Source organism: Gallintestinimicrobium sp. (assembly GCF_046968865.1).
GTDB classification, from domain to species: domain Bacteria; phylum Bacillota; class Clostridia; order Lachnospirales; family Lachnospiraceae; genus Gallintestinimicrobium; species Gallintestinimicrobium propionicum.
In genome coordinates, this window is record NZ_JBKVPW010000004.1 from 55,603 (window position 1) to 170,945 (window position 115,343).

Below are 115,343 nucleotides of genomic sequence, written 5' to 3' on the forward strand. Positions count from 1 at the left end.
TTCCAGCGCTGGAAGTTGTGGAACTGGCATTTAATGTACTGTACGGAGATCTGGACAAGGCGGATAAGCTGATACTCATCAACGAGATGCTGTGTCAGTTTGATGGCAGCGGTAAGCCGATCACCCCGAACGAGCAGGCAAAGAAGCTGTTTGTGCTGTTGGGCGAAAGGCTTCCCGCACAAAAGGAGCTGATTCAGGAATATAATCCGGAAATTCGGACGGAGCAGATCACGAAGGCGCTGGAACTTGCACTTTCGTTGCTGTCGTTGATGTTTGGATACGGTACAAAGAAATACAGTTTCGAAGGTGGACAGATCAAGACCGCAACGGAATATTTTGGAGAACGTCAGGATTCCATGCAGGAGCTGAACCGGCAGCGGCAGGCTGCAAAACGGTACATACAGGACATCGTAAAAGCCGTCCTGTGGTTTGCCAATACATTTCAGGGCGGCAGCTGGGATCTTGGAGCAGATGTGAATGTGGAATTTGATGATTCCTATATCACAGACAAGGACGCTGAGATGGAGCAGATGCGATCCGATGCGGTGAGCTTTTCCGATATCCCTATTTTCAGGATACGGTATGTGATGGCTCGCCTGAACTGCGACGAAGAGCAGGCAAGACAGTACATTGCAGAGGGGCAGCAGGATCCGGATCTGGGTGATGAGACAGATGACTGAAAGGTGGTGCCGCAATGCTGAGTGATGAACAGCTGGATGTCCTATCTGGCGCGTTGGTGCCGCTTTACCAGCATCTGGAAAGCTGGGTAATCGCAGACGTGGCACGGCGCATCCGTGATACGCTGAAATACACCAGAACAGCAGAGCTGGAAGTGAAAGCGCTGCAGGCATTGGGATACAGCCCGGCACAGATTCGGGCGCGTGTTATGAAGCTGCTGCGGGCAGATAAAGAATACCAGAAGCAGGTGGAAGAAAACACGCTGCAGTATAAACGGGAAGTGGCGGAGCTGCTGAAACAGATCGATGGGCAAGCAGCGATTGCAGAAAAAGATATTATGGAAGCTGCTGCATCTATGGCATGGGAGAATGATCTCAGTCTGTGGGACGCTGCGGGGGCTGACCTGAAAGAAAATAAAGAGCTGTCGCAGATCACGAAGGCGATGCAGCGGCAGACGCAAGGCGAGCTGCAGAATATTACCAAGACAACCGGGTTTCGTACCGGCGCCGGAATCGAACCGGTGCTGGAGGTGTACCGGCGGGAGCTCGACAAAGCGGTGGTAAAGCTTACCAGTGGGGCGGCAACGCAGCGGCAATGCGTACAGGATGCAGTCAGGGAGCTGGCTCAAAGCGGTTTGCGGACGATTGACTATGACAGCGGGCGCAGTTATCAGATAGACACTGCGGTCAGAATGTGCGTCAATACGGCGGCTGGTCAGCTGGCGGCGCAGATTTCGAATGCGAATATTCTGGAAAATGACGTTACCCTGGTAAGGGTATCGGAGCACTGGGGTGCCCGAGATAAGGGCACCGGAGTTCAGAACCATAAAGAATGGCAGGGAAAGGTCTACAGCATTGATGGAAAGCAGCATCCGGAGGAAGAAAAGCGGATCAGAATGGAAATCACAGATCTGCAGGATGCGACCGGATACAGTGTGCAGGAAAGCAGCGGTGCGGTGGATGGTCTGCATGGTGTGAACTGCCGACACAATCATTACGCGTGGTTTGAGGGGATCAGCGAGCTACCGAAGCCCGATCCAGAGCCGGGACCACGGGAGATTAACGGCAAAACCTACAGTTATTACGATATGACGCAGGGGATGCGCCGGAGGGAGCGTGAGCTTCGGGCACTGAAACGGGAGCGGGAAGCGTTGGATACGCTTGGTGAGAATACCAAAGACATTCGTGCAAAAATCCGTCAGAAGACAAAGGAGTATAACCAGTTTTGCGATGCCTGCGGTCTGCGACCGAAACTGGAACGGACAAGGGTTGAAGGGAAAAGCACTGATCTGACGAAAACGGAGGCCTGGAAAGAATATAAGAATGCAGGAAAATCGATCGAAAAGCCGATCAGGTTAGGTGATCTTTATAATGTTAAAATAAATCGAAGTGCCCGAAATGCAAATATTTCAGCGAAAGATATTTTGGCAGTGAAGCATACGATAGCTGAATTGAGCAGGGAATATCAGTTCAGACTTGATGAAATAGAGATTGGAAATTATACTGATGAAGAACACTTGAATGTGCCGATGCTTGCTCGTGTCACTGATAATAGTGGAGAATTAAGAAGGATTTTGGTCCTTAATAATGCCAATGCCATGTGGTCGGACAGTGCATACAGGAAAGATATTTTTGACGGTTACTTTTTTGCAGGACGTTCTGTAGAAGAGTTTACGGAACACGAGCTTGCGCATTTTATTACTTATGAGGGATGCGACACGATGGAAGAGTGTGAAGCGTTGGATGAGAAGATTGAACCAATGTATACTAATGGGGTTTCGCGTTATGCCTGGAAGTCCAAAGATGGGGCAGAGACGATTGCGGAAGCATTTGTGAAAAAGCGGCAAGGACGCAAAATCAATGATGAAGCGAATCAGCTTCTTGAATTGTATGTGGAGGTGTGGAGAAAATGATAAAAGTTCCAGTATGCTTTGCGTGTGTACATTACGGACATGACAACCATAGTTGTCCGGCATATCCAGACGGAATTCCGGACGACGTTTTGTTTTTGCGAAAAAGGTCTGATAAAGACTGCGGGAACGAAGTAGGATTTAAAGACAGATTTAAAGACAATAAATAATCAATGATGCGTAGGGAACCGATGCGAGAAAGCACCGGTTCTTTTTATTGCATAAATTCCGATCGGGGAAAGCCCGATTCACAAATTATTTTAGGAGGATGACACTATGAAAAACATTTTTGACCTGCTGAAAGAGTATGGCGTGGAACTGCCAGAGGACAAGAAAAAGGACTTTGAAAAAGCCCTGCTGGAAAATTATAAGACCGTGAAGGATTATGACGCCCAGAAGGATAAGCTTGCGACAGCGGAGGCGAAAGTGACTGCGCATGAAACCACGATAAATGATCTGCGGGAGGACTTGAAGAAGTTCGATGGCGTGGATGTGACGGGACTGCAGAACAGGATTACAGCTCTGGAAACTGACCTGCAGAACAAAGACACAGAATATACGCAGAAGATCGCAGACCGTGATTTTGACGATCTCTTGTCTGAGAGCATCCGCACTGCGAAAGGCCGCAATGCCAAAGCAATCCGCGCGCTGCTTGATGTGGACACACTGAAAGCGTCTAAAAACCAGAAAGACGATGTGGCTGCCGCAATCAAAGCGCTCACGGAAGCAGAGGACAGCCGAATGCTCTTCGGGGAAGATGAACCGGCAGAGATCGGAAGTGTGATTGCGACTGTAGGCAGAAAAACAGGAGCGGCCGAAGATGCTGCAATGCGTGCGGCGATGGGGCTGCCGCCTGTAAAAAGTGAGTAGAAAGGAAAAATGAAGAATGGCGAACACAATCGTATTGGCGAAGAACTATGTACCTCTGCTTGATGAGGTATATAAAAGGGAATCTGTAACAGCAGATTTGACAGGGGATCCTGCAATGGCGCGGGCAGGGGCGAACGCGAATGAAATTGTATATCCTCAGATTGCAGTAACTGGTCTGGGCGATTATGACCGCAATAGTGGTTACACACAGGGAACAGTTGATTTTAAGTGGCAGACAGCGAAATACAACTATGACCGCGGTGCGAAACTTTCTGTAGATGCTATGGATAATCAGGAGACCTACAACCTTGCCTTTGGTATGGCAGGCGCAGAATTGATGCGAACAAAGGTTGCGCCCGAAGCCGATGCATTTACCTTCGCAACACTGGCAGGGATTGATGGCATTTCTAAAGGCGACGCGAAAACGCTGGCAGATGCGAAAGCGTTTCTGGAAGAGCTGCTTTTGGCAAAAAACAAGATGGACAACGACGAAGTGCCAGAAGAGGGACGAATCCTGTATGCGACCGCAAATCTGCTGAACGGACTGATGATGCTGGACACGTACAAGTCCAAAGAGATCCTTTCCCATTTTGCTATCAAGAAAGCTGTACCTCAGGGGCGCTTCTATACGGCTATTGACCTGTTAGATGGCAAATCTGCAGGCGAAGAAGCAGGGCATTACAAGAAGGCTGATGCCGGTAAGGAAATCAACTTCATGATTATCCACAAACCTGCGATCATCAAGCATGATAAGCATGTGGTCTCCAATGTGATTCCGGCATCGGCAAACCCTGATGCGGATGCAGATATCGTGAAATACCGCAAGTACGGTCTGGTGGATGTTTATAAAAATAAGGTTGCAGGTATTTACCTGAGCCATAAGGCGTAAGGAGGAGTATATGAGAACAGTAGGTATGGGAGCAGAGAAGAAGCTGGATGCACTTGAGAAGCTGAAAGCAGAGAAAGAAGCTCTTTTAAAGGAAAATGAAGAGCTCCGTAAGGCGGCAAAGACGAAATCAGCGAAGACGAAAGAAGAGGAGTGACGGGAGGGCAGGAATGGCGTATATAGACTGGGAGTGGTACAGCAACCACTTCCCTTTGGAAGAAATGACAGAGGATGAATTTATGCGCCGCCTGCCTGCCGCTGAGATGAAGGTGGATATTCTGACCCATTATCGGGCACGGGATGCTACCGGATACAAGGGAGAGCAGGTCAAGGCGTGCGTCGCAAATCTGATAAACCGTTCTGCAAAACTGGAACAGGACGGTGCAGGTGACAACGTGAAATCCGCTTCGAATGATGGATATTCTGAAACGTATGAGCTGGTGACGCCGGAACAAGCAGAAGAAGCGCTTCGGAAAGAATGCTTCCGCTGGCTTTCTGGAACCGGGCTGATGGGGGCGATGTAATGGCATTCTTTGATGATGTTATGACAGTATATAATTACCGGCTGGAAAACGGCGAGGAAAGATGGAACCGCAGCGTGGTAAGGGGTGTCCAGTGGCGGCATGGAAAGCGGCGGGTAAGTGCTGACAAAGGAGTCTTTACGGATGAACCGGAGGAATCTGTTACAGTTGACTTTACCCGGACATATCAAAGGAATCCTCTTTATGTATCGCCAAAGGAATATGCGTCCCTTGAGGATAAGGGCGGTTCCTGGACATTGAATCCGGCAGATGGAACGGACTTCATTGTGTGTGGCGAAGTGGCTCAGGAGATCGGGGACGGTTACAGCATTTCGCAGCTGAAAAAGGATTTTGATGCGTATGTGATCGTATCAGTATCGGATAATCGGAACCGTAATCGGTTGAAACATATCAGAGTGGTGGCAAAATGAAAAGGTTTGATGCGCAGGCATGTATAAAACGGCTGGGGCTGGAAGATGGCGGGAGCGTGCAGAAAGCGGTTGATCAGAGCATTTTGGATGTTTGCGAACCGTATACGCCGAAGGATTTATCCAGCGGGGCAGACGGCGGAGGGCTGATCCGCAGTGCAATCATGCACACTGTGATCGGAAGTGGGGAAATTGTATGGCGGACATCCTATGCCCATTATGTCTACGAAGGCAAGGTATATGTGTATCCGATCACCCATGAAGCCGGATTCATGACGGAAGACGGCTGGCGCTCCCGAAAGAACGTGTCCAAAATCCCTACAGACAGGAATCTGAATTATCAGGGAGCCCCTAAAAGAGGCGCGCACTGGATTACCAGGGCAATGCAGGATGGCGGCATTAAGAAGGTAGAGGACGCAGCCAGAAAGGCAATTAGGAAATGACAATCATCGAAAGCATCGTACAGTTTTTAAACCAGTACGAAAAAGAAAAGATTGGCGTGGACAAGCTCGGCAGCAGCACGATGTCGTACAGCCTGATGAAGGAGCCGCAGGAGAATGTCCAGCGTTTTATCAGCGGGCTGGAAGTACATACGGATTACTACCAGCTGGCAGCCCGTCGGGATGCAGCCAGTGAAGCAGACCGGATTGCCAATAATGCCTGGGGACAGGGAATTGCAGAGTGGATCAGCCAAAGGGAACAGGCGGGGGAATATCCGGCTTTGGACGGTTATGTATGCACCGGAATCGGGATTTCAACGCCATTTTATTTTGGTGCGTCGGATAATGGCAGCGCTGTATACCAGGTAACAATCAAGATCGAATATCGGAAGGAGAAAAGTAGATGAAAAGACATGAATTACTCCACTATGTGGATACGTCTATGGGATCCGGCAGCCCGACGTATGCGCTGCTGGGCGACGGTATTACTTCTCTGTCGGAAGAAATGAACCCGGAGGAAGAAACACAGCAGTGGATTAACCAGGAAAACGGGGATTCGGAGGTGAAGTCCTACACACCGTCGATCGAGGTGGAAAAGCAGGACTGCATCGACGATGATGCGCAGGCATGGATCGATAAGATGGTGGATGAAATGCCGACCGGATCGTCGGCGGTAACCAGTTATGTCCGGTTCCGCCTGCGGGATAAGGTTTCTGACGGTGTGTATACGGCATATAAACGCCAGTGTGTCGTTGTAGTAAACAGCACAGGCGGCGACGCTGGCGGAAATGTCGTGAATAATATCAAACTCGGTGGAAAGGGTTCGGCAGTGAAAGGAACCTTTGACGTAGCGAAGAAAACATTTACGGAAGGGGCGGCAGAATGAGCGAATTTTACAAAGAGCTGCGGGTCGACAACGGCCTGCGCAAGATCGGCGTAAATGACAAAGGCGATTATCTGGAAATTTCCATCAATGACAGCTCGGTTTTTGATCGGTTTGCAGATCTGATGACCTGGCTGCAGGAAAAAGAAAAGGATCTGAACCAGTTCCAGAAAGATCACGCAGGGGAAAAAGCGGATGATCCGGAAGTCCTGGGGATGTATGCCGCAAAGCGGACGGAAACGTATCAGGAATGCTGCCAGCGTCTGGACAAGGTCTTTGGGGAAGGCTGCTGCAGGAAAGTGTTCGGCGAAATTGTCCCGGATGAATTACTGATTATGGACTTTATCGAACAGATCGGCGATGTTCTGCATGCGCTTGGACAGGAGCGGAACAGACGGATGGCAGAGAAGTATAACCGCCGGAGAAAAGGGGCAAATACCAAAAAGCCCGAAGGTGATGTTTAACATCCTGCTCGATCCGCTTCCGACGCAATGGCATGGGTATCGGATTGATCCGGATTTCCAGATTGGAATCCAGATGATGCAGATCAGCACAGACAATGAGATTTCTGAGAGAGAGAAGGTATGGCTTATGGCTGACCTTCTCTTTTTTGAACTTCCGGGAACCGCACAGGAGATCACAGACGGGGTTCAATGGTTCCTCGGCGGCTGGTATACGGACAACAGCGAAAAATCGGAAAAAGATTCGCCCCCGGTTATGGACTGGGACATGGATCAATGGAGGATTTACAGCGCATTCAGAAAGCAATACGGAATAGACCTTAACACTGTGAAAATACACTTTTGGGTATTTATGGGGTTGTTGACAACACTGGATGAGTGTGCGTTTACGCGTGTTGCAGATATCCGCGGCAAGATCGTAACCGGAAAAATGAGCGCTGATGAGAAAGAATTTTATCGGAAAGCAAAACGGCGTTACGCTATCGGCGCGCAGGAGGAAGAGACCAACGAAGATAGGCTGGCAACAGAGGAATTTTTGAAGCTGGCGGGATTGAGGTGATGGAATGACCTATGATGGAGAGATCCGGTTAAAAGCAGTTGTCGACAAAAGCGGAGTCGTTGATCTGGAAGCGGACCTGGGCGAAGTTGAGAAAAAAGCAGGCGATGCAGAGAAAGCGGTGCAGGATATAAAGCTGGATGACAGCACCGAAAAATCTGCGAAGAGAGCAGCCGGCGGGGTGCAAGACTTAGCCAGGGAAACACGAAAGGCAACAGAAGAAACGCAGCGCTTGAATCAGGCTATGCAGGATACCGAGCGGCATCGGAACACCAAAATTCACATGAACAATGGGCAGGTGTTTGACTGGGGCGGGAATCTGATTGAAGATGCTTCCAGAAATACCGATGAGATGGAAGCAGCGCAGGAGAGACTGTCTGCAACAGCTCAGAAAACCGAACAGGCGATGCGCAGCATGGCGGAAGAAACACAGAAAGTCAATGATGCATCGAAAGGGCTCGGAGATAACGCGGCGGATGGAATAGAGCAGCAGCTCACGCCTACCCAGAATATGATTGCCTTTATCAAAAAGAGCTTTCAGGATATTCCGGAGATGTTCGGAATGTTGAAGGAAAAAGTGAGTTCCGTCCTGCAGCCGTCAGGCGCTGGTTTGGGCGAAGTGGATATGACCAGCTTTCAGAAAACAGAAAAAGACTGGGATAACCTATCTGAGAAGGCAGCGCACTATAAAGGCATTCTCGAAGAGCTTGACCGGAAGGGAAAGGGGTTCGGGGACGCGGATTATGATGAAGCATATGTGCAGTGGCAGCGTGCAGAACAGGCAATAAAGGACTATAAAGCGCAGCTGATAAACACCGGACAGAAGCAGTTGGATTTGAAAAGAGGAATCCAGCAGGTCGGGGAAGAAAGTAAGAAAACATACCGGAAGATGAATCAGGGTACGAAGAAAACGGGTTCTCTGTTTTCCACGATGGCGAGCAGATTGAAAGGAATTATGCTGTCCCTGTTGATCTTCAACTGGATATCCAAAGCGTTCAATGCCATGATAGCAGGAATGAAAACAGGCTTTACAAACCTGATGGGATATTCAAATGAGTATGCCAACACGGTGCAGTCCTTGAAAAATGCGATGTCGACGCTAGGAAATTCATTTGCGGCAGCGTTTGCGCCGATCGTTTCGATGGTGATTCCGTGGCTGACGCAACTGATCAATGCGATTGCAAAAGCGATCAGCTATATCGGTCAGTTCTTTGCAATTCTTGGTGGCAAGAATACGTTTGTGCGGGCAAAACAGATTCAGGATTCGTATAACAGTTCTTTAAATAAAACTGGCTCAGCTGCAAAAAAGGCAGCGGGGGCGTTGGCAAAGTTTGATGATCTGGATGTGCTCCAGAAGCAGGATTCATCCGGAGGCGGAGCATCCGGCACGCAGCCGAAAGATATGTTCGAGGAAGTGCCGGTGGATTCCAAAGTAGTTGACTGGTTAGACGGCATTAAAGAAAAGCTTTCTCCCATTTTGGAATATCTCGAAAAGGTGCGTGACGTGTTCGCAGATGGCTTTTTTAAAGCACTTGGGGATCCTACGGACAGGCTCGAAACAATCCGGAAGGGATTGGAACAGATCAAAACAGCCATGATTGACATCTGGACAGATCCGGATGTGCTGGGGGCGGCTGACAGATGGGTGATGTCTCTCGTGGAGATGCTTGGCAGCTTTGCAGGCATGCTCGTAAGTGTAGGTTTAAGCTTGGCAGCGTTTCTCATCGGCGGATTCGGGCAATATTTAGAGGAAGATAAAGAGAAGATTAAGCAGTGGCTAATTGAAATGTTTGATATTAGCGCAGAAATCAATCAGCTACTGGAGGATCTTTTTATCGGAATCGCAGAGGTGTGTGAGGCTCTTGCCAGTGAGGCTGGGATCAGGATGGCAACGGCGCTGTTTGGAAGTTTTTTTAGCGCACTTGGCGGTATGTTAGAATTGCTGGCGAAAGTTGTGAGAGACTTTTTAGAAGTGCTCATCCAGCCGTTTACAGATAACGCAGCGCTTTTTGAGCAGGCATTTGAAAATCTTTTTGGAAGCATCGCAACATACCTGGAAGGACTTAAACAGGCGCTTGATGACTGCTTTGCATACATAAATAGAATGTATGATGAGTACGTGAAGCCGTTTGTAGACAGTTTTGCAAACGGTATAAGCAGTATTATTACAAATCTAATGAACGCATGGAATCAATATATACAGCCTACGATTGACAGGATCGCCGAAAAAATGTCCTCGCTGATGAATGACCATTTTGTACCGCTGGTGGCTGTTTTGTCAAGCGTGATTGGGCATATTACATCCCTTTTACAATCCGCATGGGAAACGATTATTCAGCCCATATTGGACTGGATCATCAATTATGTTGGAATCCTCCTTGTTGAGGTGTTTAACTTGCTTGTAGATATCTTGCTCCAAGGCGTGCAACTTATCATTGACGGCTTTACTAACTTTATGGCGTTTCTGGACACGTTCGTTCTCCGTCCCTGGGCAGAGGGCTGGGAAAATGCGAAAGAAATCTTTGCGTTTTTCTGGCAAAGCATTAACGAACTAAGCGAATTTTTAAGAAAAGCGCTTGAAAATGTGTTTAAGCTTATCAGGAAGCTGATTGATGGGGATTGGAAAGGCGCCTGGGATACTGCAGTTGATATATTTGATAAAGCGAAGAAGACAATTGAAGACAAATTAAATGCGTTAAGAGACTTCGTTGCAGGTATATTTAACTCAATAAAGGAAAAGTTAAGCGAGCTTTGGGATTCCATCGGCGGATTTAGTGGAATCGGAAACGCAATCAGTGGGATGCTCGGCGGAGGCAGCAAAGGTGGTGGAAGTGCCTCTACAATGGCAATGTCTATGGATGACGCGTCTGCTACTTTAAATAGTATTCCTGCACTTGCGTCTGGCGCTGTGATTCATGGCGGGAATCCTTTCTTGGCTATTCTGGGCGACCAACCTGTAGGGCGAACCAATATCGAAGCGCCACTGTCCACAATCGAACAGGCATTGGAAAATGTGATGAACCGAGGCGGTTATGGCGGACTGAACCCTACGATATCTTTAAACGTGGATGGTCAGGAGTTCGCAAGGTTGACGCTGCAGGATATTTTGAAGGAAGCGTCCCGGCAGGGATACAACGTAGAAGTATTGGGGGTGGTCTGATATGAAATTTACACAGGGCATCATAGTGGACGGGACATATTTTGATCTGCCAATGGTGTCCCTGAAAAGAAGCGCAGATTTTCTCGATAAGTACGCAGAGAGAACAGAAGATGGCGTGCTCCACCGGGAGCTGATCGGAGTGTATTACAACTTCACGCTTACCGTCGGGGCAAGCACGGCTTTCGGGGAAACCACAGACTATGACGCATTCTGGGATAAGATGACGGAGCCAGCTGAATTTCACGATTTTGAGCTGCCGTCAGGAAATGGTGTATACCGTTTTACCGGGTATATTTCATCTGTATCCGATGAATACTCCAAAATTTTGGTGGGAGATTCGCAGTTTAAAGGTTTTACCTGTAAGATGACAGCACAGGCGCCGGCAAGGAGGCCGGGATGACAACAGATTTTTTTGTGGAATATGGACTTTATGACACAACTGCATTGCAGGACGCGAAAGAAAGCTCCGAAACAAATGCGGTTTTTGGAAATATCGGGCTACTCAAATCAAGGAACTGTCCGCCTGATTATGCCACTCTGGAGCACAATTTTTTTGCGCTGGATGGCAGCCTGCACGAGATGCCGGATCATCCAACAGACATCCCGTTTTTTTCCAGCGTACAATCCGGGGCAGATGGGATCTTTGCAAAACAGCCTGTGATCCAGATAGATTTTACAGAAAACCATACTTCGGTCGGATTGACATTCTGTTTTTCTGAAACGTATCCGCTTGAGATGGAAGTGACATGGTATGACCTGAGCGGCACATATAAATCACGGCAGCGCTTTTTCCCGGACAAGCTGGATTATTTTGCTCAAAATCAAGTGGAAGAGTATGGACGGATTGAGATCCGCTTTATTCGCGCCCTGCCGTGGCGCAATGTAAAATTGAACTACATTGAGTACGGCACAACGTATATCTGGGGACCGGAGGTTATAAAAAACGCGAAACTTGTGAATGACACAGATCCGATCAGTAACCAGATCAAGACGGATAAGCTTACCTTTGATTTTGTTGATCCTGATGATACCTTTAACATCGGCAATCCGAATGGATTGCATAAAACCCTGCAGAAAAAACAAAAAATGCTGCCCTATGAGATCGTTGGTGGCGTGGAAATGCCGTTGGGCGTATTTTTTATGGATTCCAACAGCACAACTAAGAATGTCAGCAAAATATCCGCAATCGACTACAAAGGTATGTTGGCAAACGTCGATTTTAAGGACGGGCGAATTTATGCAGGAGAACCGGCGGGAAGCGTGATTGATGAGATCATGAGGGCGGCTGGGATTGTGGACTATACGGTGGACAATGAGGTGGCAAATATGCCACTATATGGAACACTGAAAATCCAATCCTGTCAGAAGGCTCTGAGGGAAGTTCTGTTCGCCTGTGCGGCGATTTCAAACACATCCCGAAAATCTGGCATTGAGATCCGGAAGGCGAACCGAAGAACATCGGTAACGATCCCGCGCAGCCGGAAGTTTTCAACGTCCTTAAAAACAGATCCGTATGTGTCAGATGTGAATGTGAAATACAAGACATGGGTGCTGGATGAAACGGAAAGCGAGATCACGAAAGGAACGTATGGACCAGGCGTGCATACGATTCAGCTTACCAATCCGGCGACTAATATGTCCGCGTCGGCAGGCAGGATCGTCAAGCAGATGCCCTATTATGTTGTGTTGGAAATTGCAGAGGATACCCGCACAGAGGTCACGATCGTGGGTCGAAAGTATGTTGGCGAGGAATTGGCAGTTCTCTCCAGCATTGAGTATATCAAATCCGGAGAGGTGCGGAGCACTAAAACATTTACCGGGACGCTGCTGAATTATGAAAGTGCGCAGAGAGTAGCCGATAACATTCTTGATTATTACCAGCTCCAACAGATCATTCAAACGCGGCATTTGGCGGCGGAAGAAAAAGCGGGGGACTGGGCGGAAGTTGAAAATACGTTGCAGGCTCACGGCAATTTTGTTGCGTGTATCGAATCCATCAGCATTGACCTTGTGGGGGGATTTATCGGGACAGCAAAATATCGTGGGTACTACAAGTTGACGACGGAAGAGTATTACTCCGGAGAGCTGTATGCGGACGAGGAGGTAGGGATTTTCTGATGGAATGGATATATGACCGTACACAGGAGGATGTGGAGCGGGCAAAACTGCTTACGCAAAAATATGCTGCGGGGACAATCACGGAAACGGAGAAAAAAGAATGGGCTGCAGGAATGAAAGGCGCGCTGAATGCCTCAGACCTGAACAGGATTGAAGGGAATATCCGGGAAATCGCTGGAATTTTAGCGATAACTGTAACAACGAAAACGTGGGAAAAGAATCAAATCCCACGAGTAAGTGATTTTAAAAGAATCCGTGATAATGTACAACGCATCCGGGACGCATGGAGTACCTTGAAAGATACCCCAGTTACGCCAGATACGCCGCTGGTTACTTATCAAAAATGGAATGCCATAGAGCGGATTTTACACGATGTCAAATATGTATATGACCGCGTCATGGACAGTTATTATTATTGCGGCGATGAAATCTACGCCGGGGAAGGAATAGGAATTTTATAATGGCAGAGACATGGTTTACGCCAAAAGAGTGGAAAGCCCGCCTTGTGGAATTTGCAGGACGGCGGTTGCTGAGAAATGTTGCAAACGGAGAAACTGTAACATATGACGTATCCCGTAGCGAGGGGCAGGTTTCGCAGGAGGGCGATGCGTTTAATACTAAAAATATGAACGACCTTGAACAAAGGGTAGCAAATGGATTTACAAACGCAAAGACAGCGGTTGATGCGCTAAGTAAAGATTTGCAAAATAAAATGAGTAAATATTATGGCTCTGCAACGTTAAGCGAGACAAATGAAAAATCGGTATTGAAACACTTACTGGTGGATGTTGATTTAATGGGAAAATACGGAAATTGCAATTTTTCTGTACTTGTTAATAGCACCCAGTTTTATTCCGGAACTATGCACTCTGATGGCGGAGTAACCGCATGGGGGCATATCCAACAGGGGAATTCCAACAATGCTCCGGGTAGTTTATACAGTTTCTATTACAACAGAGGTGCTGATCCAGTATTAAAAAAATTGGGTAGGTCCGGAACCATTGCGGGGGTTGGCGGGTATTGGATGGACCCTCCCGCCGGGGAATATAAAGAGTGGACTACCGGATGCGTTAGATGGGATGGGGATAATCTCCTGGTAACCGTAGAGGATGATTATGCACAAGGGCATTTGGCTGTTGGGGCTAAAGTTGGTAGTAAGAGTAGACCCAGGCAATGGGGCGATAAAACAGGCGGACTAATTACATTAAATTATTAATTTTAGGGAAAAGAGGTATTGTTATGAAAAAAATTGTATTCAAATCGGGGAAAGAGTTGGAAATCGACGGAATTTCCCAGAGCGGGAATAGCTTACATATATCTGTTCTTAGCAAGGATGTGGCAAGCATTATCGAAACATTTTCAAACCCGGATAATACAGCAGTAATGCGATATTATGTTGGCATTGATCTGATGTGTGGATATGCTGGGTTCAAAAAAATTGCGAGGCTCGAATATACTCCAAACATTGTATCGTCTATTGATTACACACAGGAGGACAAGACAACAGAAAGCGGATTTGCAGAAACACATGTGGATGTCTGTACAGTACACATGGAGAAAGTTGAAACAGCCGAACTTCCGGAAGGGCTGACTGATAAGGTCGCAAAGCTGGAAAACGATGTATCCAGTATCGCATCTGGCATCGATGCAATCAACGGAATTTTGGAGGGCAAATAATATGTTTACAGAAAAGGCAAAAGAGAATCTGAAAGCAATGCTGTGGCAGGCTAAGATCAGCGCGGTTGATAATACAGATGCGCAGGCGATGCGCGTGCCGTCTTTGTATGCTGACTGGGAAGCGCTGGAAAGCGGGACGCATCTGACCAAAGGACAGCGCGTCAATTATAAAGGCATGCTATATAATGTCCTGTCTGACCACGATAAGCAGACGCAATGGACGCCGGAGGCGGCGCCGTCCCTGTTTGCAAAGGTTCTCATCCCAGACCCTAACGTAACGCCGGACTGGGAGCAACCGTTAAGCACCAACGGGTATAAAAAGGGCGATAGAGTGAGGCATAAGAGCAAAATCTGGGAGTCTCTGGTAGACAACAACGTATGGGAACCGGGAGTGATGGGGACCGAAGGACAGTGGAAAGAAGTGACAGAGTAAACAGGAGCCGAAAGGCTCTTATTTTTTGCCCAAAATGGGAGAAAGTGAGGAACATATGAAACAGATATATTTTGCAATCCAGGGAGCAGTTGCAGCATTTATTGCATGGCTGTCGGCAAAGTTGGGAATCTTGCTCCCAGTGATGTGCGTGCTCATGGGTATGATGATTATCGATTACATCACAGGGATGCTGGCAAGCAAGCGGGAATCGTTGGAGCATCCCGATGATCCGACGTATGGATGGAGTTCCCGACGTGGCGCGGAAGGCATCATAAAAAAGGTGGGTTACCTGTGTGTGATTGCTGTGGCGATGGTGGTTGATTATTTGATTTTAAGAGTATCCGCAGAAACAGGATTCGAGGTGTCTGCGAAAGCGTTTTTCGGGCTTCTGGTGGCTATATGGTACATCCTCAATGAAATATTATCAATTATTGAAAATGCAGGGCGTATGGGTTCGCCTGTGCCAGAGTGGCTGATGAGATATGTTTCTGTTTTGAAAAATAAAATTGATTCTCAGGGCGACGGAACGGAAGAAAGGGTAAGGTGATCCGATTATCTCCCGGCGCAGGGTTAAGCGTGATTTTGGGGGCGGCTTCGGTCGCCCCATAAAAATAATAAGGAGCAGAAGATGAAAAGATCTGTGCCATTGAGTATGGGACTGCTGTGATCGAAGATTATACGGAGGATTGAAAGTATGGGAAGCAAAGATTTTTTGGAGAAATGCAAGAAGATTGTCGTGGACTATTTTAACAGTCGCGCGGACAAAACCGATAAGAAGCAAATTGCAGAGGATGACGTATTTGTGGTTTGGTATTGCAAGTCCCTGCAGAATCACAAGGTGCTACTTAGTACGACTGTTTCAGACGGTATGTATTATGAGATTACCCACAACGGTGACAAACAGGAAACCTATGTGGACGCATATAAGAAATGGGAGAATTTCGTTGTGAAATGATGGAGGTGCATCATGAAAAAATTAAACGTAAAGACAGCTTCCACGCAGGCAGGCAAGATTGTCCCTGTCCAGTTGGGGACGCAGTGCCGCCGGGCGATGATAAAAAATTTTTCAGCAGGGGACATCTGGGTAGGCGTAACACCGGATAGCACGAAAACAGATGGCATGATCCGTATCCCGTCAGAGGGCGCGCAGCTGCTTGTCTCTTTCTGTGCAGGGCAGTATGGAGATTTAATTGATACGGTGTATGTTATGGCGGACGCAGCGGAAGAAAACTGTGTTGAAGTACAGGCGTTGGAGTGGTAGCTATGAGAAAAATCGAACCGGAATTTATTACAGGCATGGGATATATAGGTGCGTCGCCGGGCGTGCTGTATCACATGGGAGGGGCAGGAGAGCAGACGGTTGTTACAGGCAACCCTGCCCTGCTGGAGGGTGTAAAAGGCAGCCGCTTCACCTCCCTCACCCTCTACGGCATCTCATCGCAGGGGAGCACGACTGGGGCGCAGCTGTTTGATGCATCGTTGTTAAAAAATACATCTTCTGTATCAGTGGAATGTAATGGTAGTGATATCATTATTACAGCCTTGGAGGATGGTCCATATCGGCAGACATCAAGCGTACCAATTGGATTTTTTAAAGAAGGAGACCAAATTTGTATAGCAGCAGAGGCTTTTCCAAAAGACAATGTTGTTATAATAAGAGATTCAAGCAATGCAACCATTGCCAATGTAATCATATCTAATGGGTTGAAAGAAGTTGTTACAATCCCTGCCAACGGAACGTATCGCATTATTTTGTGTATTAATAAAGGTGTTTCAGTCAAAGCAGGAACGGTGGGTGTGTTTTCGAAACTTATTGTTAATAAAGGGAATGTGTCTAAAGATTACGAACCTTACACCGGCGGCAAGCCCTCCCCGTCACCGGAGTATCCGCAGGAGATAGAGAACGCGGGGCAGGATGGGGAGATTAGAGTTGAGGTGCTGGGGAAGAATCTGCTAAGGATAGATGACAGCCTCAAAAATTACGAAAGTAATGATTATGCAGGTACGTCAAAACGCATAATATCTGCGGGGATGGTAGCTGTTGGTCTTGATAATGTTAATCGATTTTATCCGGGTAATGTCAGCAACTGCGCGATTGGAAATGGTAACATTACGTATAATACCAGATCTGCTGGTTTTGCAGTGGGAATTGGAGCAAAATTAATACCAGAACAGACGTACATATGCTCTTATGAATCAACTAATAACGGAAGATTATGCTTATTGTATTATTACGCTGATGGAACATTTTATGGAAGCCGAGATTTTATGAAAAGCAAGACTAAGTTTACCATACCCAAAAATGTAGTGTATACCGTGCTTTTGTTTCGAGATGCGGATGTGGCTGGGGATTACAAATTTTGGGACATTCAGCTTTCATCTGGAGATGTAACCACAGCCTACGAATTCTACAAGCCTCTCCAAACCGCCATTCTCAAAACACCCAACGGTCTGCCCGGAATCCCCGTATCCTCCGGCGGCAATTATACGGACGAGAAAGGGCAGCAGTGGGTAGCGGACGAGATTGACCCTGCGAAGGGCGAGAGGGTGCAGCGGATTGAAGAATACAGGTTTACTGGTACGGAAGAGTGGCTTTCGTGGGGCGTAAACAACCAAGTAGAAGGAATCACAGGCTTTTATTGGTATTTTAAAAATACGTTTTCGACCGCGCAAAAGAGAATATTGAATACTCATGCGGTATTCTCAGAAAACGCGTGGGGTGGAAGAGAAGAAGGCACAGAATTGATTATTGAGGAAACTAATGATGATTATCTTGTTTGGTCTGTTAGAAACGAATATTTAGAGGATACTTCAGACAACAATGTTGCCATTAAATCTTTTAAAAAAATGCTCGGAGAAATAAATGCCAAAATGCTGTATTGCCTTGCAGAATCCATCCGCACACCGCTCCCGCCAGAAACAATCGCCGCTTATAAGGCGCTGAAAACCTACAGCCCAACAACGACCGTGATAAACGATGCTGGCGCAGGGATGAGCGTGGGGTACAGAAGAAAGTGAGGAGAAGTATGTGGAAAGGAATTGACGTATCAGATAACCAGGGCGTGATTGACTGGGAGCAGGTGGCAACGGCAAAGGTATCCTTTGCAATCCTGCGCAGCGTGCGACGATCAGGCAAGGCAGACCATCAGTTTGCTACAAATCTGGAGAGCTGCCGGAAGCACAATATACCTGTGTCTGTATATAAGTATACCTACGCAGCTACACAGGACGCAGCGCGGCAGGAAGCACAGCAGGTCGTAGCATTATTACAATCCCGTGGGCTGACCGGTACAATGGTCTGGTGGGATGTGGAGGACAAAGATGTGCTGCGGCCGCTTGGCGCTGTAAAGCTAACATGCTGCATCCGCGCGGCGCAGGAGGTTATCACGGCAGCAGGGTACGGTTTTGGACTGTATGTTGGGCTGTATGTATATAAGGAGCGCTGGTTTGACTTTAATGCGTTTGCTGGGATACGGTTGTGGGTGGCACGCTATTACCGCGGCTATCGTACAATGACATTTGATGACGGCCCGGACCAGAGCTACAAACCATCAGTTAATCAGGATATTACAGCATGGCAGTATACGAGCTGTGGAGAGATTGCAGGCATCAAAGGCGATGTTGATCTAAATATTAGCTACGAAGATCCGGCAGCATGGACACAGCATGTGGCGGAGTCTGGAGTAATCTATACAGTATCGGTGGCGGATGTCTGGACAAAAGAGCTGGCGGAGATCGCACGGCAGCAATTCGCCGCACGCGGCATTGTCGGCGCAGTGCACAAGGTAATAATACTGGAGTAATATGCAGCGGATAATAAATTTAATCCAATGCCATGTCAGAAAATTTGATACAGGATATAAAAAATAGCAACAAAAGCAGAACAAAAAGCCTGTTTCTTCCTATATAAAAGGAATTTTCTATCTGTCCAGAGTATAAATTCTGGCAATATTGGACAGACTGGTTTATCGGCAGGCTGCAGCTTCTTTATAGGGGAAGCAGCTTTCGAAATCTGAAACAATAGAATGCATGTTCTACGATCTTTCTGTTGTCAGGAATGGAAAATACAGGGCACATGGAAAAGGGTAACAGCTTTTGCATGTGCCTTTTTGTGTATAGATTTTTTGTGTATAAGAAATGAAATTGCCCATACGATGTAAAATACTCTGTGGGGATCCTGCTGCGGCAGAGTGAAATTCTAAAAAAAGTATGAAATTCTACTTTCATAAACCTGATATGAAAATAAAAGAAATAACGAGAAAATAAAAGAAAATAAAAGAAAATAAAAGAAAATAGAACATGAACGGCGCTCAGCTGTGTTGCATAATCGACCGAAGAAACATAATATACATATAGTGTTTAGCACTCAGGACAAATGAGTGCTAACAGTAAATACGAAAGTATGAATTTTCATATAAGGAGGCAGTTATCATGAAGTTAGTACCGTTAGGTGACAGAGTTGTATTAAAGCAGCTGGTTGCAGAAGAGACAACCAAATCCGGAATTGTTCTTCCCGGACAGAATAAAGAGAAGCCCCAGCAGGCAGAAGTCATTGCAGTTGGCCCCGGCGGAGTGGTGGACGGCAAAGAAGTGAAAATGGAAGTTAAGGTTGGCGATCAGGTCATTTACTCCAAGTACGCAGGTACTGATGTGAAACTGGATGACGAAGAATATATCGTTGTAAAGCAGTCAGACATTCTGGCAGTAATCGAAGCGTAAGTTTAAACTTGAATTAGGAGGCTGATTTATTATGGCAAAGGAAATTAAATACGGCGCAGAAGCGCGTGCAGCACTGGAAGCCGGCGTTGATAAGCTGGCAAATACCGTCAGAGTAACCCTTGGACCCAAGGGACGTAACGTAGCACTGGATAAATCCTACGGAGCTCCGCTGATCACCAACGATGGTGTGACCATCGCAAAAGAGATCGAGCTGGAGGATGCATTCGAGAACATGGGTGCACAGCTGGTAAAAGAAGTTGCAACAAAGACCAATGACGTTGCAGGTGACGGCACCACAACCGCAACTGTTCTGGCACAGGCAATGATCGGCGCTGGCATGAGCAACCTGGCAGCAGGTGCAAATCCGATCATTTTAAGAAAAGGTATGCAGAAGGCAACCGAGTGTGCCGTAGATTCCATTCAGAAGATGAGCCAGAAGGTCAACGGTAAGAACCACATTGCAAGAGTTGCAGCGATTTCTGCAGCAAGCGATGAAGTTGGTCAGATGGTTGCAGATGCGATGGAAAAGGTTTCCAACGATGGCGTTATTACCATCGAGGAAAGCAAGACCATGAAGACAGAGCTGGATCTGGTAGAAGGTATGCAGTTTGACAGAGGTTATATCTCTGCATACATGGCTACTGATATGGATAAGATGGAAGCAGTTCTGGACAATCCGTATATCCTAATTACCGATAAGAAGATTTCTAACATTCAGGAGATCCTGCCTTTACTGGAGCAGATCGTTCAGTCCGGCGCAAAGCTGCTGATCATCGCTGAGGATGTAGAGGGCGAGGCTCTGACCACCCTGATCGTCAACAAGCTGCGCGGCACTTTCAATGTAGTAGCTGTTAAAGCGCCTGGCTATGGCGACAGAAGAAAGGCTATGCTGGAGGATATTGCAATCCTGACCGGCGGACAGGTGATCAGCTCCGAACTCGGCCTGGAATTAAAAGAGACCACAATGGATATGCTCGGCCGTGCAAAATCTGTTAAGGTTCAGAAAGAGAACACCATCATTGTTGATGGGGAAGGCGACAAGGCTGCAATCGCAGCGAGAGTTGCACAGATCAAGAAGCAGATCGAAGAGACCACTTCTGATTTCGACAGAGAAAAGCTGCAGGAGAGACTTGCCAAGCTGGCTGGCGGCGTAGCAGTGATCCGTGTCGGCGCTGCAACGGAAACCGAGATGAAAGAAGCAAAACTGCGTATGGAAGACGCTCTGGCAGCTACCCGTGCAGCAGTAGAAGAAGGTATCATCGCAGGCGGCGGTTCTGCATATATCCACGCTGCAAAGGATGTAGAAGCTCTGGCAAATACACTGGAAGGCGATGAGAAGACCGGTGCGAAGATTGTACTGAAGGCTCTGGAAGCTCCTCTGTACTATATCGCAGCAAACGCAGGCCTGGAAGGCAGCGTTATCATCAACAAGGTAAAAGAGTCCCCGATCGGCTTCGGTTTCGATGCCCTGAATGAGACTTATGTAAATATGATCGACGCAGGTATTCTGGACCCTGCAAAGGTTACCAGAAGCGCTCTGCAGAACGCAACCAGCGTTGCAAGCACATTGCTGACAACCGAATCCGTTGTTGCAAGCATTAAGGAAGACACTCCTGCAATGCCCGCCGGCGGTGCAGGCGGCATGGGTATGATGTAAGCTGCACAAACTTTTATAAGAAACATGAAAAACTGCTGCCGGCAGGTTTTGCCGACGGCAGTTTTTTTATGTCCGAAGCTGGTTTGCCTAGTTCGCCCGCGTCACATCATTCGCAAAAAGCGCAGCTTCGCTGCTTTTTCGCTGCTGCGCAGCTCCTTTTTGCTCATGAAATGGCGATCTCTTCGTAGAGCTCTATAAGCATCTTTTCATGCAAGCATGAAATCTGCTTATAGAGCTCTACGAGTGAACTGTGTCCTTCATTTTATACAAAGATTTGAGAAATTTGCCTTGTCTCGAATGGGGAAAATGTTATAATTTATCTATCAGACATTGAGAACGAAAACGTGAAAATCAGAAAATGAAAGGAGAAGCAGAATGTCTTATATTGACATCATCAAAGAAAAGGCCAGATCGGACAGAAAGACGATCGTACTTCCGGAGACGAATGACAAGAGAACGCTGATCGCAGCATCCCATATTATCGAAGAGGGGATTGCCAACATTATTATGGTTGGCAATGAAGAAAAGATCATGGATGGTGCAGGATGGCTGGAAGTTGATCTGACCGGTGTGCGCGTGATCGATCCTACGAAATGTGAGAAGCTGGACGAATACGTTCAGTTATTATATGAAACGAGAAAGCATAAGGGAATGACGCCCGAAAAGGCACGTCAGATTCTGCTGACCGATAACATGACCTTTGGTGTTATCATGGTAAAAGCAAATGATGCAGACGGAATGGTGGCGGGTGCATGCCATGCAACCGCAGATACCCTGCGTCCGGCGCTGCAGATTTTAAAGACCGCACCCGGTGTAAAGCTGGTATCCGGTTTCTTTATTCTGGATGTACCCAACTGTGAATACGGCGAGCACGGTACGTTCCTGTTTGCAGATTGTGGCCTGAATCAGGATCCGACCGCTGAAGAGCTTGCAGCGATTGCAGACACCAGTGCAAAGAGCTTTAAGACCCTTGTCGGCGCAAAACCGATTATCGCGATGCTGTCCCATTCCACCAAGGGAAGCGCAAAGCATCCTCTGGTAGATAAGGTTGTAAAAGCGGTAGAAATTGCACACGAACAGTATCCCGGACTGACCTTGGACGGCGAACTGCAGACTGACGCAGCGATTGTGCCCTCTGTTGCAAAATCCAAAGCGCCCGGCAGCGAAGTTGCAGGTAAGGCAAACGTTCTGATCTTCCCGAACCTGGACTGCGGCAATATCGGCTACAAGCTGGTACAGAGACTGGCAAAGGCGGAAGCCTATGGGCCAATGCTGCAGGGTATCGCAAAGCCCGTAAACGACCTGTCCAGAGGCTGTTCCTGGGAAGACATCGTCGGAGTAGTAGCATTAACTGCTGTTCAGGCACAGCTCATGTAGCGCACGCAAGTGAGTCAGCATGCTTGCATGATTGACGAACGGCGAAGTTGCCGAGTGAGCTATGCTCACGACATAATTGATACAATAGAAAAATAAACGCCGTCCGTATAGGGCGGCATTTGTTTTTCTTGCATCATTAACGAACGGGCAGCCTGCGCAGCAGGAAGTAAAGTGTGCCGGTGCGAGCCCGTGAGTCTAACAGCCTGCTGAGAATAAAATTGTGCAAACCGTCTCGGTTTTAGTTGTAAATTGGGATGGTTTTTGTTATTATGGAGAGGTGAGATTCAAATAACACGAACGGGGGTATACAAAAATGAAAATTCTTGTCATAAATTGCGGAAGTTCTTCGCTGAAATTCCAGTTAATCGATTCGGAAACAGAAGAATTGACAGCGAAAGGATTATGTGAGAGAATTGGTATCGCTGGCAGCCGGATCAGCTACACACTGACCGGTCATGAAAAGCGTAAATGGGACGCTCCGATGGCAGATCATAAGGATGCTGTCCGTCTGATGCTGCAGACACTGACGAATCCGGAAGACGGCGCGGTAAAAGAACTGTCCGAGATCGGTGCAGTCGGACACCGTGTTGTACACGGCGGCGAGCATTTTTCAGAAGCAACCCTGATCACACCGCAGGTAAAAGAAGCGATTATGGAATGTACCGTACTGGCGCCTCTTCATAATCCGGCGAACCTGCAGGGAATTGAAGATTGTGAGTTACAGCTGCCGGGTGTTCCTCAGGTAGCGGTATTTGATACTGCCTTTCATCAGACGATGGATGAAGAGGCATATTTATATGCGATTCCTTACCGTTATTACAAGCAGTTTGGAATCAGAAGATACGGTTTCCACGGCACGAGCCACCAGTACGTTTCCAGACGTGCGGCGGATATCCTGGGCAAGCCGTATGAATCGTTAAAACTGATTATCTGCCACCTTGGAAACGGTGCGTCCGTATCTGCGATAAAGGACGGCAGATGTATAGATACCTCCATGGGACTGACTCCGCTGGAAGGTCTGATTATGGGCACCAGAAGCGGTGATGTAGATCCGGGTGTACTGGAAATGATGGCAGGTAAGGATGGTAAGAACATCCACGAAGTAGTGAGAATTTTGAACAAGGAATCCGGTGTGCTTGGACTTTCAGATGGTTTTTCCTCTGATTTCAGAGATCTGGAAGATGCTTATCTGGAAGGAAATAATCCGGCTGCGACAAGGGCGATCAAAGCGTTTGTCCTTCGGGTTGCAAAATATATCGGTGCATATGCGGCAGAATTAAATGGTGCGGATGCGATCTGCTTTACAGCGGGAATCGGCGAAAACAGCCCGGTTATCCGTGAGCTGATCTGCAGCCCGTATCTGGAACATCTTGGCGTAGAGCTGGATAAGGAAGCCAACAATATCCGGGGCAAGGAGAGAATCGTTTCGACGCCATCTGCAAAGACCAAAGTGCTCGTGATTCCGACAAATGAAGAACTGGAGATCGCCAGACATACCCTTGCGATTGTAAAGGGCAAATAAGGCGTCCAGCCAGAAAATAAAGGACGGGATCAGGAAAAATGTCAGGAATTGAAATCGGAAATTTAGAAAGTTTGCATACCTTAGTATTCAGCAGTCTGGAATTTCTGTTTCGATATCTGCCGCTTTTCCTGATCCTTTTTTATGCGGTTCCGAAGCGGTTTCGGATGTTTGTGTTGTTTGCGTTTAGCTTGATTTTGTATGCGCTCGGGGATCCTGCGCATGTGCTGATTTTGCTCGGAATGTCGGTTGTCAACTGGCTGTTTGGGTACGGTCTGGCGACGGAGCCGGATGCAGACGGCAAAAGAATGTCGGGGCTTCATAGAAAAAAGGAGCATCCGGGTGTGAGGGGGCTTCGCAGGAAAAACATAAACTGGAGCGAACTGCAGATTTTCGAGGAAACCGTAGATCAGAGGAAAGAGGAGCCCTATAGAAACACGACCAGCCCCCAAACTGTCAAGAAGCGCAAATTCTGGCTGGCTGTCAGCGTTTTGTGCAACGCGTCGCTTCTGATCTTTTTCAAGCTTTCCAATGTGTTCGAGGAAAATATGCTGCTTCCGGTGGGAATTAGTTTTTATACGTTTAAAAGCATTTCCTATTTGATTGATGTGTACAGAAGCGGGCACGCGGAGCGTTCATTTCTCCGGTTTGGCGCATATTTGTGTTGTTTCCCGCAGATCGTTTCGGGACCGATTATGCGATATGGCGAGATGGAACAGGCGCAGCAGTTCGGTGTCTGGAAGGCGGCAAGGGCAGAAGACGGGCTGAAATATATCATTGCCGGACTGGGCATGAAGGTGCTGCTGGCGGATCGGCTGGGCTTTTTGTGGAACGATATCCAGACGATCGGCTTTGAAAGCATTTCGACGCCGCTTGCATGGCTGGGCGCGGCAGCCTATTCGATGGAGCTCTATTTTGATTTCGCGGGGTATTCCCTGATTGCAGTCGGAATCGGCAGGATGATCGGGCTTCCGGCGATCAAAAACTTTGACCAGCCGTATTCGTCCCGCTCTGTCAGCGAATTTTACCGTCGCTGGCACATGACGCTCGGCTCGTGGTTTCGGGACTATCTCTATATCCCGCTGGGAGGCAACCGGAAGGGAACGCTGCGCACGGTATTCAATCTATTGCTCGTATGGGCGGTGACCGGCTTCTGGCATGGCGGCGGACTGCATTTTATCCTGTGGGGGATGATTTTGGGATTACTGGTCGTGATAGAAAAGCTGTGGATCGGAAAATGGCTGAAAAAGAGCAAAATTTTATCCCATGCATATGTACTGTTCGTGATTCCACTGACCTGGATGGTGTTTGCAATTCCGACCCTGCCGGAAATCGGCGTTTATTTCGCACGGCTGTTCCCGTTCTTTGGCGTGGGCAGCGCGGTCAATCCCGGGGATTTCGCGAAAGAACTGACACTGTTTATTCCGGAGCTTGTCGGCGGCATTTTGCTTTGCATCCCGCAGGTTTACCGGTGGTGTGAAAAACACAGGAAAAATGTGATAGTAGTCGCTGCACTGTTTGTTGTTTTCTGGTACAGCGTATATCGGATGGCGAATGCGGCGAACAACCCGTTCATGTATGCGAACTTTTAAAAAAGATAGGATTGTGTGCGGGTTCATTGGCGCGGCAGCACCTGCAGAATGGAGAAAATATGAGCTTTTGGAAAAAATGTCCACTGTTGGCCGCAGTGATCGTCAGCGGACTGGTGATAGAGGGAGCCGGGGTTGCCAATGGGGTAAAATCCGGCGAAATAGAAAATCCGGCGAGCTGGAAGCAGCCTGCGTTAGCGACTGTTTTTATAGATTTAAAACAGGGCGTTTATCCGTGGAGTGACAGGAGCGTACAGACGGCGGCGATGGATGCTGCAGATGTGCAAAAAGACAGAATAACGGAGAAAACTGCGCTGCAGGAAGAAGGCGGCGAAGGTTCCGGTCAATCTGGAATATCTGCGGAAGCCCAAAAAAACGGACTGGATATATCGGAAACCGGCGGGCAGGCGAATGATGGAAACGGGGGAGAAAAAGCCGGACAGATGGCGAATGCTGACCGGGATGCAGATCATAAAAACGGAACCGGAGACAAAAATGAGGCAGGCGTAAGCGGAAATGCTGTGCCAGGTAAGGCGGCAGAAGAGAAGCAGGAAGCAGAGGAGGAGCCGCTCGAATTTACCCATGTGGACAAGGAGTATTTTGCGGACGCCGTGTTTATCGGGGATTCCCGGACACAGGGACTCTACGAGTACAGCAACCTGGCAGATGTGGCGACCTTTTACAGCAAGACATCTCTGACGGTCTATAATTTATTTGAAAAACCGAAGGATTTTATCCGGGAAGGCGATGAAAAGCTGACGCTGGAGCAGGCGCTTTCCAGACACCAGTTCAAAAAAGTCTATCTGATGATCGGCATCAACGAGATGGGCACGGGAACGCCGGAATCATTTTTTGAAGCCTATGCGAGGGCGGTATATAAGATTCGGGAGCTGCAGCCGGACGCAATTATTTTCGTGCAGGGAATCATGCGCGTGGCGGGGCAGAAAAACGCTTCCGATCCAGTATTTAATAACACAAACATCAATATCCGCAATGTGGAAATCGAAACACTCGCAAACGGAAAGGATATTTTTTATATTGACGTCAACGAAGCGGTCTGCGATGAAAACGGCAATTTATACGCGGATTGGACATTTGATCAGATCCACCTGAAAGCGAAATATTATCAGGTCTGGGAGAATTTCTTGATGGAACACGGAATCGTAAAAAAGTAAGCAGAAAGAATTAGTGAAAATTATCTTGACAAAGGCAAAAGGCGTCTGTATAATCGTATGAGTATGGACGAAGTCCGTTTGGATTTTGCCATGTCGTTAGGAGTATACTATGTTAGTGAATGTGACAGATGTTTTTACATCCGAAGGCAAAGTTCTTACGCAGGAGTTTGCGTGGGAGACTGCAGAGATTACACATGATGGAAGCTCTTATCCGGTAAAGAGCAGCAATAAGCTTTTGCTGAAGCTGACGAATACCGCGCAGGGCGAAGCACTTGTGGAAGCGAAGCTGCAGTTTGTGGCAGGAATTCCCTGTGACAGATGCTTGGAAGAAGTAGAAGTTCCGTTTGATCTTTCCATCGTACAGAAGCTGGTGGCACCTGACCGTGCTGATCAGGATGCTTTGGAAGAGCAGGAAGCTTTTATGGAAGGTTACTCGCTGAATATAGATAGTCTGATCGATAATGAGATTACGACAAGCTGGCCTATGAAGGTGTTGTGCAGACCAGACTGCAAGGGACTGTGTCCTGTCTGCGGGAAGGATTTGAACACGGGAGCATGCGGCTGCGATACTTTTGTTCCCGATCCGAGGATGGCGGCAATCATGGATGTCTTTAACGCGAATAAGGAGGTGTAACGATGTCTATCTGTCCTAAGAATAAGTCTTCCAAGTCCAGAAGAGATAAGAGACGGGCAAATTGGAAAATGAGCGCACCCACTCTGGTGAAGTGCAGCAAATGCGGCGCACTGATGATGCCTCACAGAGTCTGCAAGGCCTGCGGTTCTTACAACAAGCGCGAAATCGTTAAGGTTGAGGCTTAAATAATAGAATACACGTTTTGTGGGCATTCTATTGTTATGAATAACAGACGAGCAAACAAAAGGGCTTCCGGAATCTTCCGGGAGCCTCATTTTTTTGCCTGAAAACGTCAGGAAAATTGACTTTTCTACGGTATTTTAGTATAGTAAAAGATGTTACAGTTCACCCAAGCCATTTGCAAAGAGGCACGAACGAACTATAACAAAAACAAGAAAGGGCAGGTGCTTTAAGATGGCAGAACTGGTCAGAGTTGCTGTGGACGCGATGGGCGGAGACAACGCGCCGACAGAGATTATAAAAGGTGTTGTAGAGGCAGTTCATGCAGATGAACGCGTGAAGGTTTTTTTGGTAGGACAGGAGGACGTTGTGAAAAAGGAACTCGCAGCCTATTCCTATCCGGCAGAGCGGATTGAAGTCGTACACGCTTCCGAAGTGATCGAGACGGGCGAGCCTCCGGTCAATGCGATCCGCGGCAAAAAGGATTCCTCCATTGTAAAAGGCTTAGGTCTGGTGAAAAACGGCGAATGCGACGCGTTTGTATCTGCGGGAAGCACCGGCGCGGTTTTAGTTGGCGGACAGGTGTTAGTCGGCAGGGCAAAGGGCGTGGAGCGTCCGCCTCTGGCTCCGCTTATCCCGACAGAAAATGGCTGTTCTTTGCTGATTGACTGTGGCGCAAACGTGGATGCAAGACCTTCGCAGCTGGTACAGTTTGCAAGAATGGGATCGATCTACATGGAAAATGTCATGGGAGTAAAGAACCCGACAGTTGCCATCGTCAATATCGGTGTGGAAGAAGAAAAAGGCAATGCGCTGGTAAAAGAAACCTATCCGATGCTGAAAGAATGCAAAGATATCAATTTTATCGGAAGTATCGAAGCACGTGATATCCCGGCAGGAAAGGCAGACGTCGTTGTGTGTGAAGCGTTTGTCGGTAATGTAATCCTGAAATTGTACGAGGGTGTCGGCGCAACCCTGATCAAAAAAGTAAAGGGCGGCATGATGACAAACCTGCGTTCAAAGATTGGCGCACTTTTGGTAAAACCTGCACTGAAGCAGACCCTAAAGGCATTTGATCTGGAAGAGTATGGCGGCGCGCCGCTGCTTGGCTTGAAGGGACTTGTTGTAAAGACCCACGGAAGCTCCAAATCAGTAGAAATTAAAAATACGATTCTGCAGTGCATCACGTTCCAGGAGCAGGATGTTGTTGGAAAAATTACAGCCAGCATTGCAGCTGCAAAGGAAGAAGGATAAGGGGTATGGAGTTTGAAAAGCTGAAACAGATCGTGGCAGAGATTTTGAGCGTAGATCCGCGGGAACTGACGGAGGAGACGAATTTTATCGACGATCTGTGTGCGGATTCCCTGGATCTTTACCAGGTCATTCAGGAAATTGAAGAGACGTTTGAAATTGCAATACCAGAAGAAGAGGCAGAAAAGATCAAAACCGTCGGAGAAGCGGTAGAGCTGATCAGAAAGACAAGGAACGAGTGAACAATATGACTGAGGAATATACGATAGGTGAGCTGGAAAAAAAGATTGGATATCAGTTCCGGGATAAGAGTCTGTTAAAACAGGCTCTTACTCACAGCTCTTTTGCCAATGAACAGAGAATCAACAAATTAAAGGACTACGAGCGGCTGGAGTTTTTGGGAGATGCTGTGCTGGAGCTGATTTCCAGCGATTTTCTTTTCCATGAGAATCCGCAGATGCCGGAAGGAAAGCTTACGAAGCTGCGTTCCTCGATGGTCTGTGAGCCAGCGCTTGCGTACTGCGCACGGGATATCGAGCTGGGACGCTACATGTTGCTTGGAAAGGGCGAAGAGGCGACCGGTGGACGCAACCGCGATTCGATTACCTCGGACGTGATGGAGGCGGTGATCGGCGCACTGTATTTGGACGGCGGTTTTGACGCGGCACATGATTTTATCCACCGATTCATTTTATCCGATCTGGAAAATAAAATTCTGTTCTATGACAGCAAGACGGTGCTGCAGGAAATTCTGCAGGCAGAAGGCGATGGGGAGTTTTCTTACGAACTCAAAGGAGAAGAGGGACCGGATCACAACAAATCGTTCTGGGTTGATGCAGTCAGAAACGGGGAAGTGATCGGCAGCGGGCATGGCCGTACCAAAAAGGCGGCGGAGCAGCAGGCGGCTTATGAAGCAATCCTGAAGCTTCGGAAGTGCTAAGGAGCCTATAATATATGTATTTAAAGAGTATAGAAGTACACGGGTTTAAATCCTTTGCCAATAAAATCCTGTTTCAGTTCCACAACGGAATCACCGGTATTGTCGGACCAAACGGCAGCGGAAAGAGTAATGTTGCTGACGCCGTGCGCTGGGTGCTGGGCGAGCAGCGAATCAAGCAGCTGCGCGGCGCAACGATGCAGGACGTTATTTTTTCCGGTACCGAATTGAGAAAACCGCTGGGCTATGCCTATGTGGCGATTACGCTGGATAACAGCGACCATCAGCTGGCAATTGACTATGATGAAGTGACGGTGGCGAGACGCCTGTACCGTTCCGGCGAAAGCGAATATCTGATCAACGGGACACCGTGTCGTTTAAAAGACGTCAACGAGCTGTTTTACGACACCGGTATCGGGAAAGAAGGCTATTCGATCATCGGACAGGGTCAGATCGACAAGATCTTGAGCGGGCGCCCGGAAGAGCGTCGCGAGCTGTTCGACGAAGCTGCAGGAATCGTAAAATACAAACGCCGCAAGGACGCTTCCGTAAAAAAACTGGAATCCGAGCAGCAGAACCTCGTGCGTGTCAACGATATTTTGTCCGAGCTGGAAAAACAGGTCGAACCGTTGGGCAAACAGGCGGAAAAGGCAAGGGTTTATTTAAAACACCGGGAAACATTGAAAGCGCTGGACGTTAACGTATTTTTGCTGGAAAGTGAAAAAACGCGGGCACAGCTTTCCGATACGGAAGAAAAATACCGGATTGCAGACGGAGATTTAAAGGATACGACGACCCGATATGAGGGCATTAAGGAAGAATATGACCGGATTGCAACGCAGATCGAGGCGCTGGAACGACAGATGGAGCAGGCGCGGGCACAGCTGACAGATACGTCCGTCCTGCGCGGAAAGCTGGAGGGTGAAATTGCCGTCCTGCAGGAAAAAATCCGTTCCATCCGGGGCAATGAAGCACATTTGCAGAGCAGAAAAGAGACGCTGCGCAAGGAGATTGACGCACGAAACGCCGACAAAGAAAAGCTGCTGCAGCAGCGAAACGAGATTCAAAAACGGCTCGAAAAGCTGCAGGAAGAGCGCAACAGCGCTGCAGCAGAACTGGAAATCATCCAGAGCCGGGTCGCAGGTTTAAACCAGTCGATCGAAGATGCCAAAAACGCGATTATTGATACGTTGAATGATCGTGCGGCGATCAAGACGAAGATGGGACGCCAGGATACGATGCTGGAACAGGCGCAGATTCGGAGGGCAGAGTTGAATTCCCGCCTGCTGCGCGTCAAGTCCGACGAGGTACAGCAGGAAGAGAGCATCAAAAGTCTGGAAGAAGCCTTTAATACAGTGACGCAGGAAATCGCGTCGAGGAAGGAAGCTCAGACGGCGATGGAGGCGAAGTTAAACGAATTTCGGGAGACGATCGCCAAAATGGATCAGGCGCTGCGGGATGCACAGGTGCAGTATCATCAGGATAAAACGAGACTGGAAGCGGTCAGCAACCTGACGGAGCGCTATGAGGGCTACGGTGGAAGCATCCGCCGCGTCATGGAGCAGAAAGATAAAAATCCCGGCATCATCGGTGTTGTCGCGGACATCATTAAAGTAGAGAAAAAATACGAAACTGCGATTGAGACGGCTCTTGGCGGCAGCATCCAGAATATCGTAACGGATAATGAAGAGACCGCCAAAGGGATGATTTCGTTTTTAAAGCAGACCAAAAGCGGACGCGCGACGTTTTTGCCGTTAAACAGCATCAAAAACGCACAGGAATTTCGGCAGAAAGAAGCCTTAAAGGAGCCTGGGGTTTTAGGACTTGCGCATACTCTGGTACATACGGATGAAAAATACGGCGATGTCGCAAAATCGCTGCTCGGCAGAATCGTAGTCGTCGATCACGTCGATCATGCAACGCAGCTTGCCCGGAAATTCAAGTACTCGCTGCGGATTGTGACGCTGGAGGGCGAATCCTTATCCCCCGGCGGTTCGATCAGCGGCGGCGCGTTTAAAAACAGCAGCAACCTTCTGGGACGCAGGCGCGAGATAGAAGAGCTGGAATGGAAGGTAAAGGCGCATGCCAAAGCGGTAGATGAGCTGCTCGTTTCGATCGAAGACCTCAAAAAAGACCGGAACGAATGCCGGACAGAGCTGGAAAAGAGCCGCGCTGCGCTGCAAAACGCCTTTATCCGCCAGAATACTGCCCGCCTGAATATAGAAGCGGCGCAGGAGAAAAAGGATCAGACGAAAGCAGGCGTCGAAGACCTTAAAAAAGAAGAGATCGAGATCGAAACCCAGGTGCTGCAGATCCGAAAAGAAAAGGAAGAGACAAAGCAGGAGCTGGAACGTTCCGAGGCTCTGGAGGGCGAGAAAAACGAACAGATCGAGGGCTTTACGAAGGATCTGGAAGAGGCGCGCAGGCAGGAAGCTGCGCAGACCGCTGTATTGAATGAAAAAGAACTGGATGTGGAAAAAATCCGGCAGCAGTTCGGATTTTATCAGGCAAACGAAGACCGTATCGCCGGAGAAATCGCACGATATGAGGGCGAGCTGGAAGAGGTCAAAAAGAGCCTGACAGACGGCGTGGCAGACGCCGCCGGGAAAGAAGAAAGCATCAAAAGGCTGCAGGAGACCATCGAATCCTCCAAAACGACGCAGTCGGATACGCAGGATAAGCTGAATGCAGACAGCAAAAAGCGGGAAGAACTTACAGAACGGCAGAAAGGCTTTTTCACGGAGCGCGAAGAGCTGTCCGCACGGATGAGCGCGCTGGACAAAGAGGTTTACCGCTTAAATGCCCAGAAGGAAAAGCTGGAGGAGTCCATGGAGAATCAGGTCAACTACATGTGGAATGAGTATGAACTGACCCTCCGGGATGCAGCGCAGCTTCGGGATGAGACGATGAACGACCTTGCTGAGATGAAAAAGCAGACGCAGACGATCAAGGAAGCGATCCGCAGACTGGGCGATGTCAATGTTAACGCCATCGAAGATTATAAAAATCTGATGGAGCGTTACACGTTTTTGAAGGCACAGCACGACGATCTGGTGGAAGCTGAGAAAACGCTGGAACGCATCATCGTCGAGCTGGATGAGGCGATGCGAAGGCAGTTTAAGGAGAAGTTTGCAGAGATCAGTAAGGAGTTCGATAAGGTATTTAAAGAGCTTTTCGGCGGCGGCAAGGGTACGCTGGAGCTGATGGAGGACGAGGATATCCTGGAAGCAGGCATCCGGATTATCGCACAGCCGCCCGGTAAGAAGCTGCAGAACATGATGCAGCTTTCCGGTGGGGAAAAGGCGCTGACGGCAATTGCGCTATTATTTGCCATCCAGAACTTAAAACCGTCACCGTTCTGTCTGCTGGACGAAATCGAGGCGGCATTGGATGACAGCAACGTCGGAAGATTTGCCCACTACCTGCATAAGCTGACCGCCCATACACAGTTTATCGTCATTACCCACAGACGCGGCACGATGGAAGCGGCGGACCGGCTTTACGGAATCACGATGCAGGAAAAAGGCGTATCGACGCTTGTAAGCGTCAACCTGATAGATAAAGATCTGACCTGATGGTAATCAGGATAAAAAGGAGGTAAGCGGATGGCAGAAGAAAAGAAAAGCTTTTTTGCCAGACTGCGGGAGGGACTGACCAAGACCCGCAACAATATTGTCAAAGGATTTGACTCCGTTTTTTCCGGATATTCCGTTATTGACGACGAATTTTATGAAGAGCTGGAAGAGACGATGATTATGGGCGACCTGGGCGGTCGGGCGACAGAAGAGATTCTGGACCGATTAAAAGAACAGGTCAATGACCAGGGAATCTGTGATCCGCAGGACTGCCGGGAGATCTTAATCGACAGCATCCGGGAGCAGATGCATGTCGGCAAGACAGCTTATGATTTTGAAAAAGAGCAGTCCGTCGTCATGGTGATCGGCGTAAACGGTGTCGGCAAGACGACTTCGATTGGAAAACTCGCTTCCAAGTTAAAGAAGCAGGGACGCAAGGTCTTAATCGCGGCGGCAGATACGTTCCGTGCGGCAGCTGGCGATCAGCTGGAGGAATGGGCGAACCGCGCAGGTGTCGATATGATCGGCGGCGTAGAGGGCTCTGATCCGGCGAGCGTTATTTACGACGCGGTCAATGCGGCAAAAGCACGTCATGTGGACGTCCTTTTATGCGATACGGCGGGACGTCTCCACAATAAGAAAAACCTGATGGAAGAGCTGCGCAAGATGAACCGGATTATCGACCGGGAATTTCCTGGTGTCCATCGGGAAAATCTGGTCGTACTGGACGGCACGACCGGACAGAACGCGCTGGTACAGGCGCGGGAATTTGCGCAGGTTATGGATTTGACCGGTATTATCCTGACCAAAATGGATGGAACCGCCAAGGGCGGTATTGCGGTAGCAATTCAGTCGGAACTGCACGTACCGGTAAAATATATCGGTGTCGGGGAGAAAATCGAGGATCTGCAGAAGTTTGATCCGGATCAGTTTGTGAATGCACTGTTTGATACAGAGAAGGATGAGGTTTACTAAAATGGAAGAAGAAAAGATGCTGACATTGGAAAAATTTGAAGAGGCTTCCGAAGTAGTGCGCAGAGTAACGCTGGAGACAAAACTTGTATACAGTGATTATTTCAGCCAGCAGACCGGGGCAAAGGTATTTTTTAAGCCGGAAAACCTGCAGTTCACCGGTGCATACAAGGTAAGAGGCGCTTATTATAAGATGAGCACTCTGACCGAGGAAGAGCGTGCAAAAGGCGTTATCACCGCCTCTGCGGGCAACCATGCGCAGGGCGTTGCTTATGCTGCGAAGTGTTATGGCGCGAAAGCTACAATTGTAATGCCGACAACCACGCCTCTGATCAAGGTAAACCGTACCAAAGGATACGGCGCAGAAGTTGTACTTTACGGAGATGTATATGATGAAGCATGCGCAAAGGCTTACGAGCTGGCGGAAGAGCATGGATATACTTTCGTACATCCCTTCGATGACCTTACCGTTGCAACAGGTCAGGGAACTATTGCGATGGAAATCGTCAAAGAGCTTCCCCTTGTGGATTATATCCTCGTTCCCATCGGCGGCGGCGGACTGGCAACCGGCGTTTCCACGCTGGCGAAGCTGTTAAATCCGAAGATCAAGGTGATCGGCGTAGAGCCTGCAAATGCAAACTGCATGCAGGAATCCATCAAAAATGGCAAGGTGACGACGCTTCCTTCTGTCAACACGATTGCAGACGGCACCGCAGTAAAGACGCCCGGCACGAAAATTTTTCCGTATATCCAGAAGAATCTTGACGATATCATTACAGTAGAGGATGCAGAGCTTGTCGGTGCATTTCTGGATATGGTTGAAAATCACAAGCTGATCGTGGAAAACTCCGGTCTGCTGACCGTTGCAGCGTTAAAGCACCTCGACCTGAAGGGAAAGAAGGTCGTTTCGATCTTAAGCGGCGGCAACATGGACGTGATCACCATGTCCTCCGTCGTACAGCAGGGTCTGATTTTGAGAGACCGTATCTTTACGGTTTCCGTTCTGCTTCCGGACAAGCCGGGCGAACTGAGCAAGGTAGCTGCCGTCGTTGCAAAAGAGCACGGCAATGTTATCAAGCTGTCCCACAACCAGTTTGTTTCTATTAACAGAAGCGCTGCAGTAGAGCTGCGTATTACGATGGAGAGCTTTGGTACAGAGCATAAGCAGGAAATCATTTCTGCACTGGAAAAAGAAGGATATCGTCCGAAGGTTGTACAGACAAATATGTAATGGCAGCAGTTTAAAGAAAAAACAATAGAATGCACGCTCTGCGAGCATTCTATTGTCATGAATAACGAGCCATCCGAAACGGATTGAACTGTTTCGGATGGCTCGTTTTGACTTATTGCAGCTTAACAAAACGATTACAAATCGGTTCTGTGACGGCATAGTTTAAGGCACGAACCAGAACTTGCATCACCACTGCGAACGGATAAATGCTTTTAATTCCTCAGCTTGTTTGTTTAAAACTTCCTGATCCCGCTGTTGCGGCGCTTTTGTGTCGAGATGTACTTTTCCGAGTGCATGGAACAGGACAAAATCGGAAAGTGCAGTCTGATAACGGTGCAGTGTTTCCTGATAATCCGGCTCTTTGGAGACATCACAGAGTTCGAAAGGATCTTTTTTCAGGTCATAAAAGGCACAGTCCTGCATACTGCCGTAGACCAGAAGCTTGTAGGAATCCGAACGGAGCATGTAGCCGATCTTCGGATTCGTCTGGCTGCCAAACTGCAGCTCGGAAAAAGCAAACTGTCTGTGGTCGTTTCCAAGCAGAGAACGTCCCTGCATGGTAGGAGGGATTGGCTGCCCGCAGAGTTCAAGGACAGTCGGCGCTACGTCGATATTTTCAGAGAGGAAGGAATCCGTCTGTCCGGCGGCCTGCTGTCCGGGATATTTGACAATCAGGGGAATTTTGATGAGCGGATCGTAGAGATGCCTGCCTTTTAACATCATATGATGATAGCTCATGTAGTCTCCGTGATCACTGGTAAAAACGATCATGGTATTGTCATAAAGTCCTTTGGCCTTCAGCTTTTGCAGGATGGTACCAATTCCATTGTCGATTTCGGAAATCATACCGTAATAGGAAGCCATCATTGCCCGGATATCCTTCTCATCTATTTTATCGGGGTGGATCGGAGAGCTGCCGAAATTGGAATCGAAGGGGAGCGGCTGATCGGTATAACCAGGCAGCAGATGCAGGGAGTTCGGATCGTACATCGTACTGTAGGGTGCAGGCGGATCAAAGGGGTGGTGCGGGCTGATGTAGCCGACCATCATACAAAAGGGCTGATCGCAATTCCACTGATCAAGACGGTCGAGAGCACGCTGTGTAATCCATTCGCTGGAATAAAACGGAAGATCGAGATCAGACTGACAGCATTGGCAGTCATCGAATCTGTGATCTTCTGGCGGAAGCTGAAACAGACCGGATTCGTAGTGCAGATCAAAACGGTCGATTTTACCGTGCTTCATCAGAAAATGATGATAATCGTCCTCGAAGCGTCCGCAGCCGTTTTGCTCTGCCAGCTCAAGATCGGAAAATCCGATGTCCAGATAAGTGGGAGTCATGTGCATTTTTCCGACTGCGGTGGTTTGGTATCCGTTTTCACGCAGGAGCTTTGGAAAAGTCGGATAGCCGGAGGGCAATGTACAATGGTTGTCCCATGCAGCATGCTGGTGCACATACAGACTGCAAAATAGCGAATAGCGGGATGGGGTACAGACCGGATAAACCGTATAATGGTTCTGATAGGTTACGCCGTCTGCTGCCAGAGCGTCGATGTTGGGTGTCTGGATATCCGGGTTGCCGTAACAGCCCAGACAGTCCTGACGCAGCTCGTCGAGATGAAGGATCAGGATGTTTGGTTGGTTCATAATTAAAATCCTTTCGTTTGTCATAGGCTCCTCCCACTTCCCTTGGGAGGTGGGAGGAGCCTTATATAAGTGTCCTTTCCGGAGATATGGGATTCCTGACAGTAGGACGCATTTTATGGTTTTGCTGAAAGGGTGTACCTCACGAATACGCATATCGGTTTGGGAATATAGTCCATGATAATGCAAAGAAAGGCTTTTTAAAATGGATTTTCCTGCCCGATGCGAGGTTTTTGTAGTCAGACAGCACGAACTGTGGTAAGATAGAACAAGCAACGGAAAGGATGGTAGCAAGCATGCTGGAATTTAAATATGATACACAGCTCCTGATTGAAGGAGAAAATCTGGATGAGGATGAGATCAGCGAATATTTCACCGAACATTTCAAGGGAGACTGCCTGCTGGCGGTCGGTGACGATGAGCTGATCAAAATTCATTTTCACACCAACGAGCCCTGGAAGGTGTTGGAATACTGCGCGTCCCTCGGCGAGATCTACGACATTGTAGTAGAAGATATGGATCGTCAGTCCAGAGGTCTGAAGGGCTGAGAAGAAAGAGAGAATTGTCCGTTTTTTAACAAAAAACGGACAATTTTTTTGTAAAAAATATTCCTTGCGCCCACTCCTGAATCTGATATATTGGTAATGGAAGGCATTTCACACAACAACCGAAAAAGGAGAGGGACATGAAAAGTTGTATCAGTACTTACAGCTTTGAAAGGCTGTATCAGGACGGGGGATTTACACGCTTTGATGCCATCGACAAGACAAAGGAATATGGCTGCCAGGGGGTAGAGCTGGTGTTGGATGATAAAACACCGGACGGCAGCACACCTATGGAGTATGCGAAGGCATTGTGTGCGCATGCAAAGGAGCAGGGACTGGAGGTTCCAATCTACACGACGGGAGCGAATTTCTTCGTGAAGGAGCCGGAAAAGGAACTGGAACGGCTCTGCAGGCATATCGACATTGCGGCAGAATGCAAGATCCCGCTGCTGCGCCATGACGTCGCATGGGGCTATTACGAGGGCTATACGGGGATCAAAAGCTACAAAAAGGTCATCGAAGCGGTGGCACCGTTTGTGCGTCAGGCAGCAGAATATGCCAGGGAGCGCGGTGTGAAGACCTGCAGCGAAAACCACGGCTATCTGTTACAGGACAGCGCGAGAATGCTCGAGCTGTTTGCGGCGGTTGATCATCCCAATTACGGATTTCTGTGCGATATGGGCAATTTTACAGTTGTGGATGAGGACTGTGCGACGGCAGTATCGGCACTTTCGGACTATATTGTGCACGTTCACGCGAAGGACATGCTGGTGCGCTCCGGCATGAATTTTGACCCGGGCAGAGGCTATAATCTTTCCAGAGGCGGCAATTACTGGCGCGGCACGATTTTCGGACATGGAAATGTGCCGACGTTCCAGATCCTTTCTGCGATCCGCAAATCCGGCTACGACGGCTATGTTTCTCTGGAGTTTGAAGGAATGGAGCCCGTTCTGGAGGGCGTTGAGATCGGAACACAAAATCTGCAGCATATGATCGAAGTAATCGGGGAGGGACAGAGATATGTATGATTTTTCTATCGGCGTAATGCTGGAATCGTTTAAGCTTCCAATTCCGGAGGCAATCAAAAAAGCAAAAGAGCTAGGCGCAGAGGGCATTCAGGTTTATGCAACCTATGGAGAGCTTTCTCCCCACAATTTGGTCGGTGCAAAGCGAAAAGAATTCCTGGACATGGTAAAGTCCAACGGACTTGTGATTTCCGCTTTATGCGGCGATCTCGGAAAAGGCTTCCACGATCCTGCAAAGAATCCGGAGCTGATCGAGGAGTCGAAGCGGATCTTAGACCTTGCAAAGGAGCTGGAAACCAACATTGTGACAACTCATATCGGTGTTGTTCCGTCTGATCCGGCGAATGAACGCTATCAGATCATGCAGGAGGCATGCTTTAAGCTGGCACAGTATGCGGATTCCCTGGATGCACATTTTGCAATTGAAACAGGACCGGAAGAGTCTGCAGTTCTGAAAAAGTTCCTGGATGGTCTGCATTCCACCGGTGTTGCAGTCAATATGGACCCTGCAAATCTTGTCATGGTGACGGGGGACGATCCGGTGCAGGCGGTATACAACCTGAAGGATTACATCGTCCATACCCATGCAAAGGACGGCAGACGAAACTATTACAGAGCTCCCGAAGAGGTTTATGGACTGGTAGAGGCAGAGATGCTGGCAAGCCCGTCCTTTACGGAGCTGCCGCTCGGAACCGGAAATGTGGACTTTCCAGCATACTTAAAAGCGCTGGATGAAATCGGCTATCACGGCTTTTTGACAGTGGAAAGAGAAGTGGGAGATACGCCGGAAAAGGATATTCGGACGGCAGTGGAGTTTTTGCAGAAGTTGATCCGGTAAATAACAGATAACAGAAAGAAATATCCCAAAGGCGAAGACATGGCAGAAGCTGTGACTTCGCTTTTTTGTTTTGCGCCCAGCTGTGCACGTACTTTACTGCTTTTGTCAGGTATATTTTCAAAAAGTATATAAGTTAAAAAAAGGACAACGCGAATCATAAGATTGGACATTGTTTTCCAAAATGCAATCAGATACAATGACCTTACAATAGTTGTGCACAAACAATTGGGGAAAACAAAAGATATATTGTACAGAATGACGGCGTTTCGGAATGCTGATCGGAGGGTATGAAAAAGAGGAGGTTTGTTTATGAGATTGAAAAAGGCACTGGCTCTTACATTGACAGCAGCAATGGCAATCGGAACACTGGCTGGCTGTGGCAGCTCTTCTGGCACAGCAGAGACCACGGTAAAAGAAACAACTCAGGCAGCGGCAACGGAAAGTACTGCATCGGCAGAAACAGAAAGCACCGCTGCAAAATCTCTGGCAGACTATGATAAAGTGGATACGTTTAATGCTTATATGATGGGTGCCGGGATCACGGACGAGGAGTTCAACAATCTGGAACAGGCGAAGCTGTTTGAAGAAAAAACCGGATACAAGGTTAACTATACACAGATTCCGGACACAGATACACAGACAGCGATTCAGAATGCATTTATGCTGAAAGAAGACTTCCAGTATATGCTGGTAAGCAAGGATACGTTCTTCATGCTGTTGGCAGCAGGGGCTCTGGCACCGATCACAGAGTATGTAGAAGGATCGGAATATCTGAAAGACCAGATTTCCGAGGTTGGCTGGGATCTGGTGACAAAGGATGGAGAAATCTATGGTGTCCCGCAGCGGGCAGCAAAGAATTGTGCCGCATTAGGATTGGCTTATCGTGCAGACTGGTTAAAGGATTACAATGAAGCAAATCCGGAGGATCAGATTGACGCTCCCTCCGAAGAAAATGGCTATTCCATGTGCGTATCGGATTTCAGAAAGATGCTGGAATACTTCAACACCAGAGTGGCTAAGGGCGGTCATGCATTGGGAATCGGCAATGGTGTTACCTGCATGACAGAGATCCTTCCTGCATTTGGTGTTTATCAGAAATGGATGGAAACAGACGGAACAGTACAGTTTATGACAGAGCAGCCTGGCTTTGAAGAATATGCAGAATATATGACAGGCCTGTATGACGATGGACTGGTTTATTATCAGGCAACCTCCAATGATACCGGCGTGATCGCAGCCTTCCAGTCAGAGATGGCAGGGGTTGTAGAAGCGGCACACTGGGAAGCGTACACCCTGGAAACTGTAAGCGCACCGGAAGGAGAAGATCTTTCTCAGTACACAGATGATAATATTGGCTATATTTCTGCACTGGTTCCCGATGACAACAAGGGCGATGCAAGTGCAGTCAGAGTATGGAGCGGACAGGGATATAACAGTATCTGCGTATTGCCTTCTTATAATACGGCAGAGCAGAGTGCAGCAGTTGTAGACTGGATGGATAAAAAGCTGGAGCCGGAGCTGTACCGTGAAAGCGTTATTGGTGTAGAGGGTGAGACCTATACGGTAGAGAATGGAGAATACTATCCGATCCTTCCTGAATTTAATGACAGAATGGGCTATGCAGATAAACTGATCAGCGGTAACAGAGAAGAGGATAATTCGAAGTACTGGCTGGCAAGAACCAGAAAGACTGCAGCTCAGGATAAGCTGTTTAGTACGATCAACTATAATGTTGACAATACCGGTATCAAGAATCCTGTTGATATGATGAGCACAAACGATGCATATGACAATTATTTCAGCAAGGCAAATACAGATGTGTCAGATCAGCTGGTTTTAATGCTGTTCAACAGCGCAGAGGCATTTGATCTTCAGAAGGTACATGATATATGGGTGGCAGACAATGGAGATGACATCACAAATTCTATTACAGAATGGTATAACAGCTGGGGCAGCAAAGATATTTATAATGAAGTAAAGGCAAGATAACAAAAAAGAAGGATTGAATGTGCCATCCGGTCGGTTTTTGGACGGTATTTGACCAAAACTGGCCGGATGGCACAGAATTTTTTATACGGAGGCGCGTATGGCAGGAGAAAGAAAGAAAAAGCAGAGCCTCGGGCAACAGTTAAAGAGAGAGGGAAAACTTTATCTGTTCTTTGTCCCGTCAGCTCTTTTACTGATCCTATTCAGCTATATCCCGATGACGGGTCTGATCATGGCATTTAAAGAAAATCCGAATATTTTAGGCGCACCATCTGTCATTCAGGGAATTTTGGATGCAAAATGGGTTGGATTGGATAATTTTAAAAAGATCTTTACCAATGTGGAGATTTTAAAAGCGCTGCGCAATACGCTGATCATCAGCCTGGAAAAGACAGTTTTTATTTTCCCGATCCCGATTGCGATCGCCCTTTTGCTGAATGAATTACAAGGAAAGATCGTAAAAAAGACACTGCGCTTTACGATGTATCTTCCCTATTTCCTTTCCTGGGTAACGGTTGCCGGTATCTGTGCGACACTTTTGAATAAGGATACCGGTATGATTAATAATATCCTGGAGTATTTTGGGCACGAGAGAGTTGCCTTTACCACAAGCAATACAACGATCCGCCCTGTTCTGGTTATCACACAGGGGTGGAAATGGATCGGTTACAGCACAGTAATCTACCTTTCTGCCATCACAGCACTGGATACAGACCTTTTGGAAGCTGCAAAAATCGATGGGGCGACGAAGCTGCAAAGAATCTGGCATGTGACACTGCCGGGAATATTGCCGATCATTGCCATCAATTTTGTGTTGAGGATGGGAAGCGTTCTGGATGCCGGATTTGAGCAAATCTTCATCATGTATTCTCCCTACATTAAAGAGAATGCGGACATTCTGGGAACCTATACGTATCGCCTGATCCGGGAGGCAAGCCTTTTGCCGCAGTATGCGCTGTCTACTGCAGTCGGTCTGTTTAACGGTGTGGTATCTATGGTTCTGGTTCTTTTGACAAACTGGTTTGCAAAAAAATATTTAAAAACAGGACTTTGGTGAGAAAGGAGAGAGCAGGATGAAAGAAGATACTCATAGCGGATCGGTCAGAATTGTGATGCTGCTTTGCTGGATACTCTCTCTGGCAGTTTTAATGATCGAGGCTGTAGATGGACGTCTCAATAGTACAAAGGAGCTGGACGCTGTATTTTTACTTCTGTGGCTGGTGCTGGAGGCAGAAAGCATTCTGAAGCTGAAAAAGAAAATAGCGAAAGAAGGCTTTAGAGAAACCTTTAAATTTAACGGGGCAGAGATGCTCTGGGTGATTTTGGCATTCATCAGCGTAATTGTGATGTTAGCGTCGCAGAGTGGCTGGATGCGCTGGGTGGTTCTGCTCAGAGGCCCCAGCGTGTTGCGCAGATTCAATGATGAAAAAACGTTCGAAGTCATCGGTGAAATGATCGTGGTGGTTTTGATCCTGTTTTTTGTGGTACCGTTTTTCAATATTATTGCAGTTGCACTTTCGGCACCGGGACAGATTATCAACGTAATTCCACAAAATATCGATTTTTTCGCATTGAATTATGTTATTCACGATACTGCATTTTTAAAAAGCTTTCTCAATTCTATTTTTATTACAGTGGCAGGAACCTTGATCGGTACGATTGCAATGGCGATGGCCGCATATCCCTTATCCTGTCCGGAACTTCCATTTCGGCGTGGATGGATGGTCTTTTATATGATCACAATGTATTTTGGCGGAGGTATGGCGCCTGCAATTGTATTGATGAATGCATTAGGATTGATGAATACGATCTGGGCATTAATCCTTCCTGGAACAATTTCTATATACAATATGCTGCTGATCAAAGGAACTTATGAAGGCATTCCGATAGAATTAAATGAAGTGGCAAGAATCGACGGGGCTTCGGAGATGTGTATTTATTTTAAAATTATCCTGCCGCTGTCCAAGGCGATCATTGCCACGACGGCATTTATGCAGATCGTAAATTTCTGGAATAATTACACCTCATCGATTCTGTATATTACCACCAATACAGCCATTTATCCGGTGCAGGCATATATTCAGAACTTCATGAACCGCAATCCGATGGAAATTGCGGCATATACGCCGGAGCTTCTCGCTTATTGGAATAATTTAAAGACAGCCTATCTGCTGGTTGCGATTGTTCCGGTCATCTGTGCATATCCGTTTATGTACCGGTTCCTGCAGAACGGTCTGACGGTTGGAGCAGTAAAAGGCTGAAAGGAGAACTTTGATGAAAGTAGGATTTATAGATTATTATCTGGATGAATGGCATGCAAATCATTATCCGCAGCTGCTTCAGCAAAAAAGCGGCGGCAGATTAGAGGTTGCATATGCATATGGAAAGATTGACAGTCCTATCACAGGAAAAACAAGCAAACAATGGTGCCAGGAATTTGGCGTACAGCATTGTGAAACCGTGGAAGAGGTTGTGGAAAAAAGTGATGTGCTGATCGTATTGTCGCCGGATAATTGCGAGATGCATGAAGAATTGTGCCAAAAACCGCTTATGTCCGGAAAGAGAACCTATGTGGACAAGACCTTTGCTCCGGATCAAAAAACAGCGGAAGCAATTTTTAAAGTTGCAGAAGCTCATAACACACCTTGCTATTCCACATCGGCACTTCGGTTTGCCTCGGAATATGAAGCACTGAAAGGAAAGAAAATCCAGGCAGCTGCATTTTGGGGACCATATGATCTGGAAACCTACAGCATTCATCAGCTGGAACCGATGATCATGCTGATGCAGGGAAACGTAAAACGTGTGCTTGCACAGCAGTCAGGTGATTGGACACAGATCTGTTTGGAATGGTCGGATGGAAGAGCTGCATCCCTGACCTGTACGGGAAAGGACGGTGCCTTCTGGGCAAATATTGATCTGGAGCAGGAAAACCGCACTTTTCAGATCACATCGGATAACTTTGGCGCATTTATAGAGAATCTGGTTGCCTTTTTGGAAGGGGAAGACATTCCTGTGACACATTCGGAGACAGTCAGGATTATGGCAGTCCGGGAAGCCTGTCTGAAAGCCTCCCGACAGCCGGGATTCTGGATTGAGCTATAAAGCCCATTGGGGAAGAAAGCTAAATGGAGAGCCGGTCAGAGCTGCTGGACAGAAGCTCCCGGTATTTAGCTGGAGTTGTATGATAATATTTTTTGAAGGCTTTACAAAAGGAAGAATCATCAGAAAAATGAAGCACCTGGCTGACCCTTGCAATGGTATAATCCTGAGCAAGCATTTTGGCAGCGGTTTCAAAACGGCGCTGTGTATAGTAATCCTTGATGGACAGGCTCATGGACTGAGAAAATGTCTTGGATAAATAGGCATAGCTGTATCCAAGCGCCTGACTGATATCGGAAAGCTTTTTGATATCGGTCAGATTGGTATCGATATAATTACAGATTTCATAGGCAAGCGGATTGGATGCGTGCAGCTCAAGGGTATCTGTATAGTTTCGGGCACGATAATTGGAAAGATCGCGGTAGGTATGGACAATGATCTGCAGGATACAGGATTCCAGCATTTCCATGGAGAACAGCGTAGGCGCGGAAATCTCGTTTAAGGCAAGGGTAAAACAGTCAAACAGCTTGAAGTGGTCTTCTGCAATGGGATTTTCAAGATGTTCGAAAAAATTGTAGAGCGGAAGATATTTTTCAAAATCAGGGTGTTCCTTACAAAAGGAGAAACCGAGGCACATGTAGCGCAGGGGATCATCCTTGGAGGAACGGACAGCATGAAGATCATGATCATTTACCAAAAAGACGGTATTGGGAGTGACTTCATATGGAACATTGTTTCGTTCGTAAATTCCATGGCCGGATACAATATAAGAGATTTCAAAGCAAATCTGCTGATGGGGAGGATATTGATAGTCAGAGGAGCAGGACAGGTCACAGATCTGAAAAATCTGAAACAGACCCAGATCCAGGGTTTTGTCCAGAAACTCCATACTCAGATGATATTTTTTCTTATGTCTGTCAGAGTCTGACTCATCAAAAAAATAGGTTGTCCGTGCCATGGTTAAGGTCCTTCCTTTGTTGAAAAACATCTATTTTGTGAACTAGATTATACACGTCTTACAAATAACCTGTCAATGAATGAAAAAATGTTAGTTAAATTACAACAATTCAAGGAATGGGAGAAGGAGAACAGGAGGATGGACAAGAAAGGACTTATGGACATCAAAGAGCTTCCGGTATATTTTCAGGCAGATGTTGTGGTCTGCGGCGGCGGAACAGCAGGTGTATTTGCAGCAGTTGCAGCGGCAAAGGAAGGTGCGTCTGTATTGCTGGTGGAAGCGCTGGGAGGTCTTGGTGGCAGTGCAGTGAACGGGCTGGTGCTGCCAATGATGCGTGTATACATGAAGGAAGAACCCAGATGTTCCTATCTGCATCAGGATATGATGGAACATCTGGAAGCATATCTGCCGGACAGAATCAATGAAAACAGCTTTGACCCGCTGATCCTGGGAGCGGTTTTGGAACAGATGTGTACAGAAAATGGGGTAGACATTCTGCTGGATGCCGTTTTATGCGATGTGGCGACAGACAACGGAGCGATCCACGATATTGCAGTGATGTGTCAGGGCGGAGTCCGCAGAATCAGCGGCAGAGTATTTATTGATTGTACGGGAGATGGAATTCTATCCGTTCTGGCAGGAGCAGAGTATGAAGCAGGAGCACCCGGAAGTAAGATTAATCAGCCGATGTCGCTGCGGTATCTGCTGGGCGGTGTGGATAAAAAGCAACTGGGACAGTTTTTTGACAGCTTAAAGGATCCGAACACAGCCCAGTCCGGAAAGGATGGAAAGAATCTGTATGCAGATGTGACCAATAAACGGGTCAGCGGTCTGACTCCTTTTTTTGAAAAAGCGATCGAAGCAGGCGAACTCGTTTATGAGGATATGGTTTACTGGCAGCTGTTCGATGTTCCGGGAAGGACAGATGGAGTGGCACTCAACAATCCGGAATTTTTTGAATATACGGATGCCTGTGATCCCAAACAGTTGACGCAGATCCATCTGAAGGGAAAGCAGATCATCTTAAGACAGCTTAACTTTTATAAGAAATATTTTCCGGGATGTGAAAATGCCTATGTTTCCAATATTTCTGCTATGGTCGGTGTACGGGAGAGCCGCCGGATTCTGGGCGAATATGAGCTGACCGGTGAGGACCTGCTGAAACAAAAAAAGTTCGAGGATGCCATCAGCCAGGCAAATTATCCGGTAGATGTGCATGGTATGAAGGAGCTGTATCGGGATGACAGACCCCATGGAGATACAAATAAACCGTGGTATGAAATTCCCTTCCGATGTCTGGTGGTGAAAGGGTTTGACAATCTGTTGACTGCGGGACGGTGTATCAGCTCGGATTTTATTGCGCAATCAGCAGTTCGGATCCAGATCTGCTGTCACAGTACAGGAGAAGCAGCCGGTATTGCAGCTGCCATGTCGATTCAAAACGCTGTTTCTGTCAAAGAAATAAAGGGACAGGAAGTACGGGCAAGAATGCAGAAGCTTGGAGCCGCTTTTGTGTGATGCCTTGATTCATTGAAAATGCAAATAGGAGGAACTGAAAATGAAAAAAGTGATGGTTGGAATTATCGGCTGCGGAACAATTGCCAATAGTGCGCATATTCCGGCTTATTTAAAAAATGAGGACGTAGAGATCAAATATTTCTGCGACATTATTCCGGAGCGCGCAAAGGCGGCAGTAGAAAAATATGGCTGCGGCATTGCAGTGGAGGATTATCATAAGGTATTGGAAGATCCGGAAGTGGAAGCGATCTCTGTTTGTACGCCCAATCGGATGCATGCAATTATTGCGATCGACGCCATGCGTGCGGGAAAGCATGTGCTCTGTGAAAAGCCTGCGGCAAGAACCTATCCGGAAGCGTTGGAAATGCAGAAAGTACAGCATGAAACCGGAATGACCTTAAATATCGGTGTTGTGAACCGGTTTAACGATATGGTAAATCTGATTCGGGAATATATTCAGGACGGACGCCTGGGCGAGGTATATCATGTTTATCTGAGTTTTCGTGCATTCCGCTCGATCCCGGGACTTGGCGGTGCGTTTACAACGAAAGAAATTGCGGGCGGCGGTTCTTTGATTGACTGGGGCGTACATTATCTCGATCTTGTCATGTACTGTTTAAATGATCCCAAGCCCCTTACAGTGTCCGGCGAAACATTTTGCAAGCTCGGAAAAGAGATGGAAGGTTATGTGTACCGGAATATGTGGGCTGGTCCTCCGAAGTATGACGGTGTTTATGATGTAGATGATTCCGTGACTGCATTGGTGCGGACAGAAGGACCGGTCTTTACCGTACACGGCGCCTGGGCGCAGAACATTGACGAGGATGAACAGTTTGTAGACTTCATGGGGGATAAGGGCGGTATTCGTCTGACGTATGGAGGAGAGTTCACCCTTTATACAACAGAGCATGGAGCATTAGTCAAATATGTACCGGAAGTAAAGACCAGAAATATGTTTGAAACGGAAATCAATTCGTTTGTCCGTTGTATCCGTACCGGGGAAAAGCTGCCGTCTCATATTGACACAGCGGTACTTACCTCCAGGATTATGCAGGCGATTTATGATTCCGCTGCAACACACAGGGAAGTAGTGCTGGAGTCATAAAATGGGGAAGGCGGGTGGATACTCATCTGCCTTCCCTTTCTTTATAGAAAATAGGATTCAGAAAAAAAGCGGCGAAAAGAGGGCGTGGTGTGAAAAATAAGCGTGATCGCTTATTTTTCACACAGCTATTTGTGCCGTAGGCGTCACAAAGCGCCTGAGGAATGGAGGATAAAGGATAACATGGATGTATTAGAACAGATCAGGGGAGGTCTGATCGTATCCTGTCAGGCATTGGAGGATGAGCCGCTGCACTCTTCTTTTATTATGGGAAGAATGGCGCTTGCGGCCTATCAGGGCGGTGCAAAAGGGATTCGAGCAAATTCTGTGTCGGATATCCAGGAAATTAAAAAAATGGTACCGCTTCCGATTATTGGAATTATCAAGAAAAATTATCTAGACGCAGAGGTCTATATTACACCGGGAATGGAAGAGGCAGATGCCCTTTGTAAGGCAGGTGTTGATATCATTGCGCTGGATGCGACGAATCAGAGCAGACCGGGAGGCGTTTCCATGGAGGAACTGTATAGCGAAATCCGCAGGAAATATCCAAAGCAACTGCTGATGGCAGACTGTTCCACCTATGAAGAAGCGGTGCATGCAGACCATCTTGGCTTCGATTTTATCGGAACCACATTGGTTGGGTATACTCCGCAGAGTAAGGGGACTCATATAGAAGAAAATGATTTTGAGCTGATTCGGAACATATTGGCGGACATCCGGCATCCGATGATTGCAGAGGGAAATATCGATACACCTCAGAAAGCGAGACGTGTGATCGAACTTGGAGCACACAGTGTAGTGGTCGGATCCATTATTACAAGACCGCAAGTGATTACAAAACGGTTTGTCAGCTGCATGGAACAGACGGACTGAGTGAGGAATGGAGTATGAGACATTTTATCGGAATAGATATCGGAGGGACTTCTATAAAATATGGTCTGGTAAACGAAGATCTGACGGTGGAAAAGGATGGCTCCTGTAAAACTCCGGACGCAGGCCAAAGGATTCTGGAGACGATCTGTGAGTGTGTTGAAAGGCTTTTGACGGAAGCGGCGGATATCGAAGCAGTCTGTGTTTCCAGTGCCGGAATTATTGATTCGGAAAACGGTGTTGTTCAGGAAGCGAATCCGGCGCTGATTCCGGGATATACCGGGACGAGAATCGGGAATCGGATTTTGAAGCAGTTTGGGCTTCCGTGCCATGTGGAAAACGATGTCAATTGTGCCGGAATGGCGGAATATGCAGCTGGAGCGGCAAAAGGCAGCAGCAGTATGCTGATGCTGACGATAGGAACCGGAATTGGCGGTGCTTTTATATGGGATGGAAAGCTTTGGAAGGGATATGGAAACAGTGCCTGTGAGGTGGGACGGATGGAGCTTGGGACGGGTTCCTTTGAAGAGCTGGCAGCAACGTCCGCACTCGTTTTAAACACAGCAAAGCGACTTGGAAAGGTCCCAGAGGAAATCTCCGGGAAATGGATTTTTGAACAGGCACAGGCTGGCAATGAAGTCTGTATTCAGGAAATTGACCGGATGTGTGATGCTTTAGCACTTGGGATTGCAAACTTATGCTACGTATTAAATCCGGAGATCGTAGTACTGGGCGGAGGAATTTCTGCACAGAGAGAATGGCTTTTACCACGTCTTAAAAAAGGGTTGGAGAGGTACCTGATCCCATCGATCCTGGAGCAGACGCGGTTGGAATTTGCAGCGTTTGGAAACTATGCCGGTATGATGGGAGCCTGCAGTGCAGCGATGCAAAAACAAAAATCCGCTTTGGGAGGAGAAACGGATGAGAAAAGTATTGTATGTTCCGTTAGATGATAGAGATTGTAATTATCAATTTCCCTGGCTGCTGTCGCAGATGACGGAAGGGCTGGAGCTTTTACGACCACCCTATGAATGGATGGGATTTCTGAAAAAGCCTGCAGACCGGGAAAAAATCTGGGAATGGCTGTTTGAACAGGCAGGAGAATGCGACTATGCGATTCTTTCGGTCGATACACTTGTTTATGGAAATATTATCGGTTCGAGAATTCATACGTACAGTATGGAAGAATGCAGGGAAACTATGGATCGTTTCCGTCAGCTGAAAAAGCAGAACCCTCAGCTGCATATTCATGCGTTTAATCTGGCGGCGCGGGTCGCTGCCTATAATGACAATCATGAAGACCCGGAATACTGGCAGGAATACGGTTATGATATCTGGCGCTATACCTGGCTGTGGGATAAGAAAAAGCGGGCGGGGATTTCAGAAAAAGAAGCGGAAGCGCTGGAAAGCCTGCAAAAGAAAATTCCGAAAGAAATCATGCAAGACTTTCTGGAACGCCGGAAAACGGATCGGTTTGTTAATCTGACTTCTGTTGAGCTTGTCCGGGAAAATGTTTTCGATATTCTGACGGTTCCCAAAGATGATACAGCGGAGTTTGGATATGCAGCGCTGGATCAGATGGCAATTATGCAAAAGGCGGAAGAGGAACAGCTGATGAACCGGGTGTATTGCTATCCGGGAGCAGATGAGGTCGGCAGCGTGATTTTTGCGAGAGTATTTTGTCGGATCAAGCAGTATCAGCCGGTCTTTTATGTAAGGTATTCTTCGCTGACCGGCAGCAGTGTTATACCGCTGTATGAAGACCGTCCCCTGGGGGAGAGCATTAAGTGGCAGATCCTGTCAGCTGGAGGAGTCTGTTCAGAAACCCCTGCGGATGCAGACTGTATGCTGGCAGTCAACGCGCCGGGAACCTGTCAGATCGAATCAGCAAACCAGAAAAGCGGACGAATTTTTGCCTCTGATAATGCAACGAATCCGGAAGAACTGCTGCGCTATATTCGGTATTATAAGGAATATTACGGAAAGCCTGTCGGGATCAGCGATGTAACGATGGCGAACGGATGTGATAATGCATTTATGAACCGTGCGATGCAGCACCATACATTTGATCGAATCGCTGCACTGGGAGGCTGGAATACAGCAGAAAATACGAACGGCGTTGTCATTGCAGTTCTGGCAATTGCGGCATTTTATCAGGAATGGACAGATTTTCCGGAATTAAAAAAGAAAGCGGATACATTTCTACTGCGGGCTTTGACAGCAGACTGGCTATGCCAGGCGAATGTTCTGCGGCAGTTTTTAGACGAATATGCGCCGGCGCATCAGATTGAACCATATTTTTTACGGGAAAAGGAAGAAGAAAGCCGGAAATATTTCCTAAGGTGCCTGCGCAGTCTGCTGCAGGAAAAGCTGGGAGGGCGTCTAAAAGGGCAGAAGGCAATATTGGAAAATATCCGGTTTAACTGGAATGGCGCATTTTATTATGCAGTGGATGTATCGTTGAAAGAATAGTCTGTCAGGTATTTTTAGTAAAAAATCCGATTGACATAGCTCGTTTCCTATGTTAGGATAGTCCCAACAACAATTTAGTGTGGTAAATTGATGAATCGCTAAAGAAACGGGAGAATGAGTTATGAAAAAATTATCTGTAATGGTTATGGCAGGCGTGATGGCGCTTGGAATGGTTGGCTGCGGTAGCACAGCCGCAGAAGCACCGGCAGAAAGTACAGCACCTGCTGCAGAGAGCACAGCAGCAGAAACAACAGAAAGCACGGTAGAGGCTCAAACAGAGGCGACAGATGCACAGACAGAGGCCGGCAGACAGTTTGTAGTGGGCTTCGATGCAGAGTTCCCGCCTTACGGCTACAAGGATGACAGCGGCGAATATGTCGGCTTTGATCTGGATCTGGCACAGGAGGTCTGTAACAGACTTGGCTGGACACTGGTAAAACAGCCCATCGACTGGGATGCGAAGGATATGGAGCTGGATTCCGGCGCGATCGATTGTATCTGGAATGGCTTTACCATGAACGGCAGAGAAGATCAGTACACCTTCAGTGTACCTTATGTGGATAACAGTCAGGTATTTGTTGTGGCAGAGGACTCCGGCATCACCTCCAAGGAAGACCTTGCTGGTAAGGTAGTCGGCGTACAGAAGGATTCCTCCGCATTGGCGGCACTGCAGGACGATGAGAAGGCTCTGGCAGATACCTTTGCAGACCTGCCGCAGTATGCAGATTACAATACGGGCTTCATGGATCTGGAGGCAGGTGCGATCGATGCGCTGGCACTGGATATCGGCGTCGCAAATTATCAGATCGCTTCCAGAGGCAGCGGCTATGTGGTTCTGGACGAGTACCTTTCCACCGAGCAATATGGTATCGGCTTTAAGAAAGGCAACGACGAATTAAAGGATACGGTTGAAAAGACGCTTCTGGAAATGGCAGACGACGGAACCTTTATGGAAATCGCAGAGAAGTATGCAGACTATGGTCTGGTAGACAGCGTATGCCTGGGAAAGTAAGATAAAAATAGGATGCAGGTCAGAGAAAACTCTGGCCTGCGTTTGTGCGCTGATAAGAATACAGAAAACCGGATCAAAGCCGGTATGGAAAAGGAAGAACGGGAATGGATTTAGGAACGATGGTTCGGGAACTGGGAACAGGAATGCTGATCACGACGGAGATCTTTGTGCTGACGCTGGTATTTTCCCTGCCCCTTGGAATGGTGCTGGCCTTTGGGCGGATGGCAAGGCTGAAAGTGCTGAGCTTTTTGACAAAGCTTTATATTTCGATTATGCGCGGAACGCCGCTGATGCTGCAGCTGATAGTGGTCTATTTTGCGCCCTATTATGTGTTTGGAATGAAAATTTCCAAAAGCTACCGGATGATCGCGGTAATTCTTGCATTTGTGCTAAACTATGCGGCGTATTTTGCAGAAATATACCGTTCTGGAATCGAGTCCATGCCGGTCGGGCAGTATGAGGCAGCAAAAGTATTAGGATACAGCCGCGTTCAGACGTTTTTCAGGATTATTTTGCCGCAGGTCATCAAGCGGGTGCTTCCGGCAGTGACCAACGAAATGATCACACTGGTAAAGGATACATCCCTGGCCTTTGTGCTGACAGTAACGGAGATGTTTACGATCGCAAAGCAGATCGCGGCAGCACAGGCTTCCGTAATGCCTCTGATGGCAGCAGGAGTATTTTATTACATTTTTAATCTGGTCGTTGCAGTTGTTATGGAGCATGTGGAAAAGAAGTTAAATTATTACCGCGGATAATGCAGGATGCCAGAGAGACAGTTAGAGGAGCGAAGTTTTATTTCTGCAGTCAGACAGAAATTCAGGAAAGGTACGAAGTTACAATGAGTCAGATTTATCTGGAAATGAATCATATTAAAAAAACATTTGGGGAGCTGGAGGTCTTAAAGGATATTTCCCTTTCCGTCCATAAGGGAGAAGTCGTATCGGTGATCGGTCCGTCCGGCTCCGGCAAATCGACACTGCTGCGTTGTGCGACCATGCTGGAAAAAATGGACGGCGGCGAGCTTTCTTTTCTCGGAGAAAAGGCTGCGTGGGAAGAAAACGGAAAATGTGTCTATGCAAATAAGAAGCAATTAAAGGAAATCCGGAAAAATTTCGGCCTGGTGTTCCAGAATTTCAACCTGTTTCCGCATTATACAGTTATGAAAAATATCATCGATGCACCAGTCTGCGTAGATGGTGTTTCCAAAGAAGAAGCAAAAGAACGCGCATGGAAGCTGTTAAAACAGCTGGGGCTGTCGGATAAGGCAGATGCCTATCCCTATCAGCTTTCCGGTGGACAGCAGCAGAGAGTATCGATTGCCAGAGCGCTTGCCCTGCAGCCAAAGGTTTTATTTTTTGACGAGCCGACCTCGGCGCTTGACCCGGAGCTGACCGGAGAGGTGCTGCGCGTCATCCGGCAGCTGGCAGACGAGCACATGACCATGGTGATCGTTACACACGAGATGCAGTTTGCCAAAGAGCTTTCGGATCGCGTTATTTTCATGGAAAAAGGTCTGGTCTGCCAGGAGGGTACGCCAGAGGAAGTGTTCGGAAACCCGAATGCCCGTGTGAAGGAGTTCATCGGTCGTGTCATGCAGGTCTGAAAATTTTTGCGTGTGTCAAGATTTTTTACTTGACACACCTTTTTTTTTCGGGTATGATAGCACAGGTGAGGACGCAATATGGAAAAAATCGTAGAACAGGGTATGCTGTATGACTTTTACGGCGAACTGCTGACCGAGCATCAGCGAAAGATCTATGAGGATGTGGTATTAAACGACATGTCCCTGAGTGAGATCGCAGAGGAACAGGGGATCAGCAGACAGGGCGTACACGATCTTGTCCGCAGATGCGACCGGACGCTTCAGAGCTATGAAGAGCGGCTGCACCTGATTGCGAGATTTCAGAAAGTCAAGCACACCGTAGAGAAGATCGAACAGATCAGCACGGAGACGCAGGTCAGAGAACTGGCGGGACAGATTTTAGAAGAACTGTAACGGATCGCGGGAGAGGATTTGAATGGCATTTGAGAGCTTAACCGATAAACTGCAGGATGTGTTTAAGGATCTGCGCAGCAAAGGCAGACTGACAGAAGCGGACGTCAAAGTTGCGCTCAAGGAAGTCAAGATGGCACTGCTGGAAGCGGATGTAAACTTCAAGGTTGTCAAGCAGTTCGTCAAGTCTGTGGAAGAACGGGCGATCGGTCAGGACGTCATGAACGGATTAAATCCCGGTCAGATGGTCATCAAGATCGTAAACGAAGAGATGACTTCCCTGATGGGTTCCGAGACACAGGAATTACAGTTCCAGCCCGGCAAAGCGACAACCGTGATTATGATGTGCGGTCTGCAGGGTGCAGGTAAGACGACAACGACTGCGAAGCTGGCAGGCAAGTTTAAATTAAAAGGCAAAAAGCCACTGCTTGTAGCCTGTGACATTTACCGTCCGGCAGCGATTGAACAGCTGCAGATCAACGGCGAGAAACAGCAGGTGGAAGTCTTTTCCATGGGCACGAGCCACAGCCCGGTTGACATCGCAAAAGCGGCGATGGAGCATGCAGAGAAAAACGGCAATAATGTCGTGATTTTGGATACTGCGGGTCGCCTGCATATCGATGAGGGCATGATGGAGGAGCTGCAGAAGATCAAGCAGGCAGTGACGGTCCATCAGACACTTCTGGTAGTGGATGCCATGACCGGTCAGGATGCGGTCAATGTGGCAAAGGAATTTGATGAAAAAGTAGGAATCGACGGCGTGATCCTGTCCAAGATGGACGGTGACACAAGAGGCGGTGCGGCGCTTTCCATTAAAGCCGTTACCGGCAAGCCGATTTTATATGTTGGTATGGGAGAGAAGCTTTCCGATCTGGAACAGTTTTATCCCGACCGTATGGCGAGCCGAATTCTGGGAATGGGCGATGTGCTCACCCTGATTGAAAAAGCTTCGGCGAACCTCGATATTGACGCTGGCAAGGAAAAAGAGATGGCGGCGCGCATGAAGAAGGGCAAGTTCGATTTTGAGGACTACCTGGAAAGCATGAAGCAGATGCGCAACATGGGCGGGCTGTCCGGTATCCTGAGCATGATGCCCGGCATGGGTTCGAAGATGGGCGATATCGAATCGATGATCGATGAAAAACAGCTGGCAAGAATGGAAGCGATCGTGCTGAGCATGACGCCCCAGGAACGCCGCAATCCCAAGCTTTTAAATCCCAGCCGCAAACACCGTATCGCACGAGGCGCAGGGGTGGACATCAGCGTAGTCAATCGATTTATCAAGCAGTTTGAGCAGAGTCAGAAAATGATGAAGCAGTTCCCGGGAATGCTGGGAGGCAAAGGTGCAAGAAAAGGTAAGTTCAGACTTCCTTTCTGATAAATAGTGCAGATCGCACACAAGAAAACATATTTATATTTCATTTGGAGGTAAGAAAAATGGCAGTAAAGATCAGATTAAGAAGAATGGGATACAAGAAGAACCCGATTTACAGAATCATCGTAGCAGATTCCAGATCTCCCAGAGATGGTCGTTTCATCGAAGAGATCGGCACATACGATCCGAATACAGATCCCAGCACTTTCAAGGTAAACGAAGAGCTGGCTAAGAAGTGGCTCAACAATGGCGCACAGCCCACCGAAATCGTAGGCAAGATCTTCAAGGCAGCAGGAATCGAGAAATAAGACAGCTCTGTAAAGCAGACGGTTACGCAAACGAGCAATAGCTGTGGGGCTGACTGTAGCAGGCTTATGGAGGTGGATTATGAAAGATTTGGTGGAAGTGATCGCAAAGGCACTTGTGGATCATCCGGATGAAGTGAGCGTCTCCGAAAAGGAAAACGGCAGAAGCCTGACGGTTGAACTTCATGTTGCACCCTCCGATATGGGCAAGGTAATCGGTAAACAGGGCCGTATTGCTAAGGCAATTCGCACTGTGGTAAAGGCTGCGGCGATGGAAGATAATAAAAAAGTGGATGTGGATATCATCTGACATCTGAAATGGACAGCGTCTTGCAAAAGCAAGGCGCTGTTTGTGAAATGAGAGGTTATATGGAAGAAAGACTGCAGGTGGGAGTGATTGCTTCCACACACGGCGTGCACGGGGAGGTCAAGGTATTTCCGACGACAGACGATGTGCGCCGTTTTAAGAAGTTAAAAGAAGTGATTCTGGATACGGGAAAGGAAAACCGGATTCTGGAAATCGAGAGCGTGAAATTTTTCAAGCAGTTCGCCATTTTGAAATTCCGCGGAATTGACACCATGGATGAGGCGGAAAAATATCGGAGAAAGAGCCTGTATGTAACGCGGGAAAATGCGGTGCGCCTACAGAAGGACGAGTATTTTATCGCAGATCTGATCGGCGTGAAGGTATTGGATGAACAGGAGCAGGAGCTTGGAACCTTAGAGGATGTCATTGAAACCGGCGCAAATGATGTTTATCAGATTCGGTTAAAGGATGGCAGACAGCTGCTTTTGCCCGCAATCAAGGAATGTGTGCTGGATGTCGATGTGGAAGCAGGACGGATGAAAATCCATATCCTGGACGGATTGCTGGAGGACTGACGAAAAAATGCAGTTTCATATTTTGACATTGTTTCCGGAAATGGTGGAAAACGGACTGCAGACGAGCATTTTAGGACGGGCGATCCAAAAAGGACTGATCGGAATCCATGCGGTCAATATCCGTGATTACACGCAGGATAAGCACAATAAGGTGGACGATTACCCTTACGGCGGCGGTGCTGGCATGCTGATGCAGGCACAGCCGGTTTACGACGCCTGGAAAGCGGTTGCAAAGCCTGCAGAGGGCAAAAAACCAGTGCGGGTGCTGTTTATGAGCCCACAGGGCAAAACCTTTTCCCAGGAGATGGCAAAGGAGCTTGCACAGGAGGAAGAGCTGATTTTTCTGTGTGGGCATTATGAAGGAATCGATGAGCGCGTGATCGAAGAGATCGTGACAGACCCGGTTTCCATCGGTGATTATGTGCTGACCGGAGGAGAGCTTCCGGCGATGGTGATGATCGACGCGATTTCCCGGATGGTTCCCGGTGTTTTAAAAAATGAGGATTCCGGCGTGACAGAAAGCTTTCAGGAGAATCTGCTGGAATATCCCCAGTACACCCGACCGGAGGTCTGGGAGGGCAAAAAGGTTCCGGATATCCTGCTTTCCGGCGACCATGCAAGGATAGACAAATGGCGCCTGGAAAAGTCCAAGGAGCGGACGAAAGCCCGGCGGCCGGATTTATATGAAAAGTACGATTTGTCCGGACGTGCGCTGGAATATTTGTTAAAAGATAAAATGCTTCACATGGACATGATTGAGGATATCCGGAGAGGCAAAGCTGACATCCTGGCAGTCCGGGAGGACGGCGTGCTGACAAAGGACAGGTCAGGCGGTGCGTATCGGATCACTGCCAAAACAAAGGACGCAGGAGAACGGCTGCTGTCTTTGACGGACCCGACCGGCGCAGTCTATGTCTGTCATCAGAAATTTGTGCTGACGAGCATTTTAGAGCGTTTCGGGTTAAAAAATTTCAATGAATGCTATCAGGTGATTTATCCGAAAAAGAAAGCACCTGACCTTCCGGAGCCGGACGAAGCCGTTGAAATCCGGGAGCTGGACGAAACGTATGCGGCAAACGTAGAGGCACATTATCATCTTTATCATGATGAAGTCTACATCAGAGAGCGGATCGCATCGCGTCAGATGATCGGCGCATTTCTGGATGGGGAGCTGGCAGGCTTTGCAGGCGTGCACAACGACGGCGGCATGGGAATGCTGGAAGTGCTGGAGCCCTTCCGGAAAAGAGGGATTGGGAGCCTCCTGGAGGCTGAAATGATCCGGCGGGAGCTTGCGGCAGGTCATGTGCCCTATGCGCATGTATTCGTGGAAAACGAAATTTCCGTTGCACTGCAGAAAAAATCCGGCATGCGCTTTGCACCGGGGAGCGTTTTCTGGGTATCCTAGGCGCCGACGGTAAAACCGGGTGGTATTTTTCCTATTAGGAAGAAAATCCTTGCATATTTGAGAAAGCTATGTTATACTGCAAATGTTGCGAAAAAAGGAGATGGTCCTCTGTTACGGGAATCGTATTAAGAACATCCAGAAATCAGGAGGAAAAGCAATGAACGAAATTATCAGAGAGATCGAAGCTGCTCAGCTGAAAGCTGAAGTACCTGCATTTGAGACAGGCGATACCGTAAGAGTATATGGTAAGATCAAGGAAGGCAACCGTGAGAGAGTTCAGGTATTCGAAGGTGTTGTTTTAAAGAAACAGGGCGGCAGCAACCGTGCAACCTTTACCGTAAGAAAGAGCTCCAACGGCGTCGGCGTTGAAAAGACCTGGCCTTTACATTCTCCCAACGTTGAGAAGGTAGAAGTTGTTCGTAAGGGTAAAGTAAGAAGAGCAAAGCTGAACTACTTAAGAGACAGAGTCGGCAAGCGCGCAAAGGTCAAAGAAGTTGTAAAATAAGAATTGCGAAGAGAGGGGCACCAGTAACGGCAGCCCCTTTTTTGCTTTTTAGGATGTCTGCAGGACGAAACGGCGGCTGCGGAATGGAGATTTGTATGAGAAGAAAACAGCGTGGACTGCAGTTTTACCGGAAGAAAAAAGGGCTCAGCATGCAGGCGGTCAAAGAGGTGTTCAGTTGGATTGTGCTGTCTGTACTGGCAGTTTTTCTGGCGTTTATGGTGATCTGGGCGGTCGGACTGCGCACGAACATGATCGGCGTTTCCATGGAGCCGGGGCTGACGAACGGACAGGGAATTTTGGTTAACCGCTTAAAGTACCGTTTCTTTTCTCCGCAGACAGGGGATGTGGTGGTATTTTTGCCAAACGGTAATCAGAATGCCCACTATTATGTGAAGCGTGTTGTAGCGGTTCCGGGGCAGACCGTCCTGATTCAGGACGGCATTTTATATATAGACGGTAAGGCGCAGGAAAATGAAGAGATGGATCTGATCGCGTCAGCCGGTATTGCAGAGAATGAAATCAAGCTGGGCAAGGACGAATTTTTCGTGCTCGGCGATAATTGTAATAACAGTGAGGACAGTCGTTCCGCCAATGTCGGTCCGGTGCTGCGCAGCACGATCGTCGGCGAGGCGTGGTTCCATTTCGGAAACGGCACGGATGGCTGGGGACTGATTCACTGAAAATCACACAGAATATTATAAAGAAAAGGGTAACTGTTCAGTACCCTCACAGTTACAGAAAAGGAAAGAAAACTATGGTATACCAGTGGTATCCCGGACATATGACGAAAGCGCGCCGCGCGATGCAGGAAGATATCAAGCTGATCGACTTGATTATCGAATTGGTGGACGCCAGATGTCCACAATCGAGCCGCAATCCTGATATCGACGAGATGGGGAAAAACAAGGCACGCCTGATTTTATTGAATAAATCCGATCTGTCCGATCCGGCTGCAAACCGCGCCTGGACGGCATATTTTGAAAGTCTTGGCTTTGCTGTACTGGAAATCAACGCCAGAAGCGGCGCCGGGATGAAAGCGATTCAGGGCAAGGTTCAGGAAGCTTGCCGGGAAAAGATCGAGCGCAACCGCAAACGCGGTATTTTGAACCGTCCGGTGCGTGCGATGGTGGCAGGAATTCCAAACGTAGGAAAATCGACGTTTATCAATAGCTTCGCAGGAAAGGCGTGCGCGAAAACCGGCAACAAGCCCGGCGTAACGAAGGGCAAGCAGTGGATTCGCCTGAACAAGGGTCTGGAGCTTTTGGATACCCCCGGCATCCTGTGGCCGAAATTTGAAGATCAGGCGGTGGGAGAACGCCTCGCACTGATCGGCTCGATGAACGATGAAATCTTAAACCGCGAAGAAATGGCACTTTCCCTGCTTGTGTTTATCGGGGAGAATTACCCGGAGGCGTTGGAAAAGCGGTATCAGCTGACACTGGATACAGCGGGCGCAGATGGCGACGCACAGGCGTCCCTCCATTCGGCCCTCGCCCTTCTGGAAGCAGTCTGCAAGTCCCGCGGTTGTCTGAAAAAGGGCGGAGAGCCGGAATATGAAAAGGGCGCGGCCCTCGTTCTGGATGATTTTCGCAGCGGCAGGCTCGGCCGCATGACGCTGGAATTGCCGAAAAAGGAGGCGTAAGCCATGAGTGGAAAAGCAATCCTGAAAGAAATCGGAAGCACGCTTTTATATATCGTAGTTGTCCTGGGTATCACCTGGCTGGTGATCACATTTGTCGGACAGCGCACGGAGGTCAACGGAAGCTCGATGGAGCCGACATTGAGCAATAACGATAACCTGATCGTAGACAAGATTTCGTATCGTTTCAAGGATCCGCAGCGCTTTGATATTATCGTGTTCCCATTCCAGTACGATGAAAATGTTTACTATATTAAGCGGATTATCGGTCTGCCCGGCGAAACGGTTCAGATCGGCACGGACGGAACGATTTACATTGACGGACAGGTGCTGGAAGAAGGCTACGGCAAGGAAGTGATGCTGTCACCGGGGCGTGCAGGCGAGCCGATTACCCTCGGCGAGGACGAATATTTTGTGCTGGGCGATAATCGAAACAACAGCTCGGACAGCCGGGAGCCGAGCGTCGGAAATATCCACCGGGATCAGATTATCGGAAAAGCGTGGGTCAGAATCTGGCCGTTTCATAAATTTGGAGTGTTAAAACACCAGTAAGGGACATCTGATATGGAAAAAATCGGGGAAATCAAAGCGCGGTTTGCAGAAGCCGGAGAGCGCTTGAAAAAAGCCTCCATGCGGACAGAAGCAGAGTCTGCGGCAGGTCTGTTGGAAAATCTGGAACAAACCTATCGGGAAGATACAAGAAGCGGTGTACAGACGCTGATCCGGCGTTCGGAAAAGCAGCGGGAGACGCTGGAAAAGGAAACAGCGCGGATTTATCAGCTGCAGCAGTATGAACGGGACTATGAAAACGAAGGCCTGATCTGCGGCATTGACGAGGTTGGAAGGGGACCGCTGGCAGGACCGGTTGTTGCAGGCGCGGTTATTTTGCCGAAGAACTGCGAAATTTTGTATCTGAACGATTCCAAGCAGCTTTCTGCAGAAAAAAGGGAACAGTTATATGACGTCATTTTGGAGCACGCAGTGGCGGTGGGAATCGGGATTGTCAGCCCACAGCGAATCGATGAGATCAACATCCTGCAGGCGACCTACGAAGCGATGCGTCAGGCGATTGAAAAGCTGAATCCTCAGCCTGCAGTTCTGCTAAACGATGCGGTAAGGATTCCACAGGTGGCAATTCAACAGGTTCCGATCATCAAGGGAGATGCAAAAAGCGTATCCATTGCTGCAGCGAGCATTGTAGCGAAGGTGACGAGGGACCGGATGATGGAGCAGTATGAGGAAGTTTTTCCGGGCTACGGATTTGCACGCAATAAAGGGTATGGATCAAAAGAGCATATCGAGGCACTGCAGACCATGGGACCGACGGCGATTCACCGCAGAAGCTTCATCGGTCATTTTGTGAAAGAAGGTTAAATGAATAAAAGACAGGCGGGCGCTTTCTGGGAGGAAGCAGTGACAGCTTATCTGATGCGCAGCGGAGTAAACATTCTGGAGCGTAATTACAGGTGCAGCAGGGGAGAAATCGATATCATCGGGTTTCACCGGGGCTGCCTTGTTTTTTTTGAAGTAAAATATCGGAACGACGATCGATTTGGGACAGCGTTGGAGGCGGTTGGGAGCGCAAAGCAGGAAAAAATCTGCCGTTGCGCAGACTGGTATCTGTGGAAGCATCCTGCAGAGGGGGATGTACAGATCCGCTTTGACGTGGTGGCGGTCTGCGGAAAAGAGATCCAGTGGATTCAAAATGCATTTGAATACAGGAGGGCAGGGACGTGGAACAGCAGGAGACGAAGATAGCAAAAAAAGATCTGATCCGGAAAAAGACGGGTTATCCGGGGATGGAAATTCACAAAAGCGGAGAGGTGGAATATCTCACTTTTCCGGCGTTAGAACGGTTAAATATAGTGACTCATATGGTCACCAGCAGGCTCGGCGGTGTCAGTACCGGGGACTGTGCTTCTTTCAATTTCAGCTATGCGCGGGATACGAGCCGGGAGGCGGTGGATGAAAATTTCCGGCGGGCTGCAGGCGTGTTCGGGACAACTTCGGACGCGTTCGTCTGCTCCGATCAGACCCATACGACAAACATCCGCCGTGTGGAAAAAGAGGATGCAGGAAAGGGCGTGACGAAAGAAAAAGATTATCGGGATGTGGACGGGCTGATTACAAACGTGCCCGGGCTGATACTTGGCACGTTTTATGCGGACTGTGTGCCGCTTTTGTTTGTCGATCCGGTGCATCATGCGATTGGCTGTTCTCATTCCGGGTGGCGGGGGACAGTCGGTGAGATGGGAAAAAAGACAGTCGAAGCGATGCGCGAGGCGTATGGAAGCCGTCCGGAGGATATTTTTGCGGCGATTGGGCCGTCGATCTGTCAGGACTGCTATGAAGTCGGAAAAGATGTGGCAGAACCTTTTGAAAAGCTCTTTTCTCAGGAGAGATATCAGGACGTTTCCCTGAAAAACATACTGACCGAAAAGGTCAATGGAAAATATCAGCTGGACCTGTGGCGCGCCAATGAAGCAATTTTGCTTGGCGCAGGGATTTTAAAGGAGCATCTGTCGATGACGGACATCTGCACCTGCTGCAATCCGAGCTATCTGTTTTCTCATCGGGCGAGCAAGGGAAAACGCGGAAATCTGGCGGCGTTTCTGATGCTGAAGCAATAGAATGCGCGTAAAAACGGCTGCTGTCGGTAAAATCTTTATAAAATATTAAGAATATCCCGGACAGCAGATTCAGATTTTTCTGATTTAATAGAGAGAAAGCAGAAAATGGAGGGTATTATGACAAATATTCTGGTATGTGACGATGATAAAGAGATTGTGGAAGCAATCGAAATTTATCTGGCGCAGGAGGGTTACAATGTCATCAAGGCATATGACGGGGAGCAGGCGATCCGGGCGTTAAAAGAAAACGACATTCAGCTTTTGATTATCGATATTATGATGCCGAAGCTGGACGGAATCCATGCGACGCTCAAAATCCGGGAATACAGCAGCATTCCGATCATTATCCTGTCGGCAAAATCCGAGGACGCGGACAAGATTCTGGGGCTGAACATCGGCGCGGATGACTATGTGACAAAACCGTTTAATCCGCTTGAGCTCGTTGCGCGGGTGAAGTCGCAGCTGCGCCGCTACACGAAGCTGGGAAATTTAAACACGGACAATAATGCAGTGTTCCGCGCTGGCGGACTCGTGATCAACGACGAGACCAAAGAGGTTACGGTGGACGGGGAGTCAGTCAAGCTGACACCGATTGAATACAATATTCTGTTGCTTCTGGTGCGTAATCAGGGGCGTGTTTTTTCGATTAATCAGATCTATGAAAGCATCTGGGAAGAAGAGGCAATCGGTGCGGATAATACAGTGGCTGTCCATATCCGACACATCCGGGAAAAGATTGAGATTAACCCGAAGGAGCCCCGTTATCTGAAGGTTGTCTGGGGTGTCGGATACAAGATCGAGAAGCAGCCGTGACGAAAAAAGCCGGAAAGGAGTACGGGCTCATGAAAAAGAAATGGGTCATTGGAAAGAAGGACAGAAGAGTGCTGCTCATTTTTCAGAAAGTGCTGGCAGCGGCTTTTGCGGCAATTTTTGTCGGGCTTGCCTGCAATAGTTCGGTCAGCGTGGAGAGAAACGGCAGGCTGTATGAACAGCAGATCAATCTGCTTGAAAACAGTAATTCGTTTGAAAATTCCGATCTGTTCACGGACATTCTGTCCGAAGAAATCCGAGGAGTGACGCGGCTTTCTGTCATCCGAAGCCAGTTGGAAACGGACGGAACTTATAATGGACAAAAGCAGATCGATATCGCGGAATTTGCCCACAGGCAGGAAGATGTCCGTGACACGACGGCAACGGCGTCTTTTTATCTGGATGATCTGGTCAAATGGGGAAATTATGGCTTCGTGACGGAAAAGGTTTTTGCGACGAAGGCACAGCTGGACGCTTATTTCAAAGGGGATTCCAGCGTTTTTTCCGGTCAGGAGGGGCTGAGCGGGAACGACTGGAACGGGGAAACGGCAACCCTGAATGTGTTGCAGAAGCTGGATCAGAAACGGCAGAAGCAGTCGCTTTCGATGCAGATGATTCAGGAGCTTCCGTCCAGCCGGGAAGAATATCAGAAAAAGTGCGAGGAGCTGGGACTGAATTATTCGGATGCAGATGGGATGGAGCTGGATCTTTTGGTGCCCCGGTATCTGTCTGCAGAGGGAAAGGACCTGGCACAATATGCGTCCGACACAGACGAATACATTCAGCTGCGGGATGATTTAAAGACGACGTCGAAGGAACTTTTTTATAATTTTTCCGAATATTCGGCGTACAAAGACAGTTACGGTCTGGACGTGTCAAATATCCGATATTGTTACCGGATAGATCAGGATGGCGAACTCCATTATTATACGAATTTGAAGGACGATTTTTCAGATAAAAAATTAGACGAAATCACGAGACAATTTGAAGAATATGGCAGATATCTGTGCTATAACGCAGATCGGGCGGAGCTTTTGACGAATACGGAGATTGCTGCGGAGGAGCTTAGACAGGAGCTGTCCTCCTATCAGTATGCCTTTGGCGATAATACGCGGGTATGGCTGGCAGTTGATACGACGTATCCGGCACAGGACGGCTTTGCAACCGCGCGTGCGGCGTACCACAGAGTCGTTCCTTATTATGGTTATCTGGCTGCAGTCGGTATGATATTTCTGGTGGTTTCTGTCTGGCTGCTGCTTCGGGTAACCCGGTATGAAGGGCGTGTCCGCAAAGAGGGCGGCGGTTATCAGATTGAATTAAGGATTCGGGACACGGTGCTGACGGAGCCGTTTGTGGCGGCAGGAATTTTGATGATGGGTATGATCCTTGGCGTCAGCTGGCTTTTGTATCTGCTTGCGCAGACGACGTTGTCGGATGTGACGCATGCGGTGTGGTTCCCGTTTGCAGTGGGCGTTGTTGCCTTTTTGCTGGACGATGTGTTTTTATTTTTCTATTTGAGTCTTGTCAGACGGGCGAGAGCGCATACACTGTGGAGCAATTCCATGCTGCGGCTGATTTTCAGTCGGATTGGAAACGGCGTGCTGCACCTTTATGACAACGGGCACATTCTGGTCAGGAGTCTGCTTCCGTTTTTACTGTTGCTTGCGGGCAACCTGATTCTGGGCGGCTGCGGTGTTGTAGGGATTCTGATCGCGGCTGTAATCGATATCATTGCGATTCTGATGCTGTACAGCTCGAAAAAGGATCAGCAGCAGATTGTGGACACTGCGGTTCGATTGGGACACGGCGATCTGGATCTGAAGGTCGATCTTTCCGGCATGCACGGAGAAAACCGGGAACTGGCGGAAGCGGTCAACGGCATCGGAGACGGCATCAAGACGGCGGTTGAAAAGAGCATGAAGGACGAACGGTTAAAAGCCGATCTGATTACGAATGTTTCCCATGATATCAAAACGCCGCTGACGTCGATTATCAACTTTGTGAACCTGTTAAAGCGCGAGCAGATCGACAATGAGCGCGCGAAAGGCTATATTCAGGTGTTGGATGCGAAGTCCCAGCGCTTGAAGCAGCTGACGGACGATCTGGTGGAAGCGTCCAAGATCACGTCCGGCAATATTTCTTTGCAGATGGAGCGACTGGATTTCAAGGAACTCGTCAAGCAGACCTGCGGGGAGTTCGATGACAAATTAAAGGAAAAATGCCTGGAAATGATCGTCAGTTTGCCGCCGGAGCCGGTTTATATCGAAGCCGATCCGAGAAGAATCTGGCGCGTGGTGGAGAATTTGTTTTCCAATGTTTGCAAGTATGCGCTGGAAGGCACGCGGGTCTATCTGGAAATCCGCAGAGTCAGACAGGATGATAGGGAAATCGCGGTATTTACAATGAAAAATATTTCCGCGCAGGCGTTGAACATCCGTGCCGAGGAGCTGACGGAACGGTTTATCCGCGGCGATATTTCCAGAAGTACGGAGGGCAGCGGACTGGGACTGTCGATTGCACAGAACCTGACGACGCTGCAGAAGGGAACGTTTGAAATCTATCTGGACGGCGACCTGTTCAAGGTACAGATCGGATTTTCCTGTCTGGACGTACCGCAGCCGGAGCTAGAAATACAGATGAGGTAAGCCTTACAGGATGAATACAGAAAACGTATGGAAGTCCGGTTTGCAGGCGGCGAAGCTTTTGAGCGGCAGCCGCCTGCAGATCGTATTTTTATTAAAAAAAGAGCCGATGTCCGAAAAACAGTTGGCGGGATATATGGACGAAGACGAGCAGGGCGTGGGGACAGAGCTTTGTGTGCTGCAGGCTGTCGGGCTGGTGTCCGCAGAAAAAGAGGGCACGGCGGCAATCGTTGTGTCCGCAGACGGAAAGCCGGGAGGAATGGAAGACTTGTCGGATACCGATGTATTCGGGATGCTTCAGGAGAGAGCCCATCGGACAGACGATGTTCGTTTCCATTTGACAGAGCTTGGCGAGGAGTTGCTGCCGCTGTGCAGGGAACTGGAACGTTTTGGACGTTTGTATGAGGCTGCGAAAGACCTGGTCCCGGAGCTTATGGGTGGGAACGATATCCCCTGGGCAGAATCTGACGGGACTGCAGCAGGCAGCACAGATGCAGGTTCACCACAAAATACGGAAGACGATTTTAACAATCTGCCTGCGAAAAAAGTTTCTGCAAAGGACAGGCACGGTTTTTATCAGGCGGACAATGCGTTTGTTTTTTTCAATCCGCACTGTGAATTTGAGGACTGGTATTTTTATGGCGAAACCGCAGGGGAGATGACAGAGCTGTACCTGATTACGGATCCGGAATATCAGCTGTTTATGGCGGCATTGAAAAACACCGGTTCTGCGCCAAAAGATCAGGCGATGTTAAAGCTTCACTTTTCACAAAAAACAGCTGATTTAAACTGGGAAGAGGAGATTGCCTATCAGTTGGCGGAGGACACGCTGATCGGGATTGCAGTTCCGATGGAGTGAAGGGAAAGAGACGGCAGTTCATGCTCTGGAAGCGGAGAAGGTTTCATGCAGAGTTGACGTGCTATGTCAAATTGTCCAGAAGAATGTTAAGAGAACTGGAAAGATGCTGAATTTTGATTGAATTTATTGTGCAAAGTATCAATTATGCTTCCTCGAAAAATGCATTATAATGTCAAAAGAGAATATGAGAGGAGGGAACGAAAATGGCACCGCATATATTGGCAGTTCTGATTTTCGTAGTGATGTTTGTCCTGATTGTCATGGACAAAATCGAGCGGCAGTATGTGTCCCTTGGCTGTGGACTTTTGATGATCGTACTGGTGTTTGGACTGGGCATGCACAGTAAGGATGCGATTGTGGAAACGCTGAATGTGAAAAGCATCTTTCAGGCAAGCTTCTGGTACACGGCAGCGGAAGGAGAGGCATCTTCATCCGGAATTAACTGGTCTACCATCATTTTCATTTTAGGCATGATGATCATGGTAGAGGGAATGGGAAAGGCAGGATTTTTCCGCTGGCTCTGTCTGGAGATCGCAAAGCTGGTAAAATATCGCACGATTCCGGTATTTATCACGTTTATGCTGATGTCTTTTGTACTGGCGATGTTCATCGACAGTATTACGGTCATCCTGTTTTTGGCGGCAGTTACGCTGGAGCTGGCGCAGACGCTCAAGTGTAATCCGGTTCCGATTATTCTGTCGGAAATTTTCTGTGCGAACCTTGGCGGTTCAGCAACGATGTGTGGAGACCCGCCCAACATTATCATCGGCACATCCCTGGGATATACCTTCGGTGAATTTATTTCCAACACCGGCTTTATCGCTCTGATATCGCTTATTGTCATCGTGATTTATTTTTACTTATGCTTCCATAAGGAACTGGCCGGACAGGGTGCAGCGGTTCAGATTACTTCTTATCCCGATCCGAAAGAAGCGATTACAGATAAAGGTGAGTTTGCAAAGAGCTGTGTCATTTTCCTGCTGGCAGTTGTCCTTTTGGTAACCCATGCGCAGACGGGGCTGACCGTTGCGTTTATCGGTACGTTTATTGCGATTTTGACACTTGTGACACAGTATAAGGATGCAAAAGAGCTGCTTTCCAAAGTAGACTATAAGACGCTTTTATTCTTTATTGGTCTGTTTGTTGTAGTCGGCGGATTGGAGCAGACGGGCGTACTGGAAGAAATCGCCGGTCTGATCAGTAAATTGAGCGGCTCCAACGGCATGCTGATGTGCGCGATTATTCTCTGGATATCCGCAATTGCAAGTGCATTTGTTGACAATATTCCGTTTGCTGCGACGATGATTCCGGTCATCCAGACGCTGTCGGCGCTGCAGGGCATAGATTTGACTACGCTGGCGTGGACACTTTCCATGGGAACAGATATCGGCGGCAGCGCAACACCGATTGGCGCATCTGCAAACGTTGTTGGAATTTCCGTCGCGACCAAGCAAGGCTATCCGATTGGATGGGGATATTACTGTAAATATGCGGCACCTGCGACGATCATTGTCATTTCGATTTCGATGGTTTGCATTTTCCTGAGATATTTCTAAAAACAGAATCCTGTTTTGCCGGAGGGAGTTTTTTGCCTGCGGCAAAACTGAATTCTCCGAAACGAAAAATATAAGGGGTAACGGAGGGGTATGTGTATGAAGAAACAGCTGATTATTTCTGTAGGACGGGAATTTGGAAGCGGCGGTCATGTGATTGCGGAGACTCTGGCAAAAAGGTTTGATCTGCCTTTGTACGACAGCAATATTCTGGAATCGATTGCGCAGGAGAGAAACGTAGACGCCAAAACGCTGCACCGTTATGATGAAGTGCCCAGAAACATCCTGTTTTCCAGAAGGGTAAGGGAGTATTCGACCTCTGCAGAAGAAAATATCGCGCAGATGCAGTTCGAGTATCTGAAGAAAAAAGCAGATGAAGGAGAATCCTTTGTCGTTGTAGGACGCTGTTCGGAGACAAAACTTGCAGGAACCCCGGGATTGATCACGATTTTCGTGCTGGGCGATATTCCGGTCAAGACTGCGCGTATTATGAAGCTTCACAACCTGACGGAGAAAGAAGCGAAGAATATGATCGAAAAGCAGGATCGCCAGCGTAAGATGTACCACAACTATTACGTAAAGGGAAAATGGGGAGATTCCCGTAATTATGATCTGAGCATCAACAGCAGCCGGATGGGGATTGAAAAGACGGCTGATTTCCTGGAAAGTTATATTAGAGAGCGGATCGCAGAATCCGTTCAAGAAGCCTGAGACGATCTGAAAAACGTCCGGTAGAATGCAGATGGGAAAATTCCCAAGGCATTTTGCCGGACGTTTTTATTTACGCGTGCAACGAGCCAAAGTCCGTGCTTGCACGAGACCTTGGCGACTGCCGCGATAACTTGAGAAACTCGCGGAGCGTGTTTCTCATAGTTCATGACAATAGAAGATCCGCGAAACGTGTATTCTATTGTTTTGTTTTTTTTCGAGCCTTTTGCTTTACTGCATCCTTTAGGGTAACAGCATTTCCACGGACGGAAATATTGCCCATGCTGCGTAAGAAGCTGGACAGGCGGCTGTAGCCGTAATCCTTTAGGTCAAAGTCCGGATGCTTCTTTTTCAGGCAGTCGTAAATGACAGAGAGATTATCCACACTGCCGCCGCTTTTCTCGATGAGATCCGTTACTTCCTTCTGCATTTCGGAAACATTGTTTATTTCGCGGACTTTCACATAATAAGAGGAATTTTCTTTCACCAGCTCGAGCTTGGCGCATTTGTCCTGAATAAATGTCAAGAGCTTGGTATATCCGTAGTTGCGGACATCGAAATCGGTGAATTTGCTGTTTAAACGGCTGCCGATTTCTCCCATATAGGTGAGTTTCCCCTTGTTTTCATTATCGTTGATGACAGAAATGATGGCTTCTTCGATATCGGCGATCGGGGTGACTGCATTCGCTTTGACGCTGCGGTCGGAGGAAAAGTCTTCATGCAGTTCGGCGGTCTGACTTTCGGAAAGGGTAACACTTGCTTCAAAAATCAGATTCAGATGGATGAATTTGTTGCACGCTTTTGTGAGGGCGGCAGGGGTTTTGGATTCTCCCATACCAATCACGTACATATTGGCTTCCCGCAGGCGCATGGCGAGCCGGGTAAAATCGCTGTCGCTGGTGACGAGACAGAAACCGTCTACATTGCCGGAATAGAGGATGTCCATCGCGTCGATGACCATCGTCATGTCGGAAGAATTTTTGCCCGAGGTATAGTTAAACTGCTGAATCGGTGTGATGGAATTCTCCAGAAGAATATTTTCACTCCAGCCGTTATTTTTTGTCCAGTTACCGTAGATGCGGCGATAAGTGGCAAAGCCGTAGGTTTCGATTTCATTAAAAATGATAGATGCATATCTGGAACTGACGTTTTCTGAATCGATCAGTACTGCGATCTGCATTTTGGATTCATTCTGGTCCATGTATGACACTCCCGTTTTTCTTTCAGTATAACTCGTCCGGAGGTGTTTTGCAAAGGAGTTTTCTGTATCCTTTTTAAAACGATAGATTTTGCTGTTTTCCTGCAAATTTTCGATTTTGAAATGCAAGTTATCCCTTTTCAGAGAAGAGCAAATCAGATATAATAAACATAAGCTGTAAAACGAAAAAGGAATACAAAAGAGCAGCGAAAGGGAGATTTTGATATGGAGACATCACTTTTTCAGATCAGGCAGAGAGAAAGTTTTGGGTTTTCCGCAGAGAATCCAACAGGAACCAGAGAAGGCGGCACGCATGCAAAGGACTGCGAAAAATTGCGTCCCTGTATCGATATTGAGCCGGGAGAAACGGTTGTTTTATGCGATACCGACGGACCGGGTATGATTACGCATATCTGGTTTACCGGCTATGTGGGACATTCCTTTGTGATGAGAATCTATTGGGATAATGAGGAGTTCCCTTCGGTAGAAGCACCGATTTCCGCATTTTTCGGATGTGCTTATGATGAGAATTTCAAGGACAGGGATGGAAAGTATGTTGTATTGAACGCTGCGACGATGCTGACTGCACCGGGACGCGGCTATAACAGCTACTGGGAGATGCCTTTTTACAAGCATTGTAAAATTACAATGGAAAACAGAGGAGAGCAGAAGCAGACGCTGTTTTATATGATTTCCGGCTGGCACGGGGAAATTCCGGAGGACAGCGGATATTTCCATGCAGTTTACAGACAGGAGCATCCGGTGCAGAAAGGACGTTCCTATACTGTGCTGGACAACGTTGAGGGTCCCGGAATGTTTGCCGGTGTTTGTTTTTCCTCCGGCATGAATGGCAACAACACCTGCTGGGTAGAAGGCGAGATCAAGATGTATATTGATGGTGCGAAATACCCTTCCATGAATTATACCGGTACGGAGGATTATTTCTGCGGATCTTACGGATTCGGAAATGATATTATTTTGAACAAATATCAGACCTTCTCCGGATTGTATACCGGATTATATGCGATCCTTGGCGATAACGAAGAGTTTTACAACCAGCAGCAGCGCTTTTTGCTTTACCGCTTCCATGTAAAAGATCCGGTTTATTTTTCGAAGAGTTTTAAGATGACAATGGACAACCTTGGCTGGACAGGACCGAGATACGATGATTATACCTCTGTGGCGTTCTGGTATCAGCAAAAGCCCGGAAAACTGCCGTTTGAGCTTCCTGCAGATGCAGAGATGGTGATGAAGTAAACTCTGACTGATTTTGGAACGTAGTGGACAGCAAACAATAGAATGCACGCCTGCGAGCATTCTATTGTCATGAACAAAAAAGAGCGAACCATTCTGCACCTTGCAGTGGTTCGCTCTTTTCTTGTACACTTTTACAAATAAGATTCCCGCTTGTTGTATTTTTCCAGAATTGTACGGATCTTCTCGGTAGGAGTCAGGACGTTGGACATGGAAACATCGTGGTTCATGAAGTCGATGATTGATGCCAGGAACTTGCTCATGTCCGCTTCGATGTAGTAAGGGCGGGAGAGCAGCTCGGGAATCTGGTAGGTGAGGTTGGTGGTGATTACCTTGTCGAACCATCCCTTTTCATAGGCTTCATCGAATGCAGCCATGCCGTCTGTGAACAGGCCGAAGGTCGTACAGATGAATACACGTCTTGCATTCATTTCCTTTAACTGACGGGCGGTATCAAGCATACTTCCGCCGGAGGAAATCATATCATCGACGATCACAATATCCTTGCCGTCAATATTATCTCCTAAGAATTCATGTGCAACGATGGGATTTTTGCCATTTACGATCACGGAGTAATCGCGGCGCTTATAGAACATACCGATGTTGACACCGAGCACATTTGCAAAATAAGTGGTACGGTCGAGTGCACCTTCATCCGGGCTGATAACCATCATATGATCCTTATCGATGATGAGATCCGGCACGTTGTCGAGCAGGGCACGCATGAACTGATACGGAGGGGTAAAGTTATCGAAGCCGCACAGAGGGGTTGCGTTCTGTACTCTGGGGTCGTGCGCATCGAAGGTGATAAAGTTGGTAACGCCCATTTCAGCGAGCTCTGTCAGTGCATAGGCACAGTCCAAAGATTCACGGCCGCTTCTTTTGTGCTGACGGCCTTCATACAGGAAGGGCATAATGACATTGATTCTCTTTGCCTTACCTTCTACGGCAGCAATCATTCTTTTTAAGTCCTGATAATGGTCATCGGGAGACATATGGTTGGTATAGCCGTTTAAAGAATAGGTCAGGCTATGGTTGCAGACATCGACCAGAAGATAGAGGTCGGTACCGCGGACGGATTCGTGTAGTTCACCCTTGCCTTCCCCACTGCCGAAACGTGGGCAGCTGGCGTCAACCAGATAGTTGTTTTCGATATAGCCGCGGAATGCAGGATCGTCATGTACGGTCTTGCGCATATTTCTGCGGAATGTTACGAGATAATCATTGACATTTCTGCCGAGCTTCTCTGCGGAGTTTAACGCAATGATTTTCAGAGGGCCAACGGGAAGTGCATTTTCCAGTTCGCGTAAATTAGGCATTTGATTTTCCTCCATTATATCCTGATGGAATTCATCAGACAGTACATTTACCTTTCATTTATATCATCCGCCTGTTGGCGCGTCAAGAAATTTCTCGTGACAGAGCGGGATTTTTCTAGTAAAATAGGAAGGTACAGGAATTGGATTCAAAAAAAGAAGAATTTCCGATCAGAAAGCATGCAGGAGTAGGATAGTTCATGAAGAAGCAAAAAGGGCATTTGATTAAAACTGTAAAACCGGACAGCATCGCAGAGGAGATGGGGATAGAACCCGGAGATCGCCTGCTGGAGATCAACGGTGAAACGGTAGAAGATATTTTTGATTATCAATATATGATCGAGGAAGAGTATGTGGAGGTGCTGATCGCCAAGCCGTCCGGGGAAGAATGGCTGTTGGAGATCGATAAGGATTACGCGGAGGATCTGGGGGTCGAGTTTGAAAACGGACTGATGGACGATTACCGTTCCTGCAGCAACAAATGTATTTTCTGTTTCATCGACCAGATGCCGAAGGGAATGCGGGAAACACTGTATTTTAAAGATGATGATTCGCGTCTTTCCTTTTTGCAGGGCAACTATGTGACGCTGACAAACATGTCTGACAAGGATGTGGAACGTGTGATCAAATATCATATGTCTCCGATCAATATTTCCTTTCAGACCACAAATCCGGAGCTGCGCTGCATGATGCTGCACAACCGTTTTGCAGGCGACGCGCTCAAAAAGGTTGATCGCTTTTACGAGGCGGGCATCGAGATGAACGGTCAGATCGTTTTATGTAAGGGAGTCAACGACGGTGCAGAGCTGGAACGCAGCATTTCCGACATGTCGAAATATTTGCCGCATCTGCGCAGTGTGTCGGTTGTGCCGGTTGGACTGTCGAAATACCGGGAGGGGCTGTATCCTCTGGAGCCCTTTACAAAAGAAGAGGCGCAGCAGGTGCTTGCGACGATCCACAAATGGCAGGAAAAGCTTTTTCCAGAGTACGGTCTGCATTTTATCCATGCCAGCGACGAATGGTATATCCTGGCGGAAGAGGAGATTCCGGACGAGGATAACTACGATGGGTATCTGCAGCTGGAAAATGGTGTCGGCATGATACGGCTTTTGCTGGAGGAATTTGAAGATTCCCTGCGGCAGCTTCGGAAAAGCGGCGCGATGGAGCGCTGGAATCACAGAAAGCGGGAAATTTCTACAGTAACCGGCAGAATTGTCGCACCTTATATCGAACGGATGGCGAGACGGATGGAGGAAGAATTTCCGGGGCTCTGCGTCCATGTGCATCCGATCCGCAACGACTTTTTTGGGGAACGGATTACGGTAACAGGGCTTTTAACCGGACAGGATATCATGGCGCAGTTAAAGGGCGAGCATCTGGGCGAAGAGCTGCTGCTGCCGATCAACGTCCTTCGAAGCGGCGAAAGGGTGCTGTTGGACGACTATACGGTTGAGGATATTTCCAGCGCTTTACAAGTACCCGTGAATATTGTAAAATCAAGCGGATATGATTTTACGGAAAGTTTGCTGGGCAAATTTTAACCCCAGTCTGGAAACTGCAGCTGCGCAGTTTAGAAAAATCAGCGCATTGCCAAAGGACAGGCGGGAGAAATGTTGTCCGTTATAAGGAAAGGAGCATATATGGCAAGAAAAAGAAAGCCAATCGTTGCAGTAGTTGGCAGACCCAATGTCGGAAAATCGACACTGTTCAACGCACTGGCGGGAGAGATGATCTCCATCGTAAAGGATACACCGGGCATTACAAGAGACCGTATTTATGCGGACATTTCGTGGTTGGATAAAAATTTTACCCTGATTGATACCGGCGGTATCGAGCCGGATTCCGGGGACATCATTTTGTCCCAGATGCGGGAGCAGGCACAGATCGCCATCGACACAGCGGACGTGATTCTGTTTATGGTAGATGTCAAGCAGGGATTGGTGGATGCAGATTCCAAGGTAGCGGATATGCTGCGCCGTTCCCACAAGCCGGTGGTTTTGGTGGTCAACAAAGTAGACAGCTTCCAGAAATACATGGCGGATGTCTATGAGTTTTATAATTTGGGGATCGGTGATCCGTGGCCGATCTCTGCGGCAAACCGGATGGGGATCGGCGATATGCTGGACGAAGTTGTACGTCATTTCCCTGAAGATGCAGAGATGGAAGAGGAGGATGATCGTCCGAAAATTGCGATTGTCGGAAAACCGAATGTCGGCAAATCGTCCATTATTAACCGCTTGATCGGTGAAAACCGGGTGATCGTTTCCAATATTGCAGGTACAACGCGGGATGCGGTGGATACCGAGGTAGTGCATAACGGAAAAGAGTACATCTTCATTGATACGGCAGGTCTTCGACGCAAAAATAAAATTAAAGAAGAGCTGGAGCGTTATATGATCGTTCGCACCGTCAGCGCGGTAGAGCGCGCCGATGTCGTCGTGCTTGTCATCGATGCGGAAGAGGGCGTGACCGAGCAGGATGCCAAGATTGCCGGAATTGCTCATGAGCGGGGCAAGGGCATGATCATTGCGGTCAACAAGTGGGACGCCATCGAGAAAAATGATAAGACGATTTATCGTTTCCAGGAAAAGATCCGAAACACCCTTTCTTTTATGCCGTATGCAGAGATTATTTTCATTTCTGCACTGACCGGGCAGCGTCTGCCCAAGCTGTTTGAGACGATCGACGCAGTCATTGAGAACCATGCGCTGAGGGTTGCAACGGGCGTATTGAATGAAATTATGGCGGAAGCGGTTGCATTGCAGCAGCCTCCGACGGACAAGGGAAAGCGTCTGCGGCTGTATTACATTACGCAGGTATCGGTAAAGCCTCCGACATTTGTTATTTTCGTCAACGATAAAGAGCTGATGCACTTCTCGTATACGAGATATATAGAAAATAAAATCCGCGAGGCGTTTGGGTTCCGCGGAACACCTCTGAAATTTATTATCAGAGAGAGGAAGGAGAATAACGAATGATGGAACGTCTGGTCTGTGTAGCCATCGGCTATCTGTTCGGTCTGTTTCAGACTGCCTATATTTATGGAAAGCTGCATGGAATTGATATCCGCAATTACGGAAGCGGCAATGCGGGAACGACAAATACGCTGCGCGTGCTCGGTACAAAGGCAGGATTGATCGTACTGGCAGGAGATATTTTAAAATGTATCCTGGCAATCGCAGCAGTGCGCTTGTTGTTTGCAGGCGGTGTGCATGAGGATATGTATTATCTGCTTGCGATGTATGCGGCACTCGGTGCGATTCTGGGACACGACTATCCGTTTTATTTAGGCTTTAAGGGCGGCAAGGGCATTGCTGCGACAGCAGGCCTGATCCTGGCGATCCATCCGGCATTTATCCCAATGGGTGTGATCCTGTTTTTCGGTACCTTCCTGCTGACGCATTATGTTTCCCTCGGTTCCCTGTTGGTTTATGCAGGATTCCTGATCGAAATGGTGATTATGGGACAGATGGATCTGTTTTCCATGCCGGTCGGACACCGGACTGAGATGTATGTGATCGCGGCGTTTCTGACGGCAATGGCGTATTGGAAGCACCGGGAGAATATCAAACGTCTGCTTTCCGGTACAGAACGCAAGACCTATCTTTTTAAGAAAAATAAAGAAGCGCTGAACTAAGAAACAAAGCAGATATAAATTAGAGTAGGATGGTAAAAACTATGGCAAAAATCGGTATGATCGGTGCAGGCAGTTGGGGCACTGCGTTGACCTGGCTTTTGACAAATAACGGACATCAGGTAACGGTCTGGAGCGCACTTGCAGATGAGATTACGATGCTGCAGGAAAAGCATGAACAGACCTCCAAGCTGCCGGGAGTCATTCTGGATGACAGTGTGGTATTCACGACAGATTTAAAGGCTGCTGTGGAGGGGATGGATCTGCTCGTTTTGGCAGTTCCGTCCCCGTTTACCAGAAGCACGGCGCATCAGTTAAAGGATGTGGCAGCACAGAGACAGATCATCGTAAACGTTGCAAAGGGCGTGGAAGAAAACACGCTGATGACGCTTTCTCAGATCATTGAAGAAGAGGTTCCGCAGGCGGAGGTGGCAGTACTTTCCGGTCCATCCCATGCAGAAGAGGTGGGCAAGGGAATCCCTACGACGATCGTTGTCGGTTCTAAGAAAAAAGAAATTGCGGAAAAAATCCAGAGCATTTTTATGAACCCGGTATTCCGCGTGTATACAAGCCCGGATGTGCTTGGTATCGAGCTGGGTGCAGCGCTTAAAAATGTCGTTGCGCTGGCAGCGGGCGTTGCAGACGGCTTAGGATACGGCGATAACACCAAGGCTGCACTGATTACGCGAGGTATCACGGAAATTGCACGCCTGGGCACTGCGATGGGCGGACGCCGTGAGACGTTCTTTGGACTGAGCGGAATCGGCGACCTGATTGTAACCTGTGCCAGCATGCATTCGCGAAACCGGCGCGCAGGCATCCTGATCGGAAAAGGATACACGATGGAAGAGGCCATGAACGAAGTCAAGATGGTCGTTGAGGGCGTGTATTCTGCAAAGGCAGCACTTGGACTTGCGAGAAAATATGAGATATCTATGCCGATCATCGAGCAGGTCAATCTGGTGCTGTTCGGCGGAAAGCCCGCAAAGGAAGCAGTGGCAGATTTGATGCTGCGGGATAAAAAAGTAGAAATCTCCGATACAGAGTGGGAATGAAGCAAAAAAAGAGAGCCGGGAGGCTCAATGTCATTAAGTTAAGAATTTTGACATAATTATAAAACACATCATATTTGCAATTGTTTGATAAATATGATGTGTTTTTTCTTTTGTCTATTTTGCAGCACAACAAAAAGACAGATTGTTTATCTGTCAAAAAAAACTTATAATTATCTATGATTAAGCCACTCTATATAGAAAGCTTACAGATGCCTGGGGTTTGACTTTGCGATGGTCTTTTCGACCAGGTCTTACTGGTAATACATGCTTTTCTATTAGGTTAATCACATCAGGTGGACTAAGATTGCGTTTATTACGGAGATATTCTCTACAAATATAAATGGCGATTGTAAAGTTCACCTGTTTTGTTTTATCATTGTTTTTCATTTGTCTTATTACATGTGTTGTTATTAATTCACAATAGTTATACAAAAGTAATCGCGCATATATTTCTTGTTTAATAAAATCTGGTTTTCGTGCATGGAAACTTGTTAATCCTATGGCATATTTTAATTCTCTGAATGAAGTTTCTATTCCCCATCTCAAATGATAGATTTCCTTTATTTTTTTTACATCAAAAATATTTCTATCAAGATTTGTAATTATTATTTCATAAGAATTAGACCCTATAGGAAATCTAATAATACGAAATGATAATTCGTATGTTTTATCACTTTTTCGTGGAAGATAATCAAACACTTGATTTACAGGCATCCACTTATAGCCTGCATTTTTTGTGGTCTTTGTATTTTTCCTCGAAAAAATCTGAGTGATATCTATATCAAACTCATCATTTGGAGGAAGATTTAACCCAGATGCAATTCCATTACTATTTTTATCTTTGACACGTATAGCGAATTTCCATCCTTTTTCAATTGCATGTGCAAAAATGTTATAGTTTTCATATCCTCTATCAGCAACAAGAATAACATTCTCTAGTTTCGATCTGTCAATCATTGTTGCACATGCTCTAAACTCGTTACAATCTGCTGCTGTTTGCACTAAAACATCGGTGTATATACGATTCAAAACATCATAAAAGACGTTTAGATGTAGTTTATTAACAATTGAACCATGCTGATTACGTTCCCAAAAAGTTTCTGGATCCTTTTGATTGGTTGCAATGGTCAAGTTACTTCCATCACATGCAATTAAACGATAACCATGATAATTATTATTAGTTGGAAGGTTGTCATCCGTAAAAGATTTAAACAAATATTCAAAAGCCTCTGGAAGTACTTTTGAACGTTGTTGCGTAAATGCTGACACAGACGGAGTATTTTTGTTAAAATCAAAGAAATCAAGTAGTTCTTTACTCATAGTAGCTCCACCCGAATTCATCATGATTCCTATAAAAGTTTTGAAATCAATTTTCCGTTTTCGAGAGAAATCGACATTGGGGTTTCGAAGAAATAAACATGGATTGTTAGCTAATTCCGAAATATGATTCTTTAGAGAATTTGAAACTTGATTAATATAATTGCTCATATGCGTTACCTCCTTGCAATCAAGATGTTCTTAATTACAAGGGCCGCTTTCGCTACCTCATTATCATTCAATAGCGAAAGCGGCCGCACATTTCGAATCATATGTCAAGCATTTATTACAAAATAAAAAGACCCTAGCATCATCTCTGATGCTAAGATCTTGATTGGTCATCTTAACTTAATGACATTGCCGGGAGGCTCTCTTTTTTTGCGCTACTTTCGAATTTCCGCAGGAAATTTGAAAGGTTCTATCTAAAAGAGAGCCGGAGGCTCTCTTTTTTTGCGCTACTTCTGAATTCCCGTTAGGGAATTTAGAAGGTTCCTTCTTATCGGATCGCTTCTACGATCGTGCGTGTTGTCTTAGGCTTGTTCATGGAATAAATATGGATGCCGTCTGCACCGTGCTGCTTTAAGTCGAGGATCTGGCGGATCGCATAATCGATACCGGCTTTTCTCATGTCTTCCGGGTTTTCTCCGTAAGTTGCAATGATGTCGGCAAGCTCTTTCGGAACGGAAGAGCCGGAGAGGGTTACCGTCGTACCGAGCTGCTTTGCGGAAGTGATCGGCATGATGCCTGCGCAGACGGGAAGCGTAATGCCTGCATGGTTTTTCTTTTCCAGGAAACGGTAGAAGCTGTCATTTTCAAAGAACAGCTGAGTGATCAAAAACTCTGCACCAGCTTCCTGTTTTTCTTTCAGGTAAGCAATATCGCTGTCAAGGCTTTCTGCTTCGAAATGCTTTTCAGGATAGCATGCGCCTGCAACTTCCAGATCGGTATGCTCCTTTAAGAAGCGGGTCAGGTCGGAAGCATGGGCAAAAGCACGGTTTTCAAACTGTGTATCATCCATCCAGGTCGGTCGGTCACCGCGAAGTGCCAGTACATGGGAAAGACCCGCCTGCTTCATGTCATCGGTAACGGCGAGAATGTCCTCTTTGGAGGAGCCGACGCAGGTCATATGGGCAATTGCCGGGATGTGGAGACTGTTCTGGATGAAGGAAGCCAGCTCCACCGTGCGTTTGGAGCGGCTGCCGCCTGCGCCGTAGGTTACGCTGATAAAATCCGGCTGCAGCTCGGAAAGCTGCTGCAGAACGTTCTGTGCGTTTGCAAATTCGTCATCCTTCTTGGGAGGAAATACCTCAAAGGAAAGGGTTTGTTTCTGGGAAAATAAATCTTTAATCATAGGTAAGAAATCCTTTTCTGTAGTATGCATCAAACAAACCTGGGTTCAGGAACTGCTTGATTTTGAATCTTAAATATCGTACCATGAACTTAGCTGTAATTCAAGCTTGGTATGAGCAAAAATGAATGGAGGATAGTGAGAAAAATAAGCGTGATCGCGTATTTTTCTCACAGCTATTTGTGCCGCAGGCGTCACAAAGTAGCTAGGATCGCAGAGCAGAACTGAAACTTCTGCTCGTGGTTCCTTCGGCGCAAAGCGCCTGCGGAATGGAGGATAGTATGAAGCTGGAAACATTGATGAGTATCAAAGAACGCAGAAGCGTGCGTTCTTACCGTAAAGAACAGATTTCTTCGGAAGAACTGAATGCAGTTCTGGAGGCTGGAACTTATGCGGCGTCCGGGATGGGACGTCAGCCGGCGAAGATGGTTGTGGTTCAGGAGCCTGAATTGATTGCAAAGCTTTCCAAAATGAACGGGGCGGTTATGGGAGCAGATTCCGATCCGTTTTATGGAGCGCCTACTGTAGTGATCGTTTTTGCAGATACAAATGCCGGGACATGGCTGCAGGACGGTTCGCTCGTGATGGGCAATCTGATGCTTGCTGCTTATGCAGTCGGGCTTGGCTCCTGCTGGATCAACCGCGCAAAGGAGATGTTTGAAAGCGCAGAAGGCAAAGCACTGATGAAAGAATGGGGAATTGCAGATACCTATGCTGGCGTTGCCTGCTGTATCTTGGGCTATGCGGACGGTCCGCTGCCGGAGGCAAAGCCGAGAAAGAGCGATTACATCGTACGAGTGTAAGAAGAGAACAGCCCCGGTTCTTATCTGGAACGATAGGAACTGGGGCTGATTTTGTAATAGTTGCGGAAGCAGGCGCCGCAGCCGATACGGTGCCTGTTTTAAAAGAAGGGAAAGTCTGTGGCATCGAACTGATGAAAATCTTTTTAGAAAAAGAAAGTACAGAAATGTCAAACAGCCTGTATAATAGAGCAGAAGTGGATGAAACACAAAATTACAGAGGGAGAAACGGAATGGTAAAATTTTTACGGGAGGCGGCCCATGTTGTGCCGTCGAAGCGCCAGCTGGACTGGTATGCGCTGGAAAGCTATGCGTTTATTCATTTTGGGGTAAATACCTTTACGAACCGGGAATGGGGAGAGGGAACCGAACCGGAATCGATTTTTAATCCGAAAAAGCTGGACTGCGATCAGTGGGTGGAAGCGATCAAGGCAGCAGGCATGAAGGGAATGGTGCTGACTGCAAAGCATCACGACGGCTTCTGTCTTTGGCCTTCCAAATATACGGAGCATTCCGTGAAAAACAGCCCGTGCAAAAAAGACGTTGTCCGGGAAGCTGCCGAAGCATGTAAAAGGGGCGGCATCAAGTTCGGATTTTATTTGTCTCCGTGGGATCGGAACGCTTCCTGCTACGGGACACCGGAATATAACGACTATTTTTGCAACCAGCTGACGGAGCTTCTGACAGAGTACGGCGACATCTTTTATGTCTGGTTTGACAACGCCTGCGGAGAAGGTCTAAACGGCAGAAAACAGGTATACGATTTTCCTCGTTATATTGAGCTGATCCGGAAATATCAGCCCAATGCGGTTATTTTTAACGATTTCGGACCGGACATCCGGTGGTGCGGCAACGAAGCCGGTAAACCGAGACATTCCGAATGGGCGGTCATCCCGTCCGAACTGTGTCATTTGGGCAGGGTGCAGACGGGTCCCGGACCGATGGCGGAGGAAGGAAGCCTTTCCTGGATTTACAATACCGAACAGGAGTTAGGCACGATGCCGAATATTCTCTACACGAAGGGTCTGACCTTTACGCCTACGGAGATCAATATGTCTATCCGTCCGGGCTGGTTCTGGCATCTGGAAGAGGAGCCTCACTCCCTGGAACGCCTGTTTACTACCTATCTGGGAAGCGTCGGGTCGAATGCGTGTATGCACCTGAATTTGCCGCCTAACACAGACGGACGGATTGATGAGCGGGACGTAAAGCGTCTCAAAGAGTTCGGCGCGCTGCTGCAAGAAGAGTTCGGCACTGAGCTGGATGTCAAAATCCGGGAAGAGGAAAGTCCCAAAACGCAGAAGGTCTATACGATTTCCTTAAAGCAACCCACCGACCAGATCCGCTATGTTTCGCTGCGGGAAGATCTGACCAAGGGTCAGCGCGTAGAGGGCTTTCGGATTACGGCGCAGTCCGGCAGCGGCAATCAGTATCCGCTGTATCAGGGCACTGTCATCGGAAACCGCAAAATCTGCCAGCTGCAGAATCCCTTCGGCGAGCAGAACCCGCTGATCAACGACATGGAAGACCGCATCTGTCAGATTCAGGTACAGATCACTGCGGCGAGGGATGAAGTATTCTTAAAAGACATTAAAATCTATTAAGAAAACAGCAGATAGACTTCGCCAGATCAAGGAGGAATACAGGTTTAATTCTGTGAGATAAGATGCCACGAAAAAGAGCTGCCGTATGGCAGCTCTTTGATGTTATCCCAGCACCTTCTGGAATGCCTCCCAGGCAACGCAGAACGCCTTTTCCGTGTTGTTTTCGGTGCGAATCGCAGCGTTGTGTTCTAATGCTGCAAGACCGCTGAAATTGGCTAAATGCGGCTCGAGGCTTAAAAAGCCGTGATAGCCGGAAGCGTCGAGCTTTTGGAAAATTTCCGGCAGATGTCCGTCGCCTGTGCCTGCCGGAACGACTTCGCCGGTAGCAAAGAGCGCGTCCTTGACGTGGACATAGGAAATATAGGGGGAGAGCATTTCATAAGCCTCTAACGGATCCTGACCGCACTGGATAAAGTTCGCAAAGTCGAACGTGCAGGAGAAGTGCTTTCCTGCAAACTGCTGCATCAGGTCGAGGCAGCGGGACGCGTTGTCGCCGTAAATACCTTTTTCATTTTCATGCAGTAGGGTGATATTGTTATGCGCAGCCTCTGCAATCATCGCCTCCGTCCGGAAAAGCACCTCGGAGCGGCAGTCTGCCGCAGCATAGTTTTCCGGGATATAGAAGCTGAACATACGGATATAGGGCGTTTCGAAGATGTCTGCCATCTGTTCCGTATGGGAAAGCTTCTGCAGGTGCGCATCGAAATCATCGTCAATTCCGATTTTGCCGATCGGAGAGCCGATGGCGGAAATGCGGATATTTGCCTGATCGAGCTTTTTCTTTACCTCTTTTGCAAAATCCATCGTAAAATCGGATACATTTATGCCGTCTGCGCTGCGCAGCTCGACGTAGGAAATGCCGATCCGTGAAAGCACTTCGATCTGGCGGTCTAAGGATTCCGCGATTTCGTCAGCAAAGCAGCTGACCGGGCAGGAAGAGAGCAGTTTATGTTGTGTGTTCATGACGGGTTACCTCGTTGTTTTTTGTTGTGTGGGGCGGAGAGACAGCGTGCATTCTATTGTTCGATGAGTGTTACACTGTGTCCGCTGCGGGCGGACTCATACGTTCCAAGCATCAGGCGGATGCTCGGCTCCATTGTTTCCAGGTTTAAGTTAAAGCGTCGGTTGGCGTGCAGTGACTGATAGAAATCCGAAATGCATGCGGTGTGTCCGGTGCCCCAGTAACTCTTGCCGATCGGGGTCAGCGTTTCGATGGAAAGCTGATAAGGCGCAGCGTCTTTGGGATATACCGTGACGTGCGGGTCTTCCACCCGGATTGTCATGTTTTCGCAGGCAATTTCGATCAGCGGTGCGACATCTGCGCAGTAGGAGGTCGTCGCATAGAAGCTTGCATGGACGCCGTTAAAGTCAATATAGGCTTCGAGCGTATCCTCGACTTCTATTACGTCTTTTAAATGGTGGTTGGTCATCGTCGCATCGACCGCAGTCGGGTCGCCGAGCAAAAAGCAGAGCAGATCCTGTGTGTGGACGGACTGGTTGATCAAAACGCCGCCGCCCTCGGTTTTTAAGCTGCCTCTCCAGCCGCTTTCGGTATAATAAGCTGCGCCTCTGCACCAGGTTACGAACGCGCGTGCGCCGAGGACTTTTCCGGCTTTGCCGGAGTCGATCAGATCCTTTGCCGCGCGGATGCTGGCGTTATAGCGGTTCTGATAACAGAAGCCAAGTTGGGCGTCAGATTTTGCAGCAGCTTTTTTCAGCTCTTCGAGCTGGTCAAAAGAGATCGCAGGCGGCTTCTCCATAAAGACGTTGATATTTTGTTCCAGGGCATAAATCGTCATTGGAACGTGCAGATAGTGCGGCGTGCAGATATGCAGGACATCCGGTTTTTCTGCATCAAGCATGCTTTCGAGGGACGGATAGGGCTTGGTATGGAAATTTTCCGCATAAGTCTGCGCTTTTTCGGGTTTGATATCGGCGGCAGCGACAAATTCCGTATCAATGCCGGAGGTCAGGACGCTGCCGTGTACGGCGGCGATACCACCGCAGCCAACCAGACAGGTTTTCATGCCTTTACGCCTCCTTTGTCGGTATTGTCTGAAACCTTGCTTCCATAGCTGTCAGAGGTATCGAACGTCACTTCGGTCACTTCGGTTTTGACTTTGGAGGCTTTGCGGTGCTCGTTTAATTTTTCGAGGAAAAGCGCTTCGTCGATCGGCAGGGTAACCGTCTGGTCTGTCCAGGAGGAAAGATGCATCGCATTGGAAAGCTCCAGACCTCGGATCCCCTCGGTCCCGTCTGCAACGAGCGGTTCGCCGCGCAGGATCGCGCCTGCAAAAGCGTTCAATACGCCGACATGCTGCGGATTTTTGCCGTCCAGTTCGATTGTGACCTCATGTCCGGCGGGCTGTTCGAAGCCGCCTGTTGCCGTAAAGCAGAAGTCACGTTCGCTCTGTTCGAGCTCGAAGAACGTCAGTTTGTCATGCTCTGCTACGAGTTTTCCGCGTTCCAAAGTGATTTCAAAACGGTTCGTGCCGGGAGCATCTGCCGTGGTCGTGACGAAAACGCCGGTTGCGCCATTCGGGAATTCGAGATAAGCGGTTACGTCGTCCTCGACCTCGATCTGGTGCCATTTTCCGTTGTGGCAGAAGGCGCGGACGCGGCAGGGAAGTCCACAGATCCACTGCAGGAGGTCTAAGTTGTGCGGGCACTGATTTAACAGCACGCCGCCGCCTTCGCCGTCCCAGGTTGCGCGCCAGCCGCCGGAGTTATAGTAAGCCTGTGTGCGGTACCAGTCGGTGATGATCCAGTTGACGCGCTTGATCTGACCGTATTTGCCGCTCTGTACCATTTCATGCATCTTTCTGTAAACGCAGTTGGTACGCTGGTTGAACATCATGCCGAACACTTTGCCGGAGCGGATGGCAGCTTCGTTCATTTCGCGAACCTGCTTGGTATAAACGCCTGCGGGCTTTTCACTCATGACATGAAGCCCGTGTTCGAATGCGAGGATCGCAAGACGCGGATGCTCGTAGTGGGGTGTTGCGATGATAACGGCGTCGCACAGACCGGATTCGATCAGCTGGTCGCCGTTTTCAAAAAGAACGACATCATCGGGCAGCGTCTCCTTTGCCCAGTCGCGTCTGGACTGCCGCAGGTCTGCAGCGGCGGTCAGTTTGAGTTCGGGCGTCAGACCGGCGAGGATGTTGTTGCAGTGGCCACTGCCCATATTTCCAAGTCCGATGATGCCAAGTTTTACCTGATTCATAAGTACCTCCTCTTGATACAGAAATTTCGGTAATGCAAAATTCGCCTGTGTCGATTCAGATTCGGCAGTAGGCATTTGCTGCCGGATGAAAGTCTGATTTAGCGGTAGCCAGCATTTGCCAGATTTTCATAGCTGGTCTTTAAGCAGTCGAAGGGGCTTTCCCCATAGCAGTCATCCTGCTCAACGAGCATATATTTGCAGTTGGAAACTTCCAGCGCATGGAAAATAGCGGAGAAGTTCAAGTTGCCTTCCATAACCGGAGCCATGACCGGCTGCCAGTTTTTTACCTTCATATCTTTTAAGTGGACGCAGGGAATCCGGTTGCTCATCTGCGAGATCCAGTCACAGACGTCCGCGCCTGCTGCCGCAACCCAGTAAGTATCGAGCGTGATTCCCATTTCATCCGGTGCAAAGCCCTCGAGGAGATATTCCAAAATCCGGCGGTTGGGCGCAGCATTTGGAAGATTTTCCGCGGCAAAAGTTTCGAACTCGAGGTTATGGTTGTGGTACATGAAAAGCTTTCCTGCCGCCGCGATTTTTTTCGCAGGCTCTTTAAAATCGGAAATAAAGTGGGAAAGCCACTCTTTGGTGCGGTATTTGTCCGGCATGCAGCCAAGACCGATATAGTCGCAGCCGAGGATATCGTGCTCTTTGATGAGCGCGTCGGTATCGTGCAGAATCCGTTCGGGATCGCTGTGGGTCAGGACAATGGAAATGCCCGCGCGGTCGCAAATTTCACGGATCTGCTCCGGCTTAATCTGTTTGGAAACGGCGGAAAGCTGGACGGCTTTATAACCGATGTCAGCGATTTTTTGAATGGTACAGGTAAAGTCTTCGATCGTCTGTGTGTAGCTGCGGACGGTGTAGAGCTGTGCCCCTGTCTGTAGCATGAGAAAGTTCCCCCTTTCAATGGTTGCTGTCTGAATATCATGCATTCCTATGATATCCCCATTATAGCAAAAAGACGATTGTAAGAGAAGTTGGCTATATTGTAAAAGTTGCGATTTCGTGCTAGTTTTGTGGTAAAAGAATTTGATGTATTACAGAAAGGACGCCTTATGAAAAAAGAATTAGAGAGCAGATTTGTCACGCGCCAATACATGCTGGCGCAGGATTTTGAAGTTTATTATTACAGCGATAGCGGGATGGCAGAGGTGCGGACGCATTCCCACGATTATTATGAATTTTATTTTTTCCTGGAAGGGGACGTCTGTATGAAGATCGGAGAGCGTTCCTATTTGCTCAAGTACGGAGATATCATCCTGATTCCGCCTCAGATTCCGCACTGTGCGATCATCCAGAATCCACATAAGCCGTACCGACGGTTTGTGTTCTGGATCAGCTGTAGTTATGCAGATCAGCTGCAAAAACAGTCAGACAGCTATGGGTATCTGATTGAGCGGGCGACAAAGCGTCAGGAATATGTGCTGCATCAGGAGGAGATCGCATTTCGGGAAACGCAGGCAAAGGTACTCCGGCTTTTAGAAGAGATGCGGCAGGACAGGTTTGGAAAGGATGCGAAGATTCCGCTCTGTATTGGTGAACTTGTGCTGCATTTAAATCGCGAGGCATACGCACAGGAGCACCCGATCCGGGAGCGGTCGATGCAGGGACTGTATGAAATGATGATGGATTATATAGAAGAGCATTTAAAAGAAAACCTTGATCTGAACGAGCTTTCGCGCATCTTTCATGTGAGCAAATATCATATTTCCCATGTGTTCAAGGATGAGACGGGGATTTCCGTACATCAGTATATTCTGAAAAAAAGGCTTGATGCCTGCAAAAGCGCCATCCGCAGCGGCGATAAGATCACGAGCGTCTACCCGGTGTTTGGATTTCGGGATTATTCCGCTTTTTACCGGGCATTTCGGAAGGAATATGGGATTTCCCCGAAAGAATATCGGGAGATGTTGGAGAAGCTGTAAGCGATGTCCGGAAGTGATTGAATTTCCGCAGGAAATTTAGAAGTAGCGCCCCAAAGTGGAACCTTTCAGATTTCCTGCGGAAATTTAGAAGTAGCGCCTTAAAGTGGAACCTTCTCAATTCCCATAGGGAATTGAGAAGTAGCGCAAAAAAGAGAGCCTTACGGCTCTCTTTTTTGCTTCATTCTCGACCATCCCAGCAGTAGGTGCAGAGCTTGTCTTTGTCCAGGCCAACAGATTCGATCATATCGTCGAGTCTGTGGTAGCGCAGGGTTGTGAACTTTAACTGACTGCAGATCCGGCGGATCATTTCCTGATACTGGTCGGATTCGGGGTCTGCATAAACTTCGAGGTTCGGATACTTATCGGTGCCCTCCATGTCCTGAATGACACGGCGGGTGATCAGATCCATCTCCGAAGAGGAACGGGAGAAGTTTAAGTATTTACAGCCATAGAGCAGGGGAGGACATGCGGGACGGATATGTACCTCTCTTGCACCGCTTTGGTATAAAAATTCAGTTGTTTCCCGCAGCTGTGTACCACGGACAATGGAGTCGTCAATCAACAGCAGGCTTCTGTTCTGAATCAGGTCATGAACCGGGATCAGCTTCATCTTTGCGATGAGGTTTCGGCGGCTCTGCATGGTCGGCATAAAGGAACGCGGCCAGGTAGGCGTATATTTGATGAACGGTCTGGAATAGGGAATACCGGATTCATTGGCGTAACCGATGGCATGTGCAACGCCGGAATCCGGTACGCCTGCGACGATATCGGGATGAATCGTGCCGGCATCTCTTTTTGCGAGGGCAGCGCCGCAGTTATAACGCATGCGCTCCACGCTGATACCTTCGTAGGTGGAAGAGGGATATCCATAATAAATCCAGAGGAATGTGCAGATTTTCATCTTTTTGCCTGGAGCGACCAGCGTGCGGACCCCTTCGGGAGTCATGATGACGATTTCTCCGGGACCGAGCTCCCGCAGTGGCTGATAGCCGAGGTTTAAATAGGAAAATCCTTCAAAAGCGAGACAGTGCGCACCTTCCTTGCGTCCGAGGGAAATCGGGGTACGTCCCAGCTTGTCGCGGGCTGCGTAGATTCCCTTGGGGGTTAAAAGGACGATCGACATGGAACCGTCGATGATATCCTGCGCGTACTGAATGCCCTCGATCAGGTTTTCTTTCTGGTTGATCAGAGCAGCAACGGCTTCGGTTGCGTTGATTTCACCGCCGCTCAATTCAAAGAAATGGGTCGGGGATGAGTTCATAATCTTATCGACGATCGTATCGATGTTGTTGATTTTGCCGATGGTCATGATTGCATATGTGCCATGGTGAGAGCGGATCAGCAGGGGCTGAGGCTCATAGTCGGAGATACAGCCGATTCCGAGATGTCCGCTTAAGTTGTTCAAGTCTTTGTCAAATTTGGTTCGGAAAGGAGTGTTTTCAATGTTGTGAATTGCCCGATGAAAACCTTCCTTTTGGTGATAAACCGTCATTCCGGCACGCCTTGTTCCCAGATGGGAATGATAGTCCGTTCCGAAAAACAGGTCAAAAATACAGTCTTCTTTTGATGCTACTCCAAAAAATCCGCTCATTTTCGTCCTCCGGTATAAAAAATTGTTTCAGGCCATACGCATTTTATTGTAGCACAGACATTTCAGAAGCACAATCACAAATGGGTCGAGTATGCAAAAGAAAGAAACATGGGAATCGATTTTAACCCAACTTTTTTCTCCCATGAAAAGGCAGCAAAGCTTACGCTATCCAGCCCGGACGAAGAAATTCGCCGGTTTTGGATTCGACACGGGCAGGCATGTATCCGCATTTCCCGGTATTTTGCAGAAGAACTGGGGCAGTCCTGTGTGATGAACATCTGGATTCCGGACGGCTATAAGGATATTCCGTAAGACCGACTCGGACCGCGGGCACGTTTTAAGGATTCGCTGGATCAGATTTTATCGATTCCGTATGACCGCTCCAAGGTTTATGTGTGCCTCGAGTCCAAGGTGTTTGGCATCGGCCTGGAATCCTATACGTTCGGTTCGAGCGAATTTTGCTTGAATTATGCGGCGAAAAACGGTATTATCAGCTTGATGGATAATGGACATTATCATCCGACCGAGGTGGTTTCGGACAAGCTTCAGACGATTACGCCAGAGGATTTTCGCGTGCTGGCAAAAGATTTTAAAGTGACATTACCGGAGAGATTTTTGTGTCAACTACCCACGACCTAAAGGTCATGGGCTTGTAACTGCCCAGTCGTACTAACGGCTTACACCTCCGACCTTTAATCCCCGATAGATATTGCTATCTAAAGTGGCGTTACATCATAGGGTGGTTGACAGCACCCTTTGTAGCAGAGTTTACTCTGTTACAACTGTATTAGGTACTTGGCTATCTGCAAGATAGTCTATTCCCATACGATACAGATTCATAGCTCCAATGCGGTCATCATTAGATTTGTAACCACAGTTTTTACAAGTAAACAGGTGTATCTTCTTATTGCGGTTAGACTTTTCAACGTGCCCACAACAAGGGCAACACTGACTTGTATAGCGAGGGTCTACCTTAATAACAGAAGACTGATTCTGTTTTGCTTTGTAGATTAGTTTTTGTTCAAGGTCATAGAAAGACCATGATACAGAAACATAACGGTCTTTTGTTTTAACACGTTCTGTAGCATTACGAATACCTGATAAATCTTCCAATACAAAGAGAGTGTGCTTGGGGTTATTTTTGACGAGTGCCTTTGATACCTGATGGTTAATATCCTGCATCCAACGGTTTTCTCGCCCACCAATAGCTTTTATTCTTCGTCTTGAAGATGAGGTCTGTCGCATTTGGAGTTCTTTACGAAGTTTGGAATAATTAGCACGTTTTTGCTTCATAGCCTTACCACTAACAAATCCAGACTTGTTTTTGCTGTCATAAGTGGCAATAACAAAGTTAATACCTCTATCTATACCCACAACATTACAGATGTCAGAAACATTACTTTCTTCGACATCGTAGGTTACTGGTATGTGAAGATAATACTTGCCATGCTTATTTACAAGTTTAGCTGTACCAAACTTATAAATCGTATGGTCGAAATACTTAGACATTCCGTCTGCAAAATAAGATAACTTCACACGACCGTTTAGCGTATTGATTGAAAAGCAGTTTTGTGTTAAGGAATAATCTCTGTTCCAAACCAAATCATACTGAGGCTTTTTGAACGAGGGTTTCATCCATTCGTTTTGATTCTCAAGAATGGTCTTATATCTGGCGATAACAGTCTTCAAAACAGACTGAGCCATTTGCGATTTAAGGTTAAAATTTTCTCGTAAAGTAGAATACAAAACCTTATTGAGCGAAAACTGCTTTAAGTCATGAGTACGGAATACATAGTCTGAAACATAATTGCAGGCATTACGATAAACAGACATAGTTTCATCAAGCAAAACTTTATCCGTTTCCGTTGCGACTATTTGAATTTTAGCTGTAATAGTTATCTGTTCCATAGATGTACTCCTTTCGTAGATATTTCACTAAATATATTATATAATAACAATTAGTGAAAATCAATGTTTTGAGGTGAATTATGGATAATAGATACAATCGTCATAACAGACGGAAATACAGCCTTAAAGTACATATAGTTCTAGTAACCAAATATCGTAAACAATTACTCAAAGATTCTATCGCTGATGATGTTAAACAAAAGATTTTCGATATTGCTAATACTTATGGCTACGAAATTATTGCTATAGAAACCGACAAAGACCATATACATTTCTTATTAATTTACGATACAACAGATAGGGTTTGCGATATTGTCAAAATTGTAAAACAAGAAACAACGTATTATTTATGGCACAAATATGGTTCGTTTCTGTCTAAACAGTATTGGAAGAAAAAAATATTTTGGTCAGACGGATATTTTGCTTGCAGCATTGGAGAAGTATCGTCAACTACCATACAAAAATATATTGAGAATCAGGGTTAACGATTAAAGATTTACAAGGCTCCTCCCACCACCTAAAGGTAGTGGGTTTCCGCCTATGGCAAACGAAAGGATTTTATTTATGAAACAGAATAAAAACCGCGGGCTTTGGCTGGCAGGAACCGTGTGTGCTGCTCTGGCAGCCATTGCCTGCCTCATCGTAGAATATGGATATGAAAAAATCATCCTGCCGAGAGGCTATCAGTGGATGTATCCTTGGATGCAGACGGCAGTATTGACCGGGGCAGTGGTTTTTACGGTGCTTGCGGTGCTCTGTCAGCTTCCGGCGTCGGGCAAAAAGAAAATAACGGCGATAGGGTGCGTTATCGTTGCAGGCATCGGAGTCGTTGTCTGCAGCGGACTGTCTGAGGCCGGACAGCTTCAGGTGCTGCGCTCCCCTGCCGGAAATTATCAGGTGATCCTGGAAAAAGACGAAGAAACCGGACAGTTGATGTTAAACCGCCCATATAAAGGGCTTTTCCGGTATCAAAAAGAGCTTCTGCCTTTTACCGCAGACAGCAAGGTAAACAACCGCTGGCTGGAAGAGGATGCCTGCGCGCTGTACGGAACCGATGCGGACGGCAACCCGGCGGCGTATCTTGCGACCTATGGCAGCCGCAGCATGGACGATACCGCCTATGTGGATCCCCTCAGCACGATGTACGGTATTTGGGAAGGAACGGACGCAGATGGACAGACATGGACCCTCAGCGTCGGCGGTCAGGATGCGGTAAAGGACGCCTGGGTCAGACTTTCCGGGAAAACGGTGACCTCCTGGTACGGAGAGCCGGAATGCGAACGCTATGGTACGATCGGAATGATTCTGAAAGACGGAACGCAGGCGGATTACTTTGTCGTGCTGAATAAAGACTGCGTCTGGGGAGACAGCGGATTGATCGGCAGCGGAAGTATGACGATTTGCAAGGCTGATTTGGAGGAAGAACCGATTATTCTTTCCAGACAGGAAGATGTAGACAGCGACAGAGACTGGTCTGACGCCGGAGGAGTAGAGGATATTGGACAGGCGACCTGGGCAGAAAATCCGGACAGCTCCTTTGATGCGGCATTTGGTGTGGATGCAGAGGATACGGATGCCGGCACAGGCAGCCAGAGTAACGACGAAGAGAGCTGGGACGAAGGTGCGGATGCCGGTTGGCTGCACAGCGAGAGCGAGGCAGAGGCTTCCGTAGAGGGCACGAAGATCCGATATCAGATGATCGTCGAGGATGCGGCGCTGGGCAGTCGGTTTTATGGTCTGATTAAAAGCACGGACGGCGGGGCGCATTGGCAGGTAGTCAGCAGCGATCCCTTCGGCGGACAGATGGGCGGCAGCGTAGAATTTACATTTCTCGATGAAATGTTTGGCTTTGCGACGCTTTCCCACAACGGTGGGGATGCCGCGGTGTTATATGTGACGGAAGACGGCGGAAAGCATTACGAACAGGTAGAATTTGCCCACAAAACCTATACAGACAGCATTGGAAATATCGTCGCGCCCTATGATTATCCTAAGATGCCTTATGAAAAAGACGGCGTGATCTATGTGCTGTGCGGACAGGGCGCGGACGGAGATTATGACGGCGGCGACAGCCTACATCTGGCGCGGTACCGCTCAGAGGATTACGGACACAGCTTCGTCTTCGATACGCTGGTGGATGGAACGTCGGAGGGGTGATTTCAGAAATTTCGGAACAGGGGCTTGACAGCCGGAAAGAAACTGTGCTACAATCCGAACCAATGAAGCAAACGACAGAAAAATCCTCTGTTGTTATAACAAAAAAGACTGAGATGGGAAAGAGTAAGACTGAGACGGAACCTACAGAAAGCAGCCGGCTGATGAGAGGCGCAGGGAATGACAGTCCGAATACATCCCGGAGTTCTGCACCAAAACGGTTATTACGGAGTAGGCTGCAGCGGCGCATGCAGCCGTTATCAGGCAGGGGTATCGCTTTGAATCTGTATCAGAAGCATATTCAGAGCCGTACTTCACGAGGCAGGCAGTGTGAGCTGTCTGTGAAAAAAGGTGGTAACACGAAGCGTTGGCCCTCGTCCTTTTACAGGATGAGGGCCTTTTTTATCGTATAAGAAGCTTCGCTTCTATACGATAAAAACGCTCTGCGAGGATTGCACTGCGGCGGAATGGAAATATGTCGCTTACGCGACCCGCCGCAGGCTTAAGAATCCTGCGGAGCAGGATTCTTGTTTCAATCGTATTATAAAGCAGGAGGAACACGAAAATGACAGTATTTGACGAACTCAAAGCCAGAGGACTTCTGGCGCAGCTGACAGACGAAGAAGAAATCAAGGAGTTAATCAACAACGGTAAGGCGACCTTTTATATCGGCTTTGACCCTACTGCAGACAGCCTGCATGTCGGTCATTTCATGGCGCTGTGCCTGATGAAGCGGATGCAGATGGCAGGCAACAAGCCGATCGCCTTAATCGGCGGCGGTACCGGCATGGTCGGTGATCCTTCCGGCAGAAGTGATCTGCGCCAGATGCTGACCCCGGAAACGATCCAGCATAACTGTGATTGTTTCAAGCAGCAGATGAGCCGTTTTATCGATTTTTCCGATGGAAAAGCACTGATGGTCAATAATGCGGATTGGCTTCTGAAGCTGAATTATGTAGAGCTGCTCAGAGAGGTCGGCGCATGCTTTTCCGTTAACAACATGCTGCGTGCAGAGTGCTATAAACAGCGTATGGCAAAGGGACTGAGCTTCCTGGAATTCAACTACATGATCATGCAGAGCTACGACTTCTACATGCTGTACCAGAAATATGGCTGTAACATGCAGTTCGGCGGCGACGACCAGTGGTCGAATATGCTGGGCGGCACGGAGCTGATCCGCAGAAAGCTCGGAAAAGACGCATATGCGATGACCATTACCCTGCTGTTAAACTCCGAGGGCAAGAAGATGGGCAAGACCCAGAAGGGTGCAGTATGGCTGGATCCCAATAAAACCTCCCCGTTCGAGTTCTACCAGTACTGGAGAAACGTTTCCGATGCAGATGTTATGAAGTGCTTAAAGATGCTGACCTTCCTGCCGATCGAGCAGATCCTGGAGATGGAGCATTGGGAAGGCAGCCAGTTAAACACTGCAAAGGAAATCCTGGCCCACGAGCTGACCGAGCTGGTACACGGTAAGGAAGAGGCTGACAAGGCAGAAGCCGGTGCAAAGGCACTGTTTGCAGGCGGCGCAGACGCAGATATCCCGACCACAACACTGACGGAGGCAGATTTACAGGACGGCAGCATCGATATTTTAGGACTGCTGGTAAAATCCGGTCTGTCCGCATCCCGTTCCGAAGCACGCCGCAGCGTAGAACAGGGCGGCGTATCTGTAAACGGCGAAAAGGTAACAGATGTAAAGACCCAGTACGCGGGAGAAGATCTGCAGGGCGAAGGCATCACCTTAAAGCGCGGCAAAAAGAGCTTTAAGAAGATCGTAATGGCGTAAAACTGACTGTTTTGGCGTTCCGATAATGAAAAAAGGAGTAACGGTTCAGAGCCAACCTCCAAAATGCTACGCATTTCGTCGGTGTGGCGTATCCGCCAAATAAAATTTCAAAAACAGTTATAAAAATGCAAGCATTTTACACCTGTTTTTTGAAGTTTTACTTGGCTCTGAACAGTTACAAAAAGGAAATGAATGAAATCCCCTTCCGGTGCATATCATGTAACAGCACAGACGGAAGGGGATTTTTTATATGGAAAATCTGCAGTCGGATCATTTGGATACACAAAATCTATACCGCGATATGCAAAAGCGGACAGGCGGGGAGATTTACATAGGAGTGGTAGGGCCGGTGCGTACCGGGAAATCGACTTTTATTAAACGGTTTATGGATGTTGCAGTGCTTCCTTATATGGAAGATGCAGCGCAGAAAACGCGGGCACAGGATGAGCTGCCCCAGAGCGCGGGCGGACGGACGATCACGACGACGGAGCCGAAATTTATCCCGCAAGAGGCGGTAGAGTTAAAGCTTGCGGGAGAGGTTACGATCCGCGTTCGTCTGGTGGACTGCGTAGGCTTTATGGTCGAGGGCGCTGCAGGACATCTGGAGGACGGTGCAGAGCGGCTGGTTAAAACGCCGTGGTACGATCACGAGATTCCCTTTACGCAGGCTGCAGAGCTGGGCACAAGAAAAGTTATCACCGACCATTCGACGATCGGCGTCGTTGTGACGACGGACGGGAGCTTTTCTGATCTGCCGCAGGAAACCTATCTGGATGCGGAAAATCAGGCGATTTCGGAATTAAAAAAGCTGCATAAGCCGTTTCTGGTGCTCGTCAATTCCTCGCATCCGTCAAGCCGTACCGCACGGGAGGCGGCAGAGCGGATTGAAAAACAGCATAGCGTCACTGCGATGCCGGTCAACTGCGCACAGCTTTCGGAAGAGGATATCCGGCAGATCATGGAGCAGATTCTCTATGAATTTCCGGTCAGCCGTGTGGAATTTTACATGCCGAAATGGGTCGAAATGCTTCCGTTTTCCCATCCGTTAAAGACCGGGCTGATCGAAAAAATTCGGGAGCTGACCGGGAAAATTCGCACGATTCGCGACGTGGCGGAGCATCCGATCGTCCTTTCCTCGGAGTATGTCCGCAGATGTATGACGGAACGGATTGATCTCGCGGACGGCTGCGTGCGGGTGCTTTTAGACATCGAAGAACGCTATTATTATGAAATGCTCAGTGAATATGCGGGGGAAAAAATTGAGAATGCGCAGGAGCTTCTGCACACACTGCGCGTGCTTTCCGGCAGAAAACAGGAATACGACCGCGTTGCGTCTGCGATGGAGGCGGTGCATACAAAGGGATATGGAGTGGTGCTGCCGCGCCGGGAGGAAATCCATCTGGAGCAGCCGGAGGTCATCCGGCATGGAAACAAGTTCGGAGTGAAAATCCGTGCAGAAAGTCCGTCTTTACACTTTATCCGCGCAACGGTTGTGACGGAAATCGCCCCGATCGTCGGGACAGAGCAGCAGGCGAAAGACCTGATCGGTTATATCGATGAGACGGGAAAACAGGACGGCATCTGGGAAACGAATATTTTCGGAAAAACTGTGGAGCAGCTGGTCAACGATGGTATTCGTACAAAGATTTCTATGATCGGGGAAGAAAGCCAGGAAAAGCTGCAGGATACGATGCAAAAGATCGTCAACGATTCGACGGGCGGAATGGTGTGTATTATCATCTAGATGCGCTGGCGTCTGTAGGGTCGCTGCGATATAAACAATAGAATGCACGCTTTGCAAGCATTCTATTTCTATTGTTATGAATAGAAACAGCCGGACGCTTTTTGGGAAACGCCCGGCTGTTTCTATCAGCCGCTCAGTCGTCGTTTACCGCTTCGCGGTAAGGATTATAGCGGGAGGTGCCGACAAACTGCGTGCTGATTTCTTTGCCATTCAGATAGGTCGTAAAGTAAGTGTCGGCGCTCAGTGCTCCGGTCTGCTTTGCCCACAGCTTAAAGCTGCGTCCGGCAAGCTCCTGGTTCCAGACAAGGACGTTGACGGTCAGGTGCTTGTTGGAGGTATCGGTATACAGGACAACCGGTGTCGTGTAGTCGTTGCGGAATTTGAGATCCTTGGAGCCTGCAGCGATTGCGGCGTCAAGGCCCTTGGGAAGATAGCTTACCGGCATGCTGTGCGGATTGCGCTGTACGACGGTAAGACCGGCATTTTTTACCGCATTGTAAACGGTAGAGGAGATCTGGCAGACACCGCCGCCAAGACCGGTTGTATGGGCACCATTTACATAGACACCGGCTTCTTTATAGCCGTTTGCACGGGTTCTGGGCAGAATCGTGTCGCTGACAGAAACTGTCTGACCGGGCAGGACAATCAGATTATTTAACCGGGACGCACCAACAGCGATGTTATTGCTGCGGTTTGCTCCGCTCGTTTGGAAGCTGGTCGTGCAGGTGCCCGCCAGAACAAAGTCTGAGCTGGTGGAAACCGTTCCACTGTCCAGTACCTGTGTCATCAGGGAATCGTTTAATTCCAGCGTGATATCGGTGCACTGTCCGGTCAGAATCAGGCTATGGAGCATCTGGGCGAGCCAGTCGGGCATCGAGGAGACTGCTTCCGTGTGCTGAGTGCCGCTTATGCGAATATAGCTTCCGGCGCCGTTATCGAATACCGGAACTGCCGCTGTCGTCGTCATGGAGGCGATAGACGCGTTGATTGCGGAAAAGAAGGACTGGAAAACCGCTGTGTTTAAAAAGGTGCAGTCGATCGCACCGTTATTGTTGGTCAGGCGGACAGGCATATCCTTGAATGCATCCATTCCGGTCATCCAGGTGTTTCCGTTCCAGGTGATGGTCACCTTTTTCGTCATCCATTCCGGATTCAAGTAGGTGGAATCCCCGAACACTGTGTTGATAGAGGCAGCAGGAAGCGGGGAAGCGTTCCATCCGGCATCTGCCTGCAGTGGAACGATAAAAAGAAGCAGACATGCCAGGATTCCCGCCAGACGGGCTTTGAAGTTTTTCATGATACACTCCGTTCTGCAGACGGCTTGAAAAAGCGTCAGCGGATAAAAAAACTGTTGTCAGGAATTGAAAATAGACTGACAGAAAAAGATCTATCAGCCTGTTTATTGTACTACAGATTTGAAAAAAAACCAACTCAGTCTTTTAAGAAAATCTCAATGACCGGGACGAGGGTATGGGGCTTTACGTTGGGAACATAGAAGACCAGATCCTTTGCAGCCTCCGGGTCGTCTGTTAAGAAGAAGCAGTCCGTGCCGTCGGTGAAGCGGACTTCGCTGCCGTCATGCAAAAACTGTGCGTATTCCACCTTGCCGCCAAGACCGGGAACGCGCAGATAGCCGAAGGGATAAGCGAACAGATGCAGATAGAGACGTTTGCCATCTTCACTCTGGGTCAGGCGGCAATCTCTGGGTTCTTTAAATTCTGGTTCTGCCATCGTGCAGCCATAAATCGAGCGGCTGTTGTATTTCATCCAGTCAGCGAATACCTTCAGGGCTTCTTCCGCGCGGTAATCCAGATAGCCTCTGGAGGTGGGGCCGACGTTCATCAGCAGGTTGCCGCCGCGGGAAACGGTGTTGACGAGCAGGCGAATGAGCATTTCGGGAGATTTCCAGGTCTGTTCGTCTCTGAAATATCCCCAGGAGCCGGAAAAGGTGTGGCAGGCTTCCCAGGTAACGAGCTCGCCGGTTTTTTTGTCGCGTACCCACTGGTCGGGCTCGTACTGTTCGGGTGTCCAGAGATCCTGATCAATTTCTGTGCGGTTGTCGATGATGATATGGGGCTGCAGGGCGCGTGCAGTTGCGATCAGCTTTTCTGCCTCCCAGTCGTCCTTACCTTTGCCTTTCTGCCATGCTTTATCGCCGGTTCCGTTGTTCTGGGAATAAGAGAAGTCAAACCAAAGGATGTCAATCTTACCGTAGTTGGTTAAAAGCTCGGTCACCTGATCCCGCATGTACTGCGCATATTTTTTTATGTCGCGGCCTTTGCTCTGCTCGTAAGCGTCCGGATCATCTCTGCGGGGATGTAAGGGATCAATCGGGAATTCCGGATGATGCCAGTCGATCAGGGAGTAATAAAAACCGATATGGAGCCCTTCTGCACGGAACGCATCCACATATTCGCGGATCAGGTCTTTGCCGCAGAGGGTGTTGGTGGACTTGTAATCGGTGTATTTGGTGTCAAAAAGGCAGAAGCCCTCGTGATGTTTTGTTGTCATAACGACATATTTCATGCCTGCCGCTTTTGCCTGTCTTGCCCATTCCTTCGGGTCGTACAGATCCGGATTAAAGTGTTTAAAATAGAGATCGTAGTGATCTTCCGGGATTTCTTCGTAATTTTTGACCCATTCGTGGCGCGCGGGCATGGCGTATAAGCCGAAATGAATGAACATGCCGAAGCGATCATGGGTAAACCATGCGGTATCGCCGGGGGTAGGAAGTGTTTTGTAGCTGCTCATGGCAGAATCCTCCGTTTCAAAAAGTGTTGTAAAGTACGAATCCTTATGGCATTATTGTAAGAAATACCGGGCAATAGGAACATGGCAAAAGGATGTAAAAATATGGAATATTCACGCAGCCCGGATAGAAGATAAAAAGATAGAAAAGGACTGAAAAACTTGCAGATCACACAGAATCAGAATGCGATCCGGATATGGAAAAATCTGGAGCTGAATATTATATATGCAGGACATGCCATTGTCGGGCAGGACTGGAAGGAACCGAAGGTATGTTCTCCGTTTTCCCGCATTTATTACATCGTTGACGGGGAGGGCATCCTGACCGTAAACGGTCAGAGAATTGTCCTGAAAAAAGGGAGCGTCTGGCTGGTTCCGGCAGGCATGACCTTTGGATATTTCTGTGAGTCCTCAATGGAACAGCTTTTTTTTCATCTGAATGTACTTTGCAGCGATGGAACAGATTTATTGTATGGGGTCCGGCAGCTGTATGAGCGAAAAGAACAGACAGGGGAAATTGCGAGGGTCAAGGGACTGTATCAGAGTGAAACCATGACGGATGCGATCCGGCTGCAGGGAATGCTTTGGGAAACCCTTGCGGGATTTTTGGAGCAGGCAAAGTTGGATGGGGAGGAGTTAAAAGAACACTCCCCGTTAATCGGACAGATGTTTGAGCTCGCGCAGAATCCGGTCAGTGCAGCGACACATGTGCGGACGCTGGCACAACAGCTCCATGTTTCGGAAAGCACACTCACACGCCGGTTCCGTGCAGAAACCGGGATTTCTCCGGGTGAATATCTGGAACGGCTTGTCGCAGGGCAGGCCTGCAGAATGCTCCTGTCCGAGGATTACAGCATCGCAGAGATCGCGGAGATCCTGCATTTTTCCGATCAGTTTTATTTCTGTAAATTCTTCAAACGTCATATGAATCTGACACCGAGCGCTTATCGGAGGCAGATGCGGAAAGGATAAAAATACCGGGCTTCCAATGCGTTCAAAACATTAGAAGCCCGGTATTTTATTATCGTAGGTTCTGTTCTTTTTTAAGGTTTTTCTGCGCGGTAGAGAGCATCAGTTTGATACGGTTCAACTGGTTTACTTCACTGGCACCGGGGTCATAGTCGATGGCTACGACGTTGGACTGCGGGTAGCGGCGGCGAAGCTCTTTGATGACACCCTTGCCGACAACATGGTTGGGCAGACAGCCAAAGGGCTGGGTGCAAACGATATTATTGACACCCTCGTGGATCAGCTCGACCATTTCACCGGTTAAAAACCATCCTTCACCGGTCTGGTTGCCGATGGATACGATGGGCTCTGCGTAGGACACCAGATCATAAATAGAAGATGGCGGCGTGAAGTTTTTACTCTTTTTGAGCGCATCGGTTGCCGCACCGCGGATTTTTTCGACTGCCCAGATCCCCATCTTAGCGATTTTGGCGGTCGATTTTTTCGCGCCGAGATGCTCTGCCTTGTAAATCTGGTTGTAGAAGCAGTACAGCATGAAGTCCAGCAGATCAGGTACAACGGCTTCAGCGCCTTCCGATTCCAGCAGTTCTACCAGATGGTTGTTTGCTGCCGGGGCAAATTTAACCAGGATCTCGCCGACAATGCCGACACGGGGCTTTTTCTCGTCTGTGATAGGGATACGGTCAAAGTCTTCAACTATTTCACGGCACATTTTGCGGAAGGTGAAGTAGTTCGGAAGCTTTTTCGTGGACAGGAAATTCTGGCACTTTTTTATCCACTTCTGATGAACCGCGTTGACGGAGCCGGGCTCTTTTTCGTAGGGGCGCATATGATAAACACAGCGCATGAAAATATCGCCGAAGATTGCACCGAAGGCCGCACGGGTCAGAAGGTTTGCATCCAGTTTAAATCCGGGGTTTGTCTCAATGCCGCCCATGTTGATGGAAACGACCGGAATGTATTCCATACCGGCTTTTTCCAATGCACGGCGGATGAAACCGATGTAGTTGGTTGCACGGCAGCCGCCGCCGGTCTGGGTGATAACAACCGCAACCTTGTGCAGGTCATATTTACCGGAAAGCAGGGCATCCATGATCTGGCCGACAACACACAGGGACGGATAGCAGGCGTCGTTGTTGACGTATTTTAAGCCAATGTCAACGGAATGACGATTATCATTATCTAATACTTCGAAATTATAGCCGCAGGACCGGAAAGCGGGTTCCAGCAGATCGAAATGGATCGGGGACATCTGCGGACAGAGGATCGTGTAGTCTTTGCGCATTTCTTCTGTAAAGATGACGCGGTTTAAGTTGGTCGGCATGATCTTGCGTTCCTGATGCTTCTTTTCGCGGACACGGATTGCAGAAAGCAGGGAGCGGACACGGATTCTTGCTGCACCGAGGTTGTTGACTTCGTCGATCTTTAAACAGGTATAAATCTTGCCGGAGCCGGAGAGAATGTCGTTGACCTGATCGGTGGTGACAGCGTCCAGACCGCAGCCAAAGGAGTTGAGCTGGATCAGATCCAGATCGTCTCGGGTGCGGACATAGGCTGCCGCCGCATACAGGCGGGAGTGATACATCCACTGGTCGGAAACGATCAGCGGACGGTCCGGGTGACCGAGGTGAGAAACGGAATCCTCCGTCAGGACAGCCAGCCCGTAGGAAGTAATCAGTTCCGGGATACCGTGATTGATTTCAGGATCGACATGGTAGGGACGGCCTGCCAGCACGATGCCGCGTTTGTGATTTGCCTCCATCCACGCCAGAACTTCTTCGCCTTTTTTGCGCATATCGTCCCGGGCAGCTGTCATTTCATTCCAGCCTGCACGGGCTGCGGCAGTGACTTCTTCTGCAGGAATGTCAGAAAACTCCTTGATCAGCGCCTCGGTAGCGACTTCAAGGGAAGAAAACGCCATGAAGGGATTTCTAAATTTCACTTCCCCGCGGCCAATTTCCTCCACATTGTTCTTGATATTTTCCGAATAGGATGTAACGATCGGGCAGTTGTAGTGGTTATTGGCATCCGGGGTCTCATTTCTTTCATAGAACAGCGCAGGGTAGAAGATAAAAGGAACTCCCTGTTTGATCAGCCAGGTCACATGACCGTGGGCAAGCTTTGCCGGGTAACATTCGGATTCACTGGGAATGGATTCGATGCCCAGTGAATAAATGTTGTGGTTGGAAGCGGGGGACAGGATGACCTGATAGCCCAGTTTTGTAAAAAATGTAAACCAGAACGGATAGTTTTCATACATATTTAAAACGCGCGGGATGCCGACGGGTCCTCTGGGCGCCTGGTCAGCGGTCAGAGGTTCGTAGGAAAACAGCCGTTTTAATTTGTAGTCGAATAAGTTCGGTACCTGGTTCGGGTTTTTCTGCTTGCCAAGGCCGCGCTCGCAGCGGTTGCCGGAGATATACTGACGGCCGCCGGAGAAACGGTTGATTGTCAGACGACAGTTGTTGGTGCAGCCTTTACATTTTGCCATGCTGGTATCGAATTCCAGGGAATTGATCGCGTCAATCGAAAGCATGGAGGTCTGATAGCCGTCCGTGTAATGCTCGCGAGCTATTAAAGCTGCGCCGAATGCGCCCATGATGCCGGCGATGTCGGGACGGATCGCCTCACAGCCTGCGATCTTTTCGAAGCTGCGCAGTACGGCATCGTTATAGAAGGTACCGCCCTGAACGACGATCTGACTGCCCAGCTCGGAAGCATCGGACACCTTGATGACTTTAAATAACGCGTTTTTGATAACGGAATAAGCCAGTCCGGCGGAAATATCGGAAACGGAAGCGCCTTCCTTCTGCGCCTGTTTTACCTTGGAGTTCATAAATACGGTACAGCGCGTACCAAGATCGATGGGGTGTTCTGCAAACAGCGCAGCCTTGGCGAAGTCCTGAACGCTGTAGTTTAAGGATTTTGCAAACGTCTCGATAAAGGAGCCGCAGCCGGAGGAACATGCCTCGTTTAACTGTACGCTGTCTACGGTCTGATTTTTGATCTTGATACATTTCATATCCTGACCGCCGATATCGAGGATACAGTCTACCTTCGGATCAAAGAAAGCAGCAGCGTAATAATGCGCAACCGTCTCAACCTCACCGTCATCCAGCAAGAATGCGGCTTTCATCAGGGCTTCACCGTAGCCGGTAGAACAGGAACGGACGATTTTGGCACCGGCGGGCAGCTTTTTATAGATATCCTGGATCGCACCGATGGCGGTCTTTAACGGACTGCCGTTGTTGTTGGAATAAAAAGAGTACAGCAAAGAGCCGTCCTCTCCGACGAGGGCCGCTTTTGTCGTTGTGGAACCTGCATCGATACCCAGATAGCAGTTACCGGTATAGGTTTCGAGCGGCGCGGTTTTGACGCAGTGGCTGTCATGACGTTTACAGAAGGCATCATATTCTTCCTGGGAGGCAAACAACGGCTCCATACGTTCTACTTCAAATTCCATCTTGATGCCGGAGGAAAGCTTGTTGACCATTTCCTCCATCGTGTAAAAGACGTCCTCCTTTGCATTTAAGGCGGAACCGATGGCGGCGAAAAGGTGGGAATTGGCCGTGTCGATGATGTGTTCGTCATCCAGGTTCAGCGTGCGGATGAAGGCTTTTTTCAGTTCGGATAAAAAGTGCAGCGGACCGCCGAGAAATGCGACATGTCCGCGGATGGGCTTACCGCAGGCAAGACCGCTGATGGTTTGATTGACAACTGCCTGGAAAATGGAAGCAGAAAGGTCTTCTTTGGTTGCGCCGTCATTGATTAACGGCTGGATATCAGATTTTGCAAATACGCCGCAGCGCGCCGCAATGGTATAAAGGGAGCGGTAGCTTTTTGCATATTCATTCAGGCCGGCAGCATCTGTCTGCAGCAGGGAAGCCATCTGGTCAATGAAGGAACCGGTACCGCCGGCGCAGATGCCGTTCATACGCTGCTCAACATTCCCGTTTTCGAAATAAATAATCTTGGCGTCCTCTCCGCCAAGTTCGATGGCAACATCTGTTTTGGGTGCCAGCTCCTGCAGGGACGTCGATACAGCGATAACCTCCTGCACAAAAGGAACCTGCAGATAGTTTGCAAGGGTCAGACCGCCGGAGCCGGTGATCATCGGATGCAGGGTGATATTGCCGAGTTTTGTATAGGCATCTTTCAGAAGGTCAGAAAGAGTCTCCTGAATGTTGGCAAAATGCCGTTTATAATCGGAGAACAGAATCTGGTGATTTTCGTCCAGAATGGCGATTTTAACTGTGGTGGAACCGATGTCGATTCCGAGGGTATATTGCATTTGATTCATAAGCGCTTGTCACTTTCTTCCTATTAAATGTGTGATAGTTCTTCTATTTTGAGTCTGAATCATTATACGACAGGATTTTTCAGGTTTCAATCGGTGATTTGCTAAAAATTTGCTAAAATTTGTATAAAGTGGGAAATTTTTGATTTCTTAAAGAATTATAAAAACGATAAAATAAAAAGGCACATCGTTGCCTTTTTTTTGTTGGAATGATATCATAAACACAGTCTTTCATAAATTTTTATGGAAAACCCGAAACGGCGGCGCGCAAAAATGCGTCTGCTATTATAGAAGGAAAGGAACATTATCCTATGAATCAACATAATGGACTGAGACGGAAGCTGGAAAAATATGCCATTCCGAATCTTACGCTTTATCTGATTATCTGTTACGGAATCGGTTATCTGATGCAGTATCTGGTGCCCGCAGGGTATCAGTATCTGATGCTTGACCCGTTCCTCGTGTTAAAAGGGCAGGTCTGGAGACTGGTCACCTGGATCCTGATTCCGCCGGATAGCTCAAATATTTTCTTTGTGCTGATCACGCTGTATCTGTATTATTCGCTGGGCGGTCTGTTGGAGCGTATCTGGGGAACATACAAATATAATGTATATCTGTTCTCCGGTCTGTTGTTTACGATCCTCGGCGCCTTCGTCCTGTGCGGTTACAGCGTGCTGATGGGTGCGCAGCCGACGATGTATACAGGATTGTACCTGTTAAACAACGGCAGTGCAGTATATTTTGGACAGTTTTCCACCTATTATATCAACATGTCCATTTTCCTGGCATGTGCGGCCAGCATCCCGGACGTGCAGGTGCTGCTGATGTTTATTTTTCCGATCAAGGTCAAATGGCTCGGTATCGTTTACGGCATCATTTTGCTGGTAAACTGCATTCAGGGCGGTATCGCAACCTGGATTGTGGTGATTTTCTCCCTGCTGAACTTCCTGGTATTTTTCCTGCGCTCGAAAGGAAAGATGCATCTGTCGGTGGGGCAGATCAAGCGGCAGCAGGAATTTCATCAGAAGATGCGGTCGGCAGGGCAGACGAAAGGGATTACGCGGCACAAATGCGCGATCTGCGGCAGAACGGAGCTGGACGGAGACGATCTGGAATTCCGTTTCTGCTCCAAGTGTAACGGCAACTACGAATATTGTCAGTATCATCTGTTTACGCACGAGCATGTAAAGTAAGGCGTGCAGGCTTTGCAGCGAAACGGCGGTATCCGCTGGCGCTGTCCGGGCAGGCATGAGAAATTATAAAATTTGTGAGGAAAATTATGAGGGAAGAACAAATTTTTGCAAAAACGCTGGAAGAGCTTTCAGCGCTTGCAAAGGAGCAGGGAAATATGCTTTCGGAGGAACAGGTTACAGAGGCCTTTGACAAGGCAAAACTGAATCTGGGAGAGCCGCAGCTGGAGATGATTTTTGCCTATCTCAAAAATAAAAAGATCGGCATCGGCCAGCCTGCAGATCCCTTTGACTATATGACACAGGAAGAAATCGACTATCTGGAAGAATATTTAAAGGCAGTGCAGGCTGGTGCGGACGTGACGGATGGTGTGAAAGAAGCGGTCCTTTTATCCGCTATGGCGGGCGATGCGGACGCAAAGCACCGGATGATCGAAATCTTTCTGCCGCAGGTGGCGGAGATCGCAAAGCTCTACGCCGGACAGGGCGTTTTTCTGGAAGACCTGATCGGAGAAGGCAATGTGGCGCTGACGATGGCGGCAGAGATGCTGGACTGTGCACAGAATGCCAAAGAAGCTGAGGGCACGATCGCCAGCATGATCATGGAGGCGATGGAAAATTATATTTCTGAAAATGCTTCCGAAAAAAAGACGGGCGAAATGCTTGCTGAAAATGCCAATGATATTCTGGAAAAAGCGGAGGAACTGTCAAAGGAGCTCGGCCGCAAGGTGACGGTGGAAGAGCTGTCCGAAGAAACCGGAATTTCGGAAGAAAAAATTCGGGACGCAGCCAGAATCACCGCAGATCATATTGAATTTCTGGAACCGGAGGGCTGACGCATGGATATGCCGCAAAATCAGGATTTTAAGTATGTCCTGCAGGATTTTGGAAATATTTATATCGGTGCCCGTTATTCCTATGAGGAAATGTTAAAAAGTGAGGAGATTCCTTATAAATGGAAAGCGATCATCCGACATTATCTGTTGAAGGAGACTTCGCCGGAGACGACGATGGAAAATCATATCTTTTTTATGAAAGAGGATGATTTTTCTTATGAGACGTTTCAGGAGCTGAAGGCATCGTTTAAGATGAGCGTATGGATAGAGGCGGACGGGAAAAGGCATAAGCATGGGCATTACGAAAGCCGGGAATACAAAATTTCCGAAATCGTACAGAGTGAAGAGCTTCACAGAAAGATGGACACGATTATCGTGGAAGAGCTTCATCTGACCAAGCTTGCGCTGATGATGTTTTCCGTGTGAGACAAATATCTGATACAGGAGAGGGAGAGAAAATGAGAATAGAAGATCTGGCAGCTTATGAGATCATCAGCCGACAGAAGATCCATGATTTAAGATCGGAAGGATATCTGCTGCGCCACAAAAAGAGCGGTGCGCGGATCGCACTGCTATCCAATGAGGATGAAAACAAAGTATTTTATATCGGATTTAAGACGCCTCCGGCGGACAGCACAGGTGTTGCGCATATTCTGGAGCATTCCGTTCTGGAAGGCTCGAAGGAATTTCCGGTCAAAGACCCTTTTATTGAGCTTGTAAAGGGATCTATGAATACGTTTTTAAATGCCATGACCTATCCGGACAAGACGATGTATCCGGTTGCAAGCTGCAACGACAAGGATTTTGCAAACCTGATGCATGTTTATATGGATGCAGTATTTTATCCGGATATTTATAAGCAGCCCAACATCTTTTATCAGGAGGGCTGGCATTATGAAATGGAAAACGCCTCCGATGAGCTGAAATTAAACGGCGTCGTATATAATGAGATGAAGGGTGCGTTCTCTTCCCCGGACGACGTTCTGGATCGGGAGATCGTGCGGAATCTGTTCCCTGATACGGTTTATGCGAACGAATCCGGCGGCGACCCGGATGTGATTCCGAACCTGACCTATGAACAGTTCCTGGATTTCCATCGTAAATATTATCATCCGGCCAACAGCTATATCTATCTGTATGGCAACATGGATATGGTCGAGCGCCTCAACTGGATGGATGAGCATTATCTGTCCCATTTTGAGAAAATTGACGTGGAGGCAAACATCAGTCTGCAGGAGCCTTTTGCTGCACCCAGGGAAGCTGTAAAGCCCTACTCGATCACCGAGAGCGAGCCGCTGGAGCACAATACCTACCTGACCTGCAGTATGACTGCCGGGGACGTTTTAAACCGGGAAGAATACATTGCCTTTCAGATTCTGGACTACGCGCTTTGTTCCTCCCAGGGCGCGCCCTTAAAGCAGGCACTTTTGGATGCAGGCATCGGCGAAGACATCTACAGTGATTATGACAACGGGACGAGACAGCCGTATTTCTCCATCGTCGCTAAGAATGCGGATGCTTCCCGGAAAGAAGAATTTTTAAAGATCATCGACGAGACACTGGAAAAGCTTGTTGCAGAGGGACTGGATCAAAAGCGTTTGCAGGCCGGACTGAATTATTACGAATTTAAGTATCGGGAAGCGGATTATGGTATTTTCCCTGCAGGATTGATGTATGGACTGCAGGTAATGGACAGCTGGCTTTACGATGAAACCAGACCGTTTATTCATATCGAAGCGGGCGATACCTACAGAAGCCTGAGAGAAAAGGTGGAGACAGGATATTTTGAACAGCTGATTGAAAAGCATCTGCTGCACAATCCGCACAGAAGCGTACTGCTGCTCGTACCCGAAAGAGGGCTGACCGATAAAAAGGATCAGGAGCTGGCAGGTCGCCTGCAGGCTTACAAGGAGACGCTGACTGCAGAAGAAATCGAAAAAATTGTGGAAAAGACAGCTGCGCTGAAAGCGTTTCAGGAAGAGCCCGACCGTCCGGAGGATCTGGCGAAGATTCCACTGCTGGAAAGAAGCGATATTCGTCGGGAGATCGAGCCGATCATTCTGGAAGAACGTGAAATCGAAGACACAAAACTGATTTACCATAAAATCGAAACCAACGGCGTCAGTTATTTTCGCCTGCTGTTCGATATCAGCGAGGTTCCGGCAGAGCTGTTTGCCTATGTCGGCATTTTGAAGGCGGCGATCGGCCTGGTGGATACGCAGAATTATTCCTATCAGGAGCTGTTTACGCAGACAGACCTTTTGACCGGAGGAATCGTGCCGGTTACGAATATTTATCCGAATATCAAAAATCCGTCCGAACGCAAAATTACGTTTGAAATCAAAGGAAAAGCATTCCATGCGCATTTAAAGGACGCGATGGAGCTGACAGCAGAGATGCTGGTACGTTCCAATTATACGGATACGAAGCGCCTGTACGAGATTCTGACAGAGTTGAAATCGAGACTGCAGTCCTCCATGATTTCCGCAGGACATACGATTGCGGCGGGCAGGGCAATGTCCTATACGTCCGAGACGGTAGCAATTCAGGAAATTTTAAGCGGCATGGACTTTTATCGGCTGGTGGATGGGCTCTGTACGAACTGGGACGAAGAAAAAGAGAAGCTTCCGGAGATTTTGAAACGGCTGAGCGAGTGCATGTTCCGTCCGGAAAATCTGATGTTTGATTTTACCGCAGAAGAGGAAGAACAGGAAAAGCTGTTTGAAGCAGAAGCCAAAGCACTGAAAAAAGATTTGTTTACCTGCCCGGTGGACAGAGAGCCGGTGCATGCTGCGGTTTCGAAGAAAAATGAGGGCTTTTTATCAGCTTCTCAGGTACAGTATGTGTGCCGCGCCGGAAATTATAAAAAGAACGGGTTAGAATATACCGGAGTGCTGCGGATGCTGCGCGGTATTTTAAATACGGATTATCTCTGGAACACAGTCCGCGTCAAGGGCGGCGCTTACGGCTGCATGTGCAGCTTCGGAAAGAGCGGAGATGCCTATATCGCTTCTTACCGCGATCCGAATCTTGGCAAGACGATCGAAGCCTATGAGGGAATCGTGGAGTATGTAGCGCATTTCGCAGGGGATGAGCGCTCGATGACTCAAGCGGTCATCGGTACGGTCAGTGAAATGGATGCACCGATGAACCCGGCTGCAAAGGCGCTGCGCGCGCTGAGCATTTATCTGACCGGACAGACCGCAGAGCAGCTGCAGAAGGAGCGGGATCAGGTTCTGGATGCGACGGCGGAGGATATCCGGGCGCTTGCCGGTCACATGAAGGCATTTCTGGAAGACGACTGCCTGTGTGTTGTCGGAAATACGAAGAAGATCGAAGAGGAAAAAGAACGCTTCGGGACACTGGAACAGCTGCTTTGAAGCATGCGGCTGCCCGGACAAAAGTTCGGTGCAGCCGATGGAGCATATACACAATGGGAAGCTTAGAAGGGAGGGATTTTCATGTTGAAAAAGAAAATGACGAAGGTACTGACGGGTGTTTTAGCCATATCCATGCTGTCGGCCTGCGGCTCGGCGAGCAAAATGGCGATGGAATCCGCCTATGATACGACTGCGTCAAACTACAGTGCTGCGGGCGGTGTATATTATGACAGCGGCGACTATGAGTATGCCGAGGAAGTATCGGAAGAAAACGGCTCGTCCCAGGCGGAAACCGTAGAAAAGGGAGAGACGACCGGGCGCAAGCTGATCCGAAATGTGGATATGGACGTAGAGACGGAAAGCTTTGACGCGCTCCTTGCGTCTGCACAGTCTCAGGCGGAGGAGCTTGGAGGCTACATAGAAAGCAGCAGCATTTCCAATAGCAGTTATGCCAGTTCAACGTCTGCTGCCAGAAGCGCACGTCTGACGGCAAGAATTCCTTCGGAGAAGCTCGACGGCTATCTGGCGGGAATTTCCAAGCAGTCCAATGTGACGAGAAAATCTGAATCCACAGAGGATGTGACGCTGCAGTATGTGGATCTGCAGAGCCATAAAAAGGCACTTCTGGCAGAACAGGAAAGCCTCCTTTCCATGATGGAGCAGGCGGAATCCATCGAGGATATCATTGCGATCAATGAGCAGCTGACCGATGTGCGCTATCAGATCGAAAGCATGGAATCCCAGCTTCGTACCTATGACAATCAGGTGGATTACAGCACGGTCAACCTCTATATCGACGAGGTGGAGCGCTACACGCCAGGAGCGGCAAAGAGCGCGGGTGCGCGGATTGCAGAGGGCTTTTCTGCAAATATTTACAGGGTTGGAAGCTTTTTCAAAAATTTCGCAATTGAATTTATTATTCTCTTGCCGATCCTGATTGCGATTGCAATCGTACTCGGAATTGCGATTCTGATTGTACGGATAATTATCAAGATAAGTGAAAAGCATCAGGCGGGAAAAAAGACATCGGCAAAAACAGAAATTAAAACCGGGGACAGATACAGACAAAAACCGGGAAAGGAACAGATACATGGCGCAGAACAAACAGAAAAAAGCGGGCTTTGCAACGCTGGTAGGACGCCCGAACGTGGGCAAGTCCACACTGATGAATCATCTGATCGGACAGAAAATCGCGATCACATCCAATAAACCCCAGACGACAAGAAACCGGATTCAGACCGTCTATACGGGACCGAAGGGACAAATTGTGTTTCTGGATACGCCGGGCATTCATAAGGCGAAAAATAAGCTCGGCAACTACATGGTAAAGGTGGCGGAAAGCACATTTTCCGATGTGGACGTCATTCTCTGGCTGGTAGAGCCGACGACCTATATCGGTGCCGGGGAACGGCATATCCTGGAGCAGTTAAAACGCAGCAGGCTGCCGGTCGTTCTCGTGATCAACAAGATCGACACCGTTCCTAAAACAGCTGTTTTGGATGCAATGGAAACCTACCGCAAAGAGATGGATTTTGCAGAAATCGTCCCGGTATCGGCACTTCGCAGCAACAATACCGATACGCTGTTGGACTGCATTTTCAAATATCTTCCCTATGGAGAGCCATTCTACGATGAAGATACGATCACAGACCAGCCGCAGCGTCAGATCGTTGCGGAGATGATCCGCGAAAAGGCGCTGCGCTGTCTGGAAGAGGAAATTCCCCACGGCATCGCAGTGGCGGTCGAACGGATGGAATTTAAGGAGCATATCGTCAATATCGATGCGACGATCATCTGCGAGCGGGATTCCCACAAGGGAATTATTATCGGCAAGCAGGGCAGCATGCTCAAAAAGATCGGTTCTCAGGCGCGCCGGGATATCGAGGATATGCTGGAATGCCAGGTCAATCTGCAGCTCTGGGTCAAGGTCAAGAAGGACTGGAGAGACAGCGATTTCCTCTTGAAAAACTTCGGTTACAACCCTGCGGATACCAGACCGGACAGATAGAACGCTCTTTTTTCTGAGGGAATAAAAAAGTTCAAACCGCTTATCCTATGAGGGACGTAAAAGCTGTCGGAGACGGCAGATTGGATACATGGGAGGCGGTAAGGATGAATGAAAGAAGCTACTGGGATCAGTTTTTAAAAACCGGGCGTGTGGAGGATTATCTGCAGTACCGGAATCAGATACAGGAAAGAAATGCGCTCCGGAACCGGGCGAAGTTACACGAGAGCAGCTCGTTTACTTCGTCCTTCCGTGCAAAGGCGCAGGGACAGGATGGGGAACAACATGCAGGATCGGATCAAAGTGCTCGGGATCGTTCTGAAGGCAGAACCGATCGGGGAGTATGACAGGAGAGTCGTGATCCTGACTCGGGAAAAAGGAAAAATATCCGCTTTTGCAAGGGGAGCCAGAAAGCCGACAAGCGCTTTTCTGGCTCCTACCAGTCCGTTTACCTTCGGGACGTTCGAGCTGTATGCAGGGCGAAATTCCTACAGTGTCTGTGATATTTCAGCGGACTGCTATTTTGAAGAGCTGCGGCAGGATTTTGAGGGCGCCTATTACGGAATGTATTTTCTGGAGCTGGCGGATTACTGCACGCGGGAAAATAACGACGAGCGCGAGGTGTTAAAGCTTTTATATCAGTCCCTGCGGGCGCTGACGGTAAAAAGCATCCCGCGCAGGCTTGTGCGATGCATCTACGAAATCCGGCTGATTGTGGCAAACGGGGAATTCCCGGGGCTGCCGCAGGGCAATTTTTCCGAAACGGCGTTGTATGCAGTCGAATTTATCGCAGGGACGCCCGTGGAAAAGCTTTACACATTTACCTTAAAAGAAGAAGTGCTTGCAGAGCTTGTGCAGATTGCAGAAAAATACCGGAGGGATTTTCTTCCGGGTGAATTTCATACCCTGGAGATCCTGGAAACGTTATAAAATGACTTTGTAAAGTTATGGGTTGAAAAAGAAAGGGCGGTCGGCTATAATAGTTAAGATCATAGCATCGGCAGATAAAGAGCGGATGCAGATGAGAGGGAGCAGATAAATGACGCGAAAATGGATCATGCGCGCACTGTGTATCCTGTGTCTGGCAGCGATGCTGACGGGATGCGGCAGGGAGCCGGAAGTAACCGAGACCACGATTGAAGTCAAAAAAAATGGTCAGGTGGTTCACACGATTATAGAAGATTTTTCCGAAAGCTATTATAATCTGGATGAGCTGGAAAGTACGATTCAGCAGGCATGCGATACTTATAATGCTTCGGCTGGAAAAGAAGCGGTTGTGCTGAAAGCGGCAAAAGAAAATGACGATCATACGGTAACGGTCGTGATGCAGTATGCGGACGCTTCTGCTTATTCTGCTTTCAACAAACTGGCATTGTTTGTTGGAACCGTAAAAGATGCGTTTAATGCAGGCTATGATCTGAATGTCACGCTTTCTTCCCTGAAGGGAGACGGAGAGCAGATCGGCAAGGAAGACCTCCTCAAAATGGGAGAAAAGCACATTGCAGTTGTGCGGGAAGCGGTTAATGTCAGAGTATGGGATAAGGTCCGGTACGGTTCGGAGGATGTCGAGGCGACAGCGAATGCCAAAACAGTATCCGTAACCGACGCAGATGTGCTGACCTATATTCTGTTTGATTAAAATCTGTGCAGTCAAAGGAGAAAAACGATGGAAAAGACAATGGACAAAATTGTATCGCTGGCAAAAGCGAGAGGGTTTGTATATCCCGGTTCCGAAATTTACGGCGGACTTGCAAATACATGGGATTACGGTAACCTCGGCGTAGAGCTGAAAAACAACGTAAAGCGCGCATGGTGGAAAAAATTTATCCAGG

At 48.2% G+C, this 115,343-nt stretch carries 109 protein-coding genes, 2 pseudogenes and 1 other annotated feature (2 of these 112 only partly in view); of the genes and pseudogenes, 96 read left to right on the forward strand and 15 right to left on the reverse strand.

The features are described 5' to 3' along the window. The 38 genes from ACLTOQ_RS05175 to ilvA form a co-directional block, all read left to right on the forward strand. Window positions 1–680: the 3' end of a hypothetical protein gene (locus tag ACLTOQ_RS05175; protein ID WP_412318970.1), read on the forward strand. Its footprint begins 715 nt before the window's first position; only the last 680 of its 1,395 coding nucleotides appear in the window; its start codon lies beyond the left edge, outside the window; its stop codon occupies window positions 678–680. 14 nt (window positions 681–694) lie between these two features. Further along, the gene (locus ACLTOQ_RS05180; RefSeq protein WP_412318971.1) at window positions 695–2,590 is read left to right on the forward strand and encodes a phage minor capsid protein; all 1,896 of its coding nucleotides are present in this window, start codon (window positions 695–697) and stop codon (window positions 2,588–2,590) included. Window positions 2,591–2,863: 273 nt separating this feature from the next. Further along, window positions 2,864–3,457: a phage scaffolding protein gene (locus ACLTOQ_RS05185; protein ID WP_412318972.1), complete on the forward strand. Its 594-nt coding sequence runs from the start codon at window positions 2,864–2,866 to the stop codon at window positions 3,455–3,457. A 16-nt stretch (window positions 3,458–3,473) separates the two neighbouring features. Further along, entirely contained in the window at window positions 3,474–4,346 is an 873-nt protein-coding gene (locus ACLTOQ_RS05190; protein WP_412318974.1) for a hypothetical protein, read from the forward strand. A gap of 10 nt (window positions 4,347–4,356) precedes the next feature. Next, complete coding sequence (locus ACLTOQ_RS05195; protein ID WP_337623161.1) at window positions 4,357–4,500, forward strand: hypothetical protein; 144 nt, start codon at window positions 4,357–4,359, stop codon at window positions 4,498–4,500. Between the two features lie 13 nt (window positions 4,501–4,513). Further along, entirely contained in the window at window positions 4,514–4,867 is a 354-nt protein-coding gene (locus tag ACLTOQ_RS05200) for a hypothetical protein (protein ID WP_337623163.1), read from the forward strand. Next, the gene (locus tag ACLTOQ_RS05205) at window positions 4,867–5,295 is read left to right on the forward strand and encodes a hypothetical protein (RefSeq protein WP_349173030.1); all 429 of its coding nucleotides are present in this window, start codon (window positions 4,867–4,869) and stop codon (window positions 5,293–5,295) included. Before ACLTOQ_RS05200 ends, ACLTOQ_RS05205 begins: the two co-directional genes overlap by 1 nt. Beyond that, on the forward strand, window positions 5,292–5,735 hold the full coding sequence (locus ACLTOQ_RS05210) for a minor capsid protein (protein WP_349173029.1): 444 nt from the start codon (window positions 5,292–5,294) through the stop codon (window positions 5,733–5,735). Before ACLTOQ_RS05205 ends, ACLTOQ_RS05210 begins: the two co-directional genes overlap by 4 nt. Then, entirely contained in the window at window positions 5,732–6,139 is a 408-nt protein-coding gene (locus ACLTOQ_RS05215) for a hypothetical protein (protein ID WP_349173028.1), read from the forward strand. Before ACLTOQ_RS05210 ends, ACLTOQ_RS05215 begins: the two co-directional genes overlap by 4 nt. After that, complete coding sequence (locus ACLTOQ_RS05220; protein WP_349173026.1) at window positions 6,136–6,618, forward strand: phage tail tube protein; 483 nt, start codon at window positions 6,136–6,138, stop codon at window positions 6,616–6,618. The genes ACLTOQ_RS05215 and ACLTOQ_RS05220 overlap by 4 nt, the downstream gene beginning before the upstream one ends. Beyond that, window positions 6,615–7,079: a hypothetical protein gene (locus ACLTOQ_RS05225; RefSeq protein WP_412318975.1), complete on the forward strand. Its 465-nt coding sequence runs from the start codon at window positions 6,615–6,617 to the stop codon at window positions 7,077–7,079. Before ACLTOQ_RS05220 ends, ACLTOQ_RS05225 begins: the two co-directional genes overlap by 4 nt. After that, window positions 7,072–7,635, forward strand: a complete 564-nt coding sequence (locus ACLTOQ_RS05230) for a Gp15 family bacteriophage protein (protein WP_412318976.1) — start codon at window positions 7,072–7,074, stop codon at window positions 7,633–7,635. The genes ACLTOQ_RS05225 and ACLTOQ_RS05230 overlap by 8 nt, the downstream gene beginning before the upstream one ends. Before the next feature lie 4 nt (window positions 7,636–7,639). Then, window positions 7,640–10,792 (forward strand): hypothetical protein, encoded by a 3,153-nt coding sequence (locus ACLTOQ_RS05235; protein WP_412318977.1) that lies wholly within the window; start codon window positions 7,640–7,642, stop codon window positions 10,790–10,792. Between the two features lies 1 nt (window position 10,793). Beyond that, a complete protein-coding gene (locus tag ACLTOQ_RS05240; protein WP_349173023.1) occupies window positions 10,794–11,192 on the forward strand; it encodes a hypothetical protein in 399 nt (132 codons plus the stop codon). Beyond that, window positions 11,189–12,910: a hypothetical protein gene (locus tag ACLTOQ_RS05245; protein ID WP_412318978.1), complete on the forward strand. Its 1,722-nt coding sequence runs from the start codon at window positions 11,189–11,191 to the stop codon at window positions 12,908–12,910. Before ACLTOQ_RS05240 ends, ACLTOQ_RS05245 begins: the two co-directional genes overlap by 4 nt. 32 nt (window positions 12,911–12,942) lie before the next feature. Continuing rightward, the gene (locus ACLTOQ_RS05250) at window positions 12,943–13,371 is read left to right on the forward strand and encodes a hypothetical protein (protein WP_337623178.1); all 429 of its coding nucleotides are present in this window, start codon (window positions 12,943–12,945) and stop codon (window positions 13,369–13,371) included. After that, entirely contained in the window at window positions 13,371–14,126 is a 756-nt protein-coding gene (locus ACLTOQ_RS05255) for a hypothetical protein (protein ID WP_412318980.1), read from the forward strand. Before ACLTOQ_RS05250 ends, ACLTOQ_RS05255 begins: the two co-directional genes overlap by 1 nt. A 23-nt stretch (window positions 14,127–14,149) precedes the next feature. Beyond that, window positions 14,150–14,587 (forward strand): hypothetical protein, encoded by a 438-nt coding sequence (locus ACLTOQ_RS05260; RefSeq protein WP_412318981.1) that lies wholly within the window; start codon window positions 14,150–14,152, stop codon window positions 14,585–14,587. A 1-nt stretch (window position 14,588) separates the two neighbouring features. Further along, the gene (locus ACLTOQ_RS05265) at window positions 14,589–15,020 is read left to right on the forward strand and encodes a hypothetical protein (protein ID WP_412318983.1); all 432 of its coding nucleotides are present in this window, start codon (window positions 14,589–14,591) and stop codon (window positions 15,018–15,020) included. 55 nt (window positions 15,021–15,075) lie between these two features. Continuing rightward, the gene (locus tag ACLTOQ_RS05270; RefSeq protein ID WP_337623183.1) at window positions 15,076–15,567 is read left to right on the forward strand and encodes a phage holin family protein; all 492 of its coding nucleotides are present in this window, start codon (window positions 15,076–15,078) and stop codon (window positions 15,565–15,567) included. Window positions 15,568–15,714: 147 nt separating this feature from the next. Beyond that, entirely contained in the window at window positions 15,715–15,975 is a 261-nt protein-coding gene (locus tag ACLTOQ_RS05275) for a DUF6275 family protein (protein ID WP_412318984.1), read from the forward strand. A gap of 12 nt (window positions 15,976–15,987) precedes the next feature. Further along, window positions 15,988–16,281, forward strand: coding sequence for a hypothetical protein (locus ACLTOQ_RS05280; protein WP_337623185.1), 294 nt, complete (start codon window positions 15,988–15,990; stop codon window positions 16,279–16,281). A 2-nt stretch (window positions 16,282–16,283) separates the two neighbouring features. Then, window positions 16,284–18,038 (forward strand): hypothetical protein, encoded by a 1,755-nt coding sequence (locus tag ACLTOQ_RS05285; protein ID WP_412318986.1) that lies wholly within the window; start codon window positions 16,284–16,286, stop codon window positions 18,036–18,038. 8 nt (window positions 18,039–18,046) lie between these two features. After that, entirely contained in the window at window positions 18,047–18,823 is a 777-nt protein-coding gene (locus ACLTOQ_RS05290) for a GH25 family lysozyme (protein ID WP_412318987.1), read from the forward strand. Window positions 18,824–19,451: 628 nt separating this feature from the next. Continuing rightward, window positions 19,452–19,739, forward strand: coding sequence for a co-chaperone GroES (gene groES, locus ACLTOQ_RS05295; protein WP_021914347.1), 288 nt, complete (start codon window positions 19,452–19,454; stop codon window positions 19,737–19,739). A gap of 31 nt (window positions 19,740–19,770) precedes the next feature. Further along, window positions 19,771–21,396, forward strand: coding sequence for a chaperonin GroEL (groL, locus tag ACLTOQ_RS05300; RefSeq protein ID WP_021914348.1), 1,626 nt, complete (start codon window positions 19,771–19,773; stop codon window positions 21,394–21,396). 375 nt (window positions 21,397–21,771) lie between these two features. Then, window positions 21,772–22,773 carry a phosphate acetyltransferase gene (gene pta / locus ACLTOQ_RS05305; protein ID WP_021914349.1) on the forward strand — a complete coding sequence of 334 codons (1,002 nt, stop codon included), beginning with the start codon at window positions 21,772–21,774 and terminating at the stop codon, window positions 22,771–22,773. Window positions 22,774–23,086: 313 nt separating this feature from the next. Next, a complete protein-coding gene (locus ACLTOQ_RS05310) occupies window positions 23,087–24,295 on the forward strand; it encodes an acetate/propionate family kinase (RefSeq protein ID WP_021914350.1) in 1,209 nt (402 codons plus the stop codon). Between the two features lie 38 nt (window positions 24,296–24,333). Continuing rightward, window positions 24,334–25,884, forward strand: coding sequence for an MBOAT family O-acyltransferase (locus tag ACLTOQ_RS05315; protein ID WP_412318988.1), 1,551 nt, complete (start codon window positions 24,334–24,336; stop codon window positions 25,882–25,884). Between the two features lie 59 nt (window positions 25,885–25,943). Then, on the forward strand, window positions 25,944–27,056 hold the full coding sequence (locus ACLTOQ_RS05320) for a GDSL-type esterase/lipase family protein (RefSeq protein ID WP_412318989.1): 1,113 nt from the start codon (window positions 25,944–25,946) through the stop codon (window positions 27,054–27,056). Window positions 27,057–27,165: 109 nt separating this feature from the next. Beyond that, window positions 27,166–27,690, forward strand: a complete 525-nt coding sequence (locus tag ACLTOQ_RS05325) for a YceD family protein (protein WP_412318991.1) — start codon at window positions 27,166–27,168, stop codon at window positions 27,688–27,690. 2 nt (window positions 27,691–27,692) lie between these two features. After that, window positions 27,693–27,875 (forward strand): 50S ribosomal protein L32, encoded by a 183-nt coding sequence (gene rpmF, locus ACLTOQ_RS05330; RefSeq protein WP_021914354.1) that lies wholly within the window; start codon window positions 27,693–27,695, stop codon window positions 27,873–27,875. A 229-nt stretch (window positions 27,876–28,104) separates the two neighbouring features. Further along, window positions 28,105–29,124: a phosphate acyltransferase PlsX gene (plsX, locus tag ACLTOQ_RS05335; RefSeq protein WP_117959625.1), complete on the forward strand. Its 1,020-nt coding sequence runs from the start codon at window positions 28,105–28,107 to the stop codon at window positions 29,122–29,124. A gap of 5 nt (window positions 29,125–29,129) precedes the next feature. Beyond that, window positions 29,130–29,363: an acyl carrier protein gene (gene acpP, locus ACLTOQ_RS05340; RefSeq protein ID WP_021914356.1), complete on the forward strand. Its 234-nt coding sequence runs from the start codon at window positions 29,130–29,132 to the stop codon at window positions 29,361–29,363. Window positions 29,364–29,368: 5 nt separating this feature from the next. Continuing rightward, complete coding sequence (gene rnc / locus ACLTOQ_RS05345) at window positions 29,369–30,061, forward strand: ribonuclease III (protein WP_021914357.1); 693 nt, start codon at window positions 29,369–29,371, stop codon at window positions 30,059–30,061. Between the two features lie 14 nt (window positions 30,062–30,075). Continuing rightward, window positions 30,076–33,633 (forward strand): chromosome segregation protein SMC, encoded by a 3,558-nt coding sequence (gene smc, locus ACLTOQ_RS05350; RefSeq protein ID WP_412318992.1) that lies wholly within the window; start codon window positions 30,076–30,078, stop codon window positions 33,631–33,633. Between the two features lie 30 nt (window positions 33,634–33,663). Beyond that, window positions 33,664–34,608: a signal recognition particle-docking protein FtsY gene (gene ftsY / locus ACLTOQ_RS05355; protein ID WP_021914359.1), complete on the forward strand. Its 945-nt coding sequence runs from the start codon at window positions 33,664–33,666 to the stop codon at window positions 34,606–34,608. A 16-nt stretch (window positions 34,609–34,624) separates the two neighbouring features. After that, complete coding sequence (gene ilvA, locus ACLTOQ_RS05360) at window positions 34,625–35,836, forward strand: threonine ammonia-lyase (protein WP_117959681.1); 1,212 nt, start codon at window positions 34,625–34,627, stop codon at window positions 35,834–35,836. Between the two features lie 186 nt (window positions 35,837–36,022). Here the strand turns inward: ilvA and ACLTOQ_RS05365 are convergent, their stop codons facing one another. Beyond that, window positions 36,023–37,507 carry a sulfatase gene (locus ACLTOQ_RS05365; protein WP_412279824.1) on the reverse strand — a complete coding sequence of 495 codons (1,485 nt, stop codon included), beginning with the start codon at window positions 37,505–37,507 and terminating at the stop codon, window positions 36,023–36,025. Window positions 37,508–37,776: 269 nt separating this feature from the next. Here ACLTOQ_RS05365 and ACLTOQ_RS05370 point away from each other — a divergent pair, with 269 nt between their 5' ends. From ACLTOQ_RS05370 to ACLTOQ_RS05400, 7 genes are all read left to right on the forward strand, one after another. Next, window positions 37,777–38,028 carry a hypothetical protein gene (locus ACLTOQ_RS05370; protein ID WP_021914362.1) on the forward strand — a complete coding sequence of 84 codons (252 nt, stop codon included), beginning with the start codon at window positions 37,777–37,779 and terminating at the stop codon, window positions 38,026–38,028. 137 nt (window positions 38,029–38,165) lie between these two features. Beyond that, entirely contained in the window at window positions 38,166–39,053 is an 888-nt protein-coding gene (locus tag ACLTOQ_RS05375) for a sugar phosphate isomerase/epimerase family protein (RefSeq protein ID WP_412318993.1), read from the forward strand. Continuing rightward, window positions 39,046–39,888, forward strand: a complete 843-nt coding sequence (locus ACLTOQ_RS05380) for a sugar phosphate isomerase/epimerase family protein (protein WP_412318994.1) — start codon at window positions 39,046–39,048, stop codon at window positions 39,886–39,888. The genes ACLTOQ_RS05375 and ACLTOQ_RS05380 overlap by 8 nt, the downstream gene beginning before the upstream one ends. 309 nt (window positions 39,889–40,197) lie before the next feature. Beyond that, window positions 40,198–41,877, forward strand: coding sequence for an extracellular solute-binding protein (locus ACLTOQ_RS05385; RefSeq protein WP_412318995.1), 1,680 nt, complete (start codon window positions 40,198–40,200; stop codon window positions 41,875–41,877). A gap of 97 nt (window positions 41,878–41,974) precedes the next feature. After that, window positions 41,975–42,931: an ABC transporter permease gene (locus ACLTOQ_RS05390; RefSeq protein ID WP_337562938.1), complete on the forward strand. Its 957-nt coding sequence runs from the start codon at window positions 41,975–41,977 to the stop codon at window positions 42,929–42,931. A gap of 16 nt (window positions 42,932–42,947) precedes the next feature. Further along, entirely contained in the window at window positions 42,948–44,135 is a 1,188-nt protein-coding gene (locus ACLTOQ_RS05395; protein WP_412318996.1) for a carbohydrate ABC transporter permease, read from the forward strand. A gap of 13 nt (window positions 44,136–44,148) precedes the next feature. Then, window positions 44,149–44,979, forward strand: a complete 831-nt coding sequence (locus ACLTOQ_RS05400) for a Gfo/Idh/MocA family oxidoreductase (protein ID WP_412318997.1) — start codon at window positions 44,149–44,151, stop codon at window positions 44,977–44,979. Window positions 44,980–44,998: 19 nt separating this feature from the next. Here the strand turns inward: ACLTOQ_RS05400 and ACLTOQ_RS05405 are convergent, their stop codons facing one another. After that, on the reverse strand, window positions 44,999–45,934 hold the full coding sequence (locus ACLTOQ_RS05405; protein ID WP_412318998.1) for an AraC family transcriptional regulator: 936 nt from the start codon (window positions 45,932–45,934) through the stop codon (window positions 44,999–45,001). Window positions 45,935–46,072: 138 nt separating this feature from the next. Here ACLTOQ_RS05405 and ACLTOQ_RS05410 point away from each other — a divergent pair, with 138 nt between their 5' ends. The 26 genes from ACLTOQ_RS05410 (at window position 46,073) to ACLTOQ_RS05535 (ending at window position 70,223) form a co-directional block, all read left to right on the forward strand. Further along, window positions 46,073–47,452, forward strand: a complete 1,380-nt coding sequence (locus tag ACLTOQ_RS05410; protein ID WP_412318999.1) for an FAD-dependent oxidoreductase — start codon at window positions 46,073–46,075, stop codon at window positions 47,450–47,452. 40 nt (window positions 47,453–47,492) lie between these two features. Continuing rightward, the gene (locus ACLTOQ_RS05415) at window positions 47,493–48,557 is read left to right on the forward strand and encodes a Gfo/Idh/MocA family oxidoreductase (protein WP_337562782.1); all 1,065 of its coding nucleotides are present in this window, start codon (window positions 47,493–47,495) and stop codon (window positions 48,555–48,557) included. A 180-nt stretch (window positions 48,558–48,737) separates the two neighbouring features. After that, window positions 48,738–49,430 (forward strand): N-acetylmannosamine-6-phosphate 2-epimerase, encoded by a 693-nt coding sequence (locus ACLTOQ_RS05420; RefSeq protein WP_337562784.1) that lies wholly within the window; start codon window positions 48,738–48,740, stop codon window positions 49,428–49,430. A 14-nt stretch (window positions 49,431–49,444) separates the two neighbouring features. Continuing rightward, entirely contained in the window at window positions 49,445–50,380 is a 936-nt protein-coding gene (locus tag ACLTOQ_RS05425; RefSeq protein ID WP_412272424.1) for an ROK family protein, read from the forward strand. Continuing rightward, window positions 50,349–51,899 (forward strand): DUF4127 family protein, encoded by a 1,551-nt coding sequence (locus tag ACLTOQ_RS05430; protein ID WP_412319000.1) that lies wholly within the window; start codon window positions 50,349–50,351, stop codon window positions 51,897–51,899. Before ACLTOQ_RS05425 ends, ACLTOQ_RS05430 begins: the two co-directional genes overlap by 32 nt. Before the next feature lie 121 nt (window positions 51,900–52,020). Next, window positions 52,021–52,911, forward strand: coding sequence for a transporter substrate-binding domain-containing protein (locus ACLTOQ_RS05435; protein WP_412319001.1), 891 nt, complete (start codon window positions 52,021–52,023; stop codon window positions 52,909–52,911). 104 nt (window positions 52,912–53,015) lie between these two features. Beyond that, window positions 53,016–53,669, forward strand: coding sequence for an amino acid ABC transporter permease (locus ACLTOQ_RS05440; protein WP_118762226.1), 654 nt, complete (start codon window positions 53,016–53,018; stop codon window positions 53,667–53,669). An 83-nt stretch (window positions 53,670–53,752) separates the two neighbouring features. Continuing rightward, window positions 53,753–54,517, forward strand: coding sequence for an amino acid ABC transporter ATP-binding protein (locus tag ACLTOQ_RS05445; RefSeq protein WP_117959682.1), 765 nt, complete (start codon window positions 53,753–53,755; stop codon window positions 54,515–54,517). Between the two features lie 78 nt (window positions 54,518–54,595). Then, the gene (ylxM, locus tag ACLTOQ_RS05450; protein ID WP_021916012.1) at window positions 54,596–54,910 is read left to right on the forward strand and encodes a YlxM family DNA-binding protein; all 315 of its coding nucleotides are present in this window, start codon (window positions 54,596–54,598) and stop codon (window positions 54,908–54,910) included. Window positions 54,911–54,932: 22 nt separating this feature from the next. Next, a complete protein-coding gene (gene ffh / locus ACLTOQ_RS05455; RefSeq protein ID WP_021916011.1) occupies window positions 54,933–56,285 on the forward strand; it encodes a signal recognition particle protein in 1,353 nt (450 codons plus the stop codon). A gap of 59 nt (window positions 56,286–56,344) precedes the next feature. Continuing rightward, a complete protein-coding gene (gene rpsP / locus ACLTOQ_RS05460) occupies window positions 56,345–56,590 on the forward strand; it encodes a 30S ribosomal protein S16 (RefSeq protein ID WP_117959645.1) in 246 nt (81 codons plus the stop codon). Window positions 56,591–56,669: 79 nt separating this feature from the next. Then, the gene (locus ACLTOQ_RS05465) at window positions 56,670–56,897 is read left to right on the forward strand and encodes a KH domain-containing protein (protein ID WP_021916010.1); all 228 of its coding nucleotides are present in this window, start codon (window positions 56,670–56,672) and stop codon (window positions 56,895–56,897) included. A gap of 59 nt (window positions 56,898–56,956) precedes the next feature. Beyond that, window positions 56,957–57,469 (forward strand): ribosome maturation factor RimM, encoded by a 513-nt coding sequence (gene rimM, locus ACLTOQ_RS05470; RefSeq protein ID WP_412319003.1) that lies wholly within the window; start codon window positions 56,957–56,959, stop codon window positions 57,467–57,469. 7 nt (window positions 57,470–57,476) lie between these two features. Beyond that, window positions 57,477–58,874, forward strand: coding sequence for a tRNA (guanosine(37)-N1)-methyltransferase TrmD (trmD, locus tag ACLTOQ_RS05475; RefSeq protein WP_412319004.1), 1,398 nt, complete (start codon window positions 57,477–57,479; stop codon window positions 58,872–58,874). Window positions 58,875–59,031: 157 nt separating this feature from the next. Continuing rightward, window positions 59,032–59,379 (forward strand): 50S ribosomal protein L19, encoded by a 348-nt coding sequence (gene rplS, locus ACLTOQ_RS05480; RefSeq protein ID WP_118762221.1) that lies wholly within the window; start codon window positions 59,032–59,034, stop codon window positions 59,377–59,379. A gap of 95 nt (window positions 59,380–59,474) precedes the next feature. Further along, window positions 59,475–60,059, forward strand: a complete 585-nt coding sequence (lepB, locus tag ACLTOQ_RS05485; protein ID WP_412319005.1) for a signal peptidase I — start codon at window positions 59,475–59,477, stop codon at window positions 60,057–60,059. Window positions 60,060–60,133: 74 nt separating this feature from the next. Continuing rightward, window positions 60,134–61,021, forward strand: coding sequence for a ribosome biogenesis GTPase YlqF (gene ylqF / locus ACLTOQ_RS05490; RefSeq protein WP_412319006.1), 888 nt, complete (start codon window positions 60,134–60,136; stop codon window positions 61,019–61,021). A 3-nt stretch (window positions 61,022–61,024) separates the two neighbouring features. Next, window positions 61,025–61,570 (forward strand): signal peptidase I, encoded by a 546-nt coding sequence (gene lepB / locus ACLTOQ_RS05495; RefSeq protein WP_021916004.1) that lies wholly within the window; start codon window positions 61,025–61,027, stop codon window positions 61,568–61,570. Window positions 61,571–61,582: 12 nt separating this feature from the next. Then, window positions 61,583–62,392 carry a ribonuclease HII gene (locus ACLTOQ_RS05500; RefSeq protein ID WP_412319007.1) on the forward strand — a complete coding sequence of 270 codons (810 nt, stop codon included), beginning with the start codon at window positions 61,583–61,585 and terminating at the stop codon, window positions 62,390–62,392. Beyond that, the gene (locus ACLTOQ_RS05505; protein ID WP_337425666.1) at window positions 62,393–62,776 is read left to right on the forward strand and encodes a YraN family protein; all 384 of its coding nucleotides are present in this window, start codon (window positions 62,393–62,395) and stop codon (window positions 62,774–62,776) included. A gap of 41 nt (window positions 62,777–62,817) precedes the next feature. Then, window positions 62,818–63,648 carry a peptidoglycan editing factor PgeF gene (pgeF, locus tag ACLTOQ_RS05510; protein WP_412319052.1) on the forward strand — a complete coding sequence of 277 codons (831 nt, stop codon included), beginning with the start codon at window positions 62,818–62,820 and terminating at the stop codon, window positions 63,646–63,648. A 117-nt stretch (window positions 63,649–63,765) separates the two neighbouring features. Continuing rightward, on the forward strand, window positions 63,766–64,461 hold the full coding sequence (locus tag ACLTOQ_RS05515; RefSeq protein WP_337425667.1) for a response regulator transcription factor: 696 nt from the start codon (window positions 63,766–63,768) through the stop codon (window positions 64,459–64,461). Between the two features lie 29 nt (window positions 64,462–64,490). After that, entirely contained in the window at window positions 64,491–67,103 is a 2,613-nt protein-coding gene (locus tag ACLTOQ_RS05520) for a histidine kinase dimerization/phospho-acceptor domain-containing protein (protein WP_412319009.1), read from the forward strand. A gap of 10 nt (window positions 67,104–67,113) precedes the next feature. After that, window positions 67,114–67,959, forward strand: a complete 846-nt coding sequence (locus ACLTOQ_RS05525; RefSeq protein ID WP_412319010.1) for a hypothetical protein — start codon at window positions 67,114–67,116, stop codon at window positions 67,957–67,959. Between the two features lie 203 nt (window positions 67,960–68,162). Then, entirely contained in the window at window positions 68,163–69,515 is a 1,353-nt protein-coding gene (locus ACLTOQ_RS05530) for an SLC13 family permease (RefSeq protein ID WP_412319011.1), read from the forward strand. A 96-nt stretch (window positions 69,516–69,611) separates the two neighbouring features. Further along, window positions 69,612–70,223 carry an AAA family ATPase gene (locus ACLTOQ_RS05535; protein ID WP_021914556.1) on the forward strand — a complete coding sequence of 204 codons (612 nt, stop codon included), beginning with the start codon at window positions 69,612–69,614 and terminating at the stop codon, window positions 70,221–70,223. Between the two features lie 196 nt (window positions 70,224–70,419). Here ACLTOQ_RS05535 and ACLTOQ_RS05540 read toward each other — a convergent pair whose 3' ends face one another. After that, the gene (locus ACLTOQ_RS05540) at window positions 70,420–71,421 is read right to left on the reverse strand and encodes an NYN domain-containing protein (protein WP_412319012.1); all 1,002 of its coding nucleotides are present in this window, start codon (window positions 71,419–71,421) and stop codon (window positions 70,420–70,422) included. A 222-nt stretch (window positions 71,422–71,643) separates the two neighbouring features. Here ACLTOQ_RS05540 and ACLTOQ_RS05545 point away from each other — a divergent pair, with 222 nt between their 5' ends. Further along, on the forward strand, window positions 71,644–72,675 hold the full coding sequence (locus ACLTOQ_RS05545) for a glycoside hydrolase family 172 protein (protein WP_262584844.1): 1,032 nt from the start codon (window positions 71,644–71,646) through the stop codon (window positions 72,673–72,675). A gap of 131 nt (window positions 72,676–72,806) precedes the next feature. Here the strand turns inward: ACLTOQ_RS05545 and ACLTOQ_RS05550 are convergent, their stop codons facing one another. Beyond that, window positions 72,807–73,991 carry a ribose-phosphate pyrophosphokinase gene (locus ACLTOQ_RS05550; protein WP_021914553.1) on the reverse strand — a complete coding sequence of 395 codons (1,185 nt, stop codon included), beginning with the start codon at window positions 73,989–73,991 and terminating at the stop codon, window positions 72,807–72,809. Window positions 73,992–74,188: 197 nt separating this feature from the next. On the opposite strand from ACLTOQ_RS05550, the gene ACLTOQ_RS05555 reads away from it, so the two are divergent. The 4 genes from ACLTOQ_RS05555 (at window position 74,189) to ACLTOQ_RS05570 (ending at window position 78,677) form a co-directional block, all read left to right on the forward strand. Further along, on the forward strand, window positions 74,189–75,529 hold the full coding sequence (locus tag ACLTOQ_RS05555; RefSeq protein WP_118497313.1) for a DUF512 domain-containing protein: 1,341 nt from the start codon (window positions 74,189–74,191) through the stop codon (window positions 75,527–75,529). Between the two features lie 99 nt (window positions 75,530–75,628). Next, the gene (gene der / locus ACLTOQ_RS05560) at window positions 75,629–76,966 is read left to right on the forward strand and encodes a ribosome biogenesis GTPase Der (RefSeq protein ID WP_117960080.1); all 1,338 of its coding nucleotides are present in this window, start codon (window positions 75,629–75,631) and stop codon (window positions 76,964–76,966) included. Continuing rightward, window positions 76,966–77,625 carry a glycerol-3-phosphate 1-O-acyltransferase PlsY gene (gene plsY, locus ACLTOQ_RS05565; protein WP_308727771.1) on the forward strand — a complete coding sequence of 220 codons (660 nt, stop codon included), beginning with the start codon at window positions 76,966–76,968 and terminating at the stop codon, window positions 77,623–77,625. The genes der and plsY overlap by 1 nt, the downstream gene beginning before the upstream one ends. Window positions 77,626–77,666: 41 nt before the next feature. After that, the gene (locus tag ACLTOQ_RS05570) at window positions 77,667–78,677 is read left to right on the forward strand and encodes an NAD(P)H-dependent glycerol-3-phosphate dehydrogenase (RefSeq protein WP_412319013.1); all 1,011 of its coding nucleotides are present in this window, start codon (window positions 77,667–77,669) and stop codon (window positions 78,675–78,677) included. A 180-nt stretch (window positions 78,678–78,857) separates the two neighbouring features. Here the strand turns inward: ACLTOQ_RS05570 and ACLTOQ_RS05575 are convergent, their stop codons facing one another. Beyond that, the gene (locus ACLTOQ_RS05575; protein WP_412319014.1) at window positions 78,858–80,165 is read right to left on the reverse strand and encodes an IS4 family transposase; all 1,308 of its coding nucleotides are present in this window, start codon (window positions 80,163–80,165) and stop codon (window positions 78,858–78,860) included. Window positions 80,166–80,490: 325 nt separating this feature from the next. Then, window positions 80,491–81,345 (reverse strand): methylenetetrahydrofolate reductase [NAD(P)H], encoded by an 855-nt coding sequence (gene metF, locus ACLTOQ_RS05580; protein WP_412319015.1) that lies wholly within the window; start codon window positions 81,343–81,345, stop codon window positions 80,491–80,493. 278 nt (window positions 81,346–81,623) lie between these two features. Here metF and ACLTOQ_RS05585 point away from each other — a divergent pair, with 278 nt between their 5' ends. Both ACLTOQ_RS05585 and ACLTOQ_RS05590 read left to right on the forward strand, forming a co-directional pair. Further along, window positions 81,624–82,145 (forward strand): nitroreductase family protein, encoded by a 522-nt coding sequence (locus tag ACLTOQ_RS05585; RefSeq protein ID WP_412319016.1) that lies wholly within the window; start codon window positions 81,624–81,626, stop codon window positions 82,143–82,145. Between the two features lie 230 nt (window positions 82,146–82,375). Continuing rightward, the gene (locus tag ACLTOQ_RS05590) at window positions 82,376–83,746 is read left to right on the forward strand and encodes an alpha-L-fucosidase (RefSeq protein WP_412319017.1); all 1,371 of its coding nucleotides are present in this window, start codon (window positions 82,376–82,378) and stop codon (window positions 83,744–83,746) included. Window positions 83,747–83,848: 102 nt separating this feature from the next. On the opposite strand, the gene ACLTOQ_RS05595 is transcribed toward ACLTOQ_RS05590, so the two are convergent. From ACLTOQ_RS05595 to ACLTOQ_RS05610, 4 genes are all read right to left on the reverse strand, one after another. Continuing rightward, on the reverse strand, window positions 83,849–84,709 hold the full coding sequence (locus ACLTOQ_RS05595) for a sugar phosphate isomerase/epimerase family protein (RefSeq protein ID WP_412279605.1): 861 nt from the start codon (window positions 84,707–84,709) through the stop codon (window positions 83,849–83,851). Between the two features lie 53 nt (window positions 84,710–84,762). Next, a complete protein-coding gene (locus ACLTOQ_RS05600) occupies window positions 84,763–85,773 on the reverse strand; it encodes a Gfo/Idh/MocA family protein (protein WP_412319018.1) in 1,011 nt (336 codons plus the stop codon). After that, window positions 85,770–86,972 (reverse strand): Gfo/Idh/MocA family oxidoreductase, encoded by a 1,203-nt coding sequence (locus tag ACLTOQ_RS05605; protein ID WP_337673669.1) that lies wholly within the window; start codon window positions 86,970–86,972, stop codon window positions 85,770–85,772. Before ACLTOQ_RS05605 ends, ACLTOQ_RS05600 begins: the two co-directional genes overlap by 4 nt. A 98-nt stretch (window positions 86,973–87,070) precedes the next feature. Continuing rightward, window positions 87,071–87,862 (reverse strand): sugar phosphate isomerase/epimerase family protein, encoded by a 792-nt coding sequence (locus ACLTOQ_RS05610; protein WP_412319019.1) that lies wholly within the window; start codon window positions 87,860–87,862, stop codon window positions 87,071–87,073. A 168-nt stretch (window positions 87,863–88,030) separates the two neighbouring features. Here ACLTOQ_RS05610 and ACLTOQ_RS05615 point away from each other — a divergent pair, with 168 nt between their 5' ends. Continuing rightward, a complete protein-coding gene (locus ACLTOQ_RS05615) occupies window positions 88,031–88,900 on the forward strand; it encodes an AraC family transcriptional regulator (protein WP_412279601.1) in 870 nt (289 codons plus the stop codon). A gap of 178 nt (window positions 88,901–89,078) precedes the next feature. Here the strand turns inward: ACLTOQ_RS05615 and ACLTOQ_RS05620 are convergent, their stop codons facing one another. Further along, window positions 89,079–90,491 (reverse strand): amidophosphoribosyltransferase, encoded by a 1,413-nt coding sequence (locus ACLTOQ_RS05620; RefSeq protein ID WP_337562622.1) that lies wholly within the window; start codon window positions 90,489–90,491, stop codon window positions 89,079–89,081. A gap of 66 nt (window positions 90,492–90,557) precedes the next feature. Here ACLTOQ_RS05620 and ACLTOQ_RS05625 point away from each other — a divergent pair. Both ACLTOQ_RS05625 and ACLTOQ_RS05630 read left to right on the forward strand, forming a co-directional pair. Then, window positions 90,558–91,046: pseudogene (locus ACLTOQ_RS05625) on the forward strand (L-rhamnose isomerase); the annotation flags it as partial. Next, a pseudogene (locus ACLTOQ_RS05630) lies at window positions 91,029–91,130 on the forward strand (rhamnulose-1-phosphate aldolase); the annotation flags it as partial. The pseudogenes ACLTOQ_RS05625 and ACLTOQ_RS05630, both read left to right, overlap by 18 nt. Before the next feature lie 129 nt (window positions 91,131–91,259). Here the strand turns inward: ACLTOQ_RS05630 and ACLTOQ_RS05635 are convergent. Further along, window positions 91,260–92,399 carry an RNA-guided endonuclease TnpB family protein gene (locus ACLTOQ_RS05635; protein ID WP_412319021.1) on the reverse strand — a complete coding sequence of 380 codons (1,140 nt, stop codon included), beginning with the start codon at window positions 92,397–92,399 and terminating at the stop codon, window positions 91,260–91,262. Window positions 92,400–92,479: 80 nt separating this feature from the next. On the opposite strand from ACLTOQ_RS05635, the gene tnpA reads away from it, so the two are divergent. The 4 genes from tnpA to spoIVA all read left to right on the forward strand — a co-directional run bounded on the left by tnpA (window position 92,480) and on the right by spoIVA (window position 98,086). Beyond that, entirely contained in the window at window positions 92,480–92,884 is a 405-nt protein-coding gene (gene tnpA, locus ACLTOQ_RS05640; protein ID WP_117960093.1) for an IS200/IS605 family transposase, read from the forward strand. Window positions 92,885–92,963: 79 nt separating this feature from the next. Then, complete coding sequence (locus ACLTOQ_RS05645) at window positions 92,964–94,556, forward strand: WD40/YVTN/BNR-like repeat-containing protein (protein WP_412319022.1); 1,593 nt, start codon at window positions 92,964–92,966, stop codon at window positions 94,554–94,556. Between the two features lie 101 nt (window positions 94,557–94,657). Beyond that, window positions 94,658–94,938 (forward strand) — a binding site (T-box leader). Window positions 94,939–95,118: 180 nt separating this feature from the next. Beyond that, the gene (gene tyrS, locus ACLTOQ_RS05650) at window positions 95,119–96,342 is read left to right on the forward strand and encodes a tyrosine--tRNA ligase (RefSeq protein WP_021914124.1); all 1,224 of its coding nucleotides are present in this window, start codon (window positions 95,119–95,121) and stop codon (window positions 96,340–96,342) included. Between the two features lie 274 nt (window positions 96,343–96,616). After that, window positions 96,617–98,086 carry a stage IV sporulation protein A gene (gene spoIVA / locus ACLTOQ_RS05655; RefSeq protein WP_412319053.1) on the forward strand — a complete coding sequence of 490 codons (1,470 nt, stop codon included), beginning with the start codon at window positions 96,617–96,619 and terminating at the stop codon, window positions 98,084–98,086. Window positions 98,087–98,219: 133 nt separating this feature from the next. Here spoIVA and ACLTOQ_RS05660 read toward each other — a convergent pair whose 3' ends face one another. Both ACLTOQ_RS05660 and ACLTOQ_RS05665 read right to left on the reverse strand, forming a co-directional pair. After that, window positions 98,220–99,383, reverse strand: coding sequence for a VanW family protein (locus ACLTOQ_RS05660; RefSeq protein ID WP_412319023.1), 1,164 nt, complete (start codon window positions 99,381–99,383; stop codon window positions 98,220–98,222). Between the two features lie 134 nt (window positions 99,384–99,517). After that, the gene (locus ACLTOQ_RS05665; protein ID WP_412319024.1) at window positions 99,518–100,837 is read right to left on the reverse strand and encodes an alpha-L-fucosidase; all 1,320 of its coding nucleotides are present in this window, start codon (window positions 100,835–100,837) and stop codon (window positions 99,518–99,520) included. 159 nt (window positions 100,838–100,996) lie between these two features. On the opposite strand from ACLTOQ_RS05665, the gene ACLTOQ_RS05670 reads away from it, so the two are divergent. Continuing rightward, complete coding sequence (locus tag ACLTOQ_RS05670) at window positions 100,997–101,806, forward strand: AraC family transcriptional regulator (protein ID WP_021914128.1); 810 nt, start codon at window positions 100,997–100,999, stop codon at window positions 101,804–101,806. A gap of 49 nt (window positions 101,807–101,855) precedes the next feature. Here the strand turns inward: ACLTOQ_RS05670 and ACLTOQ_RS05675 are convergent, their stop codons facing one another. Then, window positions 101,856–106,103: an acyl-CoA dehydratase activase-related protein gene (locus tag ACLTOQ_RS05675; protein ID WP_412319025.1), complete on the reverse strand. Its 4,248-nt coding sequence runs from the start codon at window positions 106,101–106,103 to the stop codon at window positions 101,856–101,858. A gap of 308 nt (window positions 106,104–106,411) precedes the next feature. On the opposite strand from ACLTOQ_RS05675, the gene ACLTOQ_RS05680 reads away from it, so the two are divergent. The 10 genes from ACLTOQ_RS05680 to ACLTOQ_RS05725 all read left to right on the forward strand — a co-directional run. After that, the gene (locus ACLTOQ_RS05680; protein ID WP_021914130.1) at window positions 106,412–107,293 is read left to right on the forward strand and encodes a hypothetical protein; all 882 of its coding nucleotides are present in this window, start codon (window positions 106,412–106,414) and stop codon (window positions 107,291–107,293) included. A gap of 86 nt (window positions 107,294–107,379) precedes the next feature. Further along, entirely contained in the window at window positions 107,380–108,126 is a 747-nt protein-coding gene (locus ACLTOQ_RS05685) for a sigma-70 domain-containing protein (protein ID WP_021914131.1), read from the forward strand. Window positions 108,127–108,129: 3 nt separating this feature from the next. Next, window positions 108,130–108,552, forward strand: a complete 423-nt coding sequence (locus ACLTOQ_RS05690; protein WP_349174486.1) for a hypothetical protein — start codon at window positions 108,130–108,132, stop codon at window positions 108,550–108,552. 32 nt (window positions 108,553–108,584) lie between these two features. Next, window positions 108,585–111,506: an insulinase family protein gene (locus ACLTOQ_RS05695; protein WP_412319027.1), complete on the forward strand. Its 2,922-nt coding sequence runs from the start codon at window positions 108,585–108,587 to the stop codon at window positions 111,504–111,506. Window positions 111,507–111,587: 81 nt separating this feature from the next. After that, window positions 111,588–112,715, forward strand: a complete 1,128-nt coding sequence (locus ACLTOQ_RS05700) for a DUF4349 domain-containing protein (RefSeq protein WP_412319028.1) — start codon at window positions 111,588–111,590, stop codon at window positions 112,713–112,715. After that, on the forward strand, window positions 112,597–113,514 hold the full coding sequence (gene era, locus ACLTOQ_RS05705) for a GTPase Era (protein ID WP_412319030.1): 918 nt from the start codon (window positions 112,597–112,599) through the stop codon (window positions 113,512–113,514). Before ACLTOQ_RS05700 ends, era begins: the two co-directional genes overlap by 119 nt. Before the next feature lie 104 nt (window positions 113,515–113,618). Continuing rightward, window positions 113,619–113,858 carry a hypothetical protein gene (locus tag ACLTOQ_RS05710; protein ID WP_021914136.1) on the forward strand — a complete coding sequence of 80 codons (240 nt, stop codon included), beginning with the start codon at window positions 113,619–113,621 and terminating at the stop codon, window positions 113,856–113,858. Further along, the gene (gene recO, locus ACLTOQ_RS05715) at window positions 113,797–114,441 is read left to right on the forward strand and encodes a DNA repair protein RecO (protein ID WP_021914137.1); all 645 of its coding nucleotides are present in this window, start codon (window positions 113,797–113,799) and stop codon (window positions 114,439–114,441) included. The genes ACLTOQ_RS05710 and recO overlap by 62 nt, the downstream gene beginning before the upstream one ends. A 109-nt stretch (window positions 114,442–114,550) precedes the next feature. Further along, window positions 114,551–115,150, forward strand: a complete 600-nt coding sequence (locus ACLTOQ_RS05720) for a hypothetical protein (RefSeq protein ID WP_337427781.1) — start codon at window positions 114,551–114,553, stop codon at window positions 115,148–115,150. Between the two features lie 27 nt (window positions 115,151–115,177). Further along, on the forward strand, window positions 115,178–115,343 hold the start of the coding sequence (locus ACLTOQ_RS05725) for a glycine--tRNA ligase (RefSeq protein WP_021914139.1). 1,223 nt of this gene lie beyond the right edge of the window; only the first 166 of its 1,389 coding nucleotides appear in the window; the start codon lies at window positions 115,178–115,180; the stop codon falls past the right edge of the window.

Bases quoted from the DNA above. Each gene is read 5' to 3' on its own strand.
- ACLTOQ_RS05180 (WP_412318971.1), top strand. From the start codon at position 695: ATGCTGAGTGATGAACAGCTGGATGTCCTATCTGGCGCGTTGGTGCCG.
- ACLTOQ_RS05185 (WP_412318972.1), top strand. From the start codon at position 2,864: ATGAAAAACATTTTTGACCTGCTGAAAGAGTATGGCGTGGAACTGCCA.
- ACLTOQ_RS05190 (WP_412318974.1), top strand. From the start codon at position 3,474: ATGGCGAACACAATCGTATTGGCGAAGAACTATGTACCTCTGCTTGAT.
- ACLTOQ_RS05195 (WP_337623161.1), top strand. From the start codon at position 4,357: ATGAGAACAGTAGGTATGGGAGCAGAGAAGAAGCTGGATGCACTTGAG.
- ACLTOQ_RS05200 (WP_337623163.1), top strand. From the start codon at position 4,514: ATGGCGTATATAGACTGGGAGTGGTACAGCAACCACTTCCCTTTGGAA.
- ACLTOQ_RS05205 (WP_349173030.1), top strand. From the start codon at position 4,867: ATGGCATTCTTTGATGATGTTATGACAGTATATAATTACCGGCTGGAA.
- ACLTOQ_RS05210 (WP_349173029.1), top strand. From the start codon at position 5,292: ATGAAAAGGTTTGATGCGCAGGCATGTATAAAACGGCTGGGGCTGGAA.
- ACLTOQ_RS05215 (WP_349173028.1), top strand. From the start codon at position 5,732: ATGACAATCATCGAAAGCATCGTACAGTTTTTAAACCAGTACGAAAAA.
- ACLTOQ_RS05220 (WP_349173026.1), top strand. From the start codon at position 6,136: ATGAAAAGACATGAATTACTCCACTATGTGGATACGTCTATGGGATCC.
- ACLTOQ_RS05225 (WP_412318975.1), top strand. From the start codon at position 6,615: ATGAGCGAATTTTACAAAGAGCTGCGGGTCGACAACGGCCTGCGCAAG.
- ACLTOQ_RS05230 (WP_412318976.1), top strand. From the start codon at position 7,072: ATGTTTAACATCCTGCTCGATCCGCTTCCGACGCAATGGCATGGGTAT.
- ACLTOQ_RS05235 (WP_412318977.1), top strand. From the start codon at position 7,640: ATGACCTATGATGGAGAGATCCGGTTAAAAGCAGTTGTCGACAAAAGC.
- ACLTOQ_RS05240 (WP_349173023.1), top strand. From the start codon at position 10,794: ATGAAATTTACACAGGGCATCATAGTGGACGGGACATATTTTGATCTG.
- ACLTOQ_RS05245 (WP_412318978.1), top strand. From the start codon at position 11,189: ATGACAACAGATTTTTTTGTGGAATATGGACTTTATGACACAACTGCA.
- ACLTOQ_RS05255 (WP_412318980.1), top strand. From the start codon at position 13,371: ATGGCAGAGACATGGTTTACGCCAAAAGAGTGGAAAGCCCGCCTTGTG.
- ACLTOQ_RS05260 (WP_412318981.1), top strand. From the start codon at position 14,150: ATGAAAAAAATTGTATTCAAATCGGGGAAAGAGTTGGAAATCGACGGA.
- ACLTOQ_RS05265 (WP_412318983.1), top strand. From the start codon at position 14,589: ATGTTTACAGAAAAGGCAAAAGAGAATCTGAAAGCAATGCTGTGGCAG.
- ACLTOQ_RS05270 (WP_337623183.1), top strand. From the start codon at position 15,076: ATGAAACAGATATATTTTGCAATCCAGGGAGCAGTTGCAGCATTTATT.
- ACLTOQ_RS05275 (WP_412318984.1), top strand. From the start codon at position 15,715: ATGGGAAGCAAAGATTTTTTGGAGAAATGCAAGAAGATTGTCGTGGAC.
- ACLTOQ_RS05280 (WP_337623185.1), top strand. From the start codon at position 15,988: ATGAAAAAATTAAACGTAAAGACAGCTTCCACGCAGGCAGGCAAGATT.
- ACLTOQ_RS05285 (WP_412318986.1), top strand. From the start codon at position 16,284: ATGAGAAAAATCGAACCGGAATTTATTACAGGCATGGGATATATAGGT.
- ACLTOQ_RS05290 (WP_412318987.1), top strand. From the start codon at position 18,047: ATGTGGAAAGGAATTGACGTATCAGATAACCAGGGCGTGATTGACTGG.
- groES (WP_021914347.1), top strand. From the start codon at position 19,452: ATGAAGTTAGTACCGTTAGGTGACAGAGTTGTATTAAAGCAGCTGGTT.
- groL (WP_021914348.1), top strand. From the start codon at position 19,771: ATGGCAAAGGAAATTAAATACGGCGCAGAAGCGCGTGCAGCACTGGAA.
- pta (WP_021914349.1), top strand. From the start codon at position 21,772: ATGTCTTATATTGACATCATCAAAGAAAAGGCCAGATCGGACAGAAAG.
- ACLTOQ_RS05310 (WP_021914350.1), top strand. From the start codon at position 23,087: ATGAAAATTCTTGTCATAAATTGCGGAAGTTCTTCGCTGAAATTCCAG.
- ACLTOQ_RS05315 (WP_412318988.1), top strand. From the start codon at position 24,334: ATGTCAGGAATTGAAATCGGAAATTTAGAAAGTTTGCATACCTTAGTA.
- ACLTOQ_RS05320 (WP_412318989.1), top strand. From the start codon at position 25,944: ATGAGCTTTTGGAAAAAATGTCCACTGTTGGCCGCAGTGATCGTCAGC.
- ACLTOQ_RS05325 (WP_412318991.1), top strand. From the start codon at position 27,166: ATGTTAGTGAATGTGACAGATGTTTTTACATCCGAAGGCAAAGTTCTT.
- rpmF (WP_021914354.1), top strand. From the start codon at position 27,693: ATGTCTATCTGTCCTAAGAATAAGTCTTCCAAGTCCAGAAGAGATAAG.
- plsX (WP_117959625.1), top strand. From the start codon at position 28,105: ATGGCAGAACTGGTCAGAGTTGCTGTGGACGCGATGGGCGGAGACAAC.
- acpP (WP_021914356.1), top strand. From the start codon at position 29,130: ATGGAGTTTGAAAAGCTGAAACAGATCGTGGCAGAGATTTTGAGCGTA.
- rnc (WP_021914357.1), top strand. From the start codon at position 29,369: ATGACTGAGGAATATACGATAGGTGAGCTGGAAAAAAAGATTGGATAT.
- smc (WP_412318992.1), top strand. From the start codon at position 30,076: ATGTATTTAAAGAGTATAGAAGTACACGGGTTTAAATCCTTTGCCAAT.
- ftsY (WP_021914359.1), top strand. From the start codon at position 33,664: ATGGCAGAAGAAAAGAAAAGCTTTTTTGCCAGACTGCGGGAGGGACTG.
- ilvA (WP_117959681.1), top strand. From the start codon at position 34,625: ATGCTGACATTGGAAAAATTTGAAGAGGCTTCCGAAGTAGTGCGCAGA.
- ACLTOQ_RS05365 (WP_412279824.1), bottom strand. From the start codon at position 37,507: ATGACAAACGAAAGGATTTTAATTATGAACCAACCAAACATCCTGATC.
- ACLTOQ_RS05370 (WP_021914362.1), top strand. From the start codon at position 37,777: ATGCTGGAATTTAAATATGATACACAGCTCCTGATTGAAGGAGAAAAT.
- ACLTOQ_RS05375 (WP_412318993.1), top strand. From the start codon at position 38,166: ATGAAAAGTTGTATCAGTACTTACAGCTTTGAAAGGCTGTATCAGGAC.
- ACLTOQ_RS05380 (WP_412318994.1), top strand. From the start codon at position 39,046: ATGTATGATTTTTCTATCGGCGTAATGCTGGAATCGTTTAAGCTTCCA.
- ACLTOQ_RS05385 (WP_412318995.1), top strand. From the start codon at position 40,198: ATGAGATTGAAAAAGGCACTGGCTCTTACATTGACAGCAGCAATGGCA.
- ACLTOQ_RS05390 (WP_337562938.1), top strand. From the start codon at position 41,975: ATGGCAGGAGAAAGAAAGAAAAAGCAGAGCCTCGGGCAACAGTTAAAG.
- ACLTOQ_RS05395 (WP_412318996.1), top strand. From the start codon at position 42,948: ATGAAAGAAGATACTCATAGCGGATCGGTCAGAATTGTGATGCTGCTT.
- ACLTOQ_RS05400 (WP_412318997.1), top strand. From the start codon at position 44,149: ATGAAAGTAGGATTTATAGATTATTATCTGGATGAATGGCATGCAAAT.
- ACLTOQ_RS05405 (WP_412318998.1), bottom strand. From the start codon at position 45,934: ATGGCACGGACAACCTATTTTTTTGATGAGTCAGACTCTGACAGACAT.
- ACLTOQ_RS05410 (WP_412318999.1), top strand. From the start codon at position 46,073: ATGGACAAGAAAGGACTTATGGACATCAAAGAGCTTCCGGTATATTTT.
- ACLTOQ_RS05415 (WP_337562782.1), top strand. From the start codon at position 47,493: ATGAAAAAAGTGATGGTTGGAATTATCGGCTGCGGAACAATTGCCAAT.
- ACLTOQ_RS05420 (WP_337562784.1), top strand. From the start codon at position 48,738: ATGGATGTATTAGAACAGATCAGGGGAGGTCTGATCGTATCCTGTCAG.
- ACLTOQ_RS05425 (WP_412272424.1), top strand. From the start codon at position 49,445: ATGAGACATTTTATCGGAATAGATATCGGAGGGACTTCTATAAAATAT.
- ACLTOQ_RS05430 (WP_412319000.1), top strand. From the start codon at position 50,349: ATGAGAAAAGTATTGTATGTTCCGTTAGATGATAGAGATTGTAATTAT.
- ACLTOQ_RS05435 (WP_412319001.1), top strand. From the start codon at position 52,021: ATGAAAAAATTATCTGTAATGGTTATGGCAGGCGTGATGGCGCTTGGA.
- ACLTOQ_RS05440 (WP_118762226.1), top strand. From the start codon at position 53,016: ATGGATTTAGGAACGATGGTTCGGGAACTGGGAACAGGAATGCTGATC.
- ACLTOQ_RS05445 (WP_117959682.1), top strand. From the start codon at position 53,753: ATGAGTCAGATTTATCTGGAAATGAATCATATTAAAAAAACATTTGGG.
- ylxM (WP_021916012.1), top strand. From the start codon at position 54,596: ATGGAAAAAATCGTAGAACAGGGTATGCTGTATGACTTTTACGGCGAA.
- ffh (WP_021916011.1), top strand. From the start codon at position 54,933: ATGGCATTTGAGAGCTTAACCGATAAACTGCAGGATGTGTTTAAGGAT.
- rpsP (WP_117959645.1), top strand. From the start codon at position 56,345: ATGGCAGTAAAGATCAGATTAAGAAGAATGGGATACAAGAAGAACCCG.
- ACLTOQ_RS05465 (WP_021916010.1), top strand. From the start codon at position 56,670: ATGAAAGATTTGGTGGAAGTGATCGCAAAGGCACTTGTGGATCATCCG.
- rimM (WP_412319003.1), top strand. From the start codon at position 56,957: ATGGAAGAAAGACTGCAGGTGGGAGTGATTGCTTCCACACACGGCGTG.
- trmD (WP_412319004.1), top strand. From the start codon at position 57,477: ATGCAGTTTCATATTTTGACATTGTTTCCGGAAATGGTGGAAAACGGA.
- rplS (WP_118762221.1), top strand. From the start codon at position 59,032: ATGAACGAAATTATCAGAGAGATCGAAGCTGCTCAGCTGAAAGCTGAA.
- lepB (WP_412319005.1), top strand. From the start codon at position 59,475: ATGAGAAGAAAACAGCGTGGACTGCAGTTTTACCGGAAGAAAAAAGGG.
- ylqF (WP_412319006.1), top strand. From the start codon at position 60,134: ATGGTATACCAGTGGTATCCCGGACATATGACGAAAGCGCGCCGCGCG.
- lepB (WP_021916004.1), top strand. From the start codon at position 61,025: ATGAGTGGAAAAGCAATCCTGAAAGAAATCGGAAGCACGCTTTTATAT.
- ACLTOQ_RS05500 (WP_412319007.1), top strand. From the start codon at position 61,583: ATGGAAAAAATCGGGGAAATCAAAGCGCGGTTTGCAGAAGCCGGAGAG.
- ACLTOQ_RS05505 (WP_337425666.1), top strand. From the start codon at position 62,393: ATGAATAAAAGACAGGCGGGCGCTTTCTGGGAGGAAGCAGTGACAGCT.
- pgeF (WP_412319052.1), top strand. From the start codon at position 62,818: ATGGAAATTCACAAAAGCGGAGAGGTGGAATATCTCACTTTTCCGGCG.
- ACLTOQ_RS05515 (WP_337425667.1), top strand. From the start codon at position 63,766: ATGACAAATATTCTGGTATGTGACGATGATAAAGAGATTGTGGAAGCA.
- ACLTOQ_RS05520 (WP_412319009.1), top strand. From the start codon at position 64,491: ATGAAAAAGAAATGGGTCATTGGAAAGAAGGACAGAAGAGTGCTGCTC.
- ACLTOQ_RS05525 (WP_412319010.1), top strand. From the start codon at position 67,114: ATGAATACAGAAAACGTATGGAAGTCCGGTTTGCAGGCGGCGAAGCTT.
- ACLTOQ_RS05530 (WP_412319011.1), top strand. From the start codon at position 68,163: ATGGCACCGCATATATTGGCAGTTCTGATTTTCGTAGTGATGTTTGTC.
- ACLTOQ_RS05535 (WP_021914556.1), top strand. From the start codon at position 69,612: ATGAAGAAACAGCTGATTATTTCTGTAGGACGGGAATTTGGAAGCGGC.
- ACLTOQ_RS05540 (WP_412319012.1), bottom strand. From the start codon at position 71,421: ATGGACCAGAATGAATCCAAAATGCAGATCGCAGTACTGATCGATTCA.
- ACLTOQ_RS05545 (WP_262584844.1), top strand. From the start codon at position 71,644: ATGGAGACATCACTTTTTCAGATCAGGCAGAGAGAAAGTTTTGGGTTT.
- ACLTOQ_RS05550 (WP_021914553.1), bottom strand. From the start codon at position 73,991: ATGCCTAATTTACGCGAACTGGAAAATGCACTTCCCGTTGGCCCTCTG.
- ACLTOQ_RS05555 (WP_118497313.1), top strand. From the start codon at position 74,189: ATGAAGAAGCAAAAAGGGCATTTGATTAAAACTGTAAAACCGGACAGC.
- der (WP_117960080.1), top strand. From the start codon at position 75,629: ATGGCAAGAAAAAGAAAGCCAATCGTTGCAGTAGTTGGCAGACCCAAT.
- plsY (WP_308727771.1), top strand. From the start codon at position 76,966: ATGGAACGTCTGGTCTGTGTAGCCATCGGCTATCTGTTCGGTCTGTTT.
- ACLTOQ_RS05570 (WP_412319013.1), top strand. From the start codon at position 77,667: ATGGCAAAAATCGGTATGATCGGTGCAGGCAGTTGGGGCACTGCGTTG.
- ACLTOQ_RS05575 (WP_412319014.1), bottom strand. From the start codon at position 80,165: ATGAGCAATTATATTAATCAAGTTTCAAATTCTCTAAAGAATCATATT.
- metF (WP_412319015.1), bottom strand. From the start codon at position 81,345: ATGATTAAAGATTTATTTTCCCAGAAACAAACCCTTTCCTTTGAGGTA.
- ACLTOQ_RS05585 (WP_412319016.1), top strand. From the start codon at position 81,624: ATGAAGCTGGAAACATTGATGAGTATCAAAGAACGCAGAAGCGTGCGT.
- ACLTOQ_RS05590 (WP_412319017.1), top strand. From the start codon at position 82,376: ATGGTAAAATTTTTACGGGAGGCGGCCCATGTTGTGCCGTCGAAGCGC.
- ACLTOQ_RS05595 (WP_412279605.1), bottom strand. From the start codon at position 84,709: ATGAACACACAACATAAACTGCTCTCTTCCTGCCCGGTCAGCTGCTTT.
- ACLTOQ_RS05600 (WP_412319018.1), bottom strand. From the start codon at position 85,773: ATGAAAACCTGTCTGGTTGGCTGCGGTGGTATCGCCGCCGTACACGGC.
- ACLTOQ_RS05605 (WP_337673669.1), bottom strand. From the start codon at position 86,972: ATGAATCAGGTAAAACTTGGCATCATCGGACTTGGAAATATGGGCAGT.
- ACLTOQ_RS05610 (WP_412319019.1), bottom strand. From the start codon at position 87,862: ATGCTACAGACAGGGGCACAGCTCTACACCGTCCGCAGCTACACACAG.
- ACLTOQ_RS05615 (WP_412279601.1), top strand. From the start codon at position 88,031: ATGAAAAAAGAATTAGAGAGCAGATTTGTCACGCGCCAATACATGCTG.
- ACLTOQ_RS05620 (WP_337562622.1), bottom strand. From the start codon at position 90,491: ATGAGCGGATTTTTTGGAGTAGCATCAAAAGAAGACTGTATTTTTGAC.
- ACLTOQ_RS05635 (WP_412319021.1), bottom strand. From the start codon at position 92,399: ATGGAACAGATAACTATTACAGCTAAAATTCAAATAGTCGCAACGGAA.
- tnpA (WP_117960093.1), top strand. From the start codon at position 92,480: ATGGATAATAGATACAATCGTCATAACAGACGGAAATACAGCCTTAAA.
- ACLTOQ_RS05645 (WP_412319022.1), top strand. From the start codon at position 92,964: ATGAAACAGAATAAAAACCGCGGGCTTTGGCTGGCAGGAACCGTGTGT.
- tyrS (WP_021914124.1), top strand. From the start codon at position 95,119: ATGACAGTATTTGACGAACTCAAAGCCAGAGGACTTCTGGCGCAGCTG.
- ACLTOQ_RS05660 (WP_412319023.1), bottom strand. From the start codon at position 99,383: ATGAAAAACTTCAAAGCCCGTCTGGCGGGAATCCTGGCATGTCTGCTT.
- ACLTOQ_RS05665 (WP_412319024.1), bottom strand. From the start codon at position 100,837: ATGAGCAGCTACAAAACACTTCCTACCCCCGGCGATACCGCATGGTTT.
- ACLTOQ_RS05675 (WP_412319025.1), bottom strand. From the start codon at position 106,103: ATGAATCAAATGCAATATACCCTCGGAATCGACATCGGTTCCACCACA.
- ACLTOQ_RS05680 (WP_021914130.1), top strand. From the start codon at position 106,412: ATGAATCAACATAATGGACTGAGACGGAAGCTGGAAAAATATGCCATT.
- ACLTOQ_RS05685 (WP_021914131.1), top strand. From the start codon at position 107,380: ATGAGGGAAGAACAAATTTTTGCAAAAACGCTGGAAGAGCTTTCAGCG.
- ACLTOQ_RS05690 (WP_349174486.1), top strand. From the start codon at position 108,130: ATGGATATGCCGCAAAATCAGGATTTTAAGTATGTCCTGCAGGATTTT.
- ACLTOQ_RS05695 (WP_412319027.1), top strand. From the start codon at position 108,585: ATGAGAATAGAAGATCTGGCAGCTTATGAGATCATCAGCCGACAGAAG.
- ACLTOQ_RS05700 (WP_412319028.1), top strand. From the start codon at position 111,588: ATGTTGAAAAAGAAAATGACGAAGGTACTGACGGGTGTTTTAGCCATA.
- era (WP_412319030.1), top strand. From the start codon at position 112,597: ATGGCGCAGAACAAACAGAAAAAAGCGGGCTTTGCAACGCTGGTAGGA.
- ACLTOQ_RS05710 (WP_021914136.1), top strand. From the start codon at position 113,619: ATGAATGAAAGAAGCTACTGGGATCAGTTTTTAAAAACCGGGCGTGTG.
- recO (WP_021914137.1), top strand. From the start codon at position 113,797: ATGCAGGATCGGATCAAAGTGCTCGGGATCGTTCTGAAGGCAGAACCG.
- ACLTOQ_RS05720 (WP_337427781.1), top strand. From the start codon at position 114,551: ATGACGCGAAAATGGATCATGCGCGCACTGTGTATCCTGTGTCTGGCA.